Here is a 115,343-nt window from a genome sequence, read left to right as displayed (position 1 = left end):
GCCGAAACCGTTAATGCCGACCTTAACCATAATGCACTCCTTATCTCTGTTGTCTGGAGTCACTGTAGGCTTCAGGCCGGATGGCGTAAACGACAAAAAAGGATCACATTACGCCATTTTGCGGCAGTGAAAACGCTGACGGTATTCACCGGGTGTGAGGTGGAGCTGTTTTTCAAATACGCGACGCAGGTTGATGCTGGTGCCAAATCCGCTTTTCTCGGCGATAACGGACAGCGGATCGTCGGTCTGTTCAAGCAACTGTCGGGCTGCGGCAAGGCGCGCTTCGGTCACATAGCGTGCCGGAGACGCCCCCGTGTCGCGGGTGAATACCCGGGTGAAGTTGCGCGGGCTCATGGCTACTTTTTCCGCCAGCTTTTCGACGCACAGATCGGCCGTCAGGTTTTGCAGGATCCAGGTTTGCAGCTCGCTGATGGGGCCGGAGGAGCCGGACTGCGACAGGTTATAGCGGCTGAACTGTAGCTGTCCTCCCGGGCGGCGCAGATACATCACCATATCCTGCGCCACGTCGCGCGCGAGGCTGAAGCCATAATCGTCTTCCACCAGCGCCAGGGTCAGATCAAAGCCGGAACTCACGCCACCGGAGGTCCAGACAGGGCCATCCTGAATATAGAGTGGCCCTCCCTCAACACGGATGGTGGGGTACTGCGCTTGCATGGTTTCCAGCAGCCGCCAGTGGGTGGTTGCCCGACGGCCGTCAAGCAAACCGGTCTGGGCCAGCAGCATCGCACCACCGCATATGGAGGCGATCCGCCGCGCATGGGGGGCTGCAAGATGCAGCCAGTCCACCACGGCGGTGCTCTCCTGCTCGTTCATGCCGCGCCCGGTAATGATGATGGTATCAAGCGGCTCACGGGGATCCAGCTCCGGCAGGCGATAATCTGCCAGCAAATTGAGACCGGACTGGCCGTGGATCACCTGGTGCGGCTGGGTCGTGGCGATGATGATGCGATAGCAGGGCTGCGCAAGGCCTCCCGGGTGCAGGCGGTTAGCTTGCATCAGAATGTCGGCGATACCGGCGGCTTCAAACAACATGCCGCCGTCAGGAACAATAATCAGGATCTTCTTCATGTCCTGAAAAGTACCTTTATTGCAAAATAAGTCAAGCGGAGGGCAAGGGAGTTAACGGGCGCTACGCGCCTTTCTGGCAAAGCAAAGTGATTTAAGTTCTTTGTTATTTCAGGCGTTATCCCGGATCGTCAGCATATTATCTCTGGCGAAACGGCTCTGAAGGAATGGGTAAACGAAGCTCCCTCTATTTACATCCGCAGCAACGCGACCAAATTCACCATCTCGCCTCGGGGTTTCTCTGGCGAACCGAACTGCCCACGTGGCTGTTGATCGCCACCATTTATGGCGGCTGGTTCTCGACGCTGGCATTCTGGCACACCCTCGGTCTGCTGCCTGCCACGCTGTTGCTGATTGGGTTTACCGCCTGGTATATGTCCCTTCAGCATGAATTGATCCACGGCCATCCCACGCGTTTCGTGTGGCTGAACCAGTTATTTGGCACGCTGCCGCTGGCGGTCTGGTATCCGTATGGCCTGTACAGGGATTCTCATCTGGCCCACCATCGTCACGACCATCTCACCATTCCGGTGGATGACCCGGAGTCATATTACTTTACGCAGGCGAGCTGGGCGCGATTGTCGCCCTGGCAGAAGCGGGTGATCCACGCCCGAAACACCTTTACCGGGCGACTGTTGCTGGCGCCGCTGCTGGATATTCTCCAGACGCTGGGCAGCGCGGTGGCGGCGTTTCGCCATCTTCAACTGCGGGCGATGGTGATGTGGCTTGTGCATATAGCGTTATTGGCGCTGCTTTTTACTTGGATGATGCACAACGGTTTCTCTCCGCTCTGGTTTGTGCTGGCGGTAAGCTACCCGGCGCTGGCGCTGACAAAAGTACGCTCTTTTCTGGAACATCGCGCGGCGGACGACCCGCTGGCGCGTTCGGTGATTAACGAAGCAGGCTTGTTCTGGCGCGTGCTGTTTTTAAATCTTAACTACCATTCAGTACATCACGATTTACCCGGCGTGCCCTGGTACGGGCTTAAGACGATCTACCTGCAAAACAAGCAGGCGTACCGGGAGCGTAACCACGGGTTTCTGGTGAGAGGGTATGGCGAATGGATGCGACGGTTCTGGAAAACGTCGGTGGACGTCACCGTACATCCAAGGCGTCAACAGGAGGAAGGACATGAGTAACCGGCTGGCGTTTCCGATGTATGCGGTGGATAGTACCGATACTCTTGCCCTGTGGCGGGCCGTCCAGCGTCTGCTGGTGGCGCGTGGTCTGCCGGTGGAGGAGCTTATTCCCGGCAGGCCTGAGCCTGACCTGCTGGCACACTGGCAGCAGCCTAATCTTATCCTGAGCCAGACCTGCGGCTACCCGCTCATGACACAACTGCCGGAGGTGCAGGTCGTCGGCTGTTTTCACTACCGGGTACCGGGCTGCGAAGGCATTCACTACCGTAGTTTTCTGGTGGTACGTGATGAGGATAAGCACCGCACGCTGGCTGATTTTCGCGGACGGCGGGTGGTATGTAACGCGCCCGATTCCCAGTCCGGCTACAATGCGCTGCGCAACCGCGTGCCGTCACGTGCGTTAAACGCCTGGTTCTCAGAGGTTATCTTTAGCGGCAGCCATCGCCAGTCGCTGATCGAAGTAAAACGTGGGGGAGGGGATATCGCGGCGATCGACTGCGTGACGTATGCGCTGTTGCAACGGCATGAACCGACCCTGCTGGCGGGGCTAACTGTGATTGACCAGACGCCCCTCACGCCAGGACTGCCGCTGATCACTGCGTCCGACACCACCCCCGAAACGCTTTATGCCATCCGTGATGCGCTAACCACGCTGGTGAGCGCCCCGGAATACCGGGGCGTGTGTGATGCGCTGTTTATCGGCGGGTTTAGCGTCGTGGCGCGTGAGGCCTGGTCTGTGTTAACCGGGATTACAGCGGACGGATCTCTTTCGAGCGCAGGGTGAGGCGGACAGGCACCGATTTATACGACGGCGTGCCGCTCTCTTTATCCAGATAGTCGAGCGGAACCAGTACGTTAGCCTCAGGATAGTAGGCCCCGACCGAGCCCGGGGCGATGGCATATGCCACCACAGTGATATCCTCCAGACGCTGAGCGCTGCCTGGCAGGGCGGTTTCGATATCCACCCGGTCGCCGTGCTCCAGTCCTGACTGCGCCATATCCGCTTCATTCATAAACAGCACGTCGCGACGGCCAAAGACGCCCCGGTAGCGGTCGTCGAGAGCGTAAATCGTGGTGTTGTACTGGTCGTGACTGCGCAGCGTGATCAGACGCAGGACGTTATCGCCTTCACCGCTGGCATCCTCATTGACCCCTTCAAATACCGAGAACATCGCTTTGCCTGTCGCCGTCGGCCAGATACGTTTCGTGGGCGGCAGCGGCATACGGAATCCACCGGGTACCCGGATCCGCGCGTTATAGTCCTCAAAGCCCGGAATGGTCTGCTCAATCAGATCGCGAATGCGATCGTAATCCGCAACCAGGTGCATCCAGTCCACGCGGGTTGTCTTCAGGGTTGCTTTCGCCATGCCGGCCACAATAGCCGGTTCGGCGCGAAGCAGAGGAGAGGCGGGTTTCAGCTTGCCTGAGGAGGCATGAACCATCGACATGGAATCTTCAACGGTAATGGACTGACGTCCGCTGGCCTGCATATCCAGTTCCGTGCGACCAAGGCAGGGGAGAATGAAGGTCTCTTTACCCACCAGCAGGTGCGTACGGTTCAGCTTGGTGCCAACGTGCACGCTCAGATCCAGCTTACTCATCGCCGGGAAGCCGTTTTCGTGATCGGGCATCGCCACCGCGAAGTTGCCGCCGAGGCAGATAAGCGCTCTGGCACGACCGTCAATCATGGCCTGGGTTGCCTGTACTGCGTCATGGCCATGGTGAGAGGGCGGCTCAAAGCCAAACACCTCCTTAAGACGGTTCAGAAATGCCGGAGTTGGTTTCTCGCTTATCCCGACGGTACGGTTTCCCTGAACGTTAGAGTGGCCGCGCAGCGGACAGATCCCCGCACCGGGCTTTCCTATATTGCCGCGCAGCAGCAGCACATCGGCGATCAGGCGGACGTTGGAAGTCCCTTTATTATGCTGCGTAATGCCCATGCCGTAGGTAATGATGGTGGCATTCGATTTCGCGTAGGCATCGGCAACCTGTTTCAGCGCCGCCTGGCTCAGCCCGGACTCGCGCTCAATGGCGTCCCAGCTCGTTTGCGCAATGTCTGCCGCAAAGTCTTCAAAGCCCTGTGTGTGTTCAGCGATAAACGCGTGGTCGAGCACGTTGCCGCGCCCGGCTTCCATTTGCAGCAGGTGTTTGGCGATGCCTTTTAGCGCGGCGGCATCGCCCCCGGCTTTAACCTGAAAGTAGGTAGAGGCGATGTCGGTAGAGCTGTAGGTCGCCATCTCAATCACGCTCTGGGGATCGGCAAACCGTTCCAGCGCGCGCTCGCGCAGCGGGTTCAGGACGATGCTCGGCACGCCGCGGCGGGCCAGTTCATGCAGAGTGCCCATCATACGCGGATGGTTGGTGCCGGGATTATGCCCGATGGAGATCACCAGCTCCGTCTTGTCAAAATCGTCCAGCGAGACGGTGCCTTTTCCGATACCAATAGAGCGCGGTAAACCGACGCTGGTGGCTTCGTGACACATGTTGGAGCAGTCGGGAAAATTATTGGTTCCGTACTCACGGGCAAAAAGCTGGAACAGCCAGGCCGCTTCGTTGGAGGCGCGACCGGAGGTATAAAACTCAACCTGGTCTGGTTCAAGCCCACGCAGAACCTCGCCGATGCGTTCGAAGGCATCCTCCCACTCAACGGGGCGGAAGGTATCACTTGCCTGGTCATAGCGCAGGGGATGGGTCAGGCGCCCGTATCCTTCCAGCTCAAAGTCAGATTTTGCCAGTAACGACGTAACGGTGTTATGAGCGAGGAACTCAGGGGTCACCCGTTTGCTGGTGGCTTCCCAGGTGACCGCTTTTGCCCCGTTCTCGCAGAACTGAAATGTGGATTTATGCTCTTTGTCTGGCCACGCGCAGCCCGGGCAGTCGAAGCCGTCAGGCTGGTTGGTGCGCAACAGCGTGGCGGGAGCATCCAGGGCATCCATCTGTGTTCGCACGGCAATTGCCGTCGCTTTTAATGCTCCCCAGCCGCCTGCAGGGCCGTCGTAAGGTCTGATGCCGGGAACGGCACGTCGTTTGTTATTCATTCCAGATTACCCTGTTAAACCGCCGGTCGTGCATGATGCGGCTGAGAAAAATTAAAGAAATCATAACAAATTTTTATCATGTCGATAATGTGTCCTGACCAGGGTGGCGTGAAAGCGACAATGTTAGTGACAGTAAAATTTTCAAATGAAAGGCGGGCAGGGGAACCTGCAATATATTTACCCGACGATGCTGAAGGCGATAAAGTGAACAATGCGCCGGGGAATAAAGATGTAGTCCTGCTTAACTGTTAATTCACTGCGGGTGGTGTAAATCGTGCCTCTAAGGGATTAAAGGCACCAGGTTATTTTGCGCCGTAAAATTAATTTTTTTCATCGTCTATGAATTGTCTTAATTCAGGGCGGAAAAGTCATCGCTATTAAAGATACGCTATCAATGCAACAAATAATTCATGGAAGATATATTCATACTCCCCCTGAAAAAATCCCCATTCTACTAATTATGGTAGTGGCGATAATAGCAGTATTGCGTTAATGACAATGGTTCTCTTTTGATTTTTTTGTTTCTCAATCAATGGTTTGTGTTAGAGGAACGCGTAATAATAAGACAAATTCAGCAAAGTAAGCTTTTTTTCTCAGATTAATCCTATAATGAGTCGGGTGCTTCATTAAGCAGCAGTTGTGAGGAAGGAAATATTGAATTGGTGACAAGCTCATGTAAACTTGTTTACCGTTTGTCAAAATATGTCAGGAAGACGCTGGGCCTTATTCTGAAGGGCTCGTGCGGTAGCTATGCCCGAATAATAGTAACGCCCCGAAAATATCCTGGCTATTTTAACGATAGCACTTAAGTCAAACTTCATCCCCTTTATCTCATCATCGAAATATCGCTACGGAAAAGCATATGAAAATGCGCGTATTGTTTTCACTTCTGTTTGTAATGGCGGTGGCGGGCTGTAAAGCGCCGCAGAAACCTGTGATCACCGACGATACGATCGTGACCAGCCAGGTCAACGGCGTCACCTTAACCCACCGTCATGCCATCACGCCTCCTGCTGAGTTCACTCAGGTTAACGAGCCATACCGTGCCATGTATCCGGCCTCCCTGATGAGCCGCCCTGATTTCGGTGGGAAAGTGGTCAGTACGCTTGTCACCGGTAAAACCTACGTGGTGCTGGGGCAGGTTGAACACTACTGGATGGCGCTTGCCGATGAAGGACAAGACCAGCTGATTGGTTACGTTCCAATGCGTGCGGTAATCAAAGCCGATCAGTACGAAGCCACCGTGCGTAAACAGGCTATTCGTCCTAAGGCGCGTAAAAAAGCGACCTGTGTCGATGTCGATGGTAACAGCAAAGCCTGCAAAGACAGCGCTAACGGTACCTGGATCCTGAACTAAACGGCTTTTCTGAGCGTATTTTTATGAATAATAAAAATTTTCATAAGCTGTGGTTCGTCTTTTACGCGGTGATATTCGCCCTGGTCAGTGGTTGTTCGTCGTCTTCACACAGCGACCCCTCCCGCTACAATCTGCAGTTTCAGGCTCATCCACAAATCAATGATTCTGCGCCGCTTAAAGTCAGAGTGCTGCTGTTGAAGTCCGATGCGGATTTCATGTCCAGTGACTTCTATTCCCTGCAGAACAACGCGTCAGCCACGCTTGGCGCGAATCTGCTGAACAGCGATGTTTTCTTCCTGATGCCGGGCCAGCTTTCGAAAACCCTTAGCGGACAAAGCTCACCCGAGGCGCGCTATATCGGTGTTATGGCCGAATATCAGATGCTGGATGGAAAGAAATGGCGTGTCTCACTCCCACTGCCTGTTCCGGGCGAAAACCATCTCTACCAGTTCTGGAAATGGTCATCCGATGAACTCCAGGCCAATGTCTTTCTCGACATAAATGGCATCCGGGTCATCAGCCAGTAACGCGCTTAAAAACAGGAAACCTATCATGACCAAAGCAGAGAAGGTCGTCTGGACCGAAGGCATGTTCCTGCGTCCACACCATTTTCAACGGACAGAAAGTTATCTGCTCAACCACGTTCGGGAATGGGGTGCGCTGCAGCGATCGTATCTTTGGGGCTTCCTCGATGTTGAACTGGACGAAGCGATGCTTCGCCAGGGCTGCATTGCCCTGAGCTATGCCAGCGGTGTGCTACCCGACGGTACGTTTTTCCAGGTTCGCAATGGGCGCAATGGCCCAGCCCCGCTGAAAATTCCTGACAATCTCACCAACGAAAAGGTGGTGCTCGCGCTGCCGGTACGTAGGGGAGAGCGTGAAGAGGTTATTTTCAGCGAAGAGCCCGCGTCACTGGCGCGTTTTATCGCCTTCGAACAGGAGGTGGAAGACGATAACGCCATGTCGGTGGGGGATGCCACGGTGCAGTTTGGCCGTTTACGTCTGACCCTGATGCTGGAAAAAGATCTGACGGCCGAATGGACGGCGATTGGCATCGCGTTTGTCGCGGAAAAGCGCAACGACAACCATGTGCGTCTGGATAGCAGCTACATTCCGCCGATGCTGAACGCCTGCAACAGCCCGCAACTTTACAGCATGGTCAACGATCTCCACGGCTTGCTGGTGCAGCGCAGCCAGCAGATTGGGGGGCGTTTGCGCCAGCCTGGCCGCTTTAACACCTCAGAGCTGATCGAATTTACGCTGCTGTCGCTGGTTAACCGTCACCTGGGCGAAGTCTCCCATTTAAAAACGCTCCCGCTACTGCACCCGGAAACGCTCTGGCGCAGCTGGCTGCCGTTTGCCACGGAGCTTGCCACCTGGACCTCGCAACGCACCGCCGAAAGCGTGCTGCCGATTTACGATCACGACGACCTTGCGGGATGCTTCAGCAAGCTGATGCTGATGCTGCGTCAGGGGCTGTCGCTGGTGATGGAAGATCAGGCCATTCAGCTGCCGCTGAACGAGCGCTCCCATGGCCTGAACATCGCCACGGTGCCGGAGACCAGCATGGTGCGCGAGTTCGGCTTCGTCCTGGCGGTCAAAGCCAACGTGCCGGGCGAACACCTGCAAACCCATTTCCCTGCCCAGATGAAAGTCGCGCCGGTGTCGAAAATCCGCGATCTGGTTCAGTTACAGCTGCCGGGCATCATGCTGCGCGCCATGCCGGTTGCGCCGCCGCAAATCCCATGGCATGCGGGCTACAGCTACTTTGAGCTGGAGAAGGGCAGCGAGCTGTGGCACGAGATGGATAAGTCCGGTGCATTCGCCCTGCATCTCGCAGGGGAGTTCCCGGGTCTTGATATGGAGTTTTGGGCCATCCGTAGCCCGACTGAATAATAAAGCGAGCGCTAAATATGCAGGAACGACAGGATACCGGCAGTGATGCCGCGTTTACCGGAGCCAGTAGCAACAATCAGCTGGTGGCGGCCGCCAATCCGCTGCTCAACGCGATTCCGCAAATCCGTCATTCGGTGTCTCATGACGATCAGGTGGCACTGCGCCAGCGTCTGATCGACGAGATTCGCCGTTTTGAAGTCCGCTGCCAGCAGGCAGGGCTGGCGTATGAGGTGATCGTCGGGGCGCGCTATTGCCTCTGTACGGCGCTGGATGAAGCCGCGGCGCTGACCCCCTGGGGCAGCAGCGGTGTCTGGTCAAGCAATGGTCTGCTGGTCACGTTTCATAACGAAACCTGGGGCGGCGAAAAGTTCTTCCAGCTGCTGGCGCGTCTGTCGCAGAACCCGCGTGAACATATCCTCCTGCTGGAGATGATCAACTACTGCCTGCTGCTCGGTTTCGAAGGGCGCTATCGGGTTCTGGATAATGGCCGCACCCAGCTGGAAACCATCAAGCAGCGGCTGTGGCAGATGATCCGTGGCGTGCGCGGCAGCTATCCGGCACCGCTCTCTCCACACCCGGAAGATCGTCCCGTGCTGCGCAAGCTGTGGCGGCCGATGGTGCCGCTGTGGGCCTGTGTCGCGCTGGCCGGGTTTATCGCCTGCCTGTTCTACATCATTCTCAACTGGCGTCTTGGCGACAACACCAACCCGGTGCTGGCGAAGATTTATCAGTCTCAGCTGCCTGAAACCACCATTCAGCAACCTGCGCGTCAACTGCCTGCGGTGCTCAACCTGCGTGGCTTCCTGAAGCCGGAAATCGACGCCGGTCTGGTGGCGGTGAAGGATGAAGCGGATCGCAGCGTGGTGATCCTGAAAGGAGACGGGCTTTTTGCTTCTGCCTCTACCGTGGTGCGTGACCGCTATGAGCCGGTTATCAACCGGATTGCCCAGGCGATGAACAACGTCAGCGGCAAAATTCTGGTGGTGGGCTACAGCGATAACGTGCCAATTCGCAGTGCGCGCTTCGCCTCCAACTATGAACTCTCTTTGGATCGCGCCCGGTCCGTGCAAAAAATGTTGCAGGGAAGCCTCTCGCAGCCTGACCGCGTGAAAGCGGAAGGGCGGGGAGAGATCAATCCTGTGGCGCCAAACAATACGCCTGAAAACCGCGCCCGTAACCGCCGTGTGGAAATAACTCTGCTGGTGTCGCCTGAAAATACGCAGGCTGAGCTGAACGGATTGCCGCAAGGAAACTAAGGATGCTGACGACTCTTCTTTCCATACTGACCAATCGCATTCTGTGGAGCTTCCTGGGCGTTACCGCGCTGTCGGCGGTGATCTGGATGATTGGTCCGCTGTTATCCATCGTGGATACCCGCCCGCTCGAATCTGAACAAAACCGCATCATCAGTATTGCGGTGGTTTATCTGCTCTGGGCGCAGGGGCATATTCTGCCGCGGCTCTACAACGCCTGGCTGAACCGCAAGCTGATGGACAAGCTCAATGAAAACACCGCCAAACCGGACGCGGCCGATCCCCAGAAGCGGCTGAACAGCGAGGAGCAGATCCTCGCCGGACGTTTTGATGAAGCGGCGCAAATGCTGAAAAAAGCCCACTTCAGCAAAGCGGGACACGGTGCCCAGTGGACGCAGCGCTTCAGTACGCAATATCTCTACCAACTGCCGTGGTACGTCATTATCGGCGCACCGGGCGCCGGTAAAACCACGGCGCTGGTCAATTCCGGCCTGCAATTCCCGCTGGCGGATCGCTTCGGTAAAACCGCTCTGCGCGGCATTGGCGGCACCCGCAACTGCGACTGGTGGTTCACTAACGAAGCCGTCCTGCTGGACACTGCGGGCCGCTACACCACACAGGAGAGCGAGCAGGTTCAGGATGCCGGGGAGTGGCTGGAATTTATCGGCCTGCTGCGTAAGTATCGCCGCCGCCAGCCTATTAACGGCGTCATTATCACCATCAGCATTTCCGATCTGCTGACGCTCTCCCCGGAGGCGGCGCGCCAGCAGGCGGTCAACCTGCGCCAGCGGCTGTCTGAGCTGCATGAACAGCTGGGTATCCGCTTCCCGGTTTACGTGATGGTGACCAAGGCGGACCTGCTTAAAGGCTTCCGAGCCTGGTTTGCTGACTACGACAAAGCGCAGCGCGATCAGATTTGGGGCTTCACGCTGCCGTGGGAACAGACCAAACACGCCGATTTCGACCTGATGGGGAACTTCCACCAGGAGTTCTCGCTGTTGCAGCAGCGTCTGGACGCCGGGCTGCCGGAGACCATGCTGAAAGAGCATGACGCCAAAACCCGTGCCGAAGCGTATCTCTTCCCGCAGGAGTTCGCGGCGCTGCGCCCGCTGCTGGCAGACTACCTGAGCACGGTCTTTGCCCGCTCTAACTTTGAGACCGAGTTCTCCCCACGCGGAATATACTTCGCCAGCGGCACCCAGGAAGGCATGCCGTTCGACCGCGTCATGGGTGAACTGAACCGCGCCCTGTCACTGCCGGAAGGGGCAGAGGCAGAGAAGTGGGATTCGGTCAGTAAAGAGGCGCCGATCCCCGGTGCAAAAGGGCAGAGCTTCTTCATTAAAAACCTGCTGCAAAACGTCATTTTCCAGGAAGCCGGTATTGCCGGTGAAAACCGCTGGTGGGAACTGCGCAACCGCGCGGTGATTTGGTCCGGATACGCGGCGCTGCTGGCGCTGCTGGTGATCCTCGGCGGACTGTGGCTGACCAGCTATGCCAAAAATAAGGCCTATCTGGAAGAGGTGGACGCTAAAGTCCCGCAGCTGGAGCAGCAGAGTAAAGCGTTACAGAATCAGCCTCAGCGCGATCTGTTCGCGCTCCTGCCGCTGCTGAACAGCCTGGTCGATCTGCCGAAAAGCGAGGCCTTCGATGTCAACGACCCGCCGGTCTCCCGCCGTATGGGACTCTATCGTGGGGATGACGTCAGCGATGCTTCCCAGTCGCTGTATCAGAAAGCGCTGGATCAGATGCTGCTGCCCGCCGTGGCGATGCATATCACCACCTGGCTGCGCAACGACAACGGCAGCGACGTGGAATACAGCTACGAGGCGCTGAAAGCCTACCAGATGCTGTATCAGCCTAAACACTACGACGGCAAATTCCTGCATTCCTGGGTGATGCTCAATTTGCAGCGCAATCTGCCGCAGAACGTGACGCAGGCGCAGCTGCAACAGCTGGAGTGGCACCTGACGCAGCTGCTGGAGCCAAAAATTCAGGCCTCGCCGTATGCCCAGGACGAAGCGCTGGTGGCCCGCGAGAGGGCGCTAATCAACCAGCAGCCGCTCTCCACCCGCGTGTATGGGCGTCTGAAGCGTCTGCTGGAGCATGACGACAACCTGAAGCCGGTCTCCCTGTCCGACCTGGGTGGCCCGCAGAGCGAACTGGTGTTCTCACGCAAAAGCGGCAAACCGGTGAGCGAAGGCGTGCCTGGGCTCTACACCCCGGACGGCTACTGGAAGAGCTTTAACAGCCAGATTGACAGCGTGACCACGGCGCTGCACGAAGATGATGCCTGGGTGCTGGGCGCGACCACCTCCGGGGAAGACAAGCAGCAGATCGATAACGCCGTGCGTCAGCTCTACATGCGCGACTTTATCGCAAACTGGGATCGTTTCCTCGCTGACATTCAGCTTAACAACAGCGCCGATCTCTCGCAGCGCATCAACACGGCGCGCCTGCTCTCCGGCGCAAACTCGCCGCTGCGCCGTCTGGTGCAGAACCTGAGTCAGGTGCTGACGCTGTCGCGCAACGCGCCAGCGCCGGAGGACGCGGGGAAAGCGCAAGACCAGAGTAACCGCGCCACCCGTACCCTAGAAGCGCTGTTCAGCAATAACGACAATGCTCCGACGCAGGGGGCAGTAGTGACGCAGGCACCTGAACAGCTGGTGACCGACCATTACGCGCCAATGATCGAGCTGGCTCAGCCGCTGGAGAAGGGCGGTAAGACCATCGTCTTTGATGATTTCCTCAAGCAGGTGGATGAGCTGTATCGTTACCTGACCGCGGTGCAGGACGCTGCCAACAGCGGCATGCCAGCCCCGGGTGGTGAAGCAATCAGCCGTCTGCAGGCCAGCGCCGGGCGTCTGCCGGGCGGGCTGCAAACCATGTTCAGCAACATGGCGGTGGGGGCCAGCAGTGATACCCAGCGTCGCGATCTGGAAAACGTCCGTAAGCGCATTAACGTCGAAGTGGGTGGTTTCTGCCGTCAGGCAATTGCCGGTCGCTACCCGCTGGTGCGCAGCGCCAGCACCGAGGTGACGCCGGACGATCTGGCACGCATGTTTGCGCCGGGTACCGGGCTGATGGACACCTTCTTTCGCGACAACCTGACCAACAAAGTGGATACCACTCAGGCGAACTGGCGCTTTATGCCGGGGATCGACGGGAAAACGCTGCCGGGAAGTGAAGGACTGCTGCGACCGTTCCAGCAGGCCCAGTCCATTCGCGATGCCTTCTTTGCTAACGGTGCGACGACCCCCTCTTTCAAGGTGACGGTGCGTACCGTGCGGATGGATAACACCATTCTTAACCTGACGCTGGACGTTGACGGCCAACTGCTGCGTTACAGCCACGGTCCACAGGCGGTGCAGATCATGAACTGGCCAGGGCCGGGCGGCACCAACCAGGTGCGTATGCAGCTGGGGCTGGCCAACGGCAGCACCGCGACGCTGGTAACCAACGGCGCCTGGGCCCTGAACCGCTTCTTCGATAAAGCGCGCACCAGCCCTGGGGCAGGTAGTCTGAGCCGTCAGGCCACGTTCAACGTCGATGGCCATCAGGTCACGCTGGAGTTTGCGCCGAACAGCATTCGCAATCCGTTCCAGCTTCCTCGTTTCTCATGCCCATAACCGCAAGGACAGCCGTATGACGAATACCCCTGCGATGAACCGCTACAGCTGGTATGGCAAATTACCCAGCGCCGGAGATTTTTTGCAGCGTCGCTTTCCTGACACCCTACAGCGTCAGTGGTCACACTGGTTTCAGGTCGGCCTGCTGGCCTGGCAACAGGAAGAGCAGCGCAGCGGCGAACGCCAGTTTAACAAGGCGCCGGTGTGGAACTTTGTTGTCCCGCCGATGCTGGGCAGCCAGATGATCCAGATGGGCTGCCTGCTGCCGGGCCGCGACAGCGTGGGCCGACAGTACCCGATCTGCATTCAACTGAGCTTCGCCCCGTCAGAGTGGTCGACCAACCTGCTCAGCCAGGCTGAAAGTTGGTATCAGCAGATTGGCCGTCTCGGGTTGCATGCGGTGCGCAACAGTTTTTCCGCCTCGCAGCTGGATGAGATGCTGATGTCGATTCCGGCGCCGCAGCCCGTCGAGCCGCAAAAGCGTTCCGACATCCTTGATGTGATTGGTTATGACGAAGACGGCCAGAGCACGCTGGGCTGGCCTCAGGCGGCGGAGTGTTTTGACCCGCTTCGTCAGACCAGCTACTGGTGGACCAACCGCTGCGACGGCTACCCGCTCTACACCCACGTCCACAGCGGAAACTTCACCGGGCAGCTCTTTACGCTGCTGTTCGATCCGGCTGGCGGCGCCCGACCAGGCCGTCACGGTCTTTATCCGCCTATGTTTGAATAAGCAGGGATCACATGAATATCGAAGAATTTCTCGCGCCGATAAGCCCCGAAAAACCCTGCGGCGACAACCTTGAGTACGACGCCGATTTTCAGGCTATGGGACAGGCAAGCCAGGGTAAGGCGGAACAGCAGTTCGGCGACACGATCATTCCCGCCGAACCCGCTGACTGGAATACGGTAGAAAAGCTCGCCACCAGCCTGCTGGGGCGCACCAAAGATCTTCGCGTCATGCTGGCGTTAACCCATGCCTGGACCCGACGTCGTGGGCTGCCGGGCTACGCGGACGGTCTGCTGCTGGTGCAGGAGGCGATCACCCGCTACTGGGAGCCGCTCTATCCACTGCTGGAGGAGTATGGCGAAACGGACCCGTTCTATCGCATTAACGCCCTTGCCGCGCTGAGCGATAAATCTGACCTGACCGTCGCGCTGCGAAACGCCTCGCTGCTGCGCTCAAACGGCGATGAAATTTCGCTGCGTGACGCGCAGGCATTGCTGGATGGCAGCAAAACCGAATGCCCGGATTATCCCGGCGGCCGCCCAAGACTGATTGACGAACTGGCGCGCGGCGACCAGCCAGGTACAGAGGCCGTCATTCTGATTAACGAAAGGCTGCTGGCCATTCGCGATCTGCTCAGCGGTTACCTTGGTGAAAGCGGCGTACCGGAAATGGAGCAGTTGCTGAAAACCGTGGGCCTGGTTGCCAGTGCCTGTCAGGTGACCGACATCAGCAAGCTGCTGCCCAATCGGGATGCGCAGGCGGAACACCACGCTGAACCGCAGATGGTGGCCACCCAACCCGTGCAGCAGGTCACCGACTGGCGCAGCGTGCAGGTTACCAGTCGCGCCGACGCCCAGCTGATGCTGGAGAAAGCGAAACAGTATTTTGCGCAGTACGAACCGAGCCACCCCGCACCGCTGATGATTGAACGGGTGCAGCGGCTGTCAGAACTTAACTTTATGGACATTATTCGCGACCTGGCGCCAGACGGCGTTAACCAACTGGAAAATATCTTTGGACGCCGCGAATGACGCGTCCAGGCATTATGACGACGGGCACGGAGCTTGTCGTTTCACCTTCACCGCGCATCTTTGATGGAGAACATCATGGCAATGAGTAACAGTGGGCAGAAATTTATCGCACGTAACCGTGCCCCCCGCGTGCAGATCGAGTACGACGTAGAGATCTACGGTGCAGAACGTAAAATTCAGCTGCCGTTCGTGATGGGCGTTATGGCCGATCTGGTCGGCAAACCGGTGGAAAATCTGCCGGCCGTCGATGAGCGTAAATTCCTCGAAATCGACATTGATAATTTTGACGAACGCATGAAGGCGCTTAAGCCACGCGTGGCGTTCCAGGTGGATAACACCCTCACCGGCGAAGGCAAGCTCAACGTCGATCTGACCTTCGACAGCATGGACGACTTCCTGCCGGATGCGGTGGCCCGCAAGGTTGAACCGCTGAACAAGCTGCTGGAAGCGCGTACTCAGCTTTCCAATCTGCTGACCTACATGGACGGTAAAAACGGCGCGGAAGAGCTGATCGCTAAAATTCTGCAGGATCCGACGCTGCTCAAATCCCTGAGCCAGTTGCCGAAAAATGACGAAAGTGCGAAAGGTAGCGAGGAGTAATCGATGAGCAACCAGACTCAACAACACGAGCAGCAGGCAGGTCAGGCGTTCAGTCAGGACGAGTTCAGCGCACTGCTGAACAAAGAGTTCCGTCCTAAAACTGACCAGGCGCGTTCCGCCGTCGAGAGCGCGGTAAAAACTCTGGCGCAGCAGGCGCTGGAAAACACCGTTACCTTCTCCAACGACACCTATCGCACCATCCAGAACCTGATTGCGGGTATCGACGAACAGCTCTCTCAGCAGGTGAATCAGATCATTCACCACGAAGAGTTTCAGAAGCTGGAGAGCGCCTGGCGCGGTCTGAGCTATCTTGTGAACAACACTGAAACCGACGAGATGCTGAAGATCCGCTTTATGAGTATCTCCAAGCAGGAACTGGGCCGTACCCTGAAACGCTATAAGGGTGTGGGCTGGGATCAGAGCCCGATCTTCAAGAAAATCTACGAGCAGGAGTACGGTCAGTTTGGTGGTGAGCCGTTTGGCTGCATCGTCGGCGACTACTACTTTGACCACAGCCCGCAGGACGTTGAACTGCTGGGTGAAATGGCGCGTATCGGCTCTGCGGCTCACTGTCCGTTCATCACCGGTACCGCACCGGGCGTGATGCAGATGGAGTCATGGCAGGAGCTGGCTAACCCACGCGATCTGACCAAAATCTTCCAGAACACCGAATATGCCGCCTGGCGTTCACTGCGTGAATCGGAAGATGCCCGCTATCTGGGCCTGGTGATGCCGCGCTTCCTGTCGCGCCTGCCTTACGGCATTCGTACTAACCCGGTCGACAGCTTTGACTTTGAAGAGCAGACCGACGGCGCAAACCACAACAGCTACGCCTGGGCGAATGCCGCTTACGCGATGGCGGCCAACATCAACCGCTCTTTCAAAGAGTACGGCTGGTGCACCTCAATTCGCGGCGTGGAGTCCGGCGGGGCGGTTGAAAACCTGCCGTGCCATACCTTCCCGAGCGACGACGGCGGTGTGGACATGAAATGTCCGACCGAGATCGCCATCAGCGACCGTCGCGAAGCCGAGCTGGCGAAAAACGGCTTTATGCCGCTGGTTCACCGCAAAAACTCCGACTTTGCTGCCTTCATTGGCGCGCAGTCGCTGCAAAAACCGGCCGAGTACCACGACCCGGATGCCACCGCCAACGCGCGTCTGGCCTCCCGTCTGCCGTACCTGTTCGCCTGCTGCCGCTTTGCGCATTACCTGAAGTGCATCGTGCGTGACAAAATCGGCTCCTTCCGCGAGCGCGAAGAGATGGAACGCTGGCTGAACGACTGGGTCATGAACTACGTGGACGGTGACCCGGCCAACTCCTCTCAGGAGACCAAGTCCCGCAAGCCACTGGCCGCTGCAGAAGTCCAGGTGCAGGAAATTGAAGACAACCCGGGCTACTACGCCGCGAAGTTCTTCCTGCGTCCGCACTACCAGCTGGAAGGTCTGACCGTTTCTCTGCGTCTGGTATCTAAACTGCCGTCGCTGAAAACGAAAGACGCGTAATTTTTGTGAGTTTCGCCCGGCGGCGCTACGCTTGCACGGGCCTACAATGCAACGTGAAATATATTGATATCGCTGCACCATGTAGGCCGGGTAAGCAAAGCGCCACCCGGCAAGAAAGACTGGCCCTGAGAGGGTCCGGAATAACGTTCGGTAGTAAAAGACTTCTCATTCTTTCCTTTTATTCGGGAGGGAATGTAAGACTGTCAAATGACACGGGTCATTTGATGTGAGGCAGAGGTAAAATATGGACGGTTTTATTCAGCCCCATGCTTTCCTGTTTGCCATATAAGTGCTTTTTCGAAAGCAATATTGTTCATCCACGAAGAGTAGATATTATGGCTATTGATATGTTTCTGAAGGTCGAGGGTGTTACGGGCGAATCTAAAGATTCTAACCACACCGGCTGGACTGATATTACCTCCTTCTCCTGGGGCGCTTCCCAGCCAGGTAATATGAGCGTTGGCGGTGGCGGCGGTGCCGGTAAAGTTAACTTTAACGATCTGCACGTTAACGCTCTGATCGACAAATCCACCACAGCAATCCTGAAACACTGCGCCAGCGGTAAACACCTGACCAAAGTTGAGCTGTCCGTCTGTAAAGCCGGTGGCCAGCAGGTGGAATACTCTCGCATTACCCTGGAAGACGTTCTGGTAACGTCTGTTCAGTACACCGGTGCAGACAACGGCGATACCGTTGGTGTGACCTATGCATTCCAGGCTGCGAAAGTGAAACAGCAGTACTGGGAGCAGACCACCTCTGGTGGTAAAGGTGCTGAAAGCAGCGCTGGCTGGAACATCAAAGAAAACAAAGAAGCATAATAGTAGTGGGTCCGAAAGGGCCCACTTTTTCCTGAGCTTCTTTTCAAGGAGAAACAAGATGTCTCATATGCGTCCTGCTTTCGGTGCCGCCTGGAACCGATTTAAAGAAGTGAACGTCAACGTAGAACAGGTTGGCAAGTTATTGGGGGGGAAAGTTCAGCATAATATAGATGCTGGTATTTTTAAAAATGCCTGCCCCATTCGTATGAGCTATGTTTTAAATTATTGTGGCATTCCAGTTCCTTCTAATAGTAAATATGCAACTGTGACCGGGAGCGACAAGAAGCGATATATGTTCCGTGTTAAAGATATGATTGCTTTTTTACCCACGGTATTGGGAAAAGCTGACATATCTGTTTCTTCTCCAACCCCAGCACAATTTGCGGGCAAGCAAGGTATTATTATTTTTACCGGGCATGGCTGGCTTGATGCAACCGGGCATGTAACACTCTGGAACGGAAATATTTGTTCGGATGATTGTCATTTCCTTGGCTCACCGGGTAATGGTTCATTTATCCCTACTAACGCAACCTTCTGGAGCCTGAAATGAAAAAGCCATTGCTCTTTGTCTTAGCCTTCGTTGCCTCCGCCGCAAATGCCCAGACGTTGCCTGATATCAGTACTTTTTCTCAACAACAAATCTTCGAAAACTGGGTGCAGAATCGATGCATCGGTAAGATTGCGGACAGTAAAAGCCTGAAAGAAGATGCTGACGCCAGCGCCGCGGCATGGCTGGAAGCAAGCAATCTGCCTGCTGAGAATTTTGAAAAAGCTGATGAGGTGATTGTTTCTTTACTGAAACAGAAGGTAGGTGGTACCGAGCCTGGTCATTATCAGATATTGAAGTGCACCTTGATCGCTAATAGTGACGCTATTCGGCCACTCAAATCCTCAAAGTAGTAAAGATGAAATCGGCCCCAAACGCCGCCGTTCTCACCCCTGAGAGCGGCAGCGTTTGAGCGCTAATCATACCAGCAGGAATACGCCATGCGATTCACGATTATTTCTACGAAACCCGGTCATCAGCCGCCGCAGAGCAGTTGTGATTTTTATGCCCCCGGGGGCACTATTGGGCGCGGTACGGATAACAATCTGGTACTGCCGGACAATGACCGTACCATCTCGCGCCTGCAGGCTATTGTTCACGTTGACGCCCAGGGCGAATGCCGCGTGACCAACCGTGGCAGCGTCACCCGCGTGGTTTTGAACGACATCCCGCTGGAGCGGGGGCGTCAGGTAGAGCTGCAGGACGGGGATATTCTCGGTATTGATGACTACCGCATCGAAGTGACGGAACTTATCCACGACACGCAGCCGGTGAGCCGCATGGCCGCCAGTATGCAGCAGCAGGCTCGCCCGACAGTGGCGCCGACACCTGCTCCGCAGCCAAAGCCAGCCAGTGCCGCACCGCGCGGCAAGGCGGAGCCAACGGCCGTGCCGTCGGAAATCTGGGATAGCCTGATGCAGGAGTTCTCTATCTCTGACAGCATCTCCAGCAACCGCGCGAAACCGCAGCCTGCGGCGTCTCACGATCCCTTCTCGCAACCTGCGGCACCCGAGCGTAACGCTGAAGATCCGCTGGCAATGTTCAACGACAGCGAGCCGAAGCTTGAGCGTAAGAATGTCGATCCCGACACGCTGTTCAGCGATGAAGCGTTGTTCAAAAAAGAGAGCATTTTTGACGATGTCACCCCTTCAACGCTGGTGCCGCCGGTAGAGAGCAAACCTGCGCCTGCAGAAGAGGCGACGGATGAACTCGACCCGCTGGCCCTGTTTGGTGGTTCGGCCAGCGCGCCAGCCGCGCGTAACGATGATCCGCTCGGGCTGATGGGCGGGGCGCCGTTAACCCATCCGGATGAGATCGTGCCTGAGCCATCTGCACCCGCGCCAGAGCCAGAGGCCGTACCGCAGGACGATCCGCTGGCGGATTCTCCGCTGTTTGCTCCTGAGCCGCAGGATCCACCGCGTGCGGAAGAGGAAGAGCCGGTACGTACCGATTACGCAGGCTTTACTATGCCTACGCCGCAGGCCGTCGCACGCAGCAGCGCACAGACGCCAAAGGGACGTCTGCGTATCGACCCGGTCAAAAACGCGGCTGCGCCAAGCGCTACGGCGCAAAACGGTGAGAAAGGCGAGGTGCTGCAGGGCGAGTTGCTGGAGGCGCTGCTGGAAGGGATGGGCCTGAGCGAAATGCAGCCGGTGCCGCAGTTTGACCGTGAAAATATGCGTCAGCTGGGCCAGATCCTCGGCATGTTCTCGCAGGGCACCGTGGCGTTGCTCTCTTCGCGCTCTATCCTCAAGCGCGGCGTAAAAGCCGATATGACCATGGTGCTGGACGATGCCAACAACCCGTTCAAGCTGCTGCCGACCGGGAAAACGGTCCTGATTCAGATGTTCGGTACGCCGATGCCGGGCTTTATGCCACCCACCAAATCAGTGCGTGACGCGCTGATCGATCTGCAGGCGCATCAGCTGGGGATGATCTCCGGTATCCGCGCCATCATCGCCGCGATGCTGCAGTCCTTTAACCCGGAGCAACTGGAAGAGCAGGCGAAGCAGAACGGCATGACCTCTCGTCTGGCGCTGCCGGGCAGCCGCAAAGCCGCGCTGTGGGACTACTTTGTTCGCAGCTATGGCGAGACGGCCGGTGAGATTGAGGATGACTTCCACACCCTGTTTGGCGAAGCGTTCCTTCATGCCTATGACATGGAGGTCAATCAGTACAAAGACTCACAGAGCGGATCGGAAGAAAAATGAATATCGCAACGGCTTCTCTCTCCCGCCAGGGAACGCGCGCCAGCAATCAGGACCAGACGGGAGAAACCATAGGGGAACGTTCAGCCTGCTTTGTCGTCTGTGACGGCATCGCTGGTCTGCCGGGCGGTGAGGTGGCCGCTGAACTGGCCCGCAATAGCATCATCTCCCGTTTTGATGGCGACAAACACCTTAATGCGCAGCATATTCGTGACTATGTGCAAACCGCGAATCGCACCATTCTCACCGAACAGCAGGCGGTGCAGGACTATCGCCGGATGGGTACCACGCTGGTCAGCCTGTTTATCGACCGGGATTACCGTCTGGCCTACTGGGCACACGCCGGGGACAGCCGTCTGTACCTGTTTCGTCGCGGCTGGCTGTGGCATGTCACCACCGACCACAGCCTGGTTCAGCAGATGAAAGATGCCGGTCACCAGACCGATAACCTCAACAGCAACCTGTTGTATCTGGCGCTGGGTATTGAAAACGGTGGCCCGGAAGCGAGTTACAGCGACGTGGTGCAGGTTGAAGACGGCGATGCCTTTTTACTCTGCACCGACGGTTTCTGGCACGGCGTCAGCGAAGAGCAGATGAAACAGTCGCTGCATATGGTCAACACCCCACAGGAGTGGCTGACCTTAATGAACCAAATCATTCAAAAGAATGCTGAACAGGAGGGGAATGCTCAGGATAACTATACGGCGCTGGCGGTATGGATGGGCAACCCTCAGGACACCACTTTGCTGCATACGCTCTCTGACGCAGCACAATTTCTTCCCTGCGGAACTGACTAGACACACAAGGAACGATATGAAACTTTGGCTATCGGGTTTGGCACTTCTGGCGGTGGCCTCCACCGCCCAGGCTGAAAATTTCCGCATCGTGCAGTCACCTGCGCAGAAGCTGGATATCTGGATCGACAACATCAAAGACAACACCCCGCAGAGCTGGTGTAAATCAGAGATTGCGCTGCGCATTGTGGCGAACGGCAATAAAGACGTTTCAGTGCTGGAAAACTTTGTTCCGCGTCTCGGCTCGCTGCTGGAACACCAGTGCAGCAAAGTGAATAAGCTGAGCTGGGCCCTCAACGATCCGGCAGGGACTACGCTTGCGCAGGGAACAGCAGACAAAGCTCAGGAGTGGAAGCTGGTGGTGAAACAGCAGCAGACGGCACCCGTTGCGACCCAGACCAGCGGCGCGTTACTGCCACCTGACCAGAACGCTGAAACCAACACGGTTGCCGCTGACCGCACACCGTGGCAGGAGTTTACCCTCCAGGACGGCTGCCATCTGCGCACCTTCTGGGAAGGCGGATCTTCCGCGCCAGCGCTGTTTATCCCGGATTCCGACACGACCCGCTGCGGCAACGGCAGCTGGCTGAGCGGCCACACGGTTATCTCGCAGACCCGCAGCGGCGGTCAAAAAGAGATAGCGGTGACCTACATTCACGGCTTCCCGGTGATGGGGCTGAATCAAAGCGTCGACCCGGAACATGCTCTGATCACCTCCGTCAACAAAGAGCGTATGGTCTTCAGCACCCCGAACAGCGACCAGAGCTGGATGATCCTGCCTTACGACAGCGCCCTGAACGGCTGGAGAAGCAACGGCACGGTGGCCGTGGAGATCTCCCGTGAAACCGCCAGCGACGATGCAAAACTGCAGGCGCGTATTGCTGCAGTGAAGAAGGTCTGGAGCGCCTGGGTTACCCCTGGCACCACGCTGAATATTGTCCTGATTGATACCCTGCGTCCTCAGCTGCGTGACCCGGCAGTGGGCGCCTGGCGCGCGGCAAACTAAGGAATGGCTATGAATACGCTCTATCAACATCTGGCGGGTGAGTCGCTCAGCGACGCGCTGGTGCGTCTTGAAAACGAGATTAAAGCCCGTCCGGCGGATGCCGATCTCCGTGCCGCGTTTGTGCAGTTTCTCACCCTCAGCGGTAACTGGACGCGCGCGCTGACCCAGCTGAAAAGCTGGCTGGCGCTTAAGCCGCAGGCGAAACCCACCGTCACCCTGCTGGAGCAGTGCATTCAGGGAGAACTGCAGCGCGCGCAGGTGATGGCGGGAGAACGTCGTCCGGCCATGCCGGAAGCCCAGTGGCCATGGCTGACCACCCTTGCCGCCGCGATGAGCGAGAGCGATGAACGCGCTCACGCGCTGCGTCTGGAAGCCCTTGAACAGGCGCAGGCGAGCGCGGGGCAATGGACGCTTGAGAATGATGAGACGCAGACCTTTGAATGGCTGATGGACGGCGATGCCCGTCTGGGGCCGGTGTGCGAAACCCTTGTTAACGGCCGTTACTTCTGGTTGCCGTTTAGCGCTATCGCGGAGATCCGTTTCCAGGCTCCGGCCAGCGTCACCGATCTGGTCTGGCGTCATGCGCTGGTGCGTTTGACCGATGGGACGGAGCAGGTGTGTCAGATCCCGGCGCGTTATCCTTTTGCCGCCGATGCCTCTGACGCCGTTAAACTCGCACGCACCACCGAGTGGCTGCCGCTCGATGATGACGGCACTCTGTATGAAGGGTTGGGGCAGAAAGCCTGGCTCAGCGAGCAAAGCGAAAGCCCGCTGCTGTCGCTGAGTCTCGTTACTTTTGCAACGGATGGAGCCCATGAGTAATCCTGCTGGCGAAGGCGATCTGCTGCGCAGCGGCTGGCAAGCCCGCAGTAAGCAGGAGAAGGTGGGGGCGCGCGATAAAATGCAGCCCTCGCTGCTCGATCGCCTCACCGATAACGACCCGGAGAAAAAGCGCGAGTCGGCCAACAGCAACCTGATCACCCATGCCGCGCTGCGTCGCAACGTGCTGCGGGATCTGCAGTGGCTGTTTAATACCATCAATCACGACGCCTCCGGCGATTTGAGCATGCTGCCACACGTAAGCCGTTCGGTGGTGAATTTTGGCGTTGCGCCGCTGGCCGGAAAGCGCATGTCGGATATCGAATGGCACGACATTCAGCGCAAACTCACTGAGGCCATTGTCAACTTTGAACCCCGCATTTTGCCCCAGGGTCTGCAGGTCCGCTGTGTGTCGGACACCTCCTCGCTGGATCTGCACAACGTGCTCTCCATCGAGATAAAAGGGCGTTTGTGGTGTGTGCCGTACCCGCTGGAGTTTCTGTTTCGTACCGATGTCGATCTGGAAAACGGCCACTTTGAACTGAAAGATGCGGGGTGATCGTGGAAAGTAAACTGCTCGAATATTACAACCGTGAGCTGGCCTATCTGCGTGAGATGGGCGCCGAATTTGCCGAGCGCTATCCCAAAGTGGCCGGACGGCTGGGCATGCGCGGCATCGAAGTGGCGGATCCGTACACCGAACGACTGATGGAGGGCTTTGCCTTTCTGACCTCGCGCGTGCAGATGAAAATGGACGCGGAGTTTCCGCGCTTCTCCCAGCGTTTGCTGGAGATGATTGCGCCGAACTATCTCGCGCCCACTCCGTCCATGGCGATTGCTGAAATTCAGCCTGACAGCAGCCGTGGCGATTTGAGCAACGGTTTTATCGTGCCACGCGGCACAATGATGGACAGCCTGGCGCTGAAGAAAACCGGCGTGACCTGCAGCTACACCACGGCGCATGAGGTGAACCTGCTGCCGCTGAAAATCGACAAGGTTGAGCTGGGCGGTGTGCCTGCCGACCTGCCCCTGACACAGCTTGGTCTGGGCCAGCAGGGGATCAGCAGCGCCTTACGGATCCGCATTGCCTGCGACGGTCCGCAAAACCTCGGCCACCTTGATTTTGACCGGCTGGAGTTTTTCCTTAGCGGCCCGGATATCGAGGCGTTAAAGCTGCTGGAGCTGGTAATGGAGCACCATGTCGGGGTGGTCTGCCAGACCGTCAGCAAACATCCGCAGCGTGATGTGCTGGCGTCTGATGCCCTGCGTCAGGAAGGGTTTGACGCGGATCAGTCGCTACTCCCGGACGATCTGCGCAACTTTGACGGCTACCGTCTGCTGCAGGAGTACTTTGCTTTTCCGGCCCGTTTCCGCTTCATCAGCCTGAGCGGGCTGAGCAAACTGATCCAGCGCTGCGAAAACGAAAAAGCCTTCGATATCTTCATTCTGCTGGATAAAACCGATGAACAGCTGGAGCGCGTTGTCGATGCCAGCCATCTGGCCCTGCACTGCACGCCGGTGATCAACCTGTTCCCGAAGGTAGCGGCGCGTCAGAAGCTGAGCGAAGGCCAGCATGAATACCATCTGGTGGTGGATAACATCCGCCCGCTGGATTACGAAATTTACGCGGTAAACAAGATATACGGCAGTGCGGATGGTCAGCGCGACGACCAGACGTTTCGTCCGTTCTGGAGCACCTGGAGCGGTGATGCGGGCAACTACGGGGCCTACTTTTCCCTGCGCCGGGAACAACGCGTGCTCTCTGAGCACGCCCTGCGTTACGGCACCCGCACCGGCTACATTGGCTCGGAGGTCTTTGTCTCGCTGGTGGATGAGCAGCATGCACCCTGGCAGGAGAACCTGCGCTATATCTCCGCCGAGGTGCTGTGCACCAGCCGGGATCTGCCGCTGATGCTGCAGCAGGAGCTGGGACAGTTCATTATGGCTGACTCCATGCCGGTGAAGTCGCTGACCTTGCGTAAGGGACCGACGCCGCCGCGTCCGGCGCTGGCAGAAGGGTTCAGCACCTGGCGGTTGATCAGCCAGCTACAGATGAACTACCTCAGCCTGATGGACAGTGAAAACGAAGAGGGCGCCGCCGCGCTGCGTCAGCTGTTAGGGCTGTACGCTAATCTCGCGGAGACGCCGGTTGCGCGTCAGGTAGAAGGGGTTCGTCACTGCGTGCTGGAGCCGGTTCACCGCCGCGTGCCCGAGCCGGGACCGGTCGTCTTCGCCCGTGGCATCGGCATTACCCTGACGGTGGATGAACGTGCGTTTTCCGGTGCCAGTCCCTGGCTTTTCGGTAGCGTGCTGGAGCGGCTGTTTGCCCGTCTGGTGTCGATCAACAGCTTCACGGAATTCACCCTGAAAAGTCAGCAGCGCGGCGAGATTGGCTACTGGGCGCCGCGTATGGGCAAAAGGGCACTGGTATGAGCGACGTTGTCACTGCGCCACTGAAGGTCCATCGTCTGACGCCGCTGCCGGACAGTTTCTGGCGCGGGGTTCGCGAGACGCCATGGCGCTACGATCTGTTCCAGCTGCTAAGGCGCATTGATGCTCAGGGCGGGGAACGCTACCCGCTGGGGCGTGCGCCGCTGCCAAAATTCGAGCCGCTACGCCTGGGCCAGCAGCCGTCGATGAGTTTTGCACCTTCGACGGTGGCGCAGGTACGCCAGCGCGAAGGCAACGGGCTGCACGAGGTCTCCATTCTGAGCTTCGGCCTGTTTGGTCCCAACGGGCCGCTGCCGGTTCACATGACCGAGTACGCCCGCGAGCGGATCCATCATCATCAGGACACCAGCCTGAGCGCGTTTGCCGATCTGTTCCATCATCGTCTGACGCTGCTGTTTTATCGCGCCTGGGCCGATGCGCAGCCTGCCGTCTCCCTCGACCGCGCCGACAATAAACGTTTTGAGGGATATCTGGCGTCGTTGATTGGTATGGGGCAGCCCGGCCAGATGGACAAAGGCAGCCTGAGCGCCCATGCCCGCTTTACCCACGCCGGACACCTGACCCGCCACGGACGGGATCCTGAAGGTCTGGAAAAAATCCTGCGTAACTATTTTAAAGCCCCGGTCAAACTGATCGCCAACGTACCGCAGTGGATGCCGCTTTCACCGCGCGAGCAGGCGCAGCTGGGAGCAGGACGCCGCGTGCCGCGGATGGGCGAATCTGCGTTTCTGGGCGTGGCGGTCCGCGACGTGCAGCATAAATTTCGCATCGAGATTGGCCCACTCAGCGCGGAAGAGTACAACCGGTTTTTGCCCGGTGAAGCATGGGTAACCGAACTGCGGGACTGGGTACGACAGTACGCAGGGGTGGAATTTGAATGGGAAACACGGGTGATCCTGCGCGCTGACGCCGTGCAGGGCGCCACGCTCGGCAGCACCGGGCGATTGGGGTACAACACCTGGCTGGGCCTTCAGCCGCAGCCTGTCCCGCGTGGCGATCTGGTGTATCGCGCAGAGCGGTAATCCTTCCGTATACCGAATCATTGTTAATGGAAACTAACATGTCAGAAATTAGCCGTGCCGTGCTTTTCGGCAAACTGGATACGCTGTTATTTACCTCTCTGGAAAGCGCCACCGCGTTCTGCAAGCTGCGCGGCAACCCCTACGTCGAGCTGGTGCACTGGCTGCATCAGTTGATGCAGCAGCAGGATGGCGATCTGCAACAGGTGATCCGTCATTTTGCCCTCGACGAACAGCAGCTGACGCGCGATATCGTGGCGGCGCTCAATGCCCTGCCGCGCGGAGCCAGTTCCGTTTCCGATCTCTCCGAACATATCGACAGCGCCGTCGAGCGCGCCTGGGTCTATGGATCGCTGAAGTTTGGCGTCAGCCGTATCCGCGGTGGCCATCTGCTGATCGGCATTCTGAAAACCTGGAATCTGGCGAACGTGCTGAAGAGCATCTCGGCGCAGTTTACCCGTCTTAACGTCGAGGTGCTGATTGAGCAGTTCGATACTATCTGTGCCAACAGCAAAGAGACGCAGCAGGCCGCTGCCGCAGTGGATGCGCCAGCCGGTTCGGTGCCTGCTGCCCAGGGAACGCTGGCCCAGTATGGTCAGGACCTGACCGCCCGTGCCCGTGAAGGCAAAATTGACCCGGTGGTTGGGCGCGATGAAGAGATCCGTCAGATGATCGATATCCTGATGCGTCGCCGCCAGAACAACCCGCTGCTGACCGGGGAAGCCGGCGTCGGAAAAACGGCGGTGGTGGAAGGGCTGGCGCTGCGCATCGCCGACGGCGATGTGCCGAAGCCGCTGCAAAACATTCAGCTGTGGCTGCTGGATATCGGTATGCTGCAGGCCGGTGCCGGGATGAAAGGCGAGTTCGAAGCCCGTCTCCAGGCATTAATCAATGAAGTGCAGTCCAGCGCCACGCCAGTCATTCTGTTTATCGATGAAATCCACACCCTGATCGGTGCGGGCGGTCAGCAGGGCACCGGTGATGCCGCCAACCTGCTGAAGCCAGCGCTGGCGCGTGGACAACTGCGTACCATTGGCGCCACTACCTGGGCGGAATACAAAAAATACATCGAGAAAGATCCGGCGCTGACCCGTCGCTTCCAGACGGTGCAGGTACATGAACCCGATGAGGCCAAAGCGGTTCTGATGCTGCGCAGCACCGTGTCGCCGCTGGAGACCCACCACCAGGTCTTACTGCTCGACGAAGCGGTTAGCGCAGCCGTGAAGCTTTCGCATCGCTACATTCCGGCCCGTCAGCTGCCGGATAAAGCCGTTGCGCTGCTGGATACGGCCTGCGCCCGCGTGGCGGTGAGCCAGAGTGCACCTCCGGCGCAGCTGGAAGATTGCCTGCGCCATCTTGCGGCGCTGGACGTAGAAATTGAGATAGCGGAGCGCGAAGCGCGCGTCGGTGCAGGGGAATCTGAGCGCGTCACGGCATTAACCGCAGAGCGTGACGCGTATGAAGCCAAACGTGAGGCCCTGGCCCGGCGCTGGGAAGACGAGCGTAGCCTGGTGCAGGAGATCATTCGCCTGCGTGCCGCACTGTTTGCGGCGGGCGATGACGATACCGCAGAGCTGCGCAGCCAACTGGCAGAGCAGCAGCAGGCGCTGAACGCCTTACAGGGTGATGAACCGCTGCTGTTTGCCGCTGTGGATGAAAACGTGGTGGCGGCCGTAGTCTCTGACTGGACCGGCATCCCGCTGGGCCGGATGGTGAAAAACGAGATTGATGCGGTACTGAACCTCGCCGACACGCTGAACCAGCGGGTGATTGGCCAGCGTCACGGTCTGGATCTGATTGCCCGCCGGGTGAAAACCTCCCGGGCAAAACTCGACGATCCGAACAAGCCGGTTGGCGTGTTTATGCTCTGTGGCCCGTCCGGCGTGGGGAAAACCGAAACCGCGCTGGCGCTGGCGGAGTCGCTGTACGGTGGTGAGCAGAACGTCATTACCATCAACATGAGTGAATTCCAGGAAGCGCACACCGTTTCCACCTTAAAAGGTGCACCCCCGGGATACGTCGGGTATGGTGAAGGCGGGGTGTTAACCGAGGCCGTCCGTCGCCGTCCTTACAGCGTAGTGCTGCTGGACGAAATCGAAAAAGCGCACCCGGACGTACATGAGATCTTCTTCCAGGTCTTCGACAAAGGCTGGATGGAGGATGGCGAAGGTCGTCACATTGATTTCCGTAATACGATTATTATTCTGACGTCTAACGTCGGAACCGAGCTTATCAGCGCCATGTGTGCCGATCCGGAACTGATGCCGGAACCGGAGGCGTTAAGCGGGGCGCTGCGCCAGCCGCTGCTGGAGGTGTTCCCACCGGCGCTGCTGGGCCGTCTGCTGGTGGTGCCGTACTATCCGCTGAGCGACGCGATGCTGGGGCAGATTGTTCGCCTGCAGCTCAAACGCATTCAGCGTCGACTGGAAGAGAATCACAATATTATTTCCGAGTTTGATGACAGCGTTGTAGAACAGATTGTTCAGCGCTGTACCGAGGTGGAATCAGGTGGACGTATGGTGGATGCGATCCTGACCAACACCTTGCTGCCTCAGATGAGTCAGATATTACTTACCGCCAGCCGCAGCGACGAGCAGTACCGACGTCTGCATGTCACCTGCGAGCAGGGCGAGTTTCACTGTCAGTTTGCCGCGTAATAATCATCAAGAGAACTGTAAAAGATGACGGATAATGATAACAATCGGACTGTCCCAAACGCGCTCCCGGTCGGGTATCGCTTCAACGAGTTTGAAATTAAAGAGGTGATTGGCGGCGGCGGATTCGGCATCGTCTATCGCGCCTGGGATCACCAGCTCGAACGCACTATCGCTATCAAAGAATTTATGCCTTCCTCGCTCGCCGTGCGCGGCGACGACATGACGCTGGTACTGCGCAGCGAACGCTTTGGCAAAGCGTTTTCGGCGGGGCTGAACAGCTTCATTCAGGAAGCCCGCCTGCTGGCGCGCTTCAACCACCCGAACCTGCTGCACGTGTTGCGCTTCTGGGTGCAAAACGATACGGCTTACATGGGCACGCTGTTTTACAGCGGCACCACGCTTTCTCGCCTGCGCGAGGAGAAGCCGGATCTGATTAACGAGGCATGGATCCGTCGTACGCTGCCGATGCTGTTTGGCGCAATCAAGACCATCCATGACGAGGGCTATCTGCACCGCGATATTTCGCTGGATAACATCCAGATCCAGGATAACGGCCTGCCGGTGCTGCTGGACTTCGGCTCCGCGCGTCGCACCATCGGTAACCTCTCTGACGAAACCGAAACCATGCTGCGTCCGGGCTTTGCGCCTATCGAGCAGTACACTGACGACAACGAAAGCGAGCAGGGACCGTGGACGGATATCTACGCGCTCGGCGCGGTGCTGCGCACCCTGATCGTGGGCTCACCGCCGCCGGTCAGCGTGGTGCGTTCTATTCAGGATACCTGCAAACCGCTGGCGGAAATCCAGCCGCAGGGGTACTCCCTGTCGCTGTTGCAGGCCATCGACCGTGCTCTGGCGTTGCACATGGAAGACCGTCCGCAGTCTATTGATGAGTTCGCGGCGTTAATCGAGATGCCGGTCGCCGGTATCGATGACGTGCTGACTGCTAAAAAACCGGGCACCATGCTGGTGCCGGTGGAAGAAGAGGCACCGGCTTCTGCGTTTGACTGGCGTCGTTACAAGATCCCCGGGATGGTTGCCGCGGGGGTGCTGGTCGGGGTGGTCGCTGGCGCGATGCTGTTCAGCGGCGGCCACGATGCACCAGAGCAGGCTGCGCAAGCGCCGGAAGCATCCCGCACGACGGAAACCGCATCGAACGCGCCAGATGTCAAACCGGAGACCGCGAAGGTAAGCGAACAAGCGGCAACGCCTGCGACAGCGCAACCGACGCCGCCACCGGTTGAAGCCAGCCCGATTGCTCTGGTCTACATTCGCATTCTTGACGGCGAGACGTTGAAAGTGAACGGCGAGCCAAAAGCGCTGCGTCCGGCGAACAACGGCTATGCATCGCTCAAGCTGCCGGCGGGTGAGGTGAGCATTGAACTGCAGGGCAACGGCAGAACCCGTAGCCAGACGCTGGATATCGTGAAGCCTGGCACTTGGCTGGTGAATCCGTAAACAAGGCGAAAAGGGACTGGTAACAGGACGGAGCGAATGTACAACATAAAATTTGTCTATCTTTTCAGCGAGAACGTCTCGCCCGCGCTTTTTGCGAAAATTATCCGCCCGTCCGTTGCCGGGCAGTGGATTATGTCGGTGCCCGACAATTCGCTGCGCTCGCTGTTTACACGTTACGACTTGCTGCACTCCATCACAGGCGCGAATCCTTATCAGTCCGGGCGCGATACCCGTAAGCTGATTGTGCAGGATCTCGACATGGGCAGAGTGGTGGCGATCGACGAGAGCTATCGTAACTGGTCGTCAGTGACGGAGATATTTTATATCAATGCTGATGGCCGTCTGCAGGCTGCCTCGTTGGACGGTCTGGGCTGGTACCCGGTGAGTACAATTGTCGACCGCTACGAAACCATGGTGCGAACCTATGGCTCCCGCCCTGCGCCAACGGTGCTGCCGAAGCAGGTAGTCAAATCCAAAGCGGCACAGATGCCGGATGAGCCGACGCCGGGCAAAGACGGTAAAACCTATGCGGCACAGCTGGAGAATATGACCAAAGCTGAACGCTGGCAGGCGCGTAAGGATCTGATTGCGAAGGGGAGTAATAGCCTCTATCCGGATGCGCAAATCGCGGCTAAGCGGCTGGCGGCGAATAATATCGCGGTTGAGAAAGCGAAGCTGGCAGAGAATGTGTATAAGACCGTGAACCCGCTTGAGGCCACGCCGGGAGTACCGGAGGGGTGGAAGGATATCAGTAATGATGCGGGTGCTTTGCAAAAGTTTGGCCTTAAAAGCAAAGATCTTTTCGATAGAGCTGACTCACCTGATTTTCTGTCACGCGTATATCAGCCTGATCCGGGTGTATTCGGTAAAGACATGAATTCGACGCTGGTTTTTAGAGGATCGAGGGAACCGGGGTTGCCATCGCTTTCAGAGCATCTGGACTCGCTGCGAAATAAAAATGGATTCGCCTCAATAAAAAATGGTGCCGACTGGGCGAATAACTTTAAGCAAGGAATAGGGTTTGAAGCACCTTATTACCGCAGTGCAGTGCAACTGGGTGAAAAAATAGCAATGTCTTCCCAGCCGATTGATATTGCTGGGCATTCTTTAGGGGGCGGCTTGGCCTCGGCAACGTCTATAGCGAGTGGAAAAGCGGCCTGGACATTTAATGCGTCAGGGTTAAATAGCGGGACAGTAGAAAAATATGGCGGACGTTTGTTGGGAAGCGCTGAAAACATACAGGCCTACCGCGTCAAAGGAGAGCTGCTGACTAAAATTCAGGAAGTCGATCTTGTTGAAGACTTCAAAATGGTGAGAGGACATGTCCCGTCCTTAATCGCTAAAGAAGAGTTGTCAGCACTGGCACCTGATGCCGCAGGTATTCCTCATGATCTGCCTGGTGGGGTTGGTGGAGCACTCGACAGGCACGGGATTGGACAAGCCATTAATTGTATAGAACAGCAAAAAGACGAAGATATTTCGATAATCAGGAGTCGTTTGTGAATAAGCTTTTTGTATCCTTTTTCGTGATTCTCTTTTCATTGCTGATTCAGGGGTGTAAACAAGATATGGATCTAAATCCACAAGATTATTTCAGCGGTCAGCAACTGGTTCTGGCTGAAGATATTCAGCGTGGCGATATTGACGGTGTTGAAAAACTTGCGCCGCAAACTGATCTTAACAAACCAGGTAAGCAAGACATGACGCTTCTGTTTTGGGCGCTTGGTAACAGTATCAATGACAATAAAACTCCTTCTCGATTAAAAATCGTCACTTTATTGGTTAAGTCTGGTGCTGATCCCCTGCAACCGAGGCCGCAGGGTAAAAGCAGTCCCGCTGAGTTTGTATTGAATGCGGACAGTGCAGATTGGATCAATGCTTTACTCGACGGGGGATTATCGCCTGACGCTAAAGATAAAACGTTTCATGAGCCTATAATTTTTGAAACCATCAAAGCAAAAAATACGGACACGCTTGAGGCTCTGCTGGATCGAGGGGCAAACATTAATATCACTGATTCACTAAACAGTACATTATTGTTTGAAGCCTTAAACTATCATGCTTATGATCACGTAATGCTACTGCTGAAACGGGGTGCTGATACAGAAATTAGAGCCAAAAATGGCTGGACGATGGGTAACCAACTCCAACGCTATCTTGAAAGAGCTAAAGAAGGTAGTGATGAGTATAAAAAACTTAACGAAATAAAAGAACTCCTTATTCAACATGGCGGTAAATGGCCACCTGCGCCAGTAAAACAATGATAAGCAGTAGGATATACGTTCAATATATTATATGGAATTGACGTGAAAATACGGTTAATTGCTAGCCTCATAGTGGTTTTCTTTTTTCTGATACAGGGATGTAGACAAAATTCGGATTTGAATCCCGAAGATTACTTTAGCGGCCAGCAGCTTATTCTGGCGCGGGCGATTGAAAGCGGCAATATGGATGAAGTCAAAAAATTTCTTCCGAAAACCGATCTCAATAAACCCGGTCAACATGATATGACGCTACTTTTTTGGGCGTTGACGAATACACTTTATGATAAGAAAACGCAACCGCGCTTACATATCGTGACCGAACTGATAAAGGCCGGTGCCGACCCGCTTCAGCCAAGACCCAATGGAAAAAGTAGCCCGGCAGAGTTTGTACTTATGGCCGACAGTGGAGACTGGATAAAGGCGATGCTGGATGGGGGATTATCTCCGAATGCGAAAGATTACGTTTTTAATAAACCAATTATTTTTCAAACTCTGGAAGCGAAAAACACCGAGACACTAAAAGCAATGCTTGATCGGGGCAGCAATATCGACATAACGGATTCCCTGGGTGAGACTCTGCTGATAAATGCTTTCGATTTTCATTCCTACGATCATGTTTTCCTTTTACTTGAGCGTGGGGCTGATCCTGACATTCGTGCTGATAACGGGTGGGCCTTAGGAAATCAGTTGCAGCGTTTTCTTGAAAGAGCGAAAAAAGACAGTGACGAGTATAAAAACCTTATCGCTATTAAAGAATCACTTATCCGACATGGTGGTAAGTGGCCACCCGAGCCGGTCAAAAGAGGGATTGAGTGAACATAAACGCAAAAAATAAAATACTCTATTTCTGGGGCATTATGGATGTCATCGGCATTGTGTTTTATTTTGTCGGCCCATACCACTTGCTTCAGTCATGGTGGGATTCTACCGGTGGGAATTTTGGTGTTATCATCTTCATGCTGATAGCAGGAGGGGTAAACGGTTTATTGACGGGTCTTTTTTACCTCGTATACCTTCTGTGGCCGGTTTCATTACTCTTTTCTGCCTGGTTTTTTTTCACAACTCACCGATATGCCGTCCGGTTTGCTCTGGCGCAGGAAGTGCTACGCCTGCTCACCATGAGTTGTTCGGTGACCTTGTTCCCGATGATTATTGTCGGTCTCGGAATGAGTGTTATATCTCTTAATATCACGCTGTTCATTTTGTCCGAAATAGTAAAAATTGGCTCGCTCATATTTGTCATGAAAAAATGGGATGCGGGTGATGGGGTAAACAAATTTTTGCCGTTAACTGAACGGGACTATATCGATAGGGCCCTCAGACTGGCGCAAAAAAGATATGCGGAAATTAATGGCAAGTACCCCAGGGAGCCAATTTTACATATGTATGATGAGATTGTGCAGCAGTTACGCATTCTGAAAAAGATTGTGATCAAAAACAAAGCTGACAAATCCGTATTAAAGAGAATGACTTTTGGCATTTATGCGGTCAGAGAATTTGAAAACTCAGATGAGCTCTTTTTCGAGAGACTGACGGAAGCATGGTATATCGCAGATCAACGTCTCCGTGGCGTTAAAGTGAAATTACCGCATGAAGTGGATCCTGACTATGTTCAGAAACAATGCGTACTGGCGGAAAAATACCCTGACGAGTTTTGAGAGTTATTGATATCATTTCCTCAATATATCTTTCCTCCTGAAGGATCCATAATGGTCGATCTACACAGCGAAGATGCGGTAATTAATCACTATGCAGACCGCTACCGCAATCTTATGCCGTTAAACCCCAGGAAGGTGTCACGGCAAAAGAGTTCCGATAACGTCTGGGATGAAACATTGCCGCTCGTCACAACGGAGGTCGTTTCGCGCGATAACGCGCTCGGTGCCTTAGTGGGATTGGCCGTTGGCGATGCCGTCGGGACAACGCTTGAATTTAAAGCACGGGATAGCGAAAACGTTAGTGATATGCAGGGTGGTGGTCCCTTCATGTTATACGCGGGTGAATGGACAGACGACACATCCATGGCTTTGTGTGTGGCAGAAACCTATCTTGCCGAAAATCGAATGAATACAGATACCCTTAGAAAGTTCCTTCTGAGGTGGTATCAAACTGGAGAGAACAGCAGTAACGGACGTTGTTTCGATATTGGCAATACAACGCGTTTCGCTCTGGAACAATATCTACATGTTGGGCCTTCCTGGTACGGTAACACGGAGAAACATACCGCGGGGAATGCCGGACTTGTTCGCCAGGCTCCTGTGTCGATCTTCCGCCGAAAGTCACTCAGGGCGATTTATTTTGAATCGCAGGCACAGAGCAGAGCAACTCACGGGGCGGTAGAATCTATCGATGCATGTCAATTTTTGGGGCTGATTCTGCATCATCTGATTAATGGTCATCAAAAAGAAGAGGCATTTTCACCCCATGTTTTTCCTTTATGTGCACGGGTCATGATAATCAACGCGGGTGAGTACAAGCATAAAGCCCGTCATCAGATTCGTTCCAGCGGTTATGTAATCGATACGCTTGAAGCAGCAATGTGGGCGGTATGGAATACGGATAATTTCCGTGATGCGATCCTTCTTGCCACCAATCTGGCGGATGATGCCGATAGCGTCGCGGCAACGGCAGGGCAACTTGCCGGTGCATTGTATGGTTATTCTGAGATACCGCAGGACTGGAAAGACAAACTGGTACAACATGAACGTATTGCTGCGCTGGCGAGTGATTTGTTTGACAGAGCACCAGAGGACAACTTTCTCTAGTACGGGAGTTATAGGAGAAGCGTGAATAAACAAAGTTATACAGCGATGGATTATATTGAAAATGCCCTCGACGTTATTCAGGAGCGAAAGTCTATTCATCCTTCTTTTTCTTTGTATAACGTGGCTGAAAAACAAGTGGCGTATGTCAGGGATATCCTGACAGGAAAGAATAAAGATAAAAGTAAACTCCATACGTTAAATCTTGGCGCTATGGCTGCAAAAGAATTTGAAACTACCGATGAAGAGCTTGCCCGACATCTGTCAAATGTAAACTACATCGCTTCGCAGATGGCGCAAGGGTTAAAAGTTATTCTTCCTCATGAGCAGGATAATGAATATCTAAAAAGGCAAAAGCGGTATCGAAATTAAGCAGACGGTGACTTGTGCATATCCCAAAACGTCTTGTCAAAAATCTCGTCTTTGTTGATACATTTATTTAGCATAAAACATTACGGAATAACGATTATGCTCAACCGAATTACCGTCCAGCTCCCCGTCGAGGGGCTGCTTTTCTGGAAACTCTCCGGCCGCGAGGCGATGTCCGAGTCGTTCGCCCTGACGCTGACCCTGCTCGGCACGGATGCGCGTATCGACCGCAGCAAACTGCTGGGCCAGCCGGTCACGGTGACCATCCCCACCCAGAACCTGCTTACCCCGCGCTACATCAACGGCAAAGTCACGCGCGTGGCGGTGAGCGCCGTTGAGCTGACGGGCACGCGCTATGCGGTGTATCAGCTGACGGTGGAGCCGGACCTGTGGCCGATGAAGCGCGACCGTAACCTGCGTATCTTCCAGGGCCAGACGGTGCCGCAGATTGTGAAAACCCTGCTGGGCGAGCATCAGGTCAACGTGGAAGATAAGCTTACCGGCAGCTACCGGGTGTGGGACTACTGCGTCCAGTATCAGGAGTCGAGCCTGGACTTCATCAGCCGCCTGATGGAGCTGGAGGGAATAGCGTATTACTTCAGCCACGAGGCCGACAAACACACCCTGGTGCTCACCGATGCCGCCACGCAGCATCAGCCGTTCAGCGGTTACGAGGTCATCCCCTATCACCAGACGCCGTCCGGCGGCAGCACGGACGAAGAGGGCATCAGCCAGTGGGCGCTGGAGGACAGCGTCACGCCGGGCATTTACAGCCTCGACGACTACGACTTCCGCAAGCCGAACGCGTGGCTGTTCCAGGCGCAGCAGAACCCGGCCTCGCCGAAACCGGGCAGCATTGACGTGTACGACTGGCCTGGGCGCTTTGTGGAGACCGGGCATGCGGAGTTCTACGCCCGCATTCGCCAGGAGCGCTGGCAGGTGGAGCATCAGCAGATTCAGGCCACGGCCACGGCAGCGGGAATTGCGCCGGGCCACACCTTCACCCTGACCAACGCACCGTTCTTCAGCGATAACGGTGACTATCTGGTGACGGCGGCCGGGTATCATCTGGAAGAGAACCGCTATGCCAGCGGCGAAGGGGAGACCATCCACCGCATCGATTTCACGGTTATCCCGGCGTCGGTGTCGTTCCGTCCGGCGCAGTCCACGGCGTGGCCGCGTACCTACGGCCCGCAGACGGCGAAGGTTGTCGGGCCCCAGGGAGAGAGCATCTGGACGGACAAATATGGCCGCGTGAAGGTGAAATTCCACTGGGACCGTCTGGCAAAAGGGGACGACACCAGCTCCTGCTGGGTGCGTGTGTCGAGCGCCTGGGCGGGTCAGGGTTACGGCGGGGTGCAGATCCCGCGCGTGGGCGATGAGGTGGTGGTGGACTTTATCAACGGTGACCCGGACCGTCCTATTATCACCGGGCGCGTGTACAACGATGCCAGCATGCCACCGTGGGCGCTGCCGGCAGCGGCGACGCAGATGGGCTTTATGAGCCGCACGAAAGATGGCTCCGTGGATAATGCCAACGCCCTGCGGTTTGAGGACAAGGCGGGTGCGGAACAGGTGTGGATCCAGGCCGAGCGCAATCTCGATATCAACGTCAAAAATGATGAATCGCATGCCACGGAAAAAAATCGAACCCAATATGTGGGAGAGGATGAAACCTTACGGGTGGCAAAAAATCAGAAGGCAGGGGTTAAAGGGGATGTGGTCTGCCTGACGGGCAACAGCCGCAGCGATAAAGTTGTTAATGACTTTATTATTTCAGCGGGCAATACGTTGAGGCTGGAGTGTGGTGAAAGCGCCATTGAATTATCAAAAGACGGGAGCGTGAATATCATTGGCAATAACTTTAACTTTACCGCTAAACAGAGTGCGCAAATAAACACGCTTTCCGGGGAGCTGCATCTTAACCCTGCTGATGGCAGCAATGCCATCGATGCGCCAGGGGCATCTCACCAGACAGCAATCCAGCAGGAAGTGGATGGTTTTTTTGTTTTCAATGCTAATAAGTAAACGTAATTAGAAACATAAAAATCGGTTAGCTAGCGCGAAAGGAATTCCCATGATCGATCTACATTCTGATTTGAATACGATATTGAAATACGTCGATAAGTATCGTAATTACTTACCCGCTAGCGATCCTGTTACCCAGCAGAGGATGCAATATAATTATGATAATAAACCATTAGACTCATGCTCGAACAGTTATGTACAAAAAAAATGGGACTCGACACCGTCTTGTCATATTCCATCCGAACAATCACGGGATCGTGCAATAGGTGCGCTTATTGGTCTTGCTGTTGGAGATGCTGTTGGTACTACGCTCGAGTTTTTACCTCGTGACATTGCTCATGTAAATGATATGGAAGGCGGTGGGCCATTTCGACTTCACGCAGGTGAATGGACGGATGATACATCCATGGCATTATGTCTTGCTGAAACGCTTCTTGAAAAAGGTGATGCAGATACAACCTGCTTCCGGAGTAAACTTCTGGATTGGTATCAGCATGGTTATAATAGTTCTAATGGTGTTTGCTTTGATATAGGCAATATGACGCGTTATGCTTTGGAGCAATATTCAAAGTTTGGAGCGGGCTGGAACGCTAATACTGCACCCGAAGCTGCAGGCAATGCTTCTATTATTAGACTGGCGCCGGTCTCAATTTTTTTTAGAAATTCAATAAAAAAAGCATTCTACGAAGCTAAAAAACAGAGTATTGCTACACATGGTGCCGCGGAGTCAATAAATAGTGCACAGTATTTAAGCTATTTACTCGTACTTATGATTAACGGTCGCAACAAAGAGTTTACTTTTGCGCCACACATCCTGCCGCTACAGCCGCGTGTCATGATCGTCAACGCCGGTGAGTATAAGCAAAAAACACGCGACCAGATACGTTCAAGTGGTTATGTTATCGACACACTTGAGGCCGCAATGTGGTCCGTATGGAATACTGATAATTTCCGTGATGCCATTCTACTGGCGGCCAATCTTGCCGATGATGCGGATAGCGTTGCGGCGACGGCGGGACAAATAGCAGGCGCGTTGTATGGTTATTCCGGTATTCCGCTGGAGTGGAGAAACAAACTTGTACAACACGAACGTATCACAAAAATTGCAGGTGAATTGTTTGAAAGGGCACCTGAAGGTATTTTCGTATAATAACTTATTTTTTATCCTCCCTTATTTGTATTATCCTTTCTGTTTTTTGGATTGTCTGGATGAAAACTGATGAAACTAATATAACCCTTGCTTTGGCAGAGAATAGGGTGGAGAGATTAATGTGTATAAATAAGGAATGTTATGATGCATTGGTTCTTCTTTATTCTCTTTATGATTTGGACGCTAGCACTCGTCTGGAATGGAAAGGATTTGTATAATAAAAAACAGTGGATCCTGACAGGGGGGATGTTCGTCTTGGTGTTACTGGCGACTGTTGTTATTGGTTTTTTGTTGAAATGGCTTGCCCAGTCAATTTCATTATTTTCCCTTGCTACGGCCAAACAATATTCGATTATGTTTTCTATGTCTTTTCTGTGCGTATGGGGGTTAAAGTTCACTGTAGTGTTGCTATGCACGATTTTTTCCGGGATAACGAAGGGGCATAAAAGGTACAACGCGGAGAATTATGAAGAAATGTTGTCTGTGATGCGTGCCGTCTCTCCAGGATTAGTTATTGTTGCTAAGGCCATAATTTCACTGGGAGGTTTCCTTATGTTTTCGGGTTTATGGCTTAAGTAAGCACGATGATTGAGATGATATAATTCGTACCAACCTTTCCCCTTTTTCGTTTTGAAAAAAAGTGACCTCACGGTATTCATATAGGACCATTCAAATAAAGCCGCTGGAAATGTGGTTTTATTTTTGCGGCAAGGAAAGTCAATCTTACAGATACTCATTATCGCATCAACAGCGTTTCCGCATTGCGTACTGACGATGAGTTAACGTCTGGCACTGAGATTAGCCCATAGTGGAATAACGATTATGCTCAACCGAATTACCGCCCAGCTCCCCGTCGAGGGGCTGCTTTTCTGGAAACTCTCCGGCCGCGAGGCGATGTCCGAGTCGTTCGCCCTGACGCTGATCCTGCTCGGCACGGATGCGCGTATCGACCGCAGCAAACTGCTGGGCCAGCCGGTCACGGTGACCATCCCCACCCAGAACCTGCTTACCCCGCGCTACATCAACGGCAAAGTCACGCGCGTGGCGGTGAGCGCCGTTGAGCTGACGGGCACGCGCTATGCGGTGTATCAGCTGACGGTGGAGCCGGACCTGTGGCCGATGAAGCGCGACCGTAACCTGCGTATCTTCCAGGGGCAGACGGTGCCGCAGATTGTGAAAACCCTGCTGGGCGAGCATCAGGTCAACGTGGAAGATAAGCTCACCGGCAGCTACCGGGTGTGGGACTACTGCGTCCAGTATCAGGAGTCGAGCCTGGACTTCATCAGCCGCCTGATGGAGCTGGAGGGAATAGCGTATTACTTCAGCCACGAGGCCGACAAACACACCCTGGTGCTCACTGACGCCGCCATGCAGCATCAGCCGTTCAGCGGTTACGAGGTCATCCCCTATCACCAGACGCCGTCCGGCGGCAGCACGGACGAAGAGGGCATCAGCCAGTGGGCGCTGGAGGACAGCGTCACGCCGGGCATTTACAGCCTCGACGACTACGACTTCCGCAAGCCGAACGCGTGGCTGTTCCAGGCGCAGCAGAACCCGGCCTCGCCGAAACCGGGCAGCATTGACGTGTACGACTGGCCTGGGCGCTTTGTGGAGACCGGGCATGCGGAGTTCTACGCCCGCATTCGTCAGGAGCGCTGGCAGGTGGAGCATCAGCAGATTCAGGCCACGGCCACGGCAGCGGGTATTGCGCCGGGCCACACCTTCACCCTGACCAACGCACCGTTCTTCAGCGATAACGGTGACTATCTGGTGACGGCGGCCGGGTATCATCTGGAAGAGAACCGCTATGCCAGCGGCGAAGGGGAGACCATCCACCGCATCGATTTCACGGTTATCCCGGCGTCGGTGTCGTTCCGTCCGGCGCAGTCCACGGCGTGGCCGCGTACCTACGGCCCGCAGACGGCGAAGGTTGTCGGGCCCCAGGGAGAGAGCATCTGGACGGACAAATATGGCCGCGTGAAGGTGAAATTCCACTGGGACCGTCTGGCAAAAGGGGACGACACCAGCTCCTGCTGGGTGCGTGTGTCGAGCGCCTGGGCGGGTCAGGGTTACGGCGGGGTGCAGATCCCGCGCGTGGGCGATGAGGTGGTGGTGGACTTTATCAACGGTGACCCGGACCGTCCTATTATCACCGGGCGCGTGTACAACGATGCCAGCATGCCACCGTGGGCGCTGCCGGCAGCGGCGACGCAGATGGGCTTTATGAGCCGCACGAAAGATGGCTCCGTGGATAATGCCAACGCCCTGCGGTTTGAGGACAAGGCGGGGGCGGAACAGGTGTGGATCCAGGCCGAGCGAAATATGGATACCAGCATCAAGAATGACGAAACGCACAGCGTCGGCGGCGAGCGTAGCCATTACGTAAAGAAAAATGAACTGCATCGTGTGGAAGCGAATCAGATCCAGGCGGTAAAAGGCGGAACCGAGATCCTGACCGGCAAAGGAAAGCTGGATGCGGCGGTGGAGCAGTATGTCGTTGCCTCCGGCACCAAACTGCGGCTGGTGTCAGGTGAAAGTGCGATTGAACTTAACGCTAACGGCAAAATTAGCCTGATCGGTAAAGAGTTTAACTTCTTCGTTGAAGGGGATGGTCACATCACCACGGGCGGTAAGCTGCATCTCAATACGTCAGGCGCTAAGCCAGGCACAACAGCGCCGGGCGCGGGGCACAAAGGAGACATTGATGCGGCGGTTCAGGCGAAATTCACGACCAAGGGTGATTAAGGCTGGAGCGGTGCTTGTCGCGTTATTAGCGATGGGCATGCCAGAAGGACACGCAACGAAAAAAGATCTCTGGATGTTCATTGCAGAGATGAGTGCTTCACTTAGAACGCTATCCAACACCAGTGTTAATGATCTGCCGTTGCAGTTTACGCTGACAAAAGATAATGAATACATTCACTTCTATCATGCCGATGATGTCAGGCTGGCGGACGATATGCGCATTACCGGGATTGATTTACGGGTAAGCAAAGAGCGCGACGGCATTGCACCGTTATTGAATTTTTCCCCGTCAGGTCTGTGCATCACACTCGATGCCGTTAAAAAGCATTATCCGGAGCTGGTGTTAACGGATTATCCCCGAGGCCGCTCCGGAAATGAAGTGACCAGCTATACCGCGCCAGAAGATATGAATGGACAAAAGGTTAGTTTCAGTTTCTCCGTAAATAAACCTGATTGTCTGGACTCGGTTGTCATTAACGCGGGCAATGATTAACGTGAAAAATTACATTTTAATATTTCTCCGTTTTACCGCGATATTTTTCTCTCTGAACTGCTATGGGGTGTATGCACATAATATGCCGCCGGTTTTAGTTAACCAGGATTTTACTGTGCAGATGGAAGATGAGACTGTCACATTGGGCGAAAGATGGACAGATGACGTTGCGCGTAAAATTGAGGTACCGATAGAAGGTAATTTTGTCGGTGAGGTTCCTTTTGACGGAACCCACTATAAATTCTACCAGCATCAAAAGGTGGGGTTTGACATATATGTTTCCAATCTCTGGTGGGATAAGGTCGAACGCAATGCTGACGATTATATCGTATCGCAAATTACCCTTACCGCCGGGGAGGGCAAAACACCGCGCGGTATTCATGTAGGGTCAACAGCCAGGGAACTCAGTAATGCATATGGCAAGGGTCAGATGGAAAATGATGCCGGGGAACAATGGTGTTTTTATCAATTGGGTAACAAGCTTCTCTCGTTCGGGATTAAAGACAGCAAGGTTGTGACAATAACAATGAATTACGATAATGGCGCCCAAGAGTAATTTATGGCCAGGAAAAATTTAGCATGCGCATTGTTCACCGCGCTTTTACTGGGCTCAGTTGAAACCTCAGCCGCGCTTGATCTATCGCAATACAATAGGCTCGATACCGTAGACCACATCGTTAACGACAGCGAAGTGAATGAGACGCTCAGGAAGACGCTGGGCAGCGATTACGAGACGTTTATTAGCAATTTTGATGTCTTTGGCGAACCCCATTCAACCTCAGGCGGAGGCCTGTTTGTTGAAGGCTGGCTTAACGATCTTTATCTGGAGAATGCGTCAGCTTTGGTCGTTGAACCTGACGGAAAAATCTATACGGCCTGGGTCGTTCCTGAATCAGACGTTATTCATTATCAGTCATCTGATCATCGTCAGGTGGTGAATGCTGATATTCAGCAATGGGCTGCCAGATTCAAAGCGATGCATTTTGCAACGAACAGCCAGGCAAAATTAACGTTTGATGGGGTGTGGGCAGGCACGTTCGGCACTGACTCGACGCTAACCCTGCGTTTAACGGAATCAGGCGACCGTATCTCCGGGTCATATTGCTATATCTCTCAGAGAGGAAACCGCATCGATTGTCCCGCAGGGGATGAACACAATCTAAGCGGTGCTATCACGGGCAATCGTGCAAACGTTAAGTTTGACTCCTCGTTTGGCGGTGTGGATGGACGAGCAGTTCTGGAAATTAACGGAAGCAAAATGGCGTGGCGTTTAGTCACGCCTCCTCAAAAAGGTCGTTATTATGCTCCGCTGCGTTATACGTTAAATAAAGCGGCTCCCGTTCATAACGTTGAAACCAGAAAGCTGGATACCGATAAGTTCAGTATTTCTCTGGTAAATAACTGCGGGCGTTTCGAGAGTGAGTGTGGCCAGATGTATTATCTTGGCGTTCGCAAAAGTGATAACAGTACGATCTCCTTAAAGGGGAAAACGCTTCAGGATCCCACAGGTAAAATAACCGGCTCAACCTATAAGAATGGGGACGTTACCTATACCGTGACCTATGCACCACTGAAACTGGTTGTCAGCAAAGGCGGCCATATTTTGGTTGAGCAGTCGGGCCACTGGCTTGAATAACGAAACAGCCGTTCAAAAGGCCAAATCAAACCGGACACTTTATTTCTTTCAATATTAATCATCCCGAGTCCACCTATGAAATACACCCTCCAGGAAGGTTCGTTTTCCCTTTTTCCTGCTGCCTGGCAGGATAACACGATGAACATCATTCGCGATGACGAAAGCGGTCTGTCTGTGGTTGTCAGTCGCGGGGTTATCCCGGATGGCAGCGATCATGAGAAAGAGTTCCACCGCCAGTGGGAGCTGCTGCGCCCACAGATGGGGGAGATCGTCCAGAGTGAATTTCAGCGCGTAAAAGCCGGTCCTGACGGAAAAATCAACGGTCTGGAAGTTGAAACCTCGTTTGACCGTAACGGCCAGCGCCTGTGGCAAAAACAGCTGGCGGTGCAGACCCCGGGTAAACCGGTCCTGATGATTTTTACTCTCTCGGCACTCAGAGCATTCAATGAAGAAGACGAGGCGCGCTGGAGCGCGCTTAAGCAAAGTTTGACGCTTAACGACAACCGGAATGTGTAAGGCATGAGCGATAACAACGCGGCCCGCAAGGGTGACGAGATTATTCACTCCAGCATTTTCGCGGATATCACCAGCATTGTGGCGGAAGGTGCCGCCTACGCGGTGATCGGCGCGGCGGTAGGGCTGGCAGCAACTGCCGCCGCACCACTGCTGGGGGCCGGGGCCGCCGCTGCGGGCGTGGCGGCGATTGGATCCAGCTGCCTGTTAAGCGGGATCGTCGGTGGCGTACTGGCTAACCTGGCGGGTGTTACCGACGATATCAGTAATATCGCGGAGGGGCTGGGTGATGCGCTGTTCCCGCCGTCACCCGCAGGTAAAATCACCACCGGCTCCAGCAACGTGCTCACCAATAGCCTTCCCGCTGCACGCGCGGCCGGAACGCTGACCCCCGCAGATACGCCACCCCCAGAGCCACAGTCACCGGGTAGTTTTGCCGATTACGCCGGCATGTTGCTCTCTGCTGCCGGACAGTTCGGCAGCGAAATGTGGCAGCCGAGCGTGGCCTCCGCTGCGGCGGGTACATCGCCGCTGGAAGAGGATAAGGTCGCGTGTGAAAAACACTCCGGACCACAGTATCTGGCGGAAGGCTCTAAAAGCGTCTTTATCAATGGACAACCGGCAGTACGTGCCAAAGATCGCACCACCTGCGAAGGCACCGTTTCCGATGACGTTTCCCCGAATGTGATCATCGGCGGCGAGACGCTGACGGTTCGCGATATCAAGAGCGGCAAAACGCCGGGGCTGGCACTGGGGATGATTGCGCTCTCCCTGCTGCGCGGCCGTCCGGGCAAGATTTTAAAAAACATGCCCTGTGCCCTGGCAGCAGCCGGGGGCGGGATGCTGGCCGATATGGCCGTCAATGCCGTATTTGGTTCCTCGCACCCGGTTCATGCCGCCACCGGCGTGAAGGTGCTGAATGACGATGATGAGCTCGATTTCTCGCTGCCTGGGCGTTTTCCGCTTCGCTGGCAGCGCAGTTATAACAGCCTGACCACCCGCGAAGGGTTGTTTGGCCTGGGCTGGGCAACCACCTTTGACAGTTATCTGACGCTTGAAGAGAACAATGCCACCTGGTTCGACGAAACCGGGCGTGAGCTGAGCTTTGAACTGCCACCCGTCGACCGCGCATTCTACAGCATCAGCGAGGGTATCATCATCCGCTGCAACGAGAGCGGTGATGTGGCGATAGCCGATGATGACGGCGCGGTGTGGCGCCTGTATAAACCGACACGCGCCAATCCATCCGTTCTGCGTCTGGCCTCCCTTAGCGACGAATACGGCAACGCACTGCTGACAGAGTGGGATGAGCACGGCAGGCTGGTCGGTCTGCACGATGAGCCGCGGGCAATAGACGTCTCCCTGCGCTATGAGGACGAACGATTCCCGCAGCGCGTAACCGCTGCCAGCCATTTTGACGGCAGCCGTAGCTGGCCGCTGATGCAATGGGGTTACGATGCGCGTGGCCAGCTGGCGAGCGCGACGGATGCCTCTGGTGTAGTTACCCGCGAATACCGCTATAACGACCATGGCCTGATGGTCTGGCATCGTCTGCCGGGCGGGCTGGAAAGTGAATACCGCTGGAAAAAATTTGACCACTGGCGCGTGGTTGAAAACCGCACCAGCACCGGGGATGGCTGTCGCTTCACCTACGATCTTGACGCCGGGTTGACCACCGTCGAACACTACGATGGTCAGAAACGTCAGCACTACTGGAACGCGCAAAATCTGATCGTCCGCTACGTTGACGAGCGCGGCGAGAACTGGCGCTACACGTGGGATGAGAACGAGCTCCTCACGCAACGCATTGATCCGCTCGGGAACACCGTCACCTTCGTTTACGACGAGATGGGCAACCGGGTGCAGGAGATCGACCCTGACGGCAATGCCCGCACCACGACCTGGCTTGAACACCGCGCGCTACCGACGGCCATCATTGAAGCCGACGGCAGCGCTACCCGGTTCTGGTACGACGAACATCACGGCCTGAACCGCGTGGTGGACCCAATGGGGCAGACCACGCTGCTGCGCCGGGATGAGTTTGGTCAGGTCGTTGAAGAGGTGGATGCCGCCGGAAACAGCCGCCATCATGAGTACAACGAAGCAGGACAAGTGGTGCGTGCGACAGACTGCTCTGGCCACACCACCCGCTACCAATATCATCCGCTGGGCTGGTTGATGACCGAGACGGGCGCCGACGGCGAAGAGACGCGTTATCGCTACGACGCTGCCGGGCGCCCGGTACAGCTCGATCGCCCGGAAGGCTGGACAGAGTCGCTAAAATGGAACGAACGTGGCCTGCCGGTGAAGCATGCTGGCGCCGACGGGAAAGAAAGCGAGTTCAGATACGATGAGGCCGGACGCTTAACCGCCACGCGTAATACCCAGGGTGAAGAGGTACGCCGCCGCTGGGACAGCAGAGGGCGTCTGATTGCCCTTGAAAATGAAAACGGCGAAGCGTATCAGTTCCGCTGGGGGCCTGACTCGCTCTTGCTGGAGGAGGTGGGGCTCGATGGTGTGGCCTCGCAGTATCGCTACGACGCCTGTGGGCGCACGATAGCGCGCACCTTTGCTGCCGGTCATCCGAAGGCCATCACACACGCCTTTGCCTGGAGCGCGAGCGGGCAACTGGTCGCCCGCACTACGCCGGAAGGGCAGACCCGCTACCACTACACCCCGTCAGGGCTGCTGACCCGGATTGGGCTGCACCCGGCGCTTTCAGCCGACGCGTGGAGTACCGAGGCTGAGCAGGAGCTTTCCTTTGAGTATGACGCACTTGGTCGCGTGACCCGCGAAGCGGGCGAGCACGGTGAGCTGGCGTGGCAGTATGATGCCCTTAGCAACCGCACCTCCGTTACGCTGCCGGATGGCCGCGAACTCAAACAGTTCTACTACGGCAGCGGGCATCTGCTCAGCATTGCCCTTGATAAGCTGTCGGTATCCGACTTTACCCGCGACGAACTCCATCGGGAGACCAGCCGCACGCAGGGGCTGCTCACCACCCGCAGCGAATACGACCGTTTAGGTCGCCTTCATCGCCGGGATGTCTTCACCGGCAACGCACAGCGCCCGTCACCACGCCGCTGGACCCGCCGCTGGGATTACGACTACCGCAATAACCTGGTGCGGGAAGAACGGGACGATAACCCGTTCAGCTGGTACCGCTGGCAGTACGACAGCGCCGGGCGGCTGCTGGTTCAGGACGGCACGCTGCCCGGGCAGGAGCAGTGGCGCTGGGATGCGGCCGGTAACCCGCTCGACGGATCTGCTGAGAAGGTTACGCACAACCGCCTAACGCAGCTGAATGGCATTCGCTGGCGTTATGACATCCACGGCCGCACCGTGGAGAAGGATAACGGCCAGACCCGCTGGCACTACCGGTACGACGGTGAACACCGCCTGACGGAAGTGATCAGCCAGCCGCGGGATCGCAACAGGCCGCAGACGCAGGTCAGCTTCCGTTACGATCCGCTTGGGCGCCGCATCAGCAAAACGCGCCAGCAGATGCTGGGCGGACAGGCAACCGGTAAGCCCGTCACCACCCGGTTTGTCTGGGAAGGGTTCCGCCTGCTGCAGGAGCTGCACGGAGACGTGCCGCTGACCTATGTCTACAGCGATCAGGACAGCTACGACCCGCTGGCACGTATTGACGGCGTTGATGCTCCGGAGATTTTCTGGTTCCACTGCCAGCCGAACGGCACGCCGGAACGGATGACGGATATCGAAGGGCAGGTGCGCTGGGAAGGCGTTAACAGCGCCTGGGGCAAGCTGCTACGGGAAAGCGAGACGCAGCTATCAGGATATTCCCAGAACCTGCGGATGCAGGGGCAATACCTGGACCGTGAGACAGGGCTGCACTACAATCTGTTCCGGTATTACGACCCGGACTGCGGGCGGTTTACGCAGCAGGACCCGATAGGGCTGGCGGGAGGGATAAATCTTTACCAGTATGCGCCGAATGCGCTGGGTTGGGTGGATCCGTGGGGGTTGAGCCGTGAGTGTAGCGGTAAAACAAAACCTGATTTCTATGTTGGTCCAAGTGGCCCTAGTTCGACTATGCCTTCTATCGCATACCGGTATATGGATAGCAAATATGCTGCACAGACAATGGAAAATAAATCAGCACCATTAAGTTATTTTGGATATACGAAATATAAATCTGCACATGAAGCCAGGGATGCCTATCAAATATTTTATGAGAAAGGTAATCCTGATTCATGGAGTGATGCACGTTTACTGGGTGAGTTTGATACATTACAACTTTATAAAAATGGTATACCTCAGGTGCAAGTCCCTCTTGCCAATGGTGGCAGAGGGCCAGGTTATGAGCTTTTCACCAGTGCATATCCTGAGTATGGTAAAGGTGGGGCATTACAGTTGCTACCAGTCGAACGTAATTACCCTGTTGTTTTTGACCGTGTTACTATAATTCCGGAGTAAAAGCGATGACAGAAGAAGAGTTACGAAAGAATCTTGTTTTTTTAATAAAAAAATATGTTCGGGAAAGTCAACAGGAAGCATTTTATGATGACATATCAAAGCCTGATGTGCCAGTGAAAGGTATTTTAGCTGACTTTAATAAAGTCAAAACAAGAACCGTTGATGAAGCGGATGGAGATTTGATACGTGATATTTACTTTTATTTTTGCTAACTAATAGTTATGCGGGGAATTAATTTTTTCAGGTTGTTTATTATGTTTGTTTTTTATGGAAGGTGAGCAGGTTGATGCATGGGGAAGGGTAAATGATTCTTGACTCGTCCCAATCCTTACCCTCCTCTATGAGGGGTATTAGAAATATATTAATTACAGATTTTATTTTATATATCACGCATTACGCTGATTTCCTTCTTTTAACTTTATTCAAAACCTGTTCGCCGTTGATGATAATCCGTTCGAAGGGCGATTGAGAAAATTACCCCTAACCGGCTGCTGCAGAAGGTGCTCGGGGACGTGCCGATGACCTAATTATACTGCGACCAGACAGTGATGACCCGCTGGCACATACTGACGACGTTAATGCCCCAGAGATCTTCTGGTTCCACTGCCAGCCCAACGGCACGCCAGAGCGGATAGTGGATATCGAAGGGCAGATACGCTGGGAAGGCGTGAACAGGCTGAGGCAAGCTGCTGCTGGAAAGCGAGACACAGCTATCAGGACATCTCAAGAAGTTGATATGCCAAAACAAATCAGTATTTGAAGTAGGATATGACTCTCATGAACTACGATTCACATAATGAAGTACTCGATTATCTCAAGGTGTTTTTCAACGAAAGAGTAGATTCATCCATTTATTTAGAAAAACTAATGACTTTGATTGAAGGATCTCGCTCTGAAAAAACGGTGATAATAAGAGCTATTTATGAAACGTACATGCAGTATGTAAAACAAAATAGAGATGACATAAACGTTATTGCTGGGGAAAAAGAAATGTGGATTGATTTATTGCACCTTTGGTAATAAGACTTTATTATTATGCTGGTGCCATTGGAAATGGTTATAGGAAATGTAATTTCTACTCGGAAAAACTTTCCTCACATGAATGCTATCATGTTGCAGTCAGTTATATCATTAAGATCTTGTTAGGCAGTCAAAACTAAAGCAGGGGAACATGATTGAATTAAGTTTTAATCCGATTACCGGTGAGCTAAAATTTGATGATCTGCCTTTGGGAATTGATACTGAAGAAGGGTTTTGTAAGTGTGATTTATACCACGAATTAGTAAAGCGCAATGCTGCAAATAAAATCATGCCGAATCACTACCTTGTTGACTCAGTAGCGTTTTTCGACAAAGAATTTCAAGTTACTATACGTCCAGTGTGCTATGGATTTCCTTTTATGCTTCATCTTGTTGATAAAAATAGTCAATACTATAACGCATTAAATGACTGGAATGCGCGAACTAATATTCATATGCTTAATGACTCAGTGAAAAGCTTGTCTGATTGGCTGAAAGAATCATTAAACCTGGAAACGCCTGATACCACGGAAACAGACATGATGAGATGGCGCTTTGAATGGGGGCGGGTTTCCGTCTCATATGAGATAAAATCATTTAATCATGGGATATATATAGTTTGGAATATAACATAGTCACTTTCAGATAAGATGGTTTAGATATGTTAGAAATGCATTTTGATGTTAATAGTGGCTTGGTGGCCATTGATAACTACCCCCTTGAATTAAAGGATTTAGAGACGTTTAAAAATTCGGAGTTTTACAAGTTATTCTCACCATTTACGACAATAGGCCATTATTACTTCTCTATTGATAATATAGATTGGAAAGATCAAACTTTCATTTTGGAACTGAGGCCTTCAGTGTTTTCTTTTTCCCCTTCAATATTCCTTACAAGTAAGAATGGAAATTTTTATAAAACTTTAGGAGATTGGAATAAAAGAGCCAATTTGAGTAATTTATCTGAAGAAGAACAACGCTTGACAGCATGGATTGAGAGTGAAATAACCTCGCACCCCAAACTTAAAATTATCACTCCCCCATATGGAATTCAATGGGATCATGAATGGGGAAGAATTATTGTACAGTCTAATGAAAAAAGCTTCGATTGTGGTATTTATATCGAATGGAATGTTTGATTAAATAATGTTAGTGATTAATAAATCGCCCCGTTTTCTTCTCACGTTACTTGATTAACAAATTCAAAAGTTTAAAAGAAATGAAAATAACTAATCGACTGAAAAAGAAAATATTAGTCCTGGATGGCATAGATAATGAATTTATAGATTATGGCACAGAAATAGCATGCCCTGAATGCGAGGGTGTAATAATCTATTCCATCGTGAACTCATATGAGTTTGACTTGCTTTCTGAAGAGGTAAAACACTTCCTGGCTAAGAAAATGAGAGGTGTGAAGTTCGTCAGTGACAGTAATATATATATTTACGATGACAGCCAACTAAATGTTTCGCAAAACACATGTTCAAAGTGTTTAAAAGAGTTTTCTACTGTATTAACGTATAAAGAAGTGCAGCCAGCCCGATACCGGGTTTATCTTGTGGGGCTTTTTGAAGGTGATTTGAAACAGCTCAAACTTTAAAAGTTGAGGTTTGCCAATGATTGAAAATCTCATTTGTAGTAAAGAGAATGACCTGCTTCAATGGGCATGTAGTGAAAGTAACATACTGGTTAATATGCCATTTTTAGACTATGCAATGGTCGACTCAACACGCCAGTTAGTCTTTGCGTTAAGCGAGCCAAAGCCATTACAAACCGTTTTGACCATCTTCAATGCTCAGGGCGAAAAACTATTTTGGTCTGCACCTCCTGAAGGCGCGACTTTCTATTACTTAACATTCAACCTGTCAAAGGAAGTGGTCGTTGTCTGTAGCTATCCAGCAAAAAAAAACGGCTGGCATGATTGGTTTTACTCCTGGGATATGACGCGTAACGCGTTGTCTTGCTCAGGCCCTGCATATTAAGATCAAATGCGCCCAAAATGATAACCATAACCGGGTGGCAAAAGAGGGACTGCATAAGCAATTCCAACAAGCGACTAAAAAACACAGCTGAGAGGCAAAGGATGAGCACGGTTTAAATTGTCATTTTAACCTATATCAAACCACTCGAAGAGATTGATGCAGCGATACCTGCGCATGTTGAGTGGCTAAAAAAGGGGTATGCAGAGGGGATATTTCTGACTTCCGGAAGACGAATCCCAAGAACCGGTGGGGTCATTCTCGCTAAAAGTGAGAGTCTTGTCTCACTTGAAGAGCGACTACGCGAGGATCCGTTTCAGAGGTTAAAGCTTGCGACGGCTGACATCATTCCTTTTGAACCCAGCATGAAAACAGAACGCTTAGCCAATGTGTTTTGACCGCGCAATAAAAAAATCCACGCCAAAGCGTGGATTTTTTTCATTCATACCGATTCAGACGTTAAACAGGAAGTTCATCACATCGCCATCTTTAACGATGTAGTCTTTCCCTTCAGCACGCATCTTGCCAGCTTCTTTCGCGCCTTGCTCACCTTTGTAGGTGATGAAGTCTTCAAACGCGATAGTCTGCGCACGGATAAAGCCTTTCTCGAAATCGGTGTGGATCTTGCCCGCAGCCTGTGGAGCCGTTGCGCCAACAGGGATAGTCCACGCACGCACTTCTTTCACCCCAGCGGTGAAGTAGGTCTGCAGGTTGAGCAGGGCATAACCTGCACGGATAACGCGGTTCAGACCTGGCTCTTCCAGACCCAGCTCGGCCATGAACTCGTCACGCTCTTCGTCATCCAGCTCGGCGATATCGGCTTCTACAGCGGCACAAACCGGAACAACGACAGAACCTTCTTTCTCGGCGATAGCACGAACCTGATCGAGGTACGGGTTATTTTCAAAACCGTCTTCGTTCACGTTGGCAATGTACATGGTTGGCTTCAGCGTCAGGAAGCTAAGGTAGCGGATAAGCTCTTTCTCGTCTTTGCTCAGGTCAAGAGAGCGCAGCATACCTGCGTTTTCCAGCTGTGGCAGACATTTTTCCAGTACCGCTAATTCGGCTTTGGCGTCTTTATCGCCACCTTTGGCTTTCTTGGAGATACGGTGGATCGCACGTTCGCAGGTATCCAGATCCGACAGCGCCAGCTCGGTATTGATTACATCAATATCTTCCGCCGGGTTTACTTTACCTGCTACGTGGATAATGTTGTCGTTCTCGAAGCAACGCACCACGTGACCGATCGCTTCGGTTTCACGGATGTTGGTCAGGAACTGGTTACCCAGACCTTCACCTTTGGATGCACCTTTCACCAGGCCCGCGATATCCACGAACTCCATGGTGGTTGGCAGAATGCGCTGCGGCTTCACGATTTCCGCGAGCTGGTCCAGACGCGGGTCGGGCATTGGCACAACGCCAGTGTTAGGTTCGATGGTACAGAACGGGAAGTTCGCCGCTTCGATACCCGCTTTGGTAAGCGCGTTAAACAGGGTGGATTTGCCCACGTTTGGCAGACCGACGATACCGCATTTGAATCCCATTTCTAAATCACCTTAATATCTTGATAATCAATCCGTTAACGATAACCGACTGATGAAAAGTAAATAACTACGCCTATTATACACGTAACCCGCCTACCGCGCGGTAAAAATGCCGTATCGGGCAGATTATTGCGCTTTGAAAGCATGTAAGCGGTTTGTCGCTTTGGTTAACCCATCTTTAAGCCAGATTTCAGTGCAGCGCGCCGCTTCGTCTACCGCCTCATCAATCAGTTTCTGCTCAGAAACCGGGGGCTTACCCAGCACAAAACCAACAACTTTGTTTTTATCGCCCGGATGGCCGATTCCTACGCGCAAACGGTGAAAATTCGGGTTATTACCCAGCTTACTGATGATATCTTTCAGACCGTTGTGTCCGCCATGGCCGCCGCCCAGTTTAAACTTTGCCACGCCTGGCGGCAGGTCCAGCTCATCGTGAGCAACCAGAATCTCATCCGGATTGATGCGATAAAACGTTGCCATTGCCGCCACGGCCTTGCCGCTCAGGTTCATAAAGGTGGTAGGCACCAGCAGGCGCACATCCGCACCGGCGAGATTGATACGTGAGGTATACCCGTAGAATTTTGGTTCTTCACGCAGGGGAGCTCGTAACCGTTCGGCCAGCAGATCAACGTACCAGGCCCCGGCATTGTGGCGGGTTGCAGCGTACTCTGCGCCTGGGTTGGCGAGGCCGACAATCAGTTTAATCGTCACGATTTAATTCCTAATGGGTTCCAGATCTGGCGCGTAGTTTACTGTCTGGCGCGCCGCTTGACAAAATTCTGCGACCTTAACAGCGAAATACGAATAATTACTTATTTGAACAATTAGAATTTCAAGCTGTTCAATGCGTTATTTGTAAATTTTTGTTTGGGAGTAATCTGTAATTGTGATCATTGACGCAACTCATAAAAGGGGCGTTGTCTATACTTTACACACAAGGAATAGGGACTTATTCCCTACAACCCAAAGTTCCGGAGGTGACATATGAAACGCAAAAACGCTTCGTTACTCGGTAACGTGCTGATGGGGTTGGGGCTGTTCGTGATGGTAGCCGGTGTGGGTTATTCAATTTTAAACCAATTGCCGCAGCTTGATCTCCCACAATACTTCGCGCATGGTGCGGTATTGAGCATCTTCCTGGGGGCGGTACTGTGGCTCGCCGGGGCGCGTGTGAGCGGTCATGAGGAAGTGTGTGATAAATACTGGTGGGTGCGCCATTACGACAAACGCTGCCGCCGCGACCAGCATAAGCACAGCTAGTGCGCATACAATAAAGAACACTGAAACGACTCCAGATGGAGTCGTTTTTTTTTGCCTGAGGGGTTGACCCTCACGTAACGTAAGGCACCAGAGTGGCGTCACTGGCAAAATAAAAGGAGCAGTTATGTTGATTCAGGTGGGTGAACTGGCAAAACGCGCTGGGATCACCGTGCGCACATTGCATCACTATGAGCAAACAGGGTTATTGCTGCCTTCTGCCAGAAGCGCGGCAGGCTACCGGCTTTATAATCTGGCGGATGTACAGCGCTTGCATATGATTCAGGCACTGGCAAAAGCGGGGCTGGAGCTTGCTGAAATCAGGGATTTTCTGGAGCAGGAGTCGCTTTCGTTAACGGAACTCCTTGATGCGCAAATCAGTTTGCTGGATAAACAGCTACGCAGCATTAACACGCTGCGTGACAGGCTGGTGGACTTGCGCACCGGGCTTACCCGCGATGAAACCCCCGATCTGGAATCCTGGCTACAGACTCTGGAGTTAATGAATATGTACGATCGTTGGTTTAGCAAAGAAGAGTTACAGCAACTGCCGTTTGCGGTGCAGAAAGATGCGCTGGCGGCTGTCTGGTCAGGGCTGGTTACCGAGGCCAACACGCTGCTGGAACAGCACATACCCGTTTCTGACCCGCGGGCGATGGATCTCGCGACGCGCTGGATGGAGCGCCTGGAGCAGGACACTGCCGGCAAGCCGGAGTTTCTCACCCGGCTGAACGAGATGCACAGCGTCGAACCGCAAATGCGTGAGCAAACGGGCATCACCGCAGAGATGACCGACTATATCACGCGGGCGTTTGCCGAATCGAAGCTGGCCATCTGGGAAAAGTATCTCTCTGCCGATGAGATGGCTTTTACCCGGAAACACTACTTTGACCGCATGATGGAGTGGCCGCCGCTGGTGGCGAAGCTGCACCAGGCGCAGCGGGAAAATCTCGACCCCGCCTCTGACGAGGCGCAAAAGGTGGCTGAAACCTGGCTGGCGTTGTTCCAGTCATACGCAGGAACAAACCCTGAGACGCAGCAAAAGTTTCGCGCTGCTATGCAGCAGGAGCCGCATCTGATGAAAGGGACGTGGATGACGCCTGCTGTGCTTGAATGGCTCCAGCAGGCGATAGGGATAATGATGCAGAGACGTTTCTCCGCATCAGATGAATCACAGATCCGCTAACGCGGCGTCGCGGTTGGGATAGAAGGCAAGGCGGCCAGGGATCGGCTGCACGCCAGCGCGCGCCATAGTGCGCAGCGGCTGAAATTCCAGATTACTCACCCGCAGCTCGCAGCCTTCCGGCAGACGTTTTACAAAGCGCTGGAAGGCGTCCAGCCCACCGGCGTCCAGCACCGGTACGGCATCCCATTTCAGCACCACAATCCGTTTGCCCGCAATGCGGGATTCCAGATCGCTGAACAGGCCTTCCGCCGCAGCGAAGAACAGCGGACCGATTACCCGCAGCACCAGTACATCATCAGGCACCTCCACATTTACCGGGGAAAGGCGCGTCATCTGCGCGATCCGGCGCATAAACAGCAGGGAGGCCAGCACGATGCCGACGCTGATGGCGATCACCATATCGAACAGCACGGTCAGCGACATACAGATCAGCATGACGATGATGTCGTCTTTCGGTGCGCGACGCAGCAGGTTCACCACCTTATGCGCTTCGCTCATGTTCCAGGCCACCATCAGCAGGAGGGCGGCCATGGCAGAGAGCGGCAGCCAGGAGAGCAGCGGCGCGAGGATCAGCAACGCGAGGATCACCAGCAGGGAGTGGATAACCGCCGAAACCGGTGAGGTTGCACCCGCGCGCACGTTGGCCGCAGAACGGGCGATAGCTGCGGTGGCTGTAATACCGCCGAAGAACGGAGCGATGAGGTTACCTAAGCCCTGGCCGACCAGCTCGCTGTTGGCTTTGTGCTTGGTACCGGTCATGCCATCAAGCACCACGGCGCAGAGCAGAGATTCAATCGCCCCCAGCATCGCCATTGAAAAGGCGGCGGGCAGCAGTGCGCGCAGCGAATCCCAGCTTAAGGTAAAGCTGGAGCCGGGCATATCCCAGGGAAGAACCAGTTGTGGTAACAGTTGAGGAATACCGCTGCCCTGAGAACCGTCCGCCAGAATATAGTGGAACTGTGAGCCGATGGTGGCGACATGACCACCAAACATGTTGACGATGGCCATCACCGCGCAGCCCAGCAGCAACGCGGGCAGGTGGCCAGGCAGACGAATGCCTAAGCGCGGCCAGACGATGAGCGTACCCAGCGTAACGATCCCGATGGCGGTATCGCCCAGGTTGGCCGTGGGCAGTGCCATAAACAGTGCCCCCACTTTCTGCAGATAGTGCTCAGGAACGTGAGGCATCTGCAGCCCCAGGAAATCTTTAATTTGCATCGTTCCGATGGTGATGCCGATCCCGGAGGTGAATCCCAGCGTTACGGAAAGGGGAATATATTCAATCAGCCGGCCAAAGCGGGCCAAGCCAAAGAGAATCAAAAAGAGGCCAGACATGAGCGTGGCAACCAGCAGGCCTGCCAGACCAAACTGCTGTGATACCGGATAGAGGATCACCACAAAAGCAGCGGTAGGGCCGGACACGCTGAAACGCGAACCGCCCGTGAGGGCAATCACGATCCCGGCGACGGCCGAGGTATACAGGCCATACTGTGGAGCCACGCCGCTGCCAATCGCCAGCGCCATGGCCAGCGGAATGGCGATAATACCAACGGTGATCCCGGCAATCAGGTCACGGATAAAGCGTGACGAGGTGTATTTCTCTTTCCAGCATGCGTCGATGAGGGCGCGAAAGGGCAGAACATGTGAGGAAGTGATGTTTTTCACAATTATCTATCATCCGTATGCGCATCATCTGTCATATCAATGGCAGGTGAAGGAGGCATTAATCATACAAATAAAACCCAGAGACAAAAAAACCCGCCGCAGCGGGTTTTTCGGCCGTGTTCGATTAGTGTTCGAACATTGCAGAGATGGATTCTTCGTTGCTGATACGACGAATCGCTTCGGCCAGCATCCCGGACAGGGTCAGGGTACGCACGTTTGGCAGTGCCTTGATCTCGTCACTCAGTGGGATGGTATCGCAAACCACAACTTCGTCAATGACGGAGTTACGGAGGTTGTTTACCGCGTTACCGGAGAAGATCGGGTGAGTCGCGTACGCGAACACGCGCTTGGCACCACGCTCTTTCAGCGCTTCAGCGGCTTTACACAGCGTACCGCCGGTATCGATCATGTCGTCAACCAGCACGCAGTCACGGCCAGCAACGTCACCGATGATGTGCATCACCTGAGAAACGTTAGCGCGCGGACGGCGTTTGTCGATGATTGCCATGTCGGTATCGTTCAGCAGCTTAGCGATAGCTCGGGCACGTACCACGCCGCCGATGTCCGGAGACACCACAATTGGGTTGTCCAGGTTCAGCTGCAGCATATCTTCCAGCAGGATTGGGCTGCCGAATACGTTATCAACCGGGACGTCGAAGAAGCCCTGAATCTGCTCTGCGTGCAGGTCAACGGTCAGTACGCGGTCAACGCCAACGCTGGACAGGAAGTCCGCGACAACTTTAGCGGTGATTGGCACACGCGCGGAACGGACGCGACGGTCCTGGCGGGCATAGCCAAAGTAAGGGATTACAGCAGTGATACGGCCTGCAGAAGCGCGACGCAGGGCATCGACCATAACAACCAATTCCATCAGGTTGTCATTCGTTGGAGCACAGGTGGACTGGATGATGAAAATATCACCACCGCGTACATTTTCGTTAATTTGTACGCTGACTTCGCCGTCGCTAAAGCGACCTACAGCGGCGTCGCCGAGGGAAGTGTACAGGCGGTTGGCAATACGTTGTGCTAGTTCCGGGGTGGCGTTACCAGCAAAAAGCTTCATATCAGGCACGAGAAGAACCTCAGGCATGCGTCCAGTGGTGGATAGCGTTCGCCGCAAACTGTGCGGGGCCAGGCGAAATGCTATCCAGGCGGTGTATTAAAGAGCGCGATGCAACGTCTGGAACAGGGTGACGTTGTCACCGAAACTCAGTCTGCGCCAGAATGGCCTGCTGTAGGGGGGAGGTGTTCATCCCGCGCGCTACAAAACCATGCAGCCAATCCGGCGCTTGCTCAAGCACCTGACGAGCGGCGGATTCGGTGTCAAATTCAGCAAAGACACAGGCCCCTGTACCAGTCAGGCGCGACGGCGCGTATTCTAACAGCCAGGAAAGCGCCGCATCAACCTCGCGAAAACGTTTTCTTGCGATAACCTCGCAATCGTTGCTGAATTCACAATTTAATAACGTTTCTATTGACCGCGCCGGGGTATTGCGTGGCAGCTCAGGATCTTTGAAGATGACCGGAGTCGGAATGCTGACGCCTGGATGGGCTACGAGGTACCATTTTTCCGGCGGTTCAACCGGGGAGAGGATTTCACCCACCCCTTCAGCAAATGCTGCATGACCGCGCACAAACACCGGGACATCCGCCCCCAGCGTTAACCCTAACGCGGCAAGTTCATCCGTTGACAATCCGCAGCCCCAGAGATGATTCAGGGCGACCAGGACGGTCGCGGCATTGGATGAACCGCCACCCAGCCCACCGCCCATCGGCAGACGCTTCTCAATGCGAATATCCGCACCGCTCCCGGCGGGCAAGCGCCCGGTGTCAGCCGCTGCGTTCATCAGCAGACGCGCGGCGCGCACGATCAGGTTATCCTCATGCGCTACGCCTTCCACCGGCGTCAGCAGACAGATCTGCCCGTCCTGACGCAGCTCAATCGAGAGCGTGTCGCCATAATCGATAAACTGAAACAGCGTCTGCAGGGTGTGATACCCGTCAGCACGTTGGCCGGTGATATATAAAAACAGGTTAAGTTTTGCCGGAGAGGGCCAGTGGGTCATCATTTAACGATCCAGTTGTCCATTTTCAGCTTGATGCGCTGGCTACCCTGCGTCAGCTCCATATTCGACGGCAGCGACGGTTTACTGTTGCTGTCATAGGCGCTGTACACCACCTTCCAGGTTTTACCGTTCTGCGTGTAGTTCACCTGGCTCAGACGGTACTGATCGTCCAGGGTGTAGTCGGTGGCGTCACCCGGCAGGCCCAGGATCCACTGGCGCAGGCTGTTCAGCGGGATAGGCATTCCGGTCAGTTTGCCAATCATCTCTTCCGCGTCGGTGGCGGTGTAGTGCTGGCCTTTGTTATCCGTGATCTGCGCTTCACCCGGCTTAGCGTTAAGCTCCAGCTCGGTACTGCCCAACGGGTTCAGCAGCAGCAGGCGGTAGTTATCTTGCCCCGTTTGCTGCCAGAAGAAGCGGGCATAAACCTTTTGTTCGTCAGAGAGATAAGCAAACGCGCCGCGGGTCTGGTACTGACTTAAATTACGTACGTCCTGCTGGTGCTGACGCCACTGTGGTGAGTCAGGGCTTTTGCCCGGGCCTTTTGGTTGAGTCACAGAACATGCGGTCAGAACCAGTGCTGCCAGCGGCAGCAGGCGAATCAGTCGGGTCATAATGAGGACAAATCCTTGAGATACGTTGCAGTTATAACTGTCAATGCTAGCGTTGAAGGGTGTCACCGTCTACGTTCAAATTATCTCAAAGCGTTGAGTAACCTATTACTCCGAAAGGGGGCAGTCTCTTTTATTGATCTCGCGCATCCTGTATGATGCGTCTTGCTAACCTTATTAACGCTGGTACTACTCCCGCTCAACATGACCCTATTAGCACTCGGCATCAACCACAAAACCGCCCCGGTTTCGCTGCGAGAACGCGTCACGTTTTCGCCGGATACGCTTGACCTGGCGCTGGATAGCCTGCTTGCACAACCGATGGTGCAGGGCGGGGTGGTGCTCTCGACGTGCAACCGTACCGAGCTTTACTTAAGCGTGGAAGAGCAGGATAACCTGCATGAAGCGCTGATCCGCTGGTTATGCGACTACCACAATCTCAACGAAGACGAGCTGCGTAAGAGCCTGTACTGGCATCAGGATAACGATGCGGTGAGCCATCTTATGCGTGTCGCGAGCGGTCTGGATTCGCTGGTGCTGGGCGAGCCGCAAATTCTCGGTCAGGTAAAAAAAGCGTTTGCGGATTCGCAAAAAGGGCATCTGAAAGCCAGCGAGCTGGAGCGTATGTTCCAGAAGTCATTCTCCGTGGCGAAGCGTGTGCGAACCGAAACCGACATTGGTGCCAGTGCGGTTTCTGTTGCGTTCGCGGCCTGTACCCTTGCACGTCAAATCTTCGAATCCCTGTCGACCGTCACCGTGATGCTGGTCGGCGCGGGCGAAACCATTGAGCTTGTGGCGCGCCATCTGCGCGAGCATAAAGTGAAAAAGATGGTTATCGCTAACCGCACCCGCGAGCGTGCGCAGGTGCTGGCAGACGAAGTCGGGGCCGAGGTGATTGCGCTGAGCGAGATCGACGAACGTCTGAAAGAGGCGGATATCATCATCAGTTCTACCGCCAGCCCGCTGCCGATTATCGGTAAAGGGATGGTAGAGCGCGCGCTGAAATCCCGTCGTAATCAGCCAATGCTTCTGGTGGATATCGCCGTACCGCGTGATGTCGAACCGGAGGTTGGCAAACTGGCCAACGCCTATCTCTACAGCGTGGATGATCTGCAAAGCATCATTTCGCACAACCTTGCTCAACGTAAAGCGGCAGCAGTGCAGGCGGAAACCATTGTCGAGCAGGAAGCCAGTGAATTTATGGCCTGGCTGCGCGCGCAAAGCGTCAGCGAGACCATCCGCGAATACCGCGGTCAGGCGGAGCAGGTGCGTGATGACCTGACTGCCAAAGCGTTAGCCGCTCTGGAACAGGGCGGCGACGCACACGCTATTATGCAGGATCTGGCCTGGAAACTGACCAATCGCTTGATCCATGCACCAACCAAATCACTCCAGCAGGCTGCCCGTGACGGGGACGATGAACGCCTGACTATTCTGCGCAACAGCCTCGGGCTGGAATAGCGCCCTATACCCATTTTCTATTACAAGGTGCACTTACGCCTATGAAGCCTTCTATCGTCGCTAAACTGGAAGCTCTGCACGAGCGCCATGAAGAAGTCCAGGCGCTGCTCGGCGATGCCGGGACCATTGCGGACCAGGAACGTTTTCGCGCACTGTCGCGTGAATATGCGCAGTTAAGTGATGTTTCAAAATGCTTTACCGACTGGCAACAGGTTCAGGAAGATATCGAAACCGCGCAGATGATGCTTGACGATCCTGAAATGCGCGAAATGGCGCAGGAAGAGCTGCAGGATGCCAAAGCGCGCTCAGAAGAGATGGAGCAACAGCTGCAGGTGCTTCTGCTGCCGAAAGATCCAGACGACGAGCGTAACGCGTTTGTGGAAGTCCGCGCCGGAACGGGCGGTGATGAGGCAGCACTGTTCGCCGGAGACCTGTTCCGCATGTACAGCCGTTACGCCGAATCGCGTCGCTGGCGTGTGGAGATCATGAGCGCCAACGAAGGCGAGCACGGCGGTTTTAAAGAGGTGATCGCCAAAATCAGCGGTGACGGCGTGTACGGTCGTCTCAAGTTTGAGTCCGGCGGCCATCGCGTGCAGCGTGTACCGGCGACCGAGTCGCAGGGCCGTATTCACACTTCAGCCTGCACGGTTGCGGTGATGCCAGAGCTGCCGGAAGCGGAACTGCCGGACATTAACCCGGCGGATCTGCGTATTGATACCTTCCGTTCTTCCGGGGCGGGTGGTCAGCACGTTAACACCACAGACTCCGCCATCCGTATTACCCACCTGCCAACCGGCATTGTGGTGGAGTGTCAGGACGAACGCTCTCAGCACAAAAACAAAGCCAAAGCGCTGTCCGTTCTGGGTGCGCGTATTCATGCGGCGGAAATGGCAAAACGTCAGCAGGCGGAAGCGTCAACCCGTCGTAACCTGCTGGGCAGCGGCGATCGTAGCGACCGTAACCGTACCTACAACTTCCCGCAGGGCCGTGTGACCGACCACCGCATCAACCTGACGTTATACCGTCTGGATGAGGTGATGGAAGGCAAGCTCGATATGCTGATTGAGCCTATCGTGCAGGAATACCAGGCCGACCAGCTGGCGGCATTGTCCGAGCAGGAATAATGGATTTTCAGAGCTGGTTACGCCAGGCCACCGGCGCGCTCTCTGACAGTGAAAGCCCGAAGCGCGACGCCGAAATTTTGCTGGAATATGTGACGGGAAAAGCCCGCACGTATCTGTTGGCCTTCGGTGAAACCGAACTGACCGTAGAGCAGGAAGCGCAACTGGCCGCGCTGCTCGCCCGCCGTAAAACCGGCGAGCCGGTGGCGCATCTGGTCGGGGAGCGCGAGTTCTGGTCGTTACCCTTGTTCGTCTCAGCGGCGACGCTGATCCCGCGTCCCGACACCGAATGTCTGGTGGAGCAGGCGCTGGCGCGGTTACCCGCAGTGGCCAGCCGCATTCTCGATCTCGGAACGGGCACTGGCGCAATCGCGCTGGCGCTCGCCACCGAGCGGCCCGATTGCGCGGTAACGGCGGTCGATGTGATGCCCGACGCGGTGGCACTTGCGCAGCGTAACGTTGAGCGACTGGGCGTGACTAATGTGACCGTGCAGCAAAGCAGCTGGTTCAGTGCGCTGGAGAAGCAGACGTTCGCGATGATTGTCAGTAATCCGCCCTATATTGACGAACACGACCCGCATCTGGCGCAGGGGGATGTTCGCTTCGAACCGCTGACGGCGCTGGTCGCAGGTAATGCAGGGCTGGCCGATCTGGAACACATTGTGACAACGTCACGACAACATCTCCTGCCCGGCGGCTGGCTGCTGGTGGAGCATGGCTGGACGCAGGGGGAGGCGGTGCGTGGGCTCTACAGGCAGACGGGTTATGCTGCTGTCGAGACCTGCCGCGACTACGGCGGTAACGAGCGTCTGACGCTGGGGCAGTGGCAATGAGCCTGTTTACCGTGCTTATTACCGTCCACCTGATTTCCGTTGCGCTGACAATCGGCTTTTTCATTGCTCGTTACTGGTGGCGCTACAGCAACAATCCGCTGATAAATGCACGCTGGGTGCGTATCGCGCCGCACTGCATCGACACGGTGTTATTCCTTTCCGGTGTCGGACTCATGTGGAAGACCGGCTATCTGCCATTTACTGATAAAGGCGCATGGCTGACTGAAAAGCTGTTTGGCGTTATCATCTATATCGTTTTGGGTTTTATCGCGCCTGGACGTCGTCGTCCGCGCAGCCAGCAGGTCGGGTTTATCGCCTTTCTGCTGGGTCTGGTGGTGCTGTACATCATCATTAAACTCGCCACCACAAGAATACCGTTACTGGGGTAAGTCATGAGGTCCTTAGCCGATTTCGAATTTAATAAAGTGCCGCTCTGCGATGGCATGATCCTGATTTCGGAGATGATTCGCGACGATTTCACGTCGCAGTATGTCTACGATGAGCTGGAGAGTCTGGTCAGCCTGGCGCGCGAAGAGATCAATCAGGCGCGTCCGCAGGACTGGCAACTGGAAAAGCTGCTGGAGCTTTTCTACGGCGAGTGGGGTTTCTGCGACACGCGTGGCGTGTATCGCCTGTCTGACGCATTATGGCTGGACCAGGTCTTAAAAAATCGTCAGGGCAGCGCCGTTGCGCTGGGCTCTATTTTGCTGTGGATCGCGCACCGTCTGGATATTCCACTGGTGCCGGTCATTTTCCCGACGCAGATGATCCTGCGTGCCGAGTGGCTGGACGGGGAGATGTGGTTAATCAATCCGTTTAACGGCGATACGCTGGATGAACATACGCTGGATGTCTGGCTGAAAGGTAATATCAGCCCGGTGGCCGAGCTCTTTAACGAAGATCTCGACGAAGCCGATAACGCCGAAGTGATCCGCAAGCTGCTGGATACGCTGAAATCTGCACTGATGGAAGAGCGGCAGATGGAGCTGGCCTTGCGCGCCAGCGAAGTGCTGCTGCAGTTTAATCCGGAAGATCCGTACGAAATTCGCGACCGCGGGCTGATTTATGCCCAGCTCGACTGCGAGCATGTGGCGCTGAACGATTTAAGCTATTTCGTCGAGCAATGCCCGGAAGACCCGATCAGCGAAATGATTCGCGCGCAGATCAACGCGATCTCGCACAAACAAATTACACTGCATTAATCTTTATTCCGATTCACACTTAAATAAGGCGATCCAATGAAACAAAAAGTGGTTAGTATTGGCGATATCAAGGTGGCAAACGACCTGCCGTTCGTGCTGTTTGGCGGTATGAACGTGCTGGAATCCCGCGATCTCGCCATGCGTATCTGCGAGCACTACGTGACCGTGACCCAGAAGCTGGGCATCCCGTACGTGTTTAAAGCCTCTTTTGACAAAGCCAACCGCTCTTCCATTCACTCCTACCGTGGCCCGGGCCTGGAAGAGGGGATGAAAATTTTCCAGGAACTGAAGCAGACCTTTGGCGTGAAAGTGATCACCGACGTTCACGAGGCGTCTCAGGCGCAGCCTGTGGCTGACGTGGTTGACGTTATTCAGCTGCCAGCGTTCCTGGCTCGTCAGACTGACCTGGTGGAAGCGATGGCGAAAACCGGTGCGGTCATCAACGTGAAGAAGCCGCAGTTCGTGAGCCCAGGCCAGATGGGGAACATCGTCGATAAGTTTATCGAAGGCGGTAACGACAAGGTGATCCTGTGCGACCGTGGTTCCAACTTCGGTTACGACAACCTGGTTGTGGATATGCTGGGCTTCACCGTGATGAAAAACGTCTCTAACCAGTCTCCGGTGATCTTTGACGTGACCCACTCTCTGCAGTGCCGCGACCCGTTTGGTGCCGCGTCTGGTGGCCGTCGTGCGCAGGTGACCGAACTGGCGCGCGCCGGTATGGCGACCGGCCTGGCGGGTCTGTTCATTGAAGCGCACCCGGATCCGGCGAATGCGAAATGCGACGGTCCATCCGCGCTGCCGCTGGACACACTGGAGCCGTTCCTGAAACAGATCAAAGCGATTGACGATCTGGTGAAGAGCTTCGACGAGCTGGATACCAGCAACTAATAAAAAAACCCGCTTCGGCGGGTTTTTTGTTTCTCCCTCTCCCCGTGGGAGAGGGTTGGGGTGAGGGCATCAGCCCGCACCAGATAAAACTACGCAAATATCGTCATCAGATACGCCACAAACAGCGCCATATGCGCCGCGCCGTTGAGTACATTGGTGCGCCCGGTTGAGAACGAAATCTGACACAGCAGCAGTGACGCCATCATCACAATCATCTCCGGCGCGCCCAGCGCAAACTGCAGCTCGTTACCGGTCATAAAGGCAATCAGCGTCACCACCGGAACGGTAAGCGAAATGGTCGCCAGTACCGAGCCGAAGAACAGGTTCATGGCGCGCTGTACCTGATTGTTCAGCACCGCTTTCAGCGCGCCCAGCCCTTCCGGCGAGAGGATCAGCAGCGCCACCAGGAAGCCGGTAAACGCCACCGGGGCATTCATCTCGGTTAACAGTGTCTCCAGCGGGTTGGCGTTCATCTTGGTGACGGCGATAACCGCAATCAGATGTACGATCAGCCAAACCGTGTGCCACGCGCTGCTGTGGGCAGGGTTTGCCATGGTGCGGGTCATCGTCGTCGCTGTCATCTTCATGCTCGTACACAAACAGACTCTGGTGCGTTTTGGTCTGAATCAACAGGAACACGCCGTACATGGCGGCGGAAATCAATGCGACCAGCAGCGCCTGACCGGTAGAGAAGTTTGCTCCCGGCAACGCCATCGGGAAGACCAGCACGATAATCGCCAGCGGGAACAGGGCGATCAAATACTGTTTAATGCCAAACAGGTTCATATACTGGGTGGCGAACTTACGGCCGCCCAGCAACAGTGAAAAGCCCACCAGACCGCCGGTCACAATCATAATGATGGAATAGAGCGTATCGCGCATCAGGGTTGGCGCGGCATCACCGGTCGCCATCAGCGCGGAAATGAGGCTGACCTCAAGAATCACAACGGAAAGGCTGAGAATTAACGATCCATATGGCTCGCCCAGACGGTGGGCCAGGACATCGGCATGGCGAACCACGCTAAAGGCACTGGTTAAAATCCCTACCAGCGCAAGAATATTGATACCAACCACCACTGGCAGTGACTGACTGCTTCCCCAGAAGAGCAGCACAGCCAGTGCCAGAACCGGGAAAATGAGCGACGTCTCCTTGTGGCGGGTTTTTACCGCCTCGTGTGCTGCTGTCATGTGCTTCTCCATCAATGCAGGTGCTTGTAATTATAGATAGAATTTTGAGGTCATTAAATTAACAGATCTCTGTTAAATACCCTTTATATTTTACTTAATTTTACCCTAATCCTGTTTTAAGTCTCCTGATATCCATAATGTCATATTTTTGATTAATACATATTAAATAACATGTAATTAACTTCATTAATTCTTCAAAATTGATCCGCGACTGGCAGCTTGCAGCATCGTCGTCCACACTTATCTTTTTAAGCAAAAGAGAGGTTAGTGATGCCATATAAAACGAAACGCGATTTACCCGATAACGTGCAAAACGTACTGCCCGCACATGCGCAGGATATCTATAAAGAGGCGTTTAACAGCGCCTGGGATCAATACAAAGATAAAGACGATCGTCGGGACGATGCCAGCCGGGAAGAGACGGCGCATAAAGTGGCCTGGGCGGCAGTAAAACATGACTACGAGAAAGGAGACGATGATAAATGGCATAAAAAGAAATAGCCGTAAAATAATAAGCTGCCTTCATTTTGACTTTTCAGGCGGTTGAACTGCCGTTGTATTGCAACTGGCCCGCGAATTGCTTATCGTTATTTAACTGCTGGCAAAATGACCAGTAGATAATGCCGGGAAGGTGAATTACAGATGTCGCAAGGAAGCATGCAGTGGCGGAGGTGTAAAGTGTTAACGCGTGATTTCTTAATGAAGGCAGATTGTAAGACGGCATTTGGTGCTATTGAGGAATCGCTTCTCTGGTCAGCTGAACAACGTGCGGCGTCGCTCGCTGCCACGCTTGCCTGCCGCCCGGATGATGGCCCGGTATGGATTTTTGGCTACGGTTCGCTGATGTGGAACCCGGCTCTGGAATTTGTCGAATCGGCGACAGGTACGCTCCCGGGGTGGCATCGCGCATTTTGTCTGCGATTAACCGCCGGACGCGGAAGTGCCTGTCAGCCGGGACGTATGCTTGCACTGAAAGAGGGCGGACGCACCACGGGGGTGGCGTATCGCCTGCCGGATGCCACCCTCGAAGAGGAGCTGACGCTGCTCTGGAAGCGCGAGATGATCACCGGCTGCTATATGCCAAGCTGGTGCAAGCTGGAACTTGATGACGGACGCACCGTCAACGCGCTGGTGTTTATTATGGATCCGCGCCATCCCCTGTATGAAGCGGATACCCGCACGCAGGTGATCGCGCCGTTGATTGCGGCGGCCAGTGGACCGCTCGGCACAAACGCGCAGTATCTGTTTTCACTTGATCAGGAACTGACGCGCCTCGGCATGCAGGACGAGTGTCTGAATGAGCTGGTAGCGAAGGTGAAAGCGCTGCTGGAAGGAAATCCGCTGAATAACCCGCTGCGTCCGGGTTTTGCCTGATAATACGCCCGGCTGCGAGAGTGCAGACCGGGCGTCTTTTTTTAAGCGGCCACGTAGCTGACTGAGTGTTCGAGTGACTGACTATGGCTGTCAATCAGGACATCCCATGTGCCGGTATAAGGGACGGTTAGCCACGCCTTATCATCCTGCACGGTCAGGATATCTGCCTGCGATTGTTTTTGTGCCTTCGCACTCATCAAATGAATACGGCAGCGCTCTGAACAACGCACCACTACCGTATCCCCGCCAAACAGTTTCAAACTTGTTTTTACCAGTGCCATTTATTTACCCCGTAGTCTTAAACAACGCTCTCCCTGCTGCCATTTCCGAGCGTGATGTTGTTCACAATTCACTCATGGCATAACACCAAAGGGGGAGCGTCGGGATGCTGATTTTGATCAAAAAATGGCATAACGTTTAAACAAAAATGACAAAATACCTGAAAGCATTCAGCTGGCGCGCATTTACACGGTCAAGGCGCGCCAGAAGAAAATTAAATACGGAAATGTCCGGCAGTTTCAGCAAGGTCGCCCGCCTGGCTCTGCAGGGCGCTGGCGGCTGCGGCGGATTGCACCACCAGTTCAGCGTTCTGCTGCACCATTCTGTCGAGGTGCGTGACAGCATGGTTGATCTCATGGATGCCTTTCATCTGCTCGCTGGTGGCGATGGAAATTTCACGCATGATACCCGAGACGCTGCCGATGCTGGCGCGGATCTCATCCATGCTTTCCCCGGCCAGATGTACATAGCGGGAGCCGGTTGCCACGCTGTCGGTGGTGGAGTCGATAAGCGATTTGATCTCCTTCGCCGCCTGGGCGCTGCGGCTCGCCAGGTTACGTACTTCGCCTGCCACCACGGCAAACCCGCGGCCCTGCTCACCGGCGCGCGCCGCTTCCACCGAGGCGTTCAGCGCCAGGATATTGGTCTGGAAGGCGATGCCATCAATCACGCTGGTGATATCGCCAATTTTTGCCGAAGCCACTTCAATGGATTGCATGGTGATGATGGCCTGAGAGACGACCTCACCGCCGCGTGAGGCCGCAGCGGAGGCTTTACTGGCCTGTTCATTCGCTTCTGCCGCGGACTCATTTGACTGAGTCACCGACGCGGTGATCTGCTCTACGGCGCTGGCGGTTTCACGCAGGCTGGAGGCTGCCTGCTCGGTGCGCCCGGAGAGATCCTGGTTGCCAGCCGCAATCTCCTGGGCGGCATTTTTCACCGAGGCGCTGGCATCACGCAGCTGGATCATCACCACCGAGAGCTTATCGCTAAAGGCGTTAAACGCCTGGGCGATTTGCGCCACTTCGTCGTTACCGCTCTCCGGCAGGCGCTGGGAGAGGTCGTTGGTACCGTTGGCGATGTTATGCATCGCGTCGCGGATATCGGACAACCGCTTGAGCAGGCGGGCTATCAGGATGTGGACAAGCGCGCCGCTCAGCAGGGCGAGGATCACCAGCGAGAGTGCCGAGGCTTTCAGCAGCGAGCGCATGCCGGAGGTGGCGTCGTTATTGTCGAGCGCGACCACCAGCATCCAGTTTGTTCCCGGAACGGCCGTGGCGACGAGGGTTTTATCACCGCCGTCAAATGTGCCATCAACCGGTTCACCGCTTTTCAGGGTCGCTAAATCTGTGCCGGTAATGGTTTCTGCAAACGGTTTTAACGTCAGGGCCGGATCGTTGGCGGCGATAACGCTGCCGTCACTGTTCAGAAGTAACCCACTGCTGGCCAGGGTCGGGTGAATGCCGCGCACGTTAGCCACCACGCTATCCATGGCCACGTCGCCCGCCACCACCGCTTTCAGGGTCCCGTTTTCTTTTACCGGTACCGCAAAAGTTACCACCAGTTTTCCGGTTCCGGCGTCCACGTAAGGCGCGGTCACCACCGGTCCGTCCTGGCTGACCACCTGCTGATACCAGGGGCGAATGGTCGGGTCATAATCCGCAGGCACGCCCGCAGGCTCAGAGAATTTCGCCGTTTTAGTGGCATAGCCCACATAGACGTTGGTGAAGCCTCCCGCCTGGGCGAGTTGTTTAAAGACCGGTACCGGGTCGTCACTCAGCGCCACGCTCTGGGCGGAGGCAATGACCGTCATTTTGCTTTTCACCCAGTCGGCAATCGCCATGTTATGGCTGGCGCTGGTGCTGGTCAGAATGTCACGCTGCGACTGCTGATTATCCTGGCGCGTGACCTGGAAATTAATGACGGTATTGAGAAGAAGGGCGACGACCAGGCAGCCTGTCGTCGCGGCAATGATGCGAGCACGAATCGATCTGAACATAAGTGAAATACCTGCTGTGTTGTTTCCATGCCTATCGGCAACCCCGCAGGTAAACTTGATGCTGAAACCGCGTCCATAAGAAAATAATATTTTTACGGGTTTATTATTAAAAAGTTAATACTTTATCGGCGGCTAACGTCCACTCGGCCAGCTCGACAAGTGTGCCAATTTCCACGCCCTCAATCAGCGGCAGCCCGGTGATACCGCGCCCGTCAGTGCAGGTTTTGCAGAGCTTAACCGGCACGTTTTGCGCCGTCAGGATCTCCAGCATCTGCTGAATGTTGTAGCCCTCTGCCGGTTTTTGGCCTTTCAGACCGGCGGTGACCGCGTCGGACATCAAAAAGATCCGCAGATCCAGCTCGCTCGCGTTATCGCGCAATGCTATGGCCAGACGCAGGCTATTAAAAAGGGATTCGCTGCCGTAGGCCGCCCCGTTGGCGACGATCACAATCTTCTGCATGTTAACTCCTGTTTATATTAAGGCACGAATATTGCTTGATTCTCCCAGGTAGGGTTATCCGGGAGAGTAAGCATGACATTAATGGCTGGCAATTCGTCGGGTGCAACCGAATGGCTCCAGCGCGCAAAAGCGTTGCGCCAGGAGCAGCTCAGCAAGCTGGCACAGCTGGGCGTACTGGTGAATGGCATTAGTCAACTGGTGCATATGCTACAGTGCGAGCGCGGTGCATCAAACGTCTGGCTCTGCTCACAGGGTAAGCTCTATGCCCCCGAATGCAAAGCCAGCCGGGCGCTGGTGGATGAAAATCTCACCATACTGTATGGCATTCTGGATAAACACTCACCAGTGCCGGGCAGCGCCGTATGTGAGCGCATCGCCGCTGCGTTGCAGAGCCTTGAATCACTCCCCGCCCTGCGAGAAGGGGTGAATCAACAAACCGTTACCGCCCCGCAGGCGATGGAGCATTATTGTCGCATGCTTCGCCATCTGCTCAGTATCGTGCCGCAGCTCAACGACAGCATTGACGATCCGCAACTGGCGGGGCGTTTTGTTGCCCTGTACAGCCTGATGCAGGGCAAAGAGCTGGCGGGACAAGAGCGGGCGCTGGGGGCCATTGGCTTCACGCAGGGTTTTTTTGATGATGTCACCCGCCAGAGGCTGGTGGATCGCATTGACGGGCAGCAGGCCTGTTTTGAGATCTTTTTAAGCCACAGCCCGGCGGATGTGCAGAGCACCTTTTCCCGGGACTGTCAGCCCGACCGCGAGACGGAGCAACTCCGGCGTGTGGCCTGTACCCGCCAGCCTGCTGCGGATAATGGCGACACGGCGCTGAACTGGTTCGCCCTGCAAACGTCGCGTCTTGAGCACCTGCGCACCCTGGAGGAGATGGTTATCGCCGACCTGATGCTGGCGGTTGATGAGCGTATCCATCATGACCCTCAACATCCGGTAAGTGCCGATGAGAATGACGATCCGCTCGCGCTTTATCCGGATAAACCTTTGCTGCCGCTGGTTCGCCAGCAGGCTCGTGAAATAGAACAGCTTTCCCGCCAGCTCGCGACGCTGCGCGATACGCTGGAAGAGCGCAAGACCATTGATAAAGCCAAAAGCGTGCTGATGACCCACCACAATATGAGTGAGGAACAGGCGTGGACGGCGCTGCGCAAAATGGCGATGGACAAGAACCAGCGCATGGTGGATATCGCCCGCGCGCTGCTTACCGTGAAGCGATTGTGGCAGCTAACCCCTAAGGAGTAGCTGCACAATCAGTGGGCACGTTGTGCCTGATTGAGGTGCGTTTTTGCAGAGCCAGTGGGGCAAAAGCCATAAAAACAAGGCATTAAAACCTGGCATTAGCTTTGCATTATTTCAGTAACCAATTTTGACGGTGCGCCAACGGCGGTGCATCAGTCTTCGGGATAAAGGCGTCCAGCGGTGCTTCGGCACTGTCGGGCGCTTTTTTTTGTCTTTTTTTCAGGAGTGGTCATGGCGGATTTGTCGAGACGGCGGTTTTTGCAGGCCAGCGTGCTGGCGAGCAGTGCAATGTTGTTGCCGGGTGTCATGCAGGCCGCGTGGGCGGCAGGCTCGGATAAACCCGAGCAGGAGACGGTGCGCATCGGGTTTATCCCGCTGACCGACTGCGCTCCGGTGGTCATCGCGGCGCTGAAAGGGTTCGATAAAAAGCATGGCATTACCATCGTGCCCACCAAAGAGGCGAGCTGGGCGGCCGTGCGCGATAAGTTAGTCGCGGGGGAGCTGGACGCGGCGCACATTCTTTACGGTCTGCTGTACGGACTGGAACTGGGGATCGCCGGTAAGCCACAGCAGATGGCGAATCTGATGACCCTCAACCAGAACGGCCAGGCGATTACGCTCTCTGCCGATCTGGCAGAGAAGGGCGTTCGCGATCTCGACGGGCTGAAGAAACTGATTGATCAGCAGGCACCGGGCACGTACACCTTCGCGCATACCTTCCCGACGGGCACGCACGCCATGTGGCTCTACTACTGGCTGGCCAGTGCGGGCATTAACCCGTTCGACGATGTTCGCACCGTGGTGGTACCGCCGCCGCAGATGGTGATGAACATGCGTATTGGCAATATGGTCGGCTTTTGCGTCGGCGAGCCGTGGAATGCCCGGGCCATTAACGATCGCATCGGTTTTACCGCTGCAACGTCGCAGTCTATCTGGGCTGACCACCCGGAAAAAATCCTCGGTACCCGTCGCGACTGGGTGGAGAAAAATCCGCACACCGCGCGGGCACTGGTGAGCGCAGTACTGGACGCCGCGCGCTGGATCGACGCTTCACCGGAAAACAAACGTGAAACGGCGCAGATCCTCTCGCGTCGCGCATGGCTGAACACCAAAGAGCAGTACCTCACCGGACGGATGCTGGGTGAGTACGACAACGGGGTGGGCACGCGCTGGCAGGACGCGCATCCGATTCGTTTCTTCAACGAGGGGGCTGTGAGCTACCCGTATCTCTCCGACGGCATGTGGTTCTTAACCCAGTTCCGCCGCTGGGGCTTGCTTAAATCTGCACCGGACTATGTCGACATTGCCCGGCGTATCAACCAGACGGCGGTCTGGCAGGATGCTGCCACCGCGGTGGGGGGCATTACCACACCGACTTCACCACTACGCAGTAGCACCCTGATGGACGGCACCGTCTGGAACGGTACCGATCCTGAAGGCTATGCCAACCGCTTCGCTATTCACCGTAAAGGGGCCTGATTATGCAGCATCTGCACAGCACGAAAGCAAAACACGAGACGCCGGTGAGTGGCGAGGTGATTACCCTGCCACCGGTTCAGGTTCGCCGTCGTCCTCCGGCGATTGCCCGTCGGATTAACGACGTGCTCCAGCGTATCGTTCCGGCGCTGCTGGGGCTGGGGCTGCTGGTGGTGCTCTGGCAACTGGCGGCAATCAACAGCAAAGGCTTCCCGACGCCGCTGAGCACGCTGGATTCTGCCATCACCCTGTTTGCCGATCCGTTTTATCGCGACGGGCCAAACGACATGGGGATCGGCTGGAACGTACTTGCCTCCCTGCAGCGCGTGGCGGTGGGCTTTGGCCTGGCCGCGTTAGTCGGTATCCCGCTCGGTTTTCTGATTGGCCGTTTCACCTTTTTCTCACGCATGTTCAGCCCGCTGATTGCGCTGCTGCGCCCGGTCAGTCCATTGGCCTGGCTGCCTATCGGCCTGCTGCTGTTCCAGAAAGCAGAGCCGGCTTCCAGCTGGACCATTTTTATCTGTTCGATCTGGCCAATGGTGATTAACACCGCCGAAGGGGTACGCCGTATTCCGCAGGATTACCTCAACGTCGCCCGCGTGTTGCAGCTTTCTGAGTGGACCATTCTGTGTCGGATCCTCTTCCCGGCGGTGCTGCCGGCGGTGTTGACCGGGGTACGTCTTTCCATCGGTATCGCCTGGCTGGTGATTGTCGCCGCCGAAATGCTGACAGGCGGCTTAGGGATCGGTTTCTGGATCTGGAATGAGTGGAACAACCTCAACGTAGAAAACATTCTCATCGCTATCGTCATCATTGGCGTGGTCGGGTTACTGCTGGAGCAGGGGCTGATGCTGATCGCCCGTCGCTTTAGCTGGCAGGAAAAATAAGGAGCGAATATGAAACCAATCATTCAGGTCCAGGCCGTAAGCCAGCGTTTTTCTACCGCCAGCGGTGAATTTCTGGCGCTGCAGAACGTCTCGTTTGATATCCACGAAGGGGAAACTGTGAGCCTGATTGGCCACTCCGGCTGCGGCAAATCAACGCTGCTGAACTTGATCGCCGGGATCACCCTGCCGACGGAAGGGGGACTGATTTGTGACAACCGTGAAATTGCGGGTCCAGGACCGGAGCGTGCGGTGGTCTTTCAGAACCACTCCCTGCTGCCGTGGCTGACCTGTTTCGACAACGTTGCGCTGGCGGTCGATCAGGTGTTCCGCCACACCATGAGCAAGGCGGAGCGTCGTGAGTGGATTGAACACAACCTCGATCGCGTGCAGATGGGGCACGCCCTGCATAAACGCCCGGGGGAGATCTCAGGCGGTATGAAGCAGCGCGTGGGCATTGCCCGTGCGCTGGCGATGAAGCCGAAAGTGTTGCTGATGGATGAACCGTTTGGCGCGCTGGATGCCCTGACGCGTGCCCATCTGCAGGACTCCGTGATGCAAATCCAGCAGGCGCTCAACACCACCATTGTGCTCATCACCCACGACGTGGACGAAGCGGTGCTGCTCTCTGACCGCGTGCTGATGATGACCAACGGCCCGGCGGCGACCGTCGGCGAAATCCTGGAGGTTGACCTGCCGCGTCCGCGTAACCGGGTGCAGCTGGCGGACGACAGCCGCTACCACCACATGCGCCAGCAGATCCTCCATTTCCTCTATGAAAAACAGCCCAAAGCGGCGTAGTGGGGGCACCACGATGCGACTGGTCATTATCGGCAATGGAATGGCAGCAACACGGCTGATTGCCTCGCTGACCGGGCGTGCGCCTGGCCGCTTCGCGATCACCGTGTTGGGTGAGGAGCCTGAGCATGCGTACAACCGCATCCAGCTTTCGCCGGTGTTGGGTGGGGAAAAACATCCGGAACAGATCCGCCTGCAGGACGATGACTGGTACCGCGAGCGCGGCGTCACGGTGCTCAGGGGGCAAATGGTGCTCGCCGTGGACGTGGCGAAACGGGAAATCCGTACCGCGCAGACCACGCTGGCGTGGGATGAACTGGTCTTCGCCACCGGGTCGATACCGTTCGTGCCGCCGATCCCCGGGGGCGATGCGCCACACGTCTTTACCTTCCGCCGCCTTGAGGATACGCGAGCCATTGCGCAGATCCCGGGGCCAGCGGTGGTGTTGGGCGGTGGCGTGCTGGGCGTTGAGACGGCAGCGGCGCTGGCACAAACTTGTGACAACGTCACGCTGGTGCATCGCGGACCGTGGTTGATGGAACAACAGCTGGATCGGCAGGCGGGGCTGCTGCTGGAGGCTGCGCTGGCGGAGCGCGGCGTGCGCTGCGAGCTGTCGTCAGGGATCGCGGCAATCGCGCCGGATTCAGTGACGCTGCTCAACGGACGCCAGGTTAGCGCCGCGCGCGTGGTGCTGGCTACCGGCGTACTGCCCAACATCGCCCTGGCAAGCGCCAGCGGTATTCACTGCGCCCGTGGCATTGTGGTCGACCAGCAGATGCAGACCTCCGTCCCGGCTATTAGCGCCATTGGGGAGTGCTGCGAAATCGACGGTCAGACGTTTGGCCTGGTTGCCCCCTGCCTGGCACAGGCGGACATTCTCGCCGCCCGGCTGGCAGGGGACGCCCCTGTGCCTTTTGCCCATACCGACAGCGGGATGCGCCTGAAGGTCACCGGTGTTGAGCTCTTCAGCGCCGGGCGCGTAACGGCGCAACCGGAGGATACGGTCTGGGACGCGTGGGATCCGCTGACCCGTCACTACCGTCGCTTACTGATTCATCGCGGTGCGCTGGCTGGCGTACTGCTGATGGGAGATTGCCGCAGCGCGGCAACATTTACCGATTTACTGGCAACGGCTGCGCCCGCACACGTGGACTGGCTGTTCGATCGATTCACTACGACGCAACCGCAGGTTGCAGGACAGAACGCTATGACAAAACCTACTCTGGTGGTGGTTGGGCACGGTATGGTCGGCCACCATTTTCTTGAAGACTGCGTAAACCGCAATCTGCATCAGCAATACCAGATTGTCGTCTTTGGCGAAGAGCGTTATGCCGCTTACGACCGCGTACATCTCTCAGAGTATTTTGGCGGCCGCAGCGCGGAGTCCCTCTCGCTGGTGGAGGGCGACTTCTTTGCCAGACACGGCATAGAGTTGCGTTTGTCGCAGCAAATTATCGCCATCGATCGCGACACGCACGTGGTGCGTACCGCCAGCGGTCACGAAACCCACTGGGATAAACTGGTGCTGGCGACCGGCTCATATCCGTTTGTGCCGCCGGTGCCGGGCAACACGCTGCCGGGCTGCTTTGTCTACCGTACGCTGGACGATCTCGATAACATTGCCGCGCATGCGAAGGGATCCCGACGCGGCGTGGTCATTGGCGGTGGCCTGCTCGGGCTGGAAGCGGCCAACGCCCTCAAACAGCTGGGGCTAGAAACCCATGTGGTGGAATTCGCCCCCAACCTGATGGCGGTACAGCTCGACAACGACGGCGCGGCGATGCTGCGTAAAAAAATTGAAGCGCTCGGCGTCGGGGTTCACACCAGCAAAGCCACCACTGAAATTGCGGCCACCGACGACGGGCTGGTCCTGCGTTTTGCCGACGGTGAACAGCTGGACACCGATATGGTGGTCTTCTCTGCCGGGATCCGCCCGCAGGATGCGCTGGCGCGCAGCAGCGGCCTGGCGATCGGCGAGCGTGGCGGGATCTGCATTGATACCGCCTGCCAGACCTCAGATAAGGACATCTTCGCCATCGGGGAATGTGCGCTGTGGGAAGGTAAAATCTTCGGTCTGGTGGCGCCGGGTTACCAGATGGCACGCGTGGCGGCGGCCACGCTGGCGGGTGAGGAAAAATCCTTCACCGGCGCGGATATGAGCACCAAACTTAAGCTGCTGGGCGTGGACGTGGCCTCGTTTGGGGATGCCCATGGCCGTACGCCGGGGGCATTGAGCTACCAATGGACCCACGGCCCGCAGCAAATCTATAAAAAAATTGTCGTCAGCCATGACAACAAAACCCTGCTCGGCGGCGTGCTGGTGGGGGATGCCAGCGAATACGCCACGCTGGTGCAGATGATGCTTAACGGAATCAGCCTGCCGAAAGAGCCTGAAACGCTCATCTTGCCAGCCTTCTCCGGTAGCGCGCCAAAAGCGCTGGGGGTGGCGGCGCTGCCGGACAGCGCGCAGATCTGCTCCTGTCATAACGTCAGCAAAGGCGATATCTGCCAGGCAGTAAGCGCCGGTGCGACGGACATCGGCACCATCAAGCAGTGCACCAAAGCGGCGACCGGCTGCGGTGGGTGCAGCGCGCTGGTGAAACAGGTGATGGAGTTCCAGCTGGCTGAGCAGGGCGTGGAGGTGAAAAAAGATATCTGTGAGCACTTCCCGTACTCACGTCAGGAGATATATCACCTGGTGCGCGTCAACCATATTCGTACCTTCGACCAGCTGATTAGCCGCTACGGCCAAGGGCACGGCTGTGAGATCTGTAAACCGCTGGTGGGGTCAGTGCTGGCCTCCTGCTGGAACGAATACCTGCTGAAACCGGCGCATCTGCCGCTGCAGGACACCAACGACCGCTACTTTGCCAATATTCAGAAGGACGGAACGTACTCCATCGTGCCGCGCATGCCCGCCGGGGAAGTAACGGCCGACGGGCTGATTGCTATCGGGCAGATCGCAAAGCGCTACGGGCTGTACAGCAAGATCACCGGCGGCCAGCGTATTGACCTGTTTGGTGCCACGCTGGAGCAGTTGCCGGAGATCTGGCAGGCGCTGGTGGAGGCCGGATTTGAAACCGGGCATGCGTACGGTAAATCCCTGCGTACCGTGAAATCCTGCGTCGGGTCAACCTGGTGCCGCTATGGCGTGCAGGACTCCACTGGCCTTGCGGTCAAACTGGAGCACCGTTACAAGGGGCTGCGCGCGCCGCACAAAATCAAAATGGCGGTGTCCGGCTGTACCCGCGAGTGTGCCGAGGCGCAAAGCAAAGATGTCGGCGTGATCGCCACGGACAAGGGCTGGAATCTCTATCTCTGCGGCAACGGCGGCATGAAGCCGCGACACGCGGATCTCTTCGCCAGCGATCTGGATGAAGAGACGCTGATCCGTACCGTCGACCGTTTTCTGATGTTCTACATTCGCACGGCGGATCGCCTGCAGCGGACCAGCACCTGGATGGACAACCTTGAAGGCGGTCTCGACTATTTGCGGGAGGTGATCCTCGACGATAGCCTCGGTATTGCGCACGAGCTGGAGCAGGAGATGGCCCGTGTGGTGGAAACGTATCAGTGTGAATGGCAGACCACGCTTAACGATCCGAACCGTCTGGCGCTGTTCCGCACGGCGGTGAACGGTCCGGCGACGGAAGAGAACAAACGCTGGCAGGAAATTTGCGGTCTGGATGAGATCCCGGAGCAGGCGGGGATCGGCGCCCGGCTGGGGCGTAAGCCGATCGCGCTGTTCCGTTTTGGCAAATCGGTCTATGCCCTTGACGATCAGGAGCCAGGCAGCGATGCGAACGTGCTGTCACGCGGTATTCTTGGCGATGCGGCGGGTGAGCCGGTGGTCATCTCGCCGCTCTATAAACAGCGTATTCGCCTGCGCGACGGCTGCCAGGTGGATAACGGTGAGCCTGCGGTGCGCGCCTGGCCGGTGAAAATCGAAAACGGCAAGGTGTGGGTGGGGAACGACGCGTTGCTGGTCCGTGCGGAGGCATCATGAATGAAACTCGAACAACCTGCCCGTACTGCGGCGTCGGTTGCGGCGTGGTGGCCCGGGTTGAGGGCGACAAGGTCACGGTGCGCGGCGATGAACGCCATCCCGCCAGTTTTGGACGGCTGTGCGTCAAAGGCGCGGCGTTAGGTGAAACCACGGGCCTGCAGGGGCGGCTGTTGCACCCGGTGGTGGACGGGCTGGAGGTGGACTGGCCGCAGGCGTTAAGCGCGGCCGGCGAGCGGCTGCGGGCGATTATCGACACCTGGGGGCCGCAGGCGGTGGCGTTTTACGCCTCCGGCCAGCTACTCACCGAGGATTACTACGCTGCCAATAAGCTGATGAAAGGGTTTATCGGCGCGGCGAACATCGATACCAACTCGCGGCTCTGCATGTCGTCGGCGGTAGCAGGCTATAAGCGCGCATTTGGCGAAGATGTGGTGCCGTGCAGCTATGAGGACGTGGAGAACAGCGATCTGGTGGTGCTGGTGGGTTCAAACGCGGCATGGACGCATCCGGTGCTTTATCAGCGGCTGGTTCAGGCGCGGCAAAACAATCCGCAAATGAAAGTGGTGGTGATCGATCCGCGTAAAACCGCCACCTGTGATATCGCCGACCTGCATCTGGCGCTCGCGCCCGGCAGTGACGCCGGGCTGTTTGTCGGTTTGCTCAACCTGATTCAGGGTACTGACGACTGGCCGATTGCCCGCGTGGCCGGGTTTTGTGGTCTTGATGCACAGGAGATTGCCACGTTTTACGACTGGTTCCTCACGGCGCCGCGTGCCATTACGCTCTACACCATGGGGATCAACCAGTCTTCCAGCGGCAGCGACAAGTGCAACGCCATCATTAACGTTCATCTTGCGAGCGGGAAATTTGCCCGTCAGGGCTGCGGGCCGTTTTCGCTGACCGGCCAGCCAAACGCGATGGGGGGACGGGAAGTGGGGGGACTCGCGAATCAGCTGGCGGCGCACATGAACTTCGAGCCGGACGATCTCTCGCGGGTGGCGCGTTTCTGGGGAACCGAACGGCTGGCGCAAACGCCGGGCCTGATGGCCGTTGATCTGTTTGACGCCATTGCCCGCGGTGAGGTAAAGGCGGTATGGATCATGGGCACCAATCCGGCTGTCTCGCTGCCGGACAGTCACGCGGTATGCCAGGCGCTGGCTAACTGTCCGCTGGTCATTGTTTCTGAGGTGATGCAGGAGACCGACACCAGCCGCTACGCCCATATTCGTTTCCCGGCGCTGGGCTGGGGAGAGAAAAATGGCACGGTCACCAACTCCGAACGGCGGATCTCGCGCCAGCGCGCCTTTCTGGCTGCCCCGGGCCAGGCAAAACCGGACTGGTGGATAGTTGCCCAGGTGGCGAAACAGCTGGGCTATGGTGAGGCCTTTGCCTGGGAACATCCGCAGGAAATTTTTTGTGAACATGCGGCGCTGTCGGCTTTTGAGAATGACGGGGCACGGGCGTTTAATCTGCATGCGCTGGCGGGGCTTACCCGTGAGGCCTGGGATCAGCTTGAGCCTTATCAGTGGGCGGCGGGCGATTTTCCCCACCGGAATATGGTGCCCGTTGACCCGCGTCCGCACGGCGCGGTGCCAGATGCGTTATATCCGTTGCTGCTGAATACCGGACGCATCCGCGATCAATGGCATACCATGACCCGTACGGGATATGTTCCCGGGCTGATGCAGCATATCTCTGAGCCCTGCGTTGAGATCTGCGCCGCAGATGCCGCGCGTTTCGCCCTTTGCGACGGGCAACTGGCACGGATCAGTTCTCCGCGTGGAGTGATGGTGGCAAAAGTACGTATCAACGATGGACAAAGGGAGGGGGAACTATTCGCGCCCATGCACTGGAATGCGCAGTTTGCCCGTCAGGGAAAGGTTAATACGCTGGTGGCAGGGCGCTGCGATCCGCAGTCCGGCCAGCCGGAGAGTAAACAGACCGCCGTCAGGATCATGCCATGGCAGCCTGAATGGCAGGGAGAGCTGTATGCCCGTGTGCTGCCGGAACTGCCGCCTTCGGTACACTGGTGGCGCAAAGCATCACGCCTGACGGTGGCGGCTGACGAACCGTTGATGCCGTGGGTGAAAGAGTATGCTGAACAGCAGGGCTGGCAGCTGCAACTTGCCCGGACGGATGCGCGCAGCAGCGTACTGGCATGGCATAACGGCGAGCTGATGCTCGGATTCTGGGAAGGGACTACGTTGCCAGCGCTGGCGCATGCGACTATTGAAGAGGCTTTTCGTCGGGCTCCTGAGACGCTTGCGGAGCGGCATGCGCTCCTGAACGGCGCGGGCGCGGGGGAGAGTGTCGATCCGGGACGCATTATCTGTAGCTGTTACTGCGTGGGGGAAAATGCGATACGGGAGGCGATTGTCGGCGGGTGCGATTCCATTGCAGCGCTGGGGGCGAAACTACGGTGTGGCACCAACTGCGGCTCCTGCGTGCCGGAGCTGAAAGGGCTGTTTGGATAATGGTCTAAGAGTGTCGGGTAAAGCGACAATAATGTTCAGGATATTCCTGAAATTTGCGCTAAGACTGCATTTCACAGCTTATCGCGTTAACATTAAAAGCGTTGCCTCATAAACACAGGTTCTTATTTACGACGTTGATGGCTGTATCGTCCCGCATTCGCTTTCTGTTATTACTCTCACTTCTTACGGCGGGTGCCGTTCACGGTGCCCCGAATTCCTTTATGCATCAGGCAGAAAACCCCTTTGATAACAACGGGGACAGTTTGCCCGATCTCGGCATGGCGACGCCAACAGACGAGGGGGAAAAGCACCTGGCCGAAATGGCAAAAGCCTTTGGCGAAGCCAGTATGACCGATAACGGCCTCACCACCGGCGAGCAGGCGCGTCAGTTCGCGTTTGGTAAGGTGCGTGACGCGGTGAGCGGCGAGGTGAATCAGCAGATTGAGTCCTGGCTCTCGCCCTGGGGCAACGCCAGCGTCAATTTACTGGTGGATGACGAGGGGAACTTTAACGGCAGCAGCGGGAGCTGGTTCATCCCCTGGAATGATAACAACCGTTACCTGAGCTGGAGCCAGCTGGGGCTGACGCAGCAGAGTGACGGCCTGGTGAGCAATGCCGGCATCGGTCAGCGCTGGGTTGCCGGAAAATGGCTGCTCGGCTACAACACCTTTTACGATAATCTGCTTGATGAAAACCTGCAGCGTGCCGGACTGGGTGCGGAGGCGTGGGGCGAGAATCTGCGTCTGTCTGCCAATTACTATCAACCGCTGGCCAGCTGGCGCGAGAGTTCGGACGTGCAGGAGCAGCGCATGGCGCGTGGCTATGACGTGACCGCTAAAGCCTGGCTGCCGTGGTTTCATCATTTCAACACCAGCGTCAGCTTTGAGCAGTACTTTGGTGACAACGTTGACCTGTTCAACAGTGGAACCGGCTATCACAACCCGGTGGCGGTCAACCTGGGGCTTAACTATACGCCTGTTCCTCTGGTCACCCTGACGGCGGCGCATAAGCAGGGGGAGAGCGGTGCGAGTCAGAACAACCTCGGGCTTAAGCTCAACTACCGCTTTGGTGTGCCCCTTGCCAAGCAGCTTTCCGCCAGCGAAGTTGCCGCCACGCGCTCCCTGCGCGGCAGTCGCTATGATTCACCGGAGCGGGATAACCTGCCGGTAATGGAGTTCCGCCAGCGCAAAACGCTCTCCGTCTGGCTGGCGACTCCGCCGTGGGATTTGAAAGGGGGCGAGACCGTGATGCTCAAGCTTCAGGTACGCAGCACTCATGGTATTCGGCAGATCCACTGGCAGGGCGATACCCAGGCATTGAGCCTGACTGCGCCTGCCAACACGCACAGCAGCGATGGCTGGAGTGTGATTATGCCTGCCTGGGATGACAGTGACGGGGCGAAGAACCGCTGGCACCTGTCGGCGGTGGTTGAAGATGAAAAAGGACAGCGCGTCTCATCCAATGAGATCACGCTTACCGTGGTTCAGCCGCTTGTCGCGTTACCTGACGACGACCCGCGCTGGAAGTTACTCCCGGATGAGTAATCCTCAGAAAATGCGTTCCTGATGCACCCACACGGCGGCTTCAACGCGGGATTTTAGCTTCATCTTCTTCAGCATATGTTTCACATGCACCTTGACCGTGCTTTCGGTGATATCCAGACGACGGGCGATCATTTTGTTCGGCAGACCCTGGGCAATCAGCTTCAGAATATCGCGTTCGCGCGGGGTTAACTGGCTGACGTCGCGGTCGGAGGTGGCGCGGTTCGCCCGCAGGCTGGCGGCCAGCACCGGGGTTAACGCCTCGCTCAGTACCATTTCGCCTGCGGCAGCCTGTTGCAGGGCCTTGAGCAGATCTTCCGGCTCCATATCTTTCAGCAGGTAGCCGTCTGCACCGCGTTTTAACGCCGTGACGACATCTTCTTCATGGTTTGAGACGCTGAAGACCACCACGCGTCCCGACAGCGATTTTTCACGCAGCTTATCGAGCGTCTCCAGACCGTTCATGCCTGGCATGTTCAGATCGAGCAGGATCAAATCAGGATCAAGCGATTCGGCAAGTTCAATACCTTGTTCACCGTTGCTGGCTTCGCCAACCACGGTGATATCAGGTGCCATGCTGACCAGCTGTTTTACGCCAGTACGCAGCATCGGATGGTCGTCAATCAACAGGATGGATGCCGGTTCCTGATTAGTCATGGGTTTCTCCCTGGATAGTTGTGAGGGGTTTTTCGGGGATAAAGGTGACAACCACTTCTGTGCCACCTGTTTCTCGCCGACGAACCTGGCAATCACCGCGCAGGCTTTGGGCGCGGTCTCGCATGATAATTAAACCGTAATGGTTTGTCCGTTCGGCATTTTCCGGCACGCCGCGGCCGTTGTCATGAACCGTGAGCTTCACCTGATTATCGTGCTGGCTAACGGTAACGGTGACCGCCGTCGCGTCAGCATGTTTTAGCACGTTGCTCAGCGCTTCGCGGGCGATCTGCAGTAAATGAATGGCCTGATGAGAAGGCACAAAACGAGGCGGTAACTGGTAATCGAGCTTCACCGGGAACCCCAGTCGGGCGCTAAATTCCTGGCAGCTTGCTTCCAGCGCCGGGCGCAGGCCGGGCTCGGTGAGCTGCAGGCGGAAGGTGGTCAGCAGTTCGCGAAGTTGTACCCAGGAGGTATTCAGCTCGTTGCGGATCTGGCTCAGCAGCGCTTTGTTGCTTTCCGGCATTTCTGCGGCCTGCATTTGCAGACAGCTGACCTGCATTTTCATACAGGAGAGCGACTGGGCAATAGAGTCGTGGAGTTCGCGGGCGATGGTGGCGCGCTCTTCCATCACGATCAGCTGCTGCTGCTTCTCCTGATGGCGGTCTAGGGCCAGCGTGGCCGTCAGCTGTTCAACCAGCGTATCCACCAGTTGCTGCTGGTCGTGGCTCAGATGACGCCCGGCGGGCAGGGTCGCCAGCAGAATACCGTACTGGGTGTGGCTGTCTGTCAGCCGCCATTTTAGCGTCGTGCCGCTGGTGGTCAGCGGCGGTAAGCCGCGTGGGCACAGATGGCAGCCTTTGTCATCGCAGGTCATGTCTGACTGACAGGTAAACTCCTGGTGATTTTCTTCATCTTCCATGTCGTACACCCGAAGCTCCAGGTCGTGCAGCAGGGTCAGATTCTGCAGGCCATTCAGGACCGGAGAGAGACGTTCGCACAGCGGCACCTGCATATGCAGGCGTCGATTAGCCTGCCACAGGAACGAGAGGATCTCGTTTTTCTGCTCCAGCCCCGCGGTTTTCTCCTGTACGCGTTTTTCCAGCACCGCATAACTCTCGGCGAGTTCATCTGACATGGTGTTGAGCGCCTGGCCCAGCATCGCCATTTCGTTACGTCCGCTGATGTGGGTGCGCTGGGTAAAATCCCGGGCAGTCACCGCGCGGGCCATCGCCAGCAGTTGCTTCCAGGGATTCAGCAGCCGGGCGCGCAGCCAGACAATGGTGAAAATCAGCAGCAGCCCCATAAACAGCGCCATCGCCCGGTGGATCATCACCACCCGGTCGATGCGTAATTCGGTGGTTTGATCGAAAGAGGAGACCAGGGTATCAATGCGGGAAACGAACCCGGCGACATCACGGGCAACGGTATCAGGATTTTTCGCCTGCTTTAACCCCGGCTCCAGCTGAGTGTGCCAGTAGCCCTGAAGGGCTTTAAGCTGGGATTCCTGACCGGCACGAATCGCGGCACTTTCCAGTTCGGTGCTGAAAGCGGTATGTTCCATATCGTCCAGCAGCTTCTGATCGTCCTGGGTTAACGGCACCGATGCCAGTAGACGATAACTCTGCATGCGTAGTGAGCCTGCCTCGTTGATGGCATGGGCATTACCCTGTACACCCTGTACCAGCCAGCCGGAAATCGCCATGCCGGTCACGCCGATGGCGGTGGACAGCAAAACGATCAGGGCGACCTGATTGACGAGTGTTAGCGGAGATAAACATCTTTTTAACATAGAGTTGCCGGGCTCCTGACGTGGCCTGCTTGCAGGAATGGCGTTATTCTGGTGCATACCCTGGAGTATACCCATACCAATAAAGGATTACCTCTAAATTGCCAATGGGGTAAGGCTCAGGGGGAGGAATTGACAGCGAGACGTCAGTCCTGTGAAAAACCACGTCTTTTTTACCGTTTTACTCTACTCACTAAGGATGATGGCTTTTTTTTCGCCGCAAATCCTCCCACTTTTCCTTTGATTTATATCAACTTACCGCCGCCCTAAAACCCTAATGTTTGCAGCATCATTCGAGAATCAGAGGTGTCTATGAGTCACACATCCGCTCCCGAAAGGGAAAATGGTGCCGTTATAACTGACTGGCGTCCGGAAGATCCGGCGTTCTGGCAGCAGCGCGGCCACCGTGTCGCAAGCCGAAATCTGTGGATTTCCGTTCCATGTTTATTGTTAGCGTTTTGCGTATGGATGTTATTCAGCGCGGTAGCGGTGAACCTGCCTAAGGTCGGATTTACCTTTACCACCGATCAGTTGTTTATGCTGACTGCGCTGCCGTCGCTGTCGGGAGCCTTGCTGCGCGTGCCTTACGCGTTCATGGTGCCGGTTTTTGGCGGTCGTCGCTGGACGGCGTTCAGTACCGGTATCATGATCGTGCCTTGTGTGTGGCTCGGTTTTGCTGTGCAGGACACCTCCACGCCATTTAGCGTGTTCGTGATCATCTCTCTGCTCTGCGGCTTTGCGGGCGCAAACTTCGCGTCCAGCATGGCAAACATCAGCTTCTTCTTCCCGAAAGCGAAGCAGGGCGGTGCGCTGGGGATTAACGGCGGCCTGGGTAACATGGGCGTCAGCGTAATGCAGCTGATTGCACCGCTGGCGATCTCCGTCTCTATCTTCGCGGCGTTTGGCGGCGGTGGGGTGACGCAGGCAGATGGCTCTTCCCTCTATCTGCAAAACGCGGCCTGGATCTGGGTACCGTTCCTGGTGGTCTTTACCCTTGCGGCCTGGTTCTTTATGAATGATCTGTCTGCATCGAAGGCATCCCTGAGCGAGCAGTTGCCGGTGCTGAAGCGCGGCCACCTGTGGGTGATGGCGCTGCTCTATCTGGCGACCTTTGGCTCGTTCATTGGTTTCTCTGCGGGCTTTGCCATGCTGTCGAAAACCCAGTTCCCGGAGGTGCAAATTCTGCAGTTCGCCTTCTTCGGACCGTTTATTGGCGCGCTGGCGCGTTCGCTGGGCGGCATGGTCTCTGACCGTCTGGGCGGGACCCGCGTGACGCTGATTAACTTCGTTGTGATGGCTGTCTTCTGTGCGCTGCTGTTCCTGACCCTGCCAGCCGACGGGCAGGGGGGTAACTTCATCGCCTTCTTCGGCGTGTTTATGGTGCTGTTCCTGACGGCCGGGCTGGGAAGTGCTTCTACCTTCCAGATGATCTCCGTCATCTTCCGTAAGCTGACCATGGACCGCGTGAAAGCGCAGGGCGGTAGCGAAGAGCAGGCCATGCGCGAAGCGGCAACGGATACGGCGGCAGCGCTGGGCTTTATCTCCGCGATTGGCGCTATCGGTGGCTTCTTTATTCCAAAAGCGTTCGGGATCTCGCTGGACCTGACCGGCTCCCCGGCAGGAGCAATGAAAGTATTCCTCGTTTTCTATATCGCCTGTGTCGCCATCACGTGGCTGGTATATGGCCGTAATTCCAAGAAAAATAAGTAAGTTTGATTATCCGTTTACGCGACCTTCGGGTCGCGTTTTTTTATTTCCTCAGTAGTTACAACATACTCCTGGCTTTTCTAACGTCCCGCCCGCAGGTAACTCTGTGATCGCCATCGCTTTTCAGCCGAGCCTACCCCTTAATACCCGAGATGTTAAAAACAGGCGGGCTTATTGTACGATAAATAAAAAATACCCTTTAAAATCATGTAGATATAAATATAAAAATTCTACCGCTTTGGTGGTATTCGTTATAACACCTCACTTCATAGTCCCCCTCCGTCTTGATCGTTATCAATTCTCCCTCTCTTACAGGACGTTACCTTCGCTGCAAATCAGCAATGTCGATTTAGAGAGCCACAGGCTCCACACAGGAGATACCCGATGAGCAAATTTTTGGACCGGTTTCGCTACTTCAAACAGAAGGGTGAAACTTTTGCCGATGGGCACGGCCAGGTTCTGGATACCAACCGGGACTGGGAAGACGGTTACCGCCAGCGCTGGCAGCATGACAAAGTCGTCCGTTCAACCCACGGTGTAAACTGCACTGGCTCGTGTAGCTGGAAGATTTTCGTTAAAAACGGTCTGGTGACCTGGGAAATGCAGCAGACCGACTATCCGCGCACCCGCCCGGATATGCCGAACCATGAACCACGTGGCTGCCCGCGTGGCGCCAGCTACTCCTGGTATCTCTACAGTGCGAACCGTCTTAAATATCCTCTGATGCGCAAGCGCCTGATGAAAATGTGGCGTGAAGCCAAGGTGCAGCACAGCGATCCGGTAGAGGCGTGGGCATCCATCATCGAAGACGCCGACAAAGCGAAAAGCTTCAAGCAGGCGCGTGGCCGCGGTGGTTTTGTTCGCTCCTCCTGGAAAGAGGTGAATGAGCTGATCGCCGCCTCTAACGTCTATACCGTCAAAACTTACGGTCCTGACCGCGTGGCAGGCTTCTCGCCGATCCCGGCGATGTCGATGGTCTCTTACGCTTCTGGCGCGCGCTATCTTTCCCTGATTGGGGGAACCTGTCTGAGCTTCTACGACTGGTACTGCGACCTGCCACCAGCGTCTCCACAGACCTGGGGTGAACAGACCGATGTGCCGGAGTCCGCCGACTGGTATAACTCAAGCTACATTATCGCCTGGGGCTCAAACGTACCGCAGACCCGTACCCCGGATGCACACTTCTTTACTGAAGTGCGTTACAAAGGCACCAAAACCGTTGCGGTGACCCCGGACTACGCCGAAATTGCCAAGCTGTGTGACCTGTGGCTGGCGCCTAAACAGGGTACTGACTCCGCGATGGCGCTGGCGATGGGCCACGTCATGCTGCGTGAATTCCACCTCGATAAACCAAGCCAGTACTTCACCGATTACGTGCGTCGTTATACCGACATGCCAATGCTGGTGATGCTGGAAGAGCGTGACGGCTACTACGCGGCAGGCCGTACGCTGCGTGCGGCGGATCTGGTGGACGCGCTGGGCCAGGAAAACAACCCTGAGTGGAAAACCGTCGCGTATAACAGCAACGGTGAGCTGGTGGTGCCAAACGGTTCAATCGGCTTCCGCTGGGGTGAGAAGGGCAAATGGAACCTTGAACAACGTAACGGTACAACCGGCGAAGAGACCGAGCTGCGCCTGAGCATGCTGGGCAGCCAGGATGAGATCGCAGAAGTGGGCTTCCCGTACTTCGGCGGCGAAGGTTCTGAGCACTTCAACAAGGTTGAGCTACAGAACGTCCTGATGCACAAACTGCCGGTGAAACGCCTGCAACTGGCCGACGGCTCTAGCGCCCTGGTGACCACCGTGTATGACCTGACGCTGGCCAACTACGGTCTGGAGCGCGGTCTGAACGATGAAAACTGCGCGACCAGCTACGACGATGTGAAGGCGTACACCCCAGCCTGGGCGGAGCAGATCACCGGCGTACCGCGTGCGCAGATCACCCGTATCGCCCGTGAATTCGCAGAAAACGCTGACAAAACCCATGGTCGTTCAATGATTATTGTCGGTGCCGGTCTGAACCACTGGTATCACCTCGATATGAACTACCGTGGCCTGATCAATATGCTGATCTTCTGCGGCTGCGTCGGTCAGAGCGGTGGCGGCTGGGCGCACTACGTGGGCCAGGAAAAACTGCGTCCGCAGACTGGCTGGCAGCCGCTGGCGTTTGCCCTTGACTGGCAGCGTCCGGCGCGTCATATGAACAGCACTTCCTACTTCTATAACCACTCCAGCCAGTGGCGCTATGAGACGGTTACCGCGCAGGAGCTGCTGTCGCCAATGGCAGATAAATCCCGCTACAGCGGTCATCTGATCGACTTTAACGTCCGCGCTGAACGCATGGGCTGGCTGCCGTCCGCGCCTCAGCTGGGTACTAACCCGCTGCGCATTGCAGAAGAGGCGAAGAAGGCAGGAATGTCGCCGGTGGATTACACCGTTAATTCTCTGAAAGACGGTTCAATCCGTTTCGCGGCCGAGCAGCCGGAAAACGGTAAAAACCATCCGCGTAACCTGTTCATCTGGCGTTCCAACCTGCTGGGCTCGTCCGGTAAAGGCCACGAGTACATGCTGAAATACCTGCTCGGTACCGAAAACGGTATCCAGGGTAAAGATCTCGGCAAGCAGGGCGGCGTGAAGCCGGAAGAGGTGGAGTGGAAAGACAACGGTCTCGACGGCAAGCTGGATCTGGTGGTGACCCTCGACTTCCGTCTCTCCAGCACCTGCCTGTACTCCGATATCGTGCTGCCTACCGCTACCTGGTACGAAAAAGACGACATGAATACCTCGGATATGCATCCGTTTATTCATCCGCTGTCTGCGGCCGTTGACCCGGCGTGGGAATCAAAAAGCGACTGGGATATCTACAAAGACATCGCGAAGAAATTCTCTGAAGTCTGCGTAGGGCACCTGGGCAAAGAGACCGACGTGGTGACGCTGCCTATCCAGCACGACTCCGCTGCTGAACTGGCGCAGCCGCTGGACGTGAAGGACTGGAAAAAAGGTGAATGTGACCTGATCCCGGGCGTAACGGCGCCGCACATTATTCCGGTGGAACGTGACTATCCGGCGACCTACGAGCGCTTTACCTCTATCGGCCCGCTGATGGAGAAAATCGGCAACGGCGGGAAAGGGATTGCCTGGAACACTCAGAGCGAAATGGATCTGCTGCGCAAGCTCAATTACACCAAGGCGGACGGCCCGGCCAAAGGCCAGCCGATGCTGAATACGGCGATTGATGCGGCAGAAATGATCCTGACCCTGGCACCGGAAACCAACGGCCAGGTTGCCGTGAAGGCCTGGAAAGCGCTGAGCGAATTCACCGGCCGCGACCATACGCATCTGGCGCTCAACAAAGAAGACGAAAAAATCCGCTTCCGCGATATTCAGGCGCAGCCGCGCAAAATTATCTCCAGCCCGACCTGGTCTGGCCTGGAAGATGAACATGTCTCTTACAACGCCGGGTATACCAACGTTCACGAGCTGATCCCATGGCGTACTCTGTCCGGTCGTCAGTCGCTGTATCAGGATCACCAGTGGATGCGTGACTTCGGCGAAAGCCTGCTGGTTTACCGTCCACCAATCGACACCCGCTCCGTGAAAGCGGTGATGGGCGCGAAATCGAACGGCAACCCGGAGAAGGCGCTGAACTTCCTGACGCCGCACCAGAAGTGGGGGATCCACTCTACTTATAGCGACAACCTGCTGATGCTGACCTTGTCCCGCGGTGGTCCGATTGTGTGGATGAGTGAAGCGGACGCCAAAGATCTGGGTATTGAAGATAACGACTGGATCGAAGTGTTCAACAGCAACGGCGCCCTGACGGCGCGTGCGGTGGTGAGCCAGCGCGTACCGGCCGGGATGACCATGATGTACCACGCGCAGGAACGTATCGTGAACCTGCCGGGTTCAGAGATCACCGAGCAGCGCGGCGGTATTCACAACTCCGTGACCCGTATTACGCCGAAGCCGACCCACATGATCGGTGGCTATGCACAGCTGGCCTACGGCTTTAACTACTACGGTACGGTAGGTTCTAACCGCGATGAGTTCGTGGTGGTACGTAAGATGAAAAATATTAACTGGTTAGATGGCGAAGGTAATGACCAGGTACAGGAGAGCGTAAAATGAAAATTCGTTCACAAGTCGGCATGGTGCTGAATCTGGATAAATGCATCGGCTGTCATACCTGCTCAGTCACCTGTAAGAACGTCTGGACCAGCCGTGAAGGGATGGAATACGCCTGGTTCAACAACGTGGAAAGTAAGCCGGGTACCGGCTTCCCGACCGACTGGGAAAACCAGGAGAAGTGGAAGGGCGGCTGGATCCGTAAAATCAACGGTAAGCTGCAGCCGCGCATGGGTAACCGTGCGATGCTGCTGGGTAAAATCTTCGCCAACCCGCATCTGCCGGGTATCGAAGATTATTACGAACCGTTTGACTACGACTACCAGAACCTGCATAACGCGCCGGAAAGTAAGCACCAGCCGATCGCCCGTCCTCGCTCGCTGATCACCGGCCAGCGCATGGACAAAATTACCAGCGGTCCAAACTGGGAAGAGATTCTGGGCGGCGAGTTCGAAAAACGCGCCAAAGACCAGAACTTCGAGAACATGCAGAAGGCGATGTACGGCCAGTTTGAAAACACCTTCATGATGTACCTGCCGCGTCTGTGTGAGCACTGCCTCAACCCGGCGTGCGTGGCGACCTGCCCGAGCGGCGCCATCTACAAGCGTGAAGAAGACGGCATCGTGCTGATCGACCAGGACAAGTGCCGCGGCTGGCGTATGTGCATCACCGGCTGCCCGTACAAAAAAATCTACTTCAACTGGAAGAGCGGTAAGTCTGAGAAGTGCATCTTCTGCTACCCACGTATCGAAGCCGGTATGCCGACCGTTTGCTCCGAGAGCTGCGTAGGCCGTATTCGTTACCTCGGCGTGCTGCTGTATGACGCAGACGCGATTGAAAATGCCGCGAGCACCGAGAACGAGAAAGATCTGTACCAGCGTCAGCTGGACGTGTTCCTTGACCCGAACGATCCGAAAGTGATTGAGCAGGCGCTGAAAGACGGCATTCCGCAGAGCGTAATCGACGCGGCGCAGCAGTCTCCGGTATACAAAATGGCGATGGACTGGAAGCTGGCCCTGCCGCTGCACCCGGAATACCGCACGCTGCCGATGGTCTGGTACGTGCCGCCTCTGTCGCCGATTCAGTCAGCCGCGGATGCAGGCGAGCTGGGCAGCAACGGCATTCTGCCGGACGTGGAGAGCTTGCGTATCCCGGTTCAGTACCTGGCAAACCTGCTGACCGCAGGCGATACCCAGCCGGTACTGCTGGCGCTGAAACGTATGCTGGCGATGCGCCACTTCAAACGTGCGGAAACGGTGGACGGCGTGACCGACACCCGTGCGCTGGAAGAGGTCGGCCTGACCGAAGCGCAGGCCCAGGAGATGTACCGCTACCTGGCCATTGCCAACTATGAAGATCGTTTCGTGGTACCAAGCAGCCACCGTGAACTGGCCCGCGAAGCCTTCCCGGAGAAAAACGGTTGTGGCTTTAGCTTTGGCGACGGTTGCCACGGGTCAGACAGCAAATTCAACCTGTTCAACAGCCGCCGCATCGACGCCATGGATGTGACCAGCAAAACGGAGCCGCACCCATGATTGAACTCGTGATTGTTTCGCGTCTGCTGGAGTACCCGGATGCCGCGCTGGCGCAGCATCAGCAGGAACTCTTTGATGCGCTCGCGTCCTCTGAAAACCTGGATAAAGAAGATGCCCAGACACTGGGCGTTTTCCTCCGCGACCTGTTAGCGCGCGATCTTCTCGATGCGCAGGCGGATTACAGCCAGCTGTTTGATCGCGGTCGCGCAACCTCGCTGCTGCTGTTTGAACACGTTCACGGTGAATCCCGCGATCGGGGGCAGGCGATGGTGGACCTGATGGCCCAGTACGAGCAGCACGGCCTGCAGCTCGACAGCCGCGAGCTGCCGGATCATCTGCCGCTGTACCTGGAGTATCTGGCGCAGTTGCCAAAAGAAGAAGCGCTGGGTGGTCTGCAGGACATCGCGCCGATTCTGGCGTTGCTCAGCGCCCGTCTTCAGCAGCGCGAGAGCCGCTATGCGGTGCTGTTTGGGGTGCTGGTGAAGCTGGCGAATGCCTCGGTCGACAGTGAAAAAGTGGCGGAGAAAATTGCGGACGAAGCCCGCGACGACACGCCACAGGCGCTGGATGCAGTCTGGGAAGAAGAGCAGGTGAAATTCTTTGCTGACCAGAGCTGCGGCGAATCTGAAATTTCGGCTCACCAGCGTCGTTTTGCCGGCGCGGTTGCCCCGCAATATTTGAATATCTCTAACGGAGGACGGCACTAATGCACTTCCTGAATATGTTCTTCTTTGACATTTACCCGTATATCGCGGGCACCGTGTTCCTGGTGGGAAGCTGGCTGCGTTATGACTATGGTCAGTACACCTGGCGTGCTGCCTCCAGCCAGATGCTGGATCGTAAAGGGATGCACGTTGCGTCTAACCTGTTCCACATCGGTATTCTGGGAATTTTTGCCGGCCACTTCCTGGGAATGCTGACGCCACACTGGATGTATGAAGCGTGGCTGCCCATCGAAGTGAAGCAGAAGATGGCGATGATCGCGGGTGGCGCTTGCGGCGTGATGACCCTGGTGGGTGGTCTGCTGCTGCTGAAACGCCGTCTGTTCAGTCCGCGCGTGCGGGCTACCACTACCACGGCGGATATCCTGATCCTCTCTCTGCTGATGGTTCAGTGCGCACTGGGTCTGCTGACCATTCCATTCTCGGCGCAGCATATGGACGGTAGCGAGATGATGAAGCTGGTGGGATGGGCGCAGTCCGTAGTGACCTTCCACGGAGGCGCATCTGAACATCTGGATGGGGTGGCGTTTATCTTCCGCCTGCACCTGGTGTTGGGTATGACCCTGTTTGTGCTGTTCCCGTTCTCTCGTCTGGTGCACATCTGGAGCGCGCCGGTGGAGTACCTGACGCGCAAATACCAGATTGTGCGTGCCCGTCGCTAATTTGTCGTTTTGATACTAACCCCGCATTCGCGGGGTTTTTTTTCGCCCCAGCCCAGATTATTGCCTGCCGCAGCAAACAGGATCAGCGCGCCGCCCGCCAGTTGGGTAATATCCAGCGAATGCCCGAAGACCACATTATCGACAACGATGGCTACTACCGGATAGATAAAGGACAGTGAACCGGTAATGGGCGTCGGAAGTTTTTGGATGGCGCTATACAGCAGCTGATACATGATACCGGTATGGACAATGCCCAGCGTCAGTAAAATTGGCCACGGAAAATCAGCGGACAAGGCGGGCATACGGGCAAACGGCAGTAGCATTACCACGCCTGTCAGCACCTGAATAAACGCTATATGCTGTGGCGCGATGGATTTCAGTTTGCGGGCAATAATCGCCGTCAACGCATAGAAGAACGCCGCACCCAGTGCCAGACCCATCCCCGCGAGCCAGGCTGAGCCATGGGAACCGGACAGTTCGCCTGAGAGCAAAATTATCACCCCGCCGAAGGCAAGAAACAGCCAGCCCCATTTGACCAGACTGACGCGTTCGCCTAATAACATACCCATTAACACCAGCATAAAGGGTTGAGTGTTATAAACCACAGTGGAAAGGCCAATCGAAATACGTTCATAGGCAGCGAACAGCAGTAGCCAGTTCACCACTAATGTTACCCCGCCGAGAATAGCCAGCAGCAGAGAGGTACGGGTTAGGGGACTAAAGGGTTTTTGGCTCATTCTAATGAAAATGAACAATGCGATTGCGCCGATCAGACAGCGCCAGAAAACCACTTCTGACACTGGCAGTCCGGAGAGTAAAACAAACGCGCCAATCGAGCCGGAAATTAACATCGCCAGGCTCATTTGCCAGACGCCTTTATATAAGTCACGCATCATTCACCTCCTGGTTGATGACGCTATTGTCGAAAATTGCTGTCGGGTTTTACAGGGTTCAGATAAGGTTAAATACGCGAATGGCTTTTTAAAATTAGGTGAAAACGATGGAATACCTTCTCGATGATATCGATCGGCAAATTTTGGCTTGTCTGGTCGAGGATGCGCGTATGTCGCTGAAGGTGCTCAGCGGCCGTATCGGTCTGACCTCGCCCAGCACGGCAGAACGCCTGAAAAGGCTGGAAGAGCGTGGAGTGATTCAGGGTTACGGTGCCCGGGTCAATCTGGCGGCGTTAGGTTATACGCTGCAGGCGCTGGTGCGGGTTCGCCCGTTGCCTGGACTGTTACATAAAGTGGATAAATACATCCAGGCGATGCCGGAGTGCATTGAAAGTGACAAAGTGACCGGTGAAGACTGTTTTGTCATCCGGCTGGTGGTGCGGTCAATTGAGCAACTGGATGTGTTGCTGGACGGGCTGGCGGAGCATGCCCAGTGTAATACGTCGATTGTGAAGAGCTCACCGGTGAAGCGACGCTTGCCGCCGATGTAAACGTCTGTCGCCGGGTGGCGGCTACGCCTTACCCGGCCTACGAAAGTTTGCTCGGTTAGGTTTTATTATGATTTTTGGAATTAATGGTGGTGGGGGAAGGATTACTCGGCGCGTTGCGCCTCGCCCTTCGGGTCGTTGCCTGCGGCAACGCTTTCTCGCTACGCTCGAATCGAACCTTAGTCGAAGCTTCTCATCCTTCCCGCATGCGATGAATATAGAGCACTTAGCGAAGTGTGAGTTTGATACGGCATGGAAGTAATGGTGGTGGGGGAAGGATTCGAACCTTCGAAGTCGATGACGGCAGATTTACAGTCTGCTCCCTTTGGCCGCTCGGGAACCCCACCACGGGGTAATGCTTGTACTGGCCTGCTTCCTGCTGGAAGCGGGGCGCATCATATCAAATGACACGCCCCTGTAAAGCGTTACCACAAGAAAAATAAACTGGTTGCCTGATTTTTACCCGCAAAGCTGTAAAGCTAACCAATTCATTTCACTGTCGATTAAAGAATGATCGTTCTGTTACCGTAAACGAATACGCGCTGCGCCAGCACCTGATAGAGTGCGCGGCTCAGAACGTTCTTCTCAACATCGCGTCCGGCACGCATCATGTCTTCCGCCGTGTAGGTGTGATCCACATGAATCACGTCCTGCATGATGATTGGGCCTTCATCCAGATTGTCATTCACGTAATGCGCCGTTGCGCCGATGATCTTCACGCCGCGTTCATAGGCCTGGTGGTAGGGGCGTGCGCCAATAAAGGCGGGCAGGAAGGAGTGGTGAATGTTAATAATTTTGTTCGGGAAACGCGCCACGAAGGAGGGCGTCAGCACGCGCATGTATTTCGCCAGGACAACGTAGTCCGGGTTGTGCGCTTCAATAGCCTCTGCCATCAGGTTGTCGTGCTCTTCACGCGTATGGCCTTCATGGCTCACCAGCTCGAACGGAATATCAAAACGTTCTACCAGCGTACGCAGCGTCTCGTGGTTACCGATAACGGCGGCGATTTCGACATCCAGACCGCCGTAGTTAGCTTTCATCAGCAGATCGCCCAGGCAGTGGGCTTCTTTGGTCACCAGAATTACGATGCGACGACGGCCTGCTGGTGTCAACTCGCGTACGGAACCTTCCGGCAGCGCGCTGTCCAGATCGGCAAGCAGAGTGGTGTCGTTGAAAATACCTTCCAGTTCGGTACGCATGAAGAAACGACCGGTACGGTGGTCAACGAATTCGTTGTTCTGCACGATATTCAATTCATGTTTGTAACAGATGTTGGTAATTCGTGCGATCAGCCCTTTTTGATCGGGACAGATGGTGCGCAGAACTTTACGTTGTAGTGATTGCATCGCCGGGAAATCCTGTTTGAGTATTTGCGAAGTCTCGGTTGTCGGGCGTTACTGCCCGCAACACTTTTTAAATTTTTTACCAGAACCACAAGGGCAGGGATCGTTACGACCAAACTGCGGGCGCGTTCCGTCAATATAATACCATTGCCCGCTTTCCTTTAAGAACCGGGAACGCTCGATAATGGCACCCGGTTTATTGTGTTCAGTAAACCGGGCAACAAAGCTGACGTAACCTTCATTTTCGTGACTACCGGGTGCGGATTCATAAACGGTAAGACCGAGCCACTGGGTATTGGCGAACCCGGCTTCGATCTCCTGTTTGAAACTGGCGGCCTGGCATGAGGGGTGCCAGGTTTTAATCAGGTAGTCTGCGTCCTTGATCACAAAAGCGGTATACCGTGAACGCATAAGGTGTGATGGGTCTGGTGCAACCTGATCGCCAGAAAGATATCGCTGGCAACATAGGCTATACTCCAGAGCGCTACCACAGGGGCAGAGTTGAGACACGATTCTCTTCCTGGAACAAAAAATTAAGGGCGTAAAACGCTTCGGGTAGCACCATGTTAACTGAGCTGTTGCGTTGACGCTATGTCGGGAATCCAGGGGAAGTAAAACAGGGCGAATGAGAAAGGTTAAAATTGGACTGGCGCTGGGCTCAGGTGCAGCCCGCGGATGGTCACACATCGGCGTGATAAATGCCTTAAACCAGATGGGCGTCGATGTCGATATTGTTGCAGGATGTTCGATTGGATCGCTGGTAGGTTCCGCCTATGCGTGCGGCAAATTGCCCGAACTTGAAGCGTGGGTGCGATCCTTCAGTTACTGGGACGTGCTGCGCCTGATGGACCTTTCGTGGCAGCGCGGCGGTTTGCTTCGCGGTGAACGCGTCTTCAACCAGTTCCGTCAGATTATGCCTCTTCAGGACTTCAGCGATTGTCAGCTGCCATTTGGCGCCGTGGCGACGAATCTCAGTACGGGACGTGAGCTGTGGCTGACCGAAGGGGATATCCACCTTGCCGTTCGCGCCTCCTGCAGTATGCCGGGCCTTATGGCTCCTGTCCCGCATAATGGGTACTGGCTTGTTGATGGCGGAGTCGTTAACCCCGTGCCAATCTCTTTGACGCGCGCAATGGGGGCTGACATCGTGATCGCGGTCGATTTGCAACACGACGCTCACCTGATGCAGCAAGACCTCATGCCGGTCAATTTGCAAAGCGAAGATGCCGAGGCGGAAAAACTGGCCTGGCATGAGCGCTTACGCGGGCGAATTGGTCGGATAGCCGCGCGCCGCTCGGTCGCTGCACCCACGGCAATGGAGATTATGACCACCTCAATCCAGGTGCTGGAAAACCGCCTGAAACGTAACCGTATGGCGGGCGACCCACCGGATATTCTGATTCAACCCTATTGTCCACAAATCTCTACCCTTGATTTCCATCGGGCTGAGGCCGCCATCGCAGCGGGCTCTTTAGCCGTCGAAAAGAAAATGGACGAATTATTGCCATTTGTGCGAACCGCACGTTGAGCACCTTTTTTTGACTACTTCAGCAAAATCTGACAGGCGATAGTGCCGATAGCATGCCACTATTTAGTAACTGTCAGCCAGGGGAGGAACCATGACGCAGCCATTGGCCGGAAAACACATTTTGATTGTTGAAGACGAGCCCGTTTTCCGATCGCTACTGGATTCGTGGTTATCCTCGCTGGGGGCAACCACTGCCCTGGCTGAAGATGGTGTTGATGCCCTGGAAAAAATGGTCAGTATCACGCCCGATCTGATGATCTGTGATATCGCAATGCCGCGGATGAATGGCCTGAAGTTGGTTGAACATCTGCGTAATGAGGGCAACCAGACGCCCATACTGGTGATCTCCGCGACGGAAAATATGGCGGATATTGCCAAAGCATTACGTCTGGGGGTGCAGGATATTCTGCTGAAACCAGTAAAAGATCTGAACCGTTTGCGTGAAACGGTATTGGCCTGCCTTTATCCGAATATGTTTAATTCCCGTGTCGAGGAAGAAGAGCGCCTTTTCCAGGACTGGGATGCTTTAGTCAGTAATCCGCCTGCCGCGGCCAAGCTATTGCAGGAACTTCAGCCGCCGGTACAACAGACCTTTTCACACTGTCGAATAAATTATCGCCAGCTTGTGGCCGCGGATCAGCCCGGTCTGGTGCTGGATATTGCGCCATTATCGGATTCCGATCTTGCGTTTTATTCCCTGGATGTTACCCGTGCCGGGGATAATGGTGTATTAGCAGCGTTATTACTTCGTGCGCTATTTAACGGGCTGTTGCAGGAACAGTTATCGCATCAGGGGCAACGGCTTCCGGAGTTAGGCAGTTTACTTAAACAGGTTAACCAGCTTTTTCGCCAGGCCAATTTACCAGGACAATTTCCATTGCTGGTTGGCTATTACCATAGTGGATTGAAAAATCTTATCCTCGTTTCAGCGGGTCTGAACGCCTCTCTGAATACCGGGGAACATCATATTCAGGTTAGCAACGGTGTGCCGCTGGGGACATTGGGTACGGCTTATCTTAATCAAATTAGCCATCGCTGTTCTTCCTGGCAGTGCCAAATTTGGGGTGCCGGCGGACGGTTGCGGTTAATGTTGTCCACGGAATAAGCAGTTGGATCTTAATTTTAAGATTGCCTTACCTGTGTTTTGTGGGGAGTGCTACTATCGCTGCCCAGATTCATGCGTATTTATCCTAATTGATCGGCAACGCGTTCTTTTCAGACCCGGACTGTGTGATGAGGCTGATATACTCAACGCGTTATTTAATGCATAAAAGTTCAAAACTTGAACAGCTCAGGAGAATTTGAATGGCTGCCCTAAATTCGAAAGTCAGAAAGGCCGTCATCCCGGTAGCGGGATTGGGGACCAGGATGTTACCAGCAACTAAGGCAATTCCTAAAGAGATGTTGCCACTGGTTGATAAGCCATTAATTCAGTATGTCGTAAACGAATGTATCGCGGCCGGCATCACTGAAATTGTGCTGGTTACACATTCATCTAAAAACTCTATCGAAAACCATTTCGATACCAGTTTCGAACTCGAAGCCATGCTGGAAAAACGCGTTAAGCGTCAGCTGTTAGAAGAAGTTCAGTCTATTTGCCCTCCGCACGTTACCATTATGCAGGTGCGTCAGGGGCTGGCGAAAGGTCTGGGCCACGCGGTACTTTGTGCATATCCTGTTGTGGGTAATGAACCTGTTGCGGTCATTCTGCCAGACGTCATTCTGGACGAATATGAATCCGATCTCTCTCAGGATAACCTTGCTGAGATGATCAAGCGCTTTGACGAAACGGGCAGCAGCCAGATTATGGTTGAACCTGTTGAAGACGTGACGGCTTACGGTGTTGTTGACTGTAAAGGCGTTAATCTTGAACCCGGTGAAAGCGTGCCAATGGTAGGCGTCGTAGAGAAGCCTAAAGCCGACGTAGCGCCGTCTAATCTGGCGGTAGTAGGTCGCTATGTCCTGAGTGCTGAAATCTGGCCACTGCTGGCGAAAACGCCTCCAGGAGCAGGAGATGAGATCCAGCTGACCGATGCCATCGATATGCTGATCGAGAAAGAGACCGTTGAAGCCTACCATATGAAAGGTAAGAGCCATGACTGCGGTAATAAACTCGGTTATATGCAGGCGTTCGTAGAATATGGCATCCGCCACAACTCACTGGGTGAAGAATTTAAAGCCTGGCTGAAAGAGAGCGTGGGTATTAAAAAATAACCCCGGCTGCAAATGATCAAGACCGGTGAGGCGATGCCCACCGGTTTTTTTATGCCCATAACTCAGGGTAACCACGCCGGTCTGTAAGGAACGCTAAATAGTACGATGTCCCAATATGACGGTATGTAAGGGGATGTTTGCAGGAATTGAGGATAAAAAAAATCCCGCATTAAGCGGGATTTTTCTGAATACGTTAGGATTAATCCTTGATCAGGAAGTCGTCCAGCTGTTTACCTTGCTCATCCATGGCTTTTTTGATAACAGCAGGTGTACGACCCTGGCCAGTCCAGGTTTTAGTTTCGCCGTTCTCGTCTACATAGCTATATTTAGCAGGACGAGCAGCGCGTTTTGCTTTAGTACCGGTCTTCGCTGCAGCCATGCTGTTCAGCAATTCATTTGGATCGATACCATCAGCAATCAGCATTTCACGATATTGCTGCAGTTTACGCGTACGCTCTTCGATTTCAGCAGCAGCAGCGCTTTCTTCTTCGCGACGTTCATTAACTACAACTTCTAATTTTTCCAGCATTTCTTCAAGCGTTTCCAGGGTGCATTCTCTTGCCTGCGCACGAAGAGTACGGATGTTGTTCAGAATTTTAAGTGCTTCGCTCATTGTAGTAATCTCAAACTTATAATGGGGGGTGGTTTGTTGTCCTAATAATAGAGCGATAAATTCAGTTGTGCAATAGGTGGGAATGTAAGGAATTCAAAAAATACGGAATAATGGGCGCTATTATTAATTACGCTAACTTAAATTTCATACCCACACAGGCTCGCTTGTTATCACGCTTACCTGCTTAACCCGTTCGGTTGCATCTTTTTTTTGTGACATTTACCGCAGGAATTATAGTTGCGGCGGATAAATATCAGCCTTTTGTATTAGTTTCTGCCAGCGTTGCCAAGGCAAAAATAGTTAATAAATAGTGAATTTTAATGAACGTGGATTCCAGTATAAAAAGAAGTGTTATGTTTAGTGGGTTCGCGACATATAGAGCATGCTGAATCAGTTTACCTCCTGTTTTATCGCATTATTTTCCTGTACATCTCGTGGTTAACTGCGGCTTGAACCCCATACTCTGTGTGGTGTATCGCTGATGACCAGACAAAATATGGTACAATGAATCATTGGGAATATTACACATTGATTAGGGTTTGACGGCCAATGGCACAACTTTATTTCTACTATTCGGCAATGAATGCCGGAAAATCCACGGCGTTACTGCAATCCTCCTACAATTATCAGGAACGAGGGATGCGCACCGTTGTTTACACCGCTGAAATCGACGATCGCTTCGGTGCAGGTAAGGTGAGTTCAAGAATTGGTCTCTCGTCACCGGCCAGACTGTTTAACCCACAAACGGACCTGTTGCAGGATATCCGTGCCGAGCATACTTCCCAGCCCATTCATTGCGTTCTGGTCGATGAAAGCCAGTTCCTGACGCGTGAACAGGTGCATGCGCTTTCAGAGGTCGTAGATGAACTTGATATTCCCGTTCTCTGCTATGGTTTGCGCACGGACTTTCGCGGGGAGCTATTTGCCGGTAGCCAGTATTTGCTTGCCTGGTCCGATAAACTGGTCGAACTGAAAACCATCTGTTTTTGCGGCCGTAAAGCCAGTATGGTGCTTCGTCTTGATCAGTCTGGTAAACCCTATGCAGACGGTGAGCAGGTGGTGATAGGGGGCAATGAACGCTATGTGTCGGTCTGTCGTAAGCATTACAAAGAGGCGTTGTCTGTGGGCTCCCTGACGGCGATTCAGCACGATAACAGGAAGTAGTTTCAAAGAACTTAAAGCCTGATCTTCAGACATAAAAAAACCCGCCAGAGGCGGGTTTTTTAACAGCGGTCAATTAAGCGCTTTTCTTCGCTTTTTTGTCAGCTTTAATGACGGGTGCTTCTGTTTTCACAGCAGCGACGTCACCTTCTTTGAACTCACGTCCGTAGAATGTATCCAGCAGGATCTGTTTCAGCTCGGAGATCAGTGGGTAGCGCGGGTTCGCACCAGTACACTGGTCATCGAATGCATCTTCAGACAGCTTATCAACGTGTGCCAGGAAGTCAGCTTCCTGAACACCCGCTTCGCGGATAGATTTAGGAATGCCCAGTTCAGCCTTCAGGCTTTCCAGCCATGCCAGCAGTTTCTCGATCTTAGCAGCAGTACGGTCGCCCGGTGCGCTCAGACCCAGGTGGTCTGCGATTTCAGCATAACGACGACGTGCTTGCGGACGGTCGTACTGGCTGAAAGCAGTCTGCTTGGTTGGGTTGTCATTCGCGTTATAACGGATAACGTTGCTGATCAACAGGGCGTTCGCCAGACCGTGAGGAATGTGGAACTGAGAACCCAGTTTGTGAGCCATGGAGTGGCAAACCCCGAGGAAGGCGTTAGCAAACGCGATACCGGCGATGGTTGCTGCACTGTGGACACGCTCACGGGCAACCGGGTTTTTAGACCCTTCGTTGTAAGACGCTGGCAGGTTTTCTTTCAGCAGTTTCAGCGCCTGCAGAGCCTGACCATCAGAGAACTCAGAAGCCAGTACGGAAACATAGGCTTCCAGGGCGTGAGTCACAGCGTCCAGACCACCGAATGCACACAGTGATTTCGGCATATCCATCACCAGGTTGGCATCAACGATGGCCATATCTGGGGTCAGCGCGTAGTCAGCCAGTGGGTATTTCTGACCCGTTGCGTCATCAGTGACCACTGCGAACGGCGTAACTTCAGAACCTGTACCGGAAGTGGTGGTAACGGCGATCATCTTCGCTTTTACGCCCATTTTCGGGAACTTGTAGATACGTTTACGGATGTCCATAAAGCGCAGCGCCAGTTCTTCGAAGTGGGTTTCTGGATGTTCGTACATTACCCACATGATTTTCGCGGCGTCCATTGGGGAACCACCACCCAGTGCGATAATCACATCTGGTTTGAAGGAGTTAGCCAGCTCCGCACCTTTACGCACAACGCTCAGGGTTGGGTCAGCTTCAACTTCAAAGAACACTTCAGTTTCTACGCCAGCGGCTTTAAGAACAGAGGTGATCTGGTCAGCGTAACCGTTGTTGAACAGGAAACGGTCAGTCACGATGAGCGCACGTTTGTGGCCATCAGTAATCACTTCATCCAGCGCGATTGGCAGAGAACCACGGCGGAAGTAGATAGATTTCGGAAGTTTGTGCCACAACATGTTTTCAGCTCGCTTAGCAACGGTTTTCTTGTTGATCAGGTGTTTTGGACCAACGTTTTCAGAGATGGAGTTACCACCCCAGGAACCACAACCCAGAGTCAGGGAAGGTGCGAGTTTGAAGTTGTACAGGTCGCCGATACCACCCTGAGAAGCCGGGGTGTTGATCAGGATACGTGCAGTTTTCATCATCTGACCAAAGTGAGCAACACGTTCTGGCTGGTTATCCTGGTCAGTGTACAGGCACGAGGTATGGCCGATACCACCCATCGCAACCAGTTTCTCTGCTTTCTCTACCGCGTCTTCGAAATCTTTGGCGCGGTACATCGCCAGAGTAGGGGACAGTTTTTCGTGAGCGAATGGTTCGCTTTCGTCGACAACTTTAACTTCACCAATCAGAATTTTTGTGGTTGCCGGAACAGTGAAGCCTGCCAGTTCAGCGATTTTATACGCTGGCTGACCCACGATAGCCGCGTTCAGCGCGCCATTTTTCAGAATGATATCCTGAACCGCTTTCAGCTCTTTGCCCTGCAGCAGGTAGCCGCCGTGGCTGGCGAAACGTTCGCGAACAGCATCATAAACGGAATCAACAACAACAACAGACTGCTCAGAAGCACAGATAACACCGTTGTCGAAGGTTTTGGACATCAGCACGGACGCAACAGCACGTTTGATATCGGCTGTTTCATCAATAACCACTGGGGTATTACCCGCGCCTACGCCGATAGCAGGTTTACCGGAACTGTATGCCGCTTTAACCATGCCAGGACCACCGGTCGCCAGGATCAGGTTAATGTCCGGGTGGTGCATCAGCGCGTTAGAAAGCTCAACGGACGGTTGGTCGATCCAGCCGATCAGGTCTTTAGGGGCACCGGCAGCAATCGCAGCCTGCAGAACGATGTCAGCGGCTTTGTTGGTCGCATCTTTTGCACGTGGGTGCGGGGAGAAGATGATTGCGTTACGGGTCTTCAGGCTGATCAGCGATTTGAAGATAGCGGTAGACGTTGGGTTGGTGGTTGGAACGATACCGCAAATAATGCCGATAGGTTCTGCAATGGTGATAGTACCGAAAGTGTCGTCTTCAGACAGCACGCCACAGGTTTTCTCATCTTTATAGGCGTTGTAGATATACTCTGAAGCGAAGTGGTTTTTGATCACTTTATCTTCAACGATACCCATGCCGGATTCGGCAACGGCCATTTTAGCGAGAGGGATTCGAGCATCTGCAGCAGCCAGAGCGGCCGCGCGGAAGATTTTATCAACCTGTTCTTGGGTGAAATTGGCATATTCACGCTGGGCTTTTTTAACGCGCTCGACGAGGGCGTTCAGTTCAGCGATATTAGTAACAGCCATAATGCTCTCCTGATAATGTTTAAACTCTTTTAGTAAACCAGCGCTCGATACGTCAGACAGTATAGACAGAGCCAATACGACTTGCGTAACACACAGTAAAACAATGGGTTACTTCCTGCACCAGCACACTAATTTACTAAAAGAGCCTTACCTTAGCATCATCCTTTTTTGGCAGGTCATCTCCCTGGGGGCGTAATCAAGATTACTCACTTCTGAGTACGAAAATCATGATCTGCGTCAATTTTCCCCCAAGCTGATACCTTTCAGCAGGGTTATTTCTTTGAGATTATTCCAGTGTTAAATAATTAAGTAACTATTGGAAGTGGCGCTATCATTGCTTATACAAATATTTAACATCATGAATTGATAACGTTTTGGCACAGATTTCTGGTGAAGTATGCTGATAAAAAGCGTATCTTCAGCGCGATTTTCACTGACAGTTGTCAGCCCCGGGGCATACGCATAAGCGGAGCAAAATGTGATCTTATCGCTCTTTGATTTTCCTACATATTTTAAGTTTTTTATTGGTTTGTTTGCATTGGTCAACCCGGTGGGGATCATTCCTGTCTTCATTAGTATGACCAGTTACCAGACGGCGGCGGCCAGAAACAAAACCAATCTTACCGCTAACCTGTCAGTGGCGATTATTCTCCTGACCTCCCTTTATCTTGGGGATGCCATTCTTCAGGTGTTCGGTATCTCGATTGATTCTTTCCGTATTGCGGGTGGGATCCTGGTAGTCACCATCGCTATGTCGATGATCAGCGGTAAGCTGGGGGAAGACAAACAGAACAAGCAGGAAAAATCAGAAACCGCCATTCGCGAGAGCATTGGCGTAGTGCCGCTGGCGTTACCGCTGATGGCCGGTCCCGGCGCTATCAGCTCAACGATTGTCTGGGGTACGCGCTACCACAACTGGATGCATCTGATAGGCTTTTCTGTCGCCATTGCCATTTTTGCGCTTTGTTGCTGGGGCGTTTTCCGCATGGCACCCTGGCTGGTGCGTCTGCTTGGGCAGACAGGCATCAACGTCATTACCCGTATTATGGGGTTGCTATTGATGGCCCTGGGCATCGAATTCATTGTGACCGGCATCAAAAGCATTTTCCCCGGCTTATTGCACTGACGTTTCATATGAAAGAATGGAGCCAACGGCTCCGTTTTTTTACGTGAATATCAGCAAATCATATAAATAAAGTTGAAATGCTTACCTGCCATAATAAATTCTACTAATAATGTTCAATTCTTATATTTCAACAAGTTATTAATCCCACCGTTTCCTGCCTGCACAGAAAACCTGCGATCATTCTGTTATTTTACTCACACGATACTCTGGGGCTTGCTGAGTGATAACCGAAATGATATTAGTAAATTCAACGTTCCCTTAGAGGAATGTGCTAAATAATAATCAGTTGTTAAATTTTTGTACAAAATGACGTGATGGTAGCGCAGCGACGCGCGCAGAGAGACTGATTTTTTTATCTCTTTGAATGAAAAGATTTTTCTTGTCCTTTCATGTCAGGCAGGGCTGCCCTCAACGATTTAGTACACTTCGTAAAAGAGAATTGCTTAACAAATTTGCAAAATGTATTGGCGTGCGTTTACGCCTTTTGATACTTTCCGGCCTAATATTTTGCAGCATAAAACAAGAAGATGAGAATTATTTTCATATAGTCATCTTCGCGAATATCCAACACATGTCTCAGACAGGGGAGACGTGTAAAGAATCGACGCAAGACGGCCATACGAGCGGTCAGTAATAAAGAAGTCGGTGATAGCAAGAAGTAAAAAAAGAACCTGACAGCAGCAAAAAAAACTCCTGCGCTGTACAGGCCCCAACAGGGGATTACACAGCTGGCGAAGGCCAGTAATTATAATGAGTGGAGTACCAACACAATGTCCATCATCACAAAAAAAAATCTGGTAGCGGCGGGGATTTTAACTGCGCTAATCGCGGGCAACGCTGCAATGGCTGCGGACGTGCCTGCAGGGGTACAGCTGGCTGAGAAGCAGACGCTGGTACGTAACAACGGGGCGGAAGTTCAGTCTCTTGATCCGCATAAAATTGAGGGCGTGCCAGAGTCAAACGTCAACCGCGACCTGTTTGAAGGGCTGCTGGTCACTGACGTAGAAGGCCACCCGGCGCCGGGTGTCGCCGAAAAGTGGGAAAACAAAGATTTTAAAGTCTGGACCTTCCATCTGCGCAAAGATGCTAAATGGTCCGACGGTACACCGGTTACCGCCGAAGATTTCGTTTACAGCTGGCAGCGCCTGGCGAATCCAAACACCGCCTCTCCGTATGCGAGCTATCTGCAATATGGCCATATCGCCAATATCGATGACATCATCGCCGGTAAAAAACCGGTCACCGATCTGGGTGTAAAAGCGATTGATGCCAACACGTTTGAAGTGACGTTGAGCGAACCTGTTCCGTACTTCTATAAGCTGCTGGTTCACCCGTCTGTCTCCCCGGTACCGAAATCCGCAGTGGAAAAATTCGGTGAAAAATGGACCCAGCCTGCCAATATTGTGACCAACGGTGCTTATAAACTGAAAGACTGGGTGGTCAACGAACGTATGGTTCTGGAGCGTAACCCGCAATACTGGGATAACGCCAAAACCGTGATTAACCAGGTGACCTACCTGCCAATCTCTTCTGAAGTGACTGACGTGAACCGCTACCGCAGCGGTGAAATCGACATGACCTATAACAACATGCCGATTGAACTGTTCCAGAAACTGAAGAAAGAAATCCCAAAAGAAGTTCATGTCGATCCATACCTGTGTACTTATTACTACGAAATTAACAACCAGAAAGCACCGTTCACCGACGTACGTGTCCGTACGGCGCTTAAGCTGGCACTGGATCGCGATATCATCGTGAACAAAGTGAAAAACCAGGGCGATCTGCCAGCCTACAGCTACACTCCACCGTACACCGATGGCATGAAACTGGTTGAACCTGAGTGGTTCAAGTGGTCACAGGAAAAACGTAACGAAGAAGCGAAAAAACTGCTGGCCGAAGCAGGATACACCGCAGATAAGCCGCTGACGTTTAACCTGCTGTACAACACCTCCGATCTGCATAAAAAACTGGCGATTGCCGTTGCCTCTATCTGGAAGAAAAACCTGGGCGCGAACGTTAAGCTGGAAAACCAGGAGTGGAAAACCTTCCTGGATACCCGTCATCAGGGCACCTTTGACGTGGCGCGTGCAGGCTGGTGTGCGGACTATAATGAACCGACATCCTTCCTGAATACCATGCTCAGCGACAGCTCGAACAACACGGCGCACTATAAGAGCCCGGCATTCGATAAGCTTATCGCTGAAACGCTGCAGGTTACTGACGATGCAAAACGCGCAGACCTGTACGCCAAAGCAGAACAACAGCTCGATAAAGACTCGGCAATTGTACCGGTTTACTACTACGTGAACGCCCGCCTGGTGAAACCATGGGTTGGCGGGTATACCGGTAAAGACCCGTTGGATAATATTTCCGTTAAGAATCTTTATATTATCAAGCATTAATGGCAATACGTGGGGCGGGCCTGGCTTGCCCCACTGTGTCTACTTTGTAACATTCATCAGGCACACGCCAGAAGGTACGGGCAATGTTGAAATTTATCCTGCGTCGCTGTTTAGAAGCGATACCAACGTTATTTATTCTAATTACAATTTCCTTCTTTATGATGCGTCTCGCGCCGGGAAGTCCATTCACGGGTGAACGTACGCTGCCACCTGAAGTGATGGCGAATATCGAAGCGAAATATCATTTAAACGATCCTATCTCCACGCAATACTTCAACTATCTGAAGCAACTGGCGCATGGCGATTTCGGGCCGTCATTCAAATATAAAGACTATTCCGTTAACGACCTGGTGGCGTCCAGCTTCCCGGTATCGGCAAAACTGGGTGCTGCGGCATTCTTGTTGGCCGTGGTTCTCGGGGTCACCGCAGGCGTTATCGCCGCGCTTAAACAAAATACCAAATGGGATTATACGGTAATGGGGGTCGCAATGACCGGGGTGGTTATCCCCAGCTTCGTTGTCGCGCCGTTACTGGTGATGATATTTGCCATCACGCTGAAATGGCTGCCCGGCGGCGGCTGGAACGGCGGGGCATTGAAATTCATGATTTTACCGATGGTGGCGCTTTCTCTGGCTTACATCGCCAGTATCGCGCGTATCACCCGTGGTTCGATGATTGAAGTGTTACATTCAAACTTCATCCGTACCGCGCGCGCGAAAGGGTTGCCGATGCGCCGGATTATCTTCCGCCATGCGCTCAAGCCGGCTCTTTTACCTGTGCTCTCGTACATGGGACCGGCGTTCGTCGGTATTATTACCGGTTCAATGGTTATTGAAACCATCTACGGTCTGCCGGGTATTGGCCAGCTGTTTGTTAACGGTGCCCTTAACCGCGACTATTCTCTGGTGCTGAGCCTGACGATCCTTGTGGGTGCATTGACCATTCTCTTTAACGCTGTTGTCGATGTGCTGTATGCCGTTATCGACCCGAAAATCCGTTACTAACTGGAGCACGCCATGATGTTGAGTAAGAAAAACAGCGAGGCGCTGGAAAACTTCAGTGAAAAACTGGAAGTCGAAGGGCGTAGCCTCTGGCAGGACGCCCGCCGTCGCTTTATGCATAACCGCGCAGCGGTCGCCAGTCTGGTTGTTCTGGTGCTGATCGCGCTGTTTGTGACCCTGGCGCCGATGCTCTCGCAATTCACCTATTTCGATACGGACTGGGGCATGATGTCCAGCGCGCCGGATATGGAGTCCGGCCACTACTTTGGTACGGACTCGTCCGGCCGTGACCTGCTGGTCCGCGTCGCCATTGGTGGCCGTATTTCATTGATGGTGGGGATTGCTGCAGCGCTGGTGGCCGTGATCGTCGGCACGCTCTATGGCTCGCTCTCCGGCTATCTCGGCGGGAAAGTGGACTCGGTCATGATGCGTCTGCTGGAGATTTTAAACTCCTTCCCGTTCATGTTCTTCGTGATCCTGCTGGTGACCTTCTTCGGCCAGAACATCCTGTTGATCTTCGTGGCCATCGGCATGGTCTCCTGGCTGGATATGGCGCGTATCGTACGTGGCCAGACGCTGAGCCTTAAACGCAAAGAGTTTATCGAAGCGGCGCAGGTGGGGGGTGTATCGACAGGAAATATCGTTGTCCGCCACATTGTTCCTAACGTGCTGGGCGTGGTGGTGGTGTATGCCTCACTGCTGGTACCAAGCATGATCCTGTTTGAATCCTTCCTGAGCTTCCTTGGGCTGGGCACGCAAGAGCCGCTGAGCAGCTGGGGCGCGCTGTTGAGCGATGGCGCAAACTCAATGGAAGTTTCACCGTGGCTGCTGTTATACCCGGCGGGTTTCCTGGTCGTGACCCTGTTCTGTTTCAACTTTATCGGCGATGGCCTGCGTGATGCCCTCGACCCGAAAGACCGTTAAGGAGCGCCGTCATGACAATTATTGAAACGGCAACCGCGCCACAGGCGCAACAGCGGAGTGACCTTCTGCTGGATGTAAACGATCTCCGCGTCACCTTTAAGACGCCGGACGGGGATGTCACCGCCGTAAACGATCTCAACTTCAACCTGCGCGCGGGTGAAACGCTGGGTATCGTGGGCGAATCCGGCTCCGGGAAATCTCAGACGGCGTTCGCGCTGATGGGGCTGCTGGCCGCAAACGGTGTAATTGGCGGATCCGCCAAATTCAACGGACGTGAGATCCTCAACCTGCCTGAACACGAGCTGAACAAGCTGCGTGCTGAGCAGATTTCAATGATTTTCCAGGATCCGATGACCTCGTTGAACCCGTACATGCGCGTCGGTGAGCAACTGATGGAAGTCCTGATGCTGCACAAAGGGTTGAGCAAAGCCGAAGCCTTTGAAGAGTCCGTTAAAATGCTCGATGCGGTAAAAATGCCAGAGGCGCGTAAGCGCATGCGCATGTTCCCGCATGAGTTCTCTGGCGGTATGCGTCAGCGTGTGATGATTGCCATGGCGCTGCTGTGTCGTCCAAAACTGCTGATTGCCGATGAACCGACCACCGCGCTGGATGTGACCGTCCAGGCGCAAATCATGACCCTGCTGAACGAGCTTAAGCGTGAGTTCAACACGGCGATTATCATGATCACCCACGATTTGGGCGTGGTTGCCGGTATCTGTGACAAAGTGCTGGTGATGTATGCTGGTCGTACGATGGAATATGGCAAAGCGCGCGATGTTTTCTATCAGCCTGCGCATCCGTACTCGATCGGCCTGTTGAATGCGGTGCCACGTCTTGATGCGGAAGGGGAATCCCTGTTGACCATTCCGGGCAACCCGCCAAACCTGCTGCGCCTGCCGAAAGGCTGCCCGTTCCAGCCGCGCTGCCCGCACGCGATGGAGATTTGTAACAGCGCTCCGCCGCTGGAAGAGTTTGCACCAGGCCGTCTGCGCGCCTGCTTTAAGCCGCAGGAGGAGCTGGTATGAACGCATTAGATGAAAAAAGAAATGTGCTGCTCGAAATTGCCGATCTTAAAGTGCATTTCGACATCAAAGACGGTAAACAGTGGTTCTGGCAGCCGCCCAAGACCCTGAAAGCTGTGGATGGCGTAACGCTTCGTCTGTATGAAGGGGAAACGCTGGGCGTGGTGGGTGAGTCCGGCTGCGGTAAATCGACCTTTGCGCGTGCCATTATCGGTCTGGTGAAAGCGACCGGTGGTAAAGTGGCATGGCTGGGTAAAGATCTGCTGGGGATGAAGCCCGAAGAGTGGCGCGACGTACGCAGCGATATCCAGATGATATTCCAGGATCCGCTGGCGTCCTTAAACCCGCGTATGACCATTGGTGAAATCATTGCCGAGCCGCTGCGGACCTATCATCCGAAGATGCCACGTCAGGAAGTACGCGATCGTGTTAAGGCGATGATGATGAAAGTGGGGCTGCTGCCAAACCTCATCAACCGCTATCCGCACGAATTCTCCGGCGGCCAGTGTCAGCGTATCGGTATTGCCCGCGCGTTAATCCTTGAGCCGAAGCTGATCATCTGCGATGAGCCTGTCTCCGCGCTGGACGTGTCGATTCAGGCGCAGGTGGTTAACCTGCTGCAGAAGCTACAGCGTGAGATGGGGCTGTCGCTGATCTTCATTGCGCACGACCTGGCGGTGGTGAAGCACATTTCTGACCGCGTACTGGTTATGTACCTGGGCCATGCCGTGGAGCTGGGCACCTATGATGAGGTGTACCACAATCCACTGCACCCCTACACCAAAGCGCTGATGTCCGCGGTGCCAATTCCCGATCCCGATCTGGAAAAAAATAAAACCATCCAACTGCTGGAAGGCGAATTGCCGTCGCCGATTAATCCGCCATCAGGCTGCGTGTTCCGTACGCGATGCCCACTGGCCGGGCCGGAGTGTGCGAAAACACGACCGGTTCTGGAAGGCAGTTTCCGACATGCGGTTTCCTGCCTGAAAGTAGACCCGTTATAATCGCAAGGGCTGACATGATGTCAGCCCTTATTTTTTGCGAGGTTACCGTGTCGAGTCTATTCACCTCTGCCCGTCGGCGGCTTTATCATTTTTTATTCGATCCTAAAACGATATCCGGACGCCGCTTCGAAGGGATCTGCGGGCTGTTTGCACTCATCAGCGTGGTGGTTATTTTCTTTGAATCGGGAGCCGGGACGCAGTATCACCTGACCTATGATGAATGGCATATATTTGTCTGGATCGAACTGATTATTACCCTGGTCTTTACTGCCGAATATCTGCTGCGGGTCGTCTGCTGGCCCAACCCGGCGAGATATGTTTTCAGTTTCTGGGGATTTATCGATTTAGCCACCGTCCTGCCGCTCTACGTCATGTGGTTGTGGCCGGAGATTAGCCTGAGCTATGTCTTTGCATGGCGGGCGATGCGCGTTATTCGTGTATTACGTATTCTGAAATTGCTGCGTTTTATGCCGTCTCTGCGGGTCTTCTGGAGCGCAATAGTCAGTGCCCGGCATCAGCTCATTCTGTTTTACTCGTTTATCGCGATCGTCATGATTGTTTTCGGTGCGTTGATGTACCTGATAGAAGGGCCAAAATATGGCTTCACAACGCTGAATGCCTCTGTGTATTGGGCCATTGTCACCGTCACGACCGTTGGCTACGGGGATATCACGCCGCATACGCCGCTTGGACGTATCGTCGCATCGGTGCTGATTCTGATTGGGTATTCGGTGATTGCCATTCCGACAGGTCTTATCACAACCCATATGAGCAGCGCATTTCAGAGCCGCAAACAGCAGCGAAAATGTCCGGGTTGTCGCCAGGCTGAACATGAGCTTAACGCCCGCTTCTGTAACCGTTGCGGGAGTGCGCTACCGGATTAAACAAAAAAGGCTGCATCCGCAGCCTTTTACTATTCGCGCCAGATGATATGGCACAGCTTATGGTCTTTCTCGCGGCAGAGCAGCACGCGGGCGAAGATGTCATTAATTTCGCCACCATCTTCATCTGCCAGCCCAATCACCACTTCGGCAAAGAAGTCAGGATTGAGATCGTAATCCACGTGCTCAGCCCAGTCTTCTGCAGGGTCGAATAACTCCGCGCCGCCGCGCTCTTCGAACTGCAGATTAAAGAGGATCACATCTGCGGGATCGAGGTTATCAACCGCCAGTTCGAGAAAAATGTCATAGGCCTGCTCGAGCGTTTCGTCTTCGGTCAGGCGATTGTTCAGATCCATTTCCATGATGACTACCTGTTAAACATCGTTGGGCACGTTTTACAGCAACGGACTAAAGAAGTAAAACAGTCGTTCAGCAATTCTCTGCCACAGCGGACGTTTTACCCACAGCCGGGCATCCAGCAGGCGCGAACGGGAGATATAATCGTCCTGTACCGCCGCCAGGTCTCCGCCGAATCCGGCATCATCAATGACCAGCGTGATTTCAAAGTTTAACCACAGGCTGCGCATATCCAGGTTTACCGTGCCCACCAGACTTAACTCACCGTCCACGAGGACGCTTTTGGTATGCAGGAGCCCGCCTTCAAACTGGTAGATTTTTACCCCGGCGGCAAGCAGTTCGCTAAAGAACGCGCGGCTGGCCCAGCCCACCAGAAGC

At 54.9% G+C, this 115,343-nt stretch carries 101 protein-coding genes, 1 tRNA gene, 1 other RNA gene and 1 pseudogene (2 of these 104 only partly in view); 79 read left to right on the top strand and 25 right to left on the bottom strand.

The window, feature by feature from the left end:
• Together gap and ACQG19_RS14395 are read right to left on the bottom strand one after the other, a co-directional pair.
• Window positions 1-30, bottom strand: partial view of a type I glyceraldehyde-3-phosphate dehydrogenase gene (gap, locus tag ACQG19_RS14400; RefSeq protein ID WP_020690860.1) — the 5' end (the start) only. It extends 981 nt beyond the left edge of the window; the window shows 30 of its 1,011 coding nt (coding positions 1-30); its start codon is at window positions 28-30; the stop codon falls past the left edge of the window.
• A 78-nt stretch (window positions 31-108) separates the two neighbouring features.
• Complete coding sequence (locus ACQG19_RS14395) at window positions 109-1,089, bottom strand: GlxA family transcriptional regulator (protein WP_020690861.1); 981 nt, start codon at window positions 1,087-1,089, stop codon at window positions 109-111.
• Between the two features lie 164 nt (window positions 1,090-1,253).
• On the opposite strand from ACQG19_RS14395, the gene ACQG19_RS14390 reads away from it, so the two are divergent.
• On the top strand, window positions 1,254-2,225 hold the full coding sequence (locus ACQG19_RS14390; RefSeq protein ID WP_246932654.1) for a fatty acid desaturase: 972 nt from the start codon (window positions 1,254-1,256) through the stop codon (window positions 2,223-2,225).
• Window positions 2,218-3,009, top strand: coding sequence for a phosphate/phosphite/phosphonate ABC transporter substrate-binding protein (locus ACQG19_RS14385; protein ID WP_246932652.1), 792 nt, complete (start codon window positions 2,218-2,220; stop codon window positions 3,007-3,009). Before ACQG19_RS14390 ends, ACQG19_RS14385 begins: the two co-directional genes overlap by 8 nt.
• Here ACQG19_RS14385 and ACQG19_RS14380 read toward each other — a convergent pair.
• The gene (locus tag ACQG19_RS14380) at window positions 2,975-5,263 is read right to left on the bottom strand and encodes an FdhF/YdeP family oxidoreductase (RefSeq protein WP_246932650.1); all 2,289 of its coding nucleotides are present in this window, start codon (window positions 5,261-5,263) and stop codon (window positions 2,975-2,977) included. The two genes, ACQG19_RS14385 and ACQG19_RS14380, sit on opposite strands and share 35 nt — an antisense overlap.
• An 862-nt stretch (window positions 5,264-6,125) precedes the next feature.
• On the opposite strand from ACQG19_RS14380, the gene ACQG19_RS14375 reads away from it, so the two are divergent.
• The 43 genes from ACQG19_RS14375 (at window position 6,126) to ACQG19_RS14165 (ending at window position 52,830) form a co-directional block, all read left to right on the top strand.
• Complete coding sequence (locus ACQG19_RS14375; protein ID WP_013096174.1) at window positions 6,126-6,620, top strand: hypothetical protein; 495 nt, start codon at window positions 6,126-6,128, stop codon at window positions 6,618-6,620.
• Between the two features lie 23 nt (window positions 6,621-6,643).
• Window positions 6,644-7,147, top strand: a complete 504-nt coding sequence (gene tssJ / locus ACQG19_RS14370; RefSeq protein WP_013096175.1) for a type VI secretion system lipoprotein TssJ — start codon at window positions 6,644-6,646, stop codon at window positions 7,145-7,147.
• Between the two features lie 25 nt (window positions 7,148-7,172).
• Window positions 7,173-8,516: a type VI secretion system baseplate subunit TssK gene (gene tssK / locus ACQG19_RS14365; protein ID WP_013096176.1), complete on the top strand. Its 1,344-nt coding sequence runs from the start codon at window positions 7,173-7,175 to the stop codon at window positions 8,514-8,516.
• 17 nt (window positions 8,517-8,533) lie between these two features.
• Window positions 8,534-9,772 (top strand): DotU family type VI secretion system protein, encoded by a 1,239-nt coding sequence (locus ACQG19_RS14360; protein ID WP_013096177.1) that lies wholly within the window; start codon window positions 8,534-8,536, stop codon window positions 9,770-9,772.
• Window positions 9,773-9,774: 2 nt separating this feature from the next.
• Window positions 9,775-13,395 carry a type VI secretion system membrane subunit TssM gene (gene tssM / locus ACQG19_RS14355; RefSeq protein ID WP_061771443.1) on the top strand — a complete coding sequence of 1,207 codons (3,621 nt, stop codon included), beginning with the start codon at window positions 9,775-9,777 and terminating at the stop codon, window positions 13,393-13,395.
• Window positions 13,396-13,411: 16 nt separating this feature from the next.
• Window positions 13,412-14,128: a type VI secretion system-associated protein TagF gene (gene tagF, locus ACQG19_RS14350; protein ID WP_013096179.1), complete on the top strand. Its 717-nt coding sequence runs from the start codon at window positions 13,412-13,414 to the stop codon at window positions 14,126-14,128.
• Window positions 14,129-14,139: 11 nt separating this feature from the next.
• Complete coding sequence (gene tssA, locus ACQG19_RS14345; RefSeq protein ID WP_038419870.1) at window positions 14,140-15,156, top strand: type VI secretion system protein TssA; 1,017 nt, start codon at window positions 14,140-14,142, stop codon at window positions 15,154-15,156.
• 75 nt (window positions 15,157-15,231) lie between these two features.
• The gene (gene tssB, locus ACQG19_RS14340) at window positions 15,232-15,756 is read left to right on the top strand and encodes a type VI secretion system contractile sheath small subunit (protein WP_008502644.1); all 525 of its coding nucleotides are present in this window, start codon (window positions 15,232-15,234) and stop codon (window positions 15,754-15,756) included.
• 3 nt (window positions 15,757-15,759) lie between these two features.
• The gene (gene tssC, locus ACQG19_RS14335; RefSeq protein WP_013096181.1) at window positions 15,760-17,259 is read left to right on the top strand and encodes a type VI secretion system contractile sheath large subunit; all 1,500 of its coding nucleotides are present in this window, start codon (window positions 15,760-15,762) and stop codon (window positions 17,257-17,259) included.
• 335 nt (window positions 17,260-17,594) lie between these two features.
• Window positions 17,595-18,077, top strand: a complete 483-nt coding sequence (locus ACQG19_RS14330) for an Hcp family type VI secretion system effector (RefSeq protein WP_008502640.1) — start codon at window positions 17,595-17,597, stop codon at window positions 18,075-18,077.
• 58 nt (window positions 18,078-18,135) lie between these two features.
• On the top strand, window positions 18,136-18,627 hold the full coding sequence (locus ACQG19_RS14325) for a type VI secretion system amidase effector protein Tae4 (protein ID WP_013096182.1): 492 nt from the start codon (window positions 18,136-18,138) through the stop codon (window positions 18,625-18,627).
• A complete protein-coding gene (locus tag ACQG19_RS14320) occupies window positions 18,624-18,977 on the top strand; it encodes a T6SS amidase immunity protein Tai4 family protein (protein ID WP_013096183.1) in 354 nt (117 codons plus the stop codon). Before ACQG19_RS14325 ends, ACQG19_RS14320 begins: the two co-directional genes overlap by 4 nt.
• Before the next feature lie 87 nt (window positions 18,978-19,064).
• Window positions 19,065-20,834, top strand: a complete 1,770-nt coding sequence (gene tagH / locus ACQG19_RS14315; protein ID WP_038984704.1) for a type VI secretion system-associated FHA domain protein TagH — start codon at window positions 19,065-19,067, stop codon at window positions 20,832-20,834.
• On the top strand, window positions 20,831-21,628 hold the full coding sequence (locus ACQG19_RS14310) for a PP2C family protein-serine/threonine phosphatase (RefSeq protein ID WP_246932649.1): 798 nt from the start codon (window positions 20,831-20,833) through the stop codon (window positions 21,626-21,628). Before tagH ends, ACQG19_RS14310 begins: the two co-directional genes overlap by 4 nt.
• Window positions 21,629-21,644: 16 nt before the next feature.
• Entirely contained in the window at window positions 21,645-22,631 is a 987-nt protein-coding gene (locus ACQG19_RS14305; RefSeq protein ID WP_246932647.1) for a hypothetical protein, read from the top strand.
• A 9-nt stretch (window positions 22,632-22,640) separates the two neighbouring features.
• On the top strand, window positions 22,641-23,453 hold the full coding sequence (locus ACQG19_RS14300) for a type VI secretion system accessory protein TagJ (protein WP_246932645.1): 813 nt from the start codon (window positions 22,641-22,643) through the stop codon (window positions 23,451-23,453).
• Entirely contained in the window at window positions 23,446-24,009 is a 564-nt protein-coding gene (tssE, locus tag ACQG19_RS14295; RefSeq protein ID WP_013096188.1) for a type VI secretion system baseplate subunit TssE, read from the top strand. Before ACQG19_RS14300 ends, tssE begins: the two co-directional genes overlap by 8 nt.
• A gap of 2 nt (window positions 24,010-24,011) precedes the next feature.
• Window positions 24,012-25,883: a type VI secretion system baseplate subunit TssF gene (gene tssF, locus ACQG19_RS14290; RefSeq protein WP_038420938.1), complete on the top strand. Its 1,872-nt coding sequence runs from the start codon at window positions 24,012-24,014 to the stop codon at window positions 25,881-25,883.
• Window positions 25,880-26,923, top strand: coding sequence for a type VI secretion system baseplate subunit TssG (tssG, locus tag ACQG19_RS14285; protein ID WP_013096190.1), 1,044 nt, complete (start codon window positions 25,880-25,882; stop codon window positions 26,921-26,923). Before tssF ends, tssG begins: the two co-directional genes overlap by 4 nt.
• Before the next feature lie 38 nt (window positions 26,924-26,961).
• Complete coding sequence (gene tssH, locus ACQG19_RS14280) at window positions 26,962-29,577, top strand: type VI secretion system ATPase TssH (RefSeq protein ID WP_426725926.1); 2,616 nt, start codon at window positions 26,962-26,964, stop codon at window positions 29,575-29,577.
• 24 nt (window positions 29,578-29,601) lie between these two features.
• Window positions 29,602-31,035, top strand: coding sequence for a serine/threonine protein kinase (locus ACQG19_RS14275; protein WP_246932642.1), 1,434 nt, complete (start codon window positions 29,602-29,604; stop codon window positions 31,033-31,035).
• Window positions 31,036-31,071: 36 nt separating this feature from the next.
• Window positions 31,072-32,538, top strand: coding sequence for a hypothetical protein (locus ACQG19_RS14270; protein ID WP_058650777.1), 1,467 nt, complete (start codon window positions 31,072-31,074; stop codon window positions 32,536-32,538).
• Entirely contained in the window at window positions 32,535-33,299 is a 765-nt protein-coding gene (locus ACQG19_RS14265) for an ankyrin repeat domain-containing protein (RefSeq protein ID WP_048972776.1), read from the top strand. The genes ACQG19_RS14270 and ACQG19_RS14265 overlap by 4 nt, the downstream gene beginning before the upstream one ends.
• 42 nt (window positions 33,300-33,341) lie before the next feature.
• Window positions 33,342-34,115: an ankyrin repeat domain-containing protein gene (locus ACQG19_RS14260; protein ID WP_058678615.1), complete on the top strand. Its 774-nt coding sequence runs from the start codon at window positions 33,342-33,344 to the stop codon at window positions 34,113-34,115.
• Window positions 34,112-34,957, top strand: coding sequence for an immunity protein Tsi6 family protein (locus ACQG19_RS14255; RefSeq protein ID WP_246932640.1), 846 nt, complete (start codon window positions 34,112-34,114; stop codon window positions 34,955-34,957). The genes ACQG19_RS14260 and ACQG19_RS14255 overlap by 4 nt, the downstream gene beginning before the upstream one ends.
• Before the next feature lie 51 nt (window positions 34,958-35,008).
• Window positions 35,009-36,064, top strand: a complete 1,056-nt coding sequence (gene tri1 / locus ACQG19_RS14250) for an ADP-ribosylarginine hydrolase Tri1 (RefSeq protein ID WP_246932638.1) — start codon at window positions 35,009-35,011, stop codon at window positions 36,062-36,064.
• A gap of 21 nt (window positions 36,065-36,085) precedes the next feature.
• Window positions 36,086-36,433 carry an immunity protein Tsi6 family protein gene (locus tag ACQG19_RS14245; RefSeq protein WP_246932636.1) on the top strand — a complete coding sequence of 116 codons (348 nt, stop codon included), beginning with the start codon at window positions 36,086-36,088 and terminating at the stop codon, window positions 36,431-36,433.
• 96 nt (window positions 36,434-36,529) lie between these two features.
• Window positions 36,530-38,458, top strand: coding sequence for a type VI secretion system Vgr family protein (locus tag ACQG19_RS14240; RefSeq protein WP_335281228.1), 1,929 nt, complete (start codon window positions 36,530-36,532; stop codon window positions 38,456-38,458).
• A 49-nt stretch (window positions 38,459-38,507) separates the two neighbouring features.
• Window positions 38,508-39,608 carry an ADP-ribosylarginine hydrolase Tri1 gene (gene tri1, locus ACQG19_RS14235; protein ID WP_246933002.1) on the top strand — a complete coding sequence of 367 codons (1,101 nt, stop codon included), beginning with the start codon at window positions 38,508-38,510 and terminating at the stop codon, window positions 39,606-39,608.
• Window positions 39,609-39,749: 141 nt separating this feature from the next.
• A complete protein-coding gene (locus ACQG19_RS14230) occupies window positions 39,750-40,187 on the top strand; it encodes a hypothetical protein (protein WP_246933003.1) in 438 nt (145 codons plus the stop codon).
• A gap of 243 nt (window positions 40,188-40,430) precedes the next feature.
• Entirely contained in the window at window positions 40,431-42,353 is a 1,923-nt protein-coding gene (locus ACQG19_RS14225) for a type VI secretion system Vgr family protein (RefSeq protein ID WP_335281221.1), read from the top strand.
• A 10-nt stretch (window positions 42,354-42,363) separates the two neighbouring features.
• Window positions 42,364-42,846 carry a hypothetical protein gene (locus ACQG19_RS14220; RefSeq protein ID WP_246931645.1) on the top strand — a complete coding sequence of 161 codons (483 nt, stop codon included), beginning with the start codon at window positions 42,364-42,366 and terminating at the stop codon, window positions 42,844-42,846.
• 115 nt (window positions 42,847-42,961) lie between these two features.
• Window positions 42,962-43,402 (top strand): hypothetical protein, encoded by a 441-nt coding sequence (locus ACQG19_RS14215; RefSeq protein WP_246931647.1) that lies wholly within the window; start codon window positions 42,962-42,964, stop codon window positions 43,400-43,402.
• A gap of 3 nt (window positions 43,403-43,405) precedes the next feature.
• Window positions 43,406-44,482: a hypothetical protein gene (locus tag ACQG19_RS14210; RefSeq protein ID WP_246931650.1), complete on the top strand. Its 1,077-nt coding sequence runs from the start codon at window positions 43,406-43,408 to the stop codon at window positions 44,480-44,482.
• A gap of 75 nt (window positions 44,483-44,557) precedes the next feature.
• Complete coding sequence (locus ACQG19_RS14205) at window positions 44,558-44,998, top strand: DcrB-related protein (protein WP_029882748.1); 441 nt, start codon at window positions 44,558-44,560, stop codon at window positions 44,996-44,998.
• A gap of 3 nt (window positions 44,999-45,001) precedes the next feature.
• Window positions 45,002-49,435: an RHS repeat-associated core domain-containing protein gene (locus ACQG19_RS14200; protein ID WP_246931652.1), complete on the top strand. Its 4,434-nt coding sequence runs from the start codon at window positions 45,002-45,004 to the stop codon at window positions 49,433-49,435.
• Between the two features lie 5 nt (window positions 49,436-49,440).
• Complete coding sequence (locus ACQG19_RS14195) at window positions 49,441-49,647, top strand: hypothetical protein (protein ID WP_032674991.1); 207 nt, start codon at window positions 49,441-49,443, stop codon at window positions 49,645-49,647.
• Between the two features lie 565 nt (window positions 49,648-50,212).
• Complete coding sequence (locus ACQG19_RS14190; RefSeq protein ID WP_222168478.1) at window positions 50,213-50,455, top strand: hypothetical protein; 243 nt, start codon at window positions 50,213-50,215, stop codon at window positions 50,453-50,455.
• Window positions 50,456-50,606: 151 nt separating this feature from the next.
• Complete coding sequence (locus tag ACQG19_RS14185) at window positions 50,607-51,089, top strand: hypothetical protein (RefSeq protein WP_222168477.1); 483 nt, start codon at window positions 50,607-50,609, stop codon at window positions 51,087-51,089.
• A gap of 26 nt (window positions 51,090-51,115) precedes the next feature.
• The gene (locus ACQG19_RS14180; protein ID WP_047023016.1) at window positions 51,116-51,592 is read left to right on the top strand and encodes a hypothetical protein; all 477 of its coding nucleotides are present in this window, start codon (window positions 51,116-51,118) and stop codon (window positions 51,590-51,592) included.
• Window positions 51,593-51,672: 80 nt separating this feature from the next.
• Window positions 51,673-52,053 carry a hypothetical protein gene (locus tag ACQG19_RS14175; protein ID WP_047023015.1) on the top strand — a complete coding sequence of 127 codons (381 nt, stop codon included), beginning with the start codon at window positions 51,673-51,675 and terminating at the stop codon, window positions 52,051-52,053.
• A 16-nt stretch (window positions 52,054-52,069) separates the two neighbouring features.
• The gene (locus ACQG19_RS14170; RefSeq protein ID WP_047361543.1) at window positions 52,070-52,435 is read left to right on the top strand and encodes a hypothetical protein; all 366 of its coding nucleotides are present in this window, start codon (window positions 52,070-52,072) and stop codon (window positions 52,433-52,435) included.
• A 116-nt stretch (window positions 52,436-52,551) separates the two neighbouring features.
• Window positions 52,552-52,830, top strand: a complete 279-nt coding sequence (locus tag ACQG19_RS14165) for a YciI family protein (protein WP_222168504.1) — start codon at window positions 52,552-52,554, stop codon at window positions 52,828-52,830.
• A gap of 54 nt (window positions 52,831-52,884) precedes the next feature.
• On the opposite strand, the gene ychF is transcribed toward ACQG19_RS14165, so the two are convergent.
• Window positions 52,885-53,976: a redox-regulated ATPase YchF gene (gene ychF / locus ACQG19_RS14160; RefSeq protein WP_013096225.1), complete on the bottom strand. Its 1,092-nt coding sequence runs from the start codon at window positions 53,974-53,976 to the stop codon at window positions 52,885-52,887.
• Window positions 53,977-54,102: 126 nt separating this feature from the next.
• Window positions 54,103-54,687: an aminoacyl-tRNA hydrolase gene (gene pth / locus ACQG19_RS14155; RefSeq protein ID WP_013096226.1), complete on the bottom strand. Its 585-nt coding sequence runs from the start codon at window positions 54,685-54,687 to the stop codon at window positions 54,103-54,105.
• Window positions 54,688-54,960: 273 nt separating this feature from the next.
• Here pth and ychH point away from each other — a divergent pair, with 273 nt between their 5' ends.
• Both ychH and ACQG19_RS14145 read left to right on the top strand, forming a co-directional pair.
• Window positions 54,961-55,236: a stress-induced protein YchH gene (gene ychH / locus ACQG19_RS14150; protein ID WP_013096227.1), complete on the top strand. Its 276-nt coding sequence runs from the start codon at window positions 54,961-54,963 to the stop codon at window positions 55,234-55,236.
• 124 nt (window positions 55,237-55,360) lie between these two features.
• Window positions 55,361-56,419: a MerR family transcriptional regulator gene (locus ACQG19_RS14145; protein WP_222168476.1), complete on the top strand. Its 1,059-nt coding sequence runs from the start codon at window positions 55,361-55,363 to the stop codon at window positions 56,417-56,419.
• Here the strand turns inward: ACQG19_RS14145 and dauA are convergent.
• The 4 genes from dauA to lolB all read right to left on the bottom strand — a co-directional run bounded on the left by dauA (window position 56,405) and on the right by lolB (window position 60,761).
• Window positions 56,405-58,084: a C4-dicarboxylic acid transporter DauA gene (gene dauA / locus ACQG19_RS14140; RefSeq protein WP_102751579.1), complete on the bottom strand. Its 1,680-nt coding sequence runs from the start codon at window positions 58,082-58,084 to the stop codon at window positions 56,405-56,407. The genes ACQG19_RS14145 and dauA overlap by 15 nt on opposite strands.
• Window positions 58,085-58,208: 124 nt before the next feature.
• The gene (gene prs, locus ACQG19_RS14135) at window positions 58,209-59,156 is read right to left on the bottom strand and encodes a ribose-phosphate diphosphokinase (protein WP_003856663.1); all 948 of its coding nucleotides are present in this window, start codon (window positions 59,154-59,156) and stop codon (window positions 58,209-58,211) included.
• A 127-nt stretch (window positions 59,157-59,283) separates the two neighbouring features.
• Window positions 59,284-60,153 (bottom strand): 4-(cytidine 5'-diphospho)-2-C-methyl-D-erythritol kinase, encoded by an 870-nt coding sequence (gene ispE, locus ACQG19_RS14130; protein ID WP_020690900.1) that lies wholly within the window; start codon window positions 60,151-60,153, stop codon window positions 59,284-59,286.
• Complete coding sequence (gene lolB / locus ACQG19_RS14125) at window positions 60,150-60,761, bottom strand: lipoprotein insertase outer membrane protein LolB (protein ID WP_013096231.1); 612 nt, start codon at window positions 60,759-60,761, stop codon at window positions 60,150-60,152. Before lolB ends, ispE begins: the two co-directional genes overlap by 4 nt.
• 201 nt (window positions 60,762-60,962) lie before the next feature.
• Between lolB and hemA the strand changes: the two genes are divergently transcribed.
• From hemA to kdsA, 6 genes are read left to right on the top strand one after another with little or no spacing between them, the layout of a single operon-like run.
• The gene (hemA, locus tag ACQG19_RS14120; RefSeq protein WP_013096232.1) at window positions 60,963-62,219 is read left to right on the top strand and encodes a glutamyl-tRNA reductase; all 1,257 of its coding nucleotides are present in this window, start codon (window positions 60,963-60,965) and stop codon (window positions 62,217-62,219) included.
• A gap of 41 nt (window positions 62,220-62,260) precedes the next feature.
• A complete protein-coding gene (gene prfA / locus ACQG19_RS14115; protein ID WP_013096233.1) occupies window positions 62,261-63,343 on the top strand; it encodes a peptide chain release factor 1 in 1,083 nt (360 codons plus the stop codon).
• Window positions 63,343-64,173 carry a peptide chain release factor N(5)-glutamine methyltransferase gene (prmC, locus tag ACQG19_RS14110; protein ID WP_102751578.1) on the top strand — a complete coding sequence of 277 codons (831 nt, stop codon included), beginning with the start codon at window positions 63,343-63,345 and terminating at the stop codon, window positions 64,171-64,173. Before prfA ends, prmC begins: the two co-directional genes overlap by 1 nt.
• A complete protein-coding gene (gene sirB2, locus ACQG19_RS14105; RefSeq protein ID WP_102751577.1) occupies window positions 64,170-64,562 on the top strand; it encodes an invasion regulator SirB2 in 393 nt (130 codons plus the stop codon). The genes prmC and sirB2 overlap by 4 nt, the downstream gene beginning before the upstream one ends.
• A 3-nt stretch (window positions 64,563-64,565) precedes the next feature.
• The gene (sirB1, locus tag ACQG19_RS14100) at window positions 64,566-65,375 is read left to right on the top strand and encodes an invasion regulator SirB1 (RefSeq protein ID WP_013096236.1); all 810 of its coding nucleotides are present in this window, start codon (window positions 64,566-64,568) and stop codon (window positions 65,373-65,375) included.
• A gap of 36 nt (window positions 65,376-65,411) precedes the next feature.
• Window positions 65,412-66,266: a 3-deoxy-8-phosphooctulonate synthase gene (gene kdsA / locus ACQG19_RS14095; protein ID WP_222168475.1), complete on the top strand. Its 855-nt coding sequence runs from the start codon at window positions 65,412-65,414 to the stop codon at window positions 66,264-66,266.
• An 89-nt stretch (window positions 66,267-66,355) separates the two neighbouring features.
• On the opposite strand, the pseudogene chaA reads toward kdsA, so the two are convergent.
• Window positions 66,356-67,454: pseudogene (chaA, locus tag ACQG19_RS14090) on the bottom strand (sodium-potassium/proton antiporter ChaA).
• A gap of 270 nt (window positions 67,455-67,724) precedes the next feature.
• On the opposite strand from chaA, the gene chaB reads away from it, so the two are divergent.
• A complete protein-coding gene (chaB, locus tag ACQG19_RS14085) occupies window positions 67,725-67,955 on the top strand; it encodes a putative cation transport regulator ChaB (protein WP_013096240.1) in 231 nt (76 codons plus the stop codon).
• A gap of 177 nt (window positions 67,956-68,132) precedes the next feature.
• Window positions 68,133-68,828, top strand: coding sequence for a gamma-glutamylcyclotransferase (locus tag ACQG19_RS14080; protein WP_013096242.1), 696 nt, complete (start codon window positions 68,133-68,135; stop codon window positions 68,826-68,828).
• A gap of 41 nt (window positions 68,829-68,869) precedes the next feature.
• On the opposite strand, the gene ACQG19_RS14075 is transcribed toward ACQG19_RS14080, so the two are convergent.
• The 3 genes from ACQG19_RS14075 to ACQG19_RS14065 form a co-directional block, all read right to left on the bottom strand.
• The gene (locus tag ACQG19_RS14075; RefSeq protein ID WP_013096243.1) at window positions 68,870-69,109 is read right to left on the bottom strand and encodes a DUF1883 domain-containing protein; all 240 of its coding nucleotides are present in this window, start codon (window positions 69,107-69,109) and stop codon (window positions 68,870-68,872) included.
• A 212-nt stretch (window positions 69,110-69,321) separates the two neighbouring features.
• Complete coding sequence (locus ACQG19_RS14070; protein WP_246931654.1) at window positions 69,322-71,106, bottom strand: methyl-accepting chemotaxis protein; 1,785 nt, start codon at window positions 71,104-71,106, stop codon at window positions 69,322-69,324.
• A gap of 106 nt (window positions 71,107-71,212) precedes the next feature.
• Window positions 71,213-71,566 (bottom strand): DsrE/DsrF/TusD sulfur relay family protein, encoded by a 354-nt coding sequence (locus tag ACQG19_RS14065; RefSeq protein ID WP_058684590.1) that lies wholly within the window; start codon window positions 71,564-71,566, stop codon window positions 71,213-71,215.
• 72 nt (window positions 71,567-71,638) lie between these two features.
• Here ACQG19_RS14065 and nasR point away from each other — a divergent pair, with 72 nt between their 5' ends.
• The 7 genes from nasR (at window position 71,639) to ACQG19_RS14030 (ending at window position 84,002) form a co-directional block, all read left to right on the top strand.
• Window positions 71,639-72,823 carry a nitrate regulatory protein NasR gene (gene nasR / locus ACQG19_RS14060; RefSeq protein WP_029882727.1) on the top strand — a complete coding sequence of 395 codons (1,185 nt, stop codon included), beginning with the start codon at window positions 71,639-71,641 and terminating at the stop codon, window positions 72,821-72,823.
• A gap of 228 nt (window positions 72,824-73,051) precedes the next feature.
• Window positions 73,052-74,299, top strand: coding sequence for a CmpA/NrtA family ABC transporter substrate-binding protein (locus ACQG19_RS14055; RefSeq protein WP_222168473.1), 1,248 nt, complete (start codon window positions 73,052-73,054; stop codon window positions 74,297-74,299).
• A 2-nt stretch (window positions 74,300-74,301) separates the two neighbouring features.
• Window positions 74,302-75,183 (top strand): nitrate ABC transporter permease, encoded by an 882-nt coding sequence (gene ntrB / locus ACQG19_RS14050; protein WP_218655905.1) that lies wholly within the window; start codon window positions 74,302-74,304, stop codon window positions 75,181-75,183.
• Window positions 75,184-75,192: 9 nt separating this feature from the next.
• A complete protein-coding gene (locus tag ACQG19_RS14045; RefSeq protein ID WP_013096250.1) occupies window positions 75,193-75,981 on the top strand; it encodes an ABC transporter ATP-binding protein in 789 nt (262 codons plus the stop codon).
• Between the two features lie 13 nt (window positions 75,982-75,994).
• A complete protein-coding gene (gene nirB / locus ACQG19_RS14040; protein WP_246931656.1) occupies window positions 75,995-79,984 on the top strand; it encodes a nitrite reductase large subunit NirB in 3,990 nt (1,329 codons plus the stop codon).
• Window positions 79,981-82,458, top strand: a complete 2,478-nt coding sequence (locus ACQG19_RS14035; RefSeq protein WP_426725925.1) for a molybdopterin-dependent oxidoreductase — start codon at window positions 79,981-79,983, stop codon at window positions 82,456-82,458. Before nirB ends, ACQG19_RS14035 begins: the two co-directional genes overlap by 4 nt.
• A 137-nt stretch (window positions 82,459-82,595) precedes the next feature.
• Window positions 82,596-84,002 (top strand): YchO/YchP family invasin, encoded by a 1,407-nt coding sequence (locus tag ACQG19_RS14030; protein WP_222168470.1) that lies wholly within the window; start codon window positions 82,596-82,598, stop codon window positions 84,000-84,002.
• Window positions 84,003-84,005: 3 nt separating this feature from the next.
• On the opposite strand, the gene narL is transcribed toward ACQG19_RS14030, so the two are convergent.
• Both narL and narX read right to left on the bottom strand, forming a co-directional pair.
• Window positions 84,006-84,656, bottom strand: coding sequence for a two-component system response regulator NarL (narL, locus tag ACQG19_RS14025; protein ID WP_003856701.1), 651 nt, complete (start codon window positions 84,654-84,656; stop codon window positions 84,006-84,008).
• The gene (gene narX, locus ACQG19_RS14020) at window positions 84,649-86,445 is read right to left on the bottom strand and encodes a nitrate/nitrite two-component system sensor histidine kinase NarX (RefSeq protein ID WP_020690912.1); all 1,797 of its coding nucleotides are present in this window, start codon (window positions 86,443-86,445) and stop codon (window positions 84,649-84,651) included. Before narX ends, narL begins: the two co-directional genes overlap by 8 nt.
• A gap of 309 nt (window positions 86,446-86,754) precedes the next feature.
• On the opposite strand from narX, the gene ACQG19_RS14015 reads away from it, so the two are divergent.
• The 5 genes from ACQG19_RS14015 to narI all read left to right on the top strand — a co-directional run bounded on the left by ACQG19_RS14015 (window position 86,755) and on the right by narI (window position 95,193).
• Window positions 86,755-88,152, top strand: coding sequence for a NarK family nitrate/nitrite MFS transporter (locus tag ACQG19_RS14015; protein WP_013096255.1), 1,398 nt, complete (start codon window positions 86,755-86,757; stop codon window positions 88,150-88,152).
• A 381-nt stretch (window positions 88,153-88,533) separates the two neighbouring features.
• Complete coding sequence (locus ACQG19_RS14010; RefSeq protein WP_058661907.1) at window positions 88,534-92,277, top strand: nitrate reductase subunit alpha; 3,744 nt, start codon at window positions 88,534-88,536, stop codon at window positions 92,275-92,277.
• A complete protein-coding gene (gene narH / locus ACQG19_RS14005) occupies window positions 92,274-93,809 on the top strand; it encodes a nitrate reductase subunit beta (RefSeq protein ID WP_013096257.1) in 1,536 nt (511 codons plus the stop codon). The genes ACQG19_RS14010 and narH overlap by 4 nt, the downstream gene beginning before the upstream one ends.
• Entirely contained in the window at window positions 93,806-94,516 is a 711-nt protein-coding gene (gene narJ, locus ACQG19_RS14000) for a nitrate reductase molybdenum cofactor assembly chaperone (RefSeq protein ID WP_013096258.1), read from the top strand. The genes narH and narJ overlap by 4 nt, the downstream gene beginning before the upstream one ends.
• Window positions 94,516-95,193: a respiratory nitrate reductase subunit gamma gene (narI, locus tag ACQG19_RS13995; RefSeq protein WP_013096259.1), complete on the top strand. Its 678-nt coding sequence runs from the start codon at window positions 94,516-94,518 to the stop codon at window positions 95,191-95,193. The genes narJ and narI overlap by 1 nt, the downstream gene beginning before the upstream one ends.
• Here the strand turns inward: narI and ACQG19_RS13990 are convergent.
• On the bottom strand, window positions 95,190-96,086 hold the full coding sequence (locus tag ACQG19_RS13990; protein WP_246931901.1) for a DMT family transporter: 897 nt from the start codon (window positions 96,084-96,086) through the stop codon (window positions 95,190-95,192). The genes narI and ACQG19_RS13990 overlap by 4 nt on opposite strands.
• A 107-nt stretch (window positions 96,087-96,193) precedes the next feature.
• Between ACQG19_RS13990 and ACQG19_RS13985 the strand changes: the two genes are divergently transcribed.
• Entirely contained in the window at window positions 96,194-96,637 is a 444-nt protein-coding gene (locus ACQG19_RS13985) for an Lrp/AsnC family transcriptional regulator (protein ID WP_029740417.1), read from the top strand.
• A gap of 84 nt (window positions 96,638-96,721) precedes the next feature.
• On the opposite strand, the gene ACQG19_RS13980 is transcribed toward ACQG19_RS13985, so the two are convergent.
• From ACQG19_RS13980 to ACQG19_RS13965, 4 genes are all read right to left on the bottom strand, one after another.
• Window positions 96,722-96,852, bottom strand: a non-coding RNA gene (locus ACQG19_RS13980) — RtT sRNA.
• 44 nt (window positions 96,853-96,896) lie between these two features.
• Window positions 96,897-96,981 (bottom strand) — tRNA-Tyr (locus ACQG19_RS13975).
• Between the two features lie 156 nt (window positions 96,982-97,137).
• Window positions 97,138-97,980 (bottom strand): formyltetrahydrofolate deformylase, encoded by an 843-nt coding sequence (gene purU / locus ACQG19_RS13970; protein ID WP_013096262.1) that lies wholly within the window; start codon window positions 97,978-97,980, stop codon window positions 97,138-97,140.
• A gap of 48 nt (window positions 97,981-98,028) precedes the next feature.
• Window positions 98,029-98,487, bottom strand: coding sequence for a YchJ family protein (locus ACQG19_RS13965; RefSeq protein WP_029883447.1), 459 nt, complete (start codon window positions 98,485-98,487; stop codon window positions 98,029-98,031).
• 115 nt (window positions 98,488-98,602) lie between these two features.
• Between ACQG19_RS13965 and rssA the strand changes: the two genes are divergently transcribed.
• The 3 genes from rssA to galU all read left to right on the top strand — a co-directional run bounded on the left by rssA (window position 98,603) and on the right by galU (window position 101,719).
• On the top strand, window positions 98,603-99,505 hold the full coding sequence (gene rssA, locus ACQG19_RS13960) for a patatin-like phospholipase RssA (RefSeq protein ID WP_013096264.1): 903 nt from the start codon (window positions 98,603-98,605) through the stop codon (window positions 99,503-99,505).
• Between the two features lie 91 nt (window positions 99,506-99,596).
• Entirely contained in the window at window positions 99,597-100,610 is a 1,014-nt protein-coding gene (gene rssB, locus ACQG19_RS13955; protein WP_013096265.1) for a two-component system response regulator RssB, read from the top strand.
• A gap of 200 nt (window positions 100,611-100,810) precedes the next feature.
• Window positions 100,811-101,719 (top strand): UTP--glucose-1-phosphate uridylyltransferase GalU, encoded by a 909-nt coding sequence (gene galU, locus ACQG19_RS13950; protein ID WP_029883446.1) that lies wholly within the window; start codon window positions 100,811-100,813, stop codon window positions 101,717-101,719.
• Between the two features lie 199 nt (window positions 101,720-101,918).
• Here galU and hns read toward each other — a convergent pair whose 3' ends face one another.
• Complete coding sequence (gene hns, locus ACQG19_RS13945; protein WP_008502781.1) at window positions 101,919-102,332, bottom strand: histone-like nucleoid-structuring protein H-NS; 414 nt, start codon at window positions 102,330-102,332, stop codon at window positions 101,919-101,921.
• A gap of 549 nt (window positions 102,333-102,881) precedes the next feature.
• On the opposite strand from hns, the gene tdk reads away from it, so the two are divergent.
• Window positions 102,882-103,496, top strand: coding sequence for a thymidine kinase (gene tdk / locus ACQG19_RS13940; RefSeq protein WP_013096267.1), 615 nt, complete (start codon window positions 102,882-102,884; stop codon window positions 103,494-103,496).
• Between the two features lie 73 nt (window positions 103,497-103,569).
• On the opposite strand, the gene adhE is transcribed toward tdk, so the two are convergent.
• Entirely contained in the window at window positions 103,570-106,248 is a 2,679-nt protein-coding gene (gene adhE, locus ACQG19_RS13935; protein ID WP_013096268.1) for a bifunctional acetaldehyde-CoA/alcohol dehydrogenase, read from the bottom strand.
• A gap of 297 nt (window positions 106,249-106,545) precedes the next feature.
• Window positions 106,546-106,821, bottom strand: coding sequence for a hypothetical protein (locus ACQG19_RS13930; protein WP_162185062.1), 276 nt, complete (start codon window positions 106,819-106,821; stop codon window positions 106,546-106,548).
• On the opposite strand from ACQG19_RS13930, the gene ACQG19_RS13925 reads away from it, so the two are divergent.
• The 7 genes from ACQG19_RS13925 to ACQG19_RS13895 all read left to right on the top strand — a co-directional run bounded on the left by ACQG19_RS13925 (window position 106,727) and on the right by ACQG19_RS13895 (window position 114,611).
• Window positions 106,727-107,374, top strand: coding sequence for a YchE family NAAT transporter (locus tag ACQG19_RS13925; protein WP_020690921.1), 648 nt, complete (start codon window positions 106,727-106,729; stop codon window positions 107,372-107,374). The two genes, ACQG19_RS13930 and ACQG19_RS13925, sit on opposite strands and share 95 nt — an antisense overlap.
• Window positions 107,375-108,144: 770 nt before the next feature.
• Window positions 108,145-109,776: an oligopeptide ABC transporter substrate-binding protein OppA gene (gene oppA / locus ACQG19_RS13920; RefSeq protein ID WP_020690922.1), complete on the top strand. Its 1,632-nt coding sequence runs from the start codon at window positions 108,145-108,147 to the stop codon at window positions 109,774-109,776.
• A gap of 83 nt (window positions 109,777-109,859) precedes the next feature.
• On the top strand, window positions 109,860-110,780 hold the full coding sequence (gene oppB / locus ACQG19_RS13915; RefSeq protein WP_013096271.1) for an oligopeptide ABC transporter permease OppB: 921 nt from the start codon (window positions 109,860-109,862) through the stop codon (window positions 110,778-110,780).
• Between the two features lie 12 nt (window positions 110,781-110,792).
• Window positions 110,793-111,701: an oligopeptide ABC transporter permease OppC gene (gene oppC, locus ACQG19_RS13910; protein WP_013096272.1), complete on the top strand. Its 909-nt coding sequence runs from the start codon at window positions 110,793-110,795 to the stop codon at window positions 111,699-111,701.
• Window positions 111,702-111,712: 11 nt separating this feature from the next.
• On the top strand, window positions 111,713-112,726 hold the full coding sequence (locus ACQG19_RS13905; protein WP_013096273.1) for an ABC transporter ATP-binding protein: 1,014 nt from the start codon (window positions 111,713-111,715) through the stop codon (window positions 112,724-112,726).
• The gene (gene oppF, locus ACQG19_RS13900; RefSeq protein ID WP_020690924.1) at window positions 112,723-113,727 is read left to right on the top strand and encodes a murein tripeptide/oligopeptide ABC transporter ATP-binding protein OppF; all 1,005 of its coding nucleotides are present in this window, start codon (window positions 112,723-112,725) and stop codon (window positions 113,725-113,727) included. Before ACQG19_RS13905 ends, oppF begins: the two co-directional genes overlap by 4 nt.
• 14 nt (window positions 113,728-113,741) lie before the next feature.
• Window positions 113,742-114,611 (top strand): ion transporter, encoded by an 870-nt coding sequence (locus ACQG19_RS13895; protein WP_020690925.1) that lies wholly within the window; start codon window positions 113,742-113,744, stop codon window positions 114,609-114,611.
• Between the two features lie 29 nt (window positions 114,612-114,640).
• Here ACQG19_RS13895 and ACQG19_RS13890 read toward each other — a convergent pair whose 3' ends face one another.
• Together ACQG19_RS13890 and cls are read right to left on the bottom strand one after the other, a co-directional pair.
• On the bottom strand, window positions 114,641-114,970 hold the full coding sequence (locus ACQG19_RS13890) for an HI1450 family dsDNA-mimic protein (protein WP_013096276.1): 330 nt from the start codon (window positions 114,968-114,970) through the stop codon (window positions 114,641-114,643).
• A 33-nt stretch (window positions 114,971-115,003) separates the two neighbouring features.
• Window positions 115,004-115,343, bottom strand: the end of a protein-coding gene (cls, locus tag ACQG19_RS13885; RefSeq protein WP_020690926.1) for a cardiolipin synthase. 1,121 nt of this gene lie beyond the right edge of the window; the window shows 340 of its 1,461 coding nt (coding positions 1,122-1,461); its start codon lies beyond the right edge, outside the window — the gene reads right to left on this strand; the stop codon is at window positions 115,004-115,006.

Origin of the sequence: Enterobacter cloacae complex sp. 277I4 (genome assembly GCF_050031465.1) — a bacterium.
Classification (GTDB): Bacteria; Pseudomonadota; Gammaproteobacteria; order Enterobacterales; family Enterobacteriaceae; genus Enterobacter; species Enterobacter cloacae.
This window is presented reverse-complemented; position numbering and strand designations above follow the sequence as displayed.

Bases quoted from the DNA above. Each gene is read 5' to 3' on its own strand.
- prmC (WP_102751578.1), top strand. From the start codon at position 63,343: ATGGATTTTCAGAGCTGGTTACGCCAGGCCACCGGCGCGCTCTCTGAC.
- ACQG19_RS14070 (WP_246931654.1), bottom strand. From the start codon at position 71,106: ATGTTCAGATCGATTCGTGCTCGCATCATTGCCGCGACGACAGGCTGC.
- hemA (WP_013096232.1), top strand. From the start codon at position 60,963: ATGACCCTATTAGCACTCGGCATCAACCACAAAACCGCCCCGGTTTCG.
- ychF (WP_013096225.1), bottom strand. From the start codon at position 53,976: ATGGGATTCAAATGCGGTATCGTCGGTCTGCCAAACGTGGGCAAATCC.
- ACQG19_RS13905 (WP_013096273.1), top strand. From the start codon at position 111,713: ATGACAATTATTGAAACGGCAACCGCGCCACAGGCGCAACAGCGGAGT.
- ACQG19_RS14015 (WP_013096255.1), top strand. From the start codon at position 86,755: ATGAGTCACACATCCGCTCCCGAAAGGGAAAATGGTGCCGTTATAACT.
- sirB2 (WP_102751577.1), top strand. From the start codon at position 64,170: ATGAGCCTGTTTACCGTGCTTATTACCGTCCACCTGATTTCCGTTGCG.
- narL (WP_003856701.1), bottom strand. From the start codon at position 84,656: ATGACTAATCAGGAACCGGCATCCATCCTGTTGATTGACGACCATCCG.
- ACQG19_RS14225 (WP_335281221.1), top strand. From the start codon at position 40,431: ATGCTCAACCGAATTACCGCCCAGCTCCCCGTCGAGGGGCTGCTTTTC.
- tssE (WP_013096188.1), top strand. From the start codon at position 23,446: ATGAGTAATCCTGCTGGCGAAGGCGATCTGCTGCGCAGCGGCTGGCAA.
- tssB (WP_008502644.1), top strand. From the start codon at position 15,232: ATGGCAATGAGTAACAGTGGGCAGAAATTTATCGCACGTAACCGTGCC.
- ACQG19_RS14170 (WP_047361543.1), top strand. From the start codon at position 52,070: ATGATTGAAAATCTCATTTGTAGTAAAGAGAATGACCTGCTTCAATGG.
- ACQG19_RS13890 (WP_013096276.1), bottom strand. From the start codon at position 114,970: ATGGAAATGGATCTGAACAATCGCCTGACCGAAGACGAAACGCTCGAG.
- ACQG19_RS14330 (WP_008502640.1), top strand. From the start codon at position 17,595: ATGGCTATTGATATGTTTCTGAAGGTCGAGGGTGTTACGGGCGAATCT.
- ACQG19_RS14145 (WP_222168476.1), top strand. From the start codon at position 55,361: ATGTTGATTCAGGTGGGTGAACTGGCAAAACGCGCTGGGATCACCGTG.
- ACQG19_RS14375 (WP_013096174.1), top strand. From the start codon at position 6,126: ATGAAAATGCGCGTATTGTTTTCACTTCTGTTTGTAATGGCGGTGGCG.
- ACQG19_RS14325 (WP_013096182.1), top strand. From the start codon at position 18,136: ATGTCTCATATGCGTCCTGCTTTCGGTGCCGCCTGGAACCGATTTAAA.
- oppB (WP_013096271.1), top strand. From the start codon at position 109,860: ATGTTGAAATTTATCCTGCGTCGCTGTTTAGAAGCGATACCAACGTTA.
- nasR (WP_029882727.1), top strand. From the start codon at position 71,639: ATGACATTAATGGCTGGCAATTCGTCGGGTGCAACCGAATGGCTCCAG.
- prfA (WP_013096233.1), top strand. From the start codon at position 62,261: ATGAAGCCTTCTATCGTCGCTAAACTGGAAGCTCTGCACGAGCGCCAT.
- rssB (WP_013096265.1), top strand. From the start codon at position 99,597: ATGACGCAGCCATTGGCCGGAAAACACATTTTGATTGTTGAAGACGAG.
- ACQG19_RS14035 (WP_426725925.1), top strand. From the start codon at position 79,981: ATGAATGAAACTCGAACAACCTGCCCGTACTGCGGCGTCGGTTGCGGC.
- purU (WP_013096262.1), bottom strand. From the start codon at position 97,980: ATGCAATCACTACAACGTAAAGTTCTGCGCACCATCTGTCCCGATCAA.
- ACQG19_RS14075 (WP_013096243.1), bottom strand. From the start codon at position 69,109: ATGGCACTGGTAAAAACAAGTTTGAAACTGTTTGGCGGGGATACGGTA.
- ACQG19_RS14210 (WP_246931650.1), top strand. From the start codon at position 43,406: ATGGCCAGGAAAAATTTAGCATGCGCATTGTTCACCGCGCTTTTACTG.
- ACQG19_RS14385 (WP_246932652.1), top strand. From the start codon at position 2,218: ATGAGTAACCGGCTGGCGTTTCCGATGTATGCGGTGGATAGTACCGAT.
- lolB (WP_013096231.1), bottom strand. From the start codon at position 60,761: ATGACCCGACTGATTCGCCTGCTGCCGCTGGCAGCACTGGTTCTGACC.
- ACQG19_RS14230 (WP_246933003.1), top strand. From the start codon at position 39,750: ATGATGCATTGGTTCTTCTTTATTCTCTTTATGATTTGGACGCTAGCA.
- tri1 (WP_246932638.1), top strand. From the start codon at position 35,009: ATGGTCGATCTACACAGCGAAGATGCGGTAATTAATCACTATGCAGAC.
- ntrB (WP_218655905.1), top strand. From the start codon at position 74,302: ATGCAGCATCTGCACAGCACGAAAGCAAAACACGAGACGCCGGTGAGT.
- ACQG19_RS14185 (WP_222168477.1), top strand. From the start codon at position 50,607: ATGATTGAATTAAGTTTTAATCCGATTACCGGTGAGCTAAAATTTGAT.
- kdsA (WP_222168475.1), top strand. From the start codon at position 65,412: ATGAAACAAAAAGTGGTTAGTATTGGCGATATCAAGGTGGCAAACGAC.
- ACQG19_RS14240 (WP_335281228.1), top strand. From the start codon at position 36,530: ATGCTCAACCGAATTACCGTCCAGCTCCCCGTCGAGGGGCTGCTTTTC.
- ACQG19_RS14320 (WP_013096183.1), top strand. From the start codon at position 18,624: ATGAAAAAGCCATTGCTCTTTGTCTTAGCCTTCGTTGCCTCCGCCGCA.
- sirB1 (WP_013096236.1), top strand. From the start codon at position 64,566: ATGAGGTCCTTAGCCGATTTCGAATTTAATAAAGTGCCGCTCTGCGAT.
- tri1 (WP_246933002.1), top strand. From the start codon at position 38,508: ATGATCGATCTACATTCTGATTTGAATACGATATTGAAATACGTCGAT.
- ACQG19_RS14195 (WP_032674991.1), top strand. From the start codon at position 49,441: ATGACAGAAGAAGAGTTACGAAAGAATCTTGTTTTTTTAATAAAAAAA.
- ACQG19_RS14205 (WP_029882748.1), top strand. From the start codon at position 44,558: ATGAAATACACCCTCCAGGAAGGTTCGTTTTCCCTTTTTCCTGCTGCC.
- ACQG19_RS14030 (WP_222168470.1), top strand. From the start codon at position 82,596: ATGGCTGTATCGTCCCGCATTCGCTTTCTGTTATTACTCTCACTTCTT.
- tssM (WP_061771443.1), top strand. From the start codon at position 9,775: ATGCTGACGACTCTTCTTTCCATACTGACCAATCGCATTCTGTGGAGC.
- ACQG19_RS14310 (WP_246932649.1), top strand. From the start codon at position 20,831: ATGAATATCGCAACGGCTTCTCTCTCCCGCCAGGGAACGCGCGCCAGC.
- tssC (WP_013096181.1), top strand. From the start codon at position 15,760: ATGAGCAACCAGACTCAACAACACGAGCAGCAGGCAGGTCAGGCGTTC.
- ACQG19_RS14270 (WP_058650777.1), top strand. From the start codon at position 31,072: ATGTACAACATAAAATTTGTCTATCTTTTCAGCGAGAACGTCTCGCCC.
- ACQG19_RS14065 (WP_058684590.1), bottom strand. From the start codon at position 71,566: ATGCAGAAGATTGTGATCGTCGCCAACGGGGCGGCCTACGGCAGCGAA.
- ACQG19_RS14305 (WP_246932647.1), top strand. From the start codon at position 21,645: ATGAAACTTTGGCTATCGGGTTTGGCACTTCTGGCGGTGGCCTCCACC.
- narJ (WP_013096258.1), top strand. From the start codon at position 93,806: ATGATTGAACTCGTGATTGTTTCGCGTCTGCTGGAGTACCCGGATGCC.
- ACQG19_RS14190 (WP_222168478.1), top strand. From the start codon at position 50,213: ATGAACTACGATTCACATAATGAAGTACTCGATTATCTCAAGGTGTTT.
- tssK (WP_013096176.1), top strand. From the start codon at position 7,173: ATGACCAAAGCAGAGAAGGTCGTCTGGACCGAAGGCATGTTCCTGCGT.
- ACQG19_RS13990 (WP_246931901.1), bottom strand. From the start codon at position 96,086: ATGCGTGACTTATATAAAGGCGTCTGGCAAATGAGCCTGGCGATGTTA.
- adhE (WP_013096268.1), bottom strand. From the start codon at position 106,248: ATGGCTGTTACTAATATCGCTGAACTGAACGCCCTCGTCGAGCGCGTT.
- ACQG19_RS14300 (WP_246932645.1), top strand. From the start codon at position 22,641: ATGAATACGCTCTATCAACATCTGGCGGGTGAGTCGCTCAGCGACGCG.
- narX (WP_020690912.1), bottom strand. From the start codon at position 86,445: ATGTTAAAAAGATGTTTATCTCCGCTAACACTCGTCAATCAGGTCGCC.
- ACQG19_RS14055 (WP_222168473.1), top strand. From the start codon at position 73,052: ATGGCGGATTTGTCGAGACGGCGGTTTTTGCAGGCCAGCGTGCTGGCG.
- tssA (WP_038419870.1), top strand. From the start codon at position 14,140: ATGAATATCGAAGAATTTCTCGCGCCGATAAGCCCCGAAAAACCCTGC.
- ACQG19_RS14395 (WP_020690861.1), bottom strand. From the start codon at position 1,089: ATGAAGAAGATCCTGATTATTGTTCCTGACGGCGGCATGTTGTTTGAA.
- ACQG19_RS14360 (WP_013096177.1), top strand. From the start codon at position 8,534: ATGCAGGAACGACAGGATACCGGCAGTGATGCCGCGTTTACCGGAGCC.
- galU (WP_029883446.1), top strand. From the start codon at position 100,811: ATGGCTGCCCTAAATTCGAAAGTCAGAAAGGCCGTCATCCCGGTAGCG.
- ACQG19_RS13930 (WP_162185062.1), bottom strand. From the start codon at position 106,821: ATGAAGACAGGAATGATCCCCACCGGGTTGACCAATGCAAACAAACCA.
- ACQG19_RS14010 (WP_058661907.1), top strand. From the start codon at position 88,534: ATGAGCAAATTTTTGGACCGGTTTCGCTACTTCAAACAGAAGGGTGAA.
- tagH (WP_038984704.1), top strand. From the start codon at position 19,065: ATGCGATTCACGATTATTTCTACGAAACCCGGTCATCAGCCGCCGCAG.
- chaB (WP_013096240.1), top strand. From the start codon at position 67,725: ATGCCATATAAAACGAAACGCGATTTACCCGATAACGTGCAAAACGTA.
- narH (WP_013096257.1), top strand. From the start codon at position 92,274: ATGAAAATTCGTTCACAAGTCGGCATGGTGCTGAATCTGGATAAATGC.
- ychH (WP_013096227.1), top strand. From the start codon at position 54,961: ATGAAACGCAAAAACGCTTCGTTACTCGGTAACGTGCTGATGGGGTTG.
- ACQG19_RS14275 (WP_246932642.1), top strand. From the start codon at position 29,602: ATGACGGATAATGATAACAATCGGACTGTCCCAAACGCGCTCCCGGTC.
- oppA (WP_020690922.1), top strand. From the start codon at position 108,145: ATGTCCATCATCACAAAAAAAAATCTGGTAGCGGCGGGGATTTTAACT.
- ACQG19_RS13985 (WP_029740417.1), top strand. From the start codon at position 96,194: ATGGAATACCTTCTCGATGATATCGATCGGCAAATTTTGGCTTGTCTG.
- ACQG19_RS14200 (WP_246931652.1), top strand. From the start codon at position 45,002: ATGAGCGATAACAACGCGGCCCGCAAGGGTGACGAGATTATTCACTCC.
- tdk (WP_013096267.1), top strand. From the start codon at position 102,882: ATGGCACAACTTTATTTCTACTATTCGGCAATGAATGCCGGAAAATCC.
- ACQG19_RS14045 (WP_013096250.1), top strand. From the start codon at position 75,193: ATGAAACCAATCATTCAGGTCCAGGCCGTAAGCCAGCGTTTTTCTACC.
- tssG (WP_013096190.1), top strand. From the start codon at position 25,880: ATGAGCGACGTTGTCACTGCGCCACTGAAGGTCCATCGTCTGACGCCG.
- tssH (WP_426725926.1), top strand. From the start codon at position 26,962: ATGTCAGAAATTAGCCGTGCCGTGCTTTTCGGCAAACTGGATACGCTG.
- ACQG19_RS14180 (WP_047023016.1), top strand. From the start codon at position 51,116: ATGTTAGAAATGCATTTTGATGTTAATAGTGGCTTGGTGGCCATTGAT.
- ACQG19_RS14380 (WP_246932650.1), bottom strand. From the start codon at position 5,263: ATGAATAACAAACGACGTGCCGTTCCCGGCATCAGACCTTACGACGGC.
- ACQG19_RS14175 (WP_047023015.1), top strand. From the start codon at position 51,673: ATGAAAATAACTAATCGACTGAAAAAGAAAATATTAGTCCTGGATGGC.
- oppF (WP_020690924.1), top strand. From the start codon at position 112,723: ATGAACGCATTAGATGAAAAAAGAAATGTGCTGCTCGAAATTGCCGAT.
- nirB (WP_246931656.1), top strand. From the start codon at position 75,995: ATGCGACTGGTCATTATCGGCAATGGAATGGCAGCAACACGGCTGATT.
- narI (WP_013096259.1), top strand. From the start codon at position 94,516: ATGCACTTCCTGAATATGTTCTTCTTTGACATTTACCCGTATATCGCG.
- hns (WP_008502781.1), bottom strand. From the start codon at position 102,332: ATGAGCGAAGCACTTAAAATTCTGAACAACATCCGTACTCTTCGTGCG.
- rssA (WP_013096264.1), top strand. From the start codon at position 98,603: ATGAGAAAGGTTAAAATTGGACTGGCGCTGGGCTCAGGTGCAGCCCGC.
- ispE (WP_020690900.1), bottom strand. From the start codon at position 60,153: ATGATGACCCACTGGCCCTCTCCGGCAAAACTTAACCTGTTTTTATAT.
- oppC (WP_013096272.1), top strand. From the start codon at position 110,793: ATGATGTTGAGTAAGAAAAACAGCGAGGCGCTGGAAAACTTCAGTGAA.
- ACQG19_RS13895 (WP_020690925.1), top strand. From the start codon at position 113,742: ATGATGTCAGCCCTTATTTTTTGCGAGGTTACCGTGTCGAGTCTATTC.
- tssJ (WP_013096175.1), top strand. From the start codon at position 6,644: ATGAATAATAAAAATTTTCATAAGCTGTGGTTCGTCTTTTACGCGGTG.
- tagF (WP_013096179.1), top strand. From the start codon at position 13,412: ATGACGAATACCCCTGCGATGAACCGCTACAGCTGGTATGGCAAATTA.
- ACQG19_RS14390 (WP_246932654.1), top strand. From the start codon at position 1,254: ATGGGTAAACGAAGCTCCCTCTATTTACATCCGCAGCAACGCGACCAA.